The organism is Streptomyces sp. NPDC015242 (genome assembly GCF_043079125.1).
Classification (GTDB): Bacteria; Actinomycetota; Actinomycetes; order Streptomycetales; family Streptomycetaceae; genus Streptomyces.
In genome coordinates this window covers 56,717-170,683 of record NZ_JBIBUF010000009.1, presented here as the reverse complement: position 1 = coordinate 170,683, position 113,967 = coordinate 56,717, and the positions used below count along the sequence as shown (strand labels likewise).

Annotated in this window: 99 protein-coding genes and 1 tRNA gene (2 of these 100 only partly in view); 39 read left to right on the top strand and 61 right to left on the bottom strand. The window is 72.3% G+C overall.

The genetic code is table 11. The features are described 5' to 3' along the window. Positions 1-1,289, bottom strand: partial view of an FUSC family protein gene (locus ACF07N_RS28810; protein WP_383331688.1) — the 5' portion only. The gene continues 604 nt to the left of window position 1, outside the view; only the first 1,289 of its 1,893 coding nucleotides appear in the window; it begins with the start codon at positions 1,287-1,289; the stop codon falls past the left edge of the window. A 294-nt stretch (positions 1,290-1,583) separates the two neighbouring features. Here ACF07N_RS28810 and ACF07N_RS28805 point away from each other — a divergent pair, with 294 nt between their 5' ends. The 3 genes from ACF07N_RS28805 to ACF07N_RS28795 all read left to right on the top strand — a co-directional run bounded on the left by ACF07N_RS28805 (position 1,584) and on the right by ACF07N_RS28795 (position 3,710). Continuing rightward, the gene (locus tag ACF07N_RS28805) at positions 1,584-2,507 is read left to right on the top strand and encodes an expansin EXLX1 family cellulose-binding protein (protein WP_392118341.1); all 924 of its coding nucleotides are present in this window, start codon (positions 1,584-1,586) and stop codon (positions 2,505-2,507) included. Between the two features lie 130 nt (positions 2,508-2,637). Next, positions 2,638-3,039: a RidA family protein gene (locus ACF07N_RS28800; protein ID WP_392118338.1), complete on the top strand. Its 402-nt coding sequence runs from the start codon at positions 2,638-2,640 to the stop codon at positions 3,037-3,039. Between the two features lie 65 nt (positions 3,040-3,104). After that, entirely contained in the window at positions 3,105-3,710 is a 606-nt protein-coding gene (locus ACF07N_RS28795; protein ID WP_392118335.1) for a gamma carbonic anhydrase family protein, read from the top strand. Here the strand turns inward: ACF07N_RS28795 and ACF07N_RS28790 are convergent. Together ACF07N_RS28790 and ACF07N_RS28785 are read right to left on the bottom strand one after the other, a co-directional pair. Beyond that, positions 3,705-4,433, bottom strand: a complete 729-nt coding sequence (locus ACF07N_RS28790) for an aspartate/glutamate racemase family protein (protein ID WP_383584495.1) — start codon at positions 4,431-4,433, stop codon at positions 3,705-3,707. The two genes, ACF07N_RS28795 and ACF07N_RS28790, sit on opposite strands and share 6 nt — an antisense overlap. Positions 4,434-4,438: 5 nt before the next feature. Next, positions 4,439-5,890, bottom strand: coding sequence for an NCS1 family nucleobase:cation symporter-1 (locus tag ACF07N_RS28785; protein ID WP_392118332.1), 1,452 nt, complete (start codon positions 5,888-5,890; stop codon positions 4,439-4,441). A 219-nt stretch (positions 5,891-6,109) separates the two neighbouring features. Here ACF07N_RS28785 and ACF07N_RS28780 point away from each other — a divergent pair, with 219 nt between their 5' ends. Continuing rightward, positions 6,110-6,763, top strand: coding sequence for a GntR family transcriptional regulator (locus ACF07N_RS28780; protein WP_383331670.1), 654 nt, complete (start codon positions 6,110-6,112; stop codon positions 6,761-6,763). Here ACF07N_RS28780 and ACF07N_RS28775 read toward each other — a convergent pair. Continuing rightward, the gene (locus ACF07N_RS28775; RefSeq protein WP_392118329.1) at positions 6,760-7,473 is read right to left on the bottom strand and encodes a uracil-DNA glycosylase; all 714 of its coding nucleotides are present in this window, start codon (positions 7,471-7,473) and stop codon (positions 6,760-6,762) included. The two genes, ACF07N_RS28780 and ACF07N_RS28775, sit on opposite strands and share 4 nt — an antisense overlap. Further along, the gene (locus ACF07N_RS28770; RefSeq protein WP_383331664.1) at positions 7,473-7,754 is read right to left on the bottom strand and encodes a hypothetical protein; all 282 of its coding nucleotides are present in this window, start codon (positions 7,752-7,754) and stop codon (positions 7,473-7,475) included. The genes ACF07N_RS28775 and ACF07N_RS28770 overlap by 1 nt, the downstream gene beginning before the upstream one ends. 137 nt (positions 7,755-7,891) lie before the next feature. On the opposite strand from ACF07N_RS28770, the gene ACF07N_RS28765 reads away from it, so the two are divergent. Beyond that, entirely contained in the window at positions 7,892-8,593 is a 702-nt protein-coding gene (locus tag ACF07N_RS28765; RefSeq protein WP_392118326.1) for an RNA-binding S4 domain-containing protein, read from the top strand. Positions 8,594-8,659: 66 nt separating this feature from the next. On the opposite strand, the gene ACF07N_RS28760 is transcribed toward ACF07N_RS28765, so the two are convergent. Together ACF07N_RS28760 and ACF07N_RS28755 are read right to left on the bottom strand one after the other, a co-directional pair. Next, complete coding sequence (locus tag ACF07N_RS28760; protein WP_392118323.1) at positions 8,660-9,157, bottom strand: DoxX family protein; 498 nt, start codon at positions 9,155-9,157, stop codon at positions 8,660-8,662. Positions 9,158-9,222: 65 nt separating this feature from the next. Further along, complete coding sequence (locus tag ACF07N_RS28755; protein WP_392118320.1) at positions 9,223-9,942, bottom strand: class I SAM-dependent methyltransferase; 720 nt, start codon at positions 9,940-9,942, stop codon at positions 9,223-9,225. 217 nt (positions 9,943-10,159) lie between these two features. Here ACF07N_RS28755 and ACF07N_RS28750 point away from each other — a divergent pair, with 217 nt between their 5' ends. Further along, positions 10,160-10,483 (top strand): DUF6343 family protein, encoded by a 324-nt coding sequence (locus ACF07N_RS28750; RefSeq protein ID WP_392118317.1) that lies wholly within the window; start codon positions 10,160-10,162, stop codon positions 10,481-10,483. Between the two features lie 60 nt (positions 10,484-10,543). Here the strand turns inward: ACF07N_RS28750 and ACF07N_RS28745 are convergent, their stop codons facing one another. The 4 genes from ACF07N_RS28745 to rpsA all read right to left on the bottom strand — a co-directional run bounded on the left by ACF07N_RS28745 (position 10,544) and on the right by rpsA (position 14,400). Then, the gene (locus ACF07N_RS28745) at positions 10,544-10,924 is read right to left on the bottom strand and encodes a tetratricopeptide repeat protein (protein ID WP_383331649.1); all 381 of its coding nucleotides are present in this window, start codon (positions 10,922-10,924) and stop codon (positions 10,544-10,546) included. 50 nt (positions 10,925-10,974) lie between these two features. Further along, positions 10,975-11,595 (bottom strand): dephospho-CoA kinase, encoded by a 621-nt coding sequence (gene coaE / locus ACF07N_RS28740; protein ID WP_383331646.1) that lies wholly within the window; start codon positions 11,593-11,595, stop codon positions 10,975-10,977. 203 nt (positions 11,596-11,798) lie between these two features. Beyond that, a complete protein-coding gene (locus tag ACF07N_RS28735; RefSeq protein ID WP_383331643.1) occupies positions 11,799-12,737 on the bottom strand; it encodes a PAC2 family protein in 939 nt (312 codons plus the stop codon). Between the two features lie 169 nt (positions 12,738-12,906). After that, entirely contained in the window at positions 12,907-14,400 is a 1,494-nt protein-coding gene (gene rpsA, locus ACF07N_RS28730; protein ID WP_114251453.1) for a 30S ribosomal protein S1, read from the bottom strand. Positions 14,401-14,763: 363 nt separating this feature from the next. Between rpsA and ACF07N_RS28725 the strand changes: the two genes are divergently transcribed. Beyond that, positions 14,764-15,573, top strand: a complete 810-nt coding sequence (locus ACF07N_RS28725; protein WP_383586687.1) for a class I SAM-dependent methyltransferase — start codon at positions 14,764-14,766, stop codon at positions 15,571-15,573. A 49-nt stretch (positions 15,574-15,622) separates the two neighbouring features. Then, the gene (hrpB, locus tag ACF07N_RS28720) at positions 15,623-18,157 is read left to right on the top strand and encodes an ATP-dependent helicase HrpB (RefSeq protein WP_392118312.1); all 2,535 of its coding nucleotides are present in this window, start codon (positions 15,623-15,625) and stop codon (positions 18,155-18,157) included. Between the two features lie 225 nt (positions 18,158-18,382). On the opposite strand, the gene ACF07N_RS28715 is transcribed toward hrpB, so the two are convergent. Next, a complete protein-coding gene (locus ACF07N_RS28715) occupies positions 18,383-20,128 on the bottom strand; it encodes a lytic transglycosylase domain-containing protein (RefSeq protein ID WP_392118309.1) in 1,746 nt (581 codons plus the stop codon). 331 nt (positions 20,129-20,459) lie between these two features. Here ACF07N_RS28715 and ACF07N_RS28710 point away from each other — a divergent pair, with 331 nt between their 5' ends. Beyond that, positions 20,460-21,314: a DUF4184 family protein gene (locus ACF07N_RS28710; protein ID WP_392118306.1), complete on the top strand. Its 855-nt coding sequence runs from the start codon at positions 20,460-20,462 to the stop codon at positions 21,312-21,314. Positions 21,315-22,139: 825 nt separating this feature from the next. On the opposite strand, the gene polA is transcribed toward ACF07N_RS28710, so the two are convergent. After that, the gene (gene polA, locus ACF07N_RS28705; protein WP_392118303.1) at positions 22,140-24,866 is read right to left on the bottom strand and encodes a DNA polymerase I; all 2,727 of its coding nucleotides are present in this window, start codon (positions 24,864-24,866) and stop codon (positions 22,140-22,142) included. 411 nt (positions 24,867-25,277) lie between these two features. On the opposite strand from polA, the gene ACF07N_RS28700 reads away from it, so the two are divergent. From ACF07N_RS28700 to ACF07N_RS28665, 8 genes are all read left to right on the top strand, one after another. Beyond that, a complete protein-coding gene (locus tag ACF07N_RS28700) occupies positions 25,278-27,557 on the top strand; it encodes an FdhF/YdeP family oxidoreductase (protein ID WP_392118300.1) in 2,280 nt (759 codons plus the stop codon). A gap of 57 nt (positions 27,558-27,614) precedes the next feature. Continuing rightward, positions 27,615-28,103: a PaaI family thioesterase gene (locus tag ACF07N_RS28695; RefSeq protein ID WP_392118297.1), complete on the top strand. Its 489-nt coding sequence runs from the start codon at positions 27,615-27,617 to the stop codon at positions 28,101-28,103. Between the two features lie 143 nt (positions 28,104-28,246). Next, positions 28,247-29,119: a trypsin-like serine protease gene (locus ACF07N_RS28690; RefSeq protein WP_392118294.1), complete on the top strand. Its 873-nt coding sequence runs from the start codon at positions 28,247-28,249 to the stop codon at positions 29,117-29,119. A gap of 812 nt (positions 29,120-29,931) precedes the next feature. Continuing rightward, a complete protein-coding gene (locus ACF07N_RS28685; protein WP_383333321.1) occupies positions 29,932-31,161 on the top strand; it encodes a branched-chain amino acid ABC transporter substrate-binding protein in 1,230 nt (409 codons plus the stop codon). A 137-nt stretch (positions 31,162-31,298) separates the two neighbouring features. Beyond that, positions 31,299-32,228: a branched-chain amino acid ABC transporter permease gene (locus tag ACF07N_RS28680; RefSeq protein WP_383346576.1), complete on the top strand. Its 930-nt coding sequence runs from the start codon at positions 31,299-31,301 to the stop codon at positions 32,226-32,228. Between the two features lie 4 nt (positions 32,229-32,232). Then, complete coding sequence (locus ACF07N_RS28675; protein ID WP_392118290.1) at positions 32,233-34,041, top strand: branched-chain amino acid ABC transporter permease; 1,809 nt, start codon at positions 32,233-32,235, stop codon at positions 34,039-34,041. A 5-nt stretch (positions 34,042-34,046) separates the two neighbouring features. Then, complete coding sequence (locus ACF07N_RS28670; protein WP_392118287.1) at positions 34,047-34,928, top strand: ABC transporter ATP-binding protein; 882 nt, start codon at positions 34,047-34,049, stop codon at positions 34,926-34,928. Then, positions 34,925-35,641, top strand: a complete 717-nt coding sequence (locus tag ACF07N_RS28665) for an ABC transporter ATP-binding protein (protein WP_383333313.1) — start codon at positions 34,925-34,927, stop codon at positions 35,639-35,641. Before ACF07N_RS28670 ends, ACF07N_RS28665 begins: the two co-directional genes overlap by 4 nt. Before the next feature lie 85 nt (positions 35,642-35,726). On the opposite strand, the gene ACF07N_RS28660 is transcribed toward ACF07N_RS28665, so the two are convergent. Then, positions 35,727-36,383 carry an ANTAR domain-containing response regulator gene (locus ACF07N_RS28660; protein ID WP_383333311.1) on the bottom strand — a complete coding sequence of 219 codons (657 nt, stop codon included), beginning with the start codon at positions 36,381-36,383 and terminating at the stop codon, positions 35,727-35,729. A gap of 103 nt (positions 36,384-36,486) precedes the next feature. Here ACF07N_RS28660 and ACF07N_RS28655 point away from each other — a divergent pair. Next, positions 36,487-36,561, top strand: a tRNA-Leu gene (locus ACF07N_RS28655). A 106-nt stretch (positions 36,562-36,667) separates the two neighbouring features. Beyond that, positions 36,668-37,414 carry a transcriptional regulator gene (locus ACF07N_RS28650; RefSeq protein ID WP_392118283.1) on the top strand — a complete coding sequence of 249 codons (747 nt, stop codon included), beginning with the start codon at positions 36,668-36,670 and terminating at the stop codon, positions 37,412-37,414. Between the two features lie 10 nt (positions 37,415-37,424). Here ACF07N_RS28650 and pyk read toward each other — a convergent pair whose 3' ends face one another. Together pyk and ACF07N_RS28640 are read right to left on the bottom strand one after the other, a co-directional pair. Further along, entirely contained in the window at positions 37,425-38,861 is a 1,437-nt protein-coding gene (gene pyk / locus ACF07N_RS28645; RefSeq protein WP_392118280.1) for a pyruvate kinase, read from the bottom strand. A 169-nt stretch (positions 38,862-39,030) separates the two neighbouring features. Continuing rightward, positions 39,031-39,750, bottom strand: a complete 720-nt coding sequence (locus ACF07N_RS28640; RefSeq protein ID WP_392118277.1) for an SIMPL domain-containing protein — start codon at positions 39,748-39,750, stop codon at positions 39,031-39,033. 164 nt (positions 39,751-39,914) lie between these two features. On the opposite strand from ACF07N_RS28640, the gene ACF07N_RS28635 reads away from it, so the two are divergent. Further along, a complete protein-coding gene (locus tag ACF07N_RS28635) occupies positions 39,915-41,723 on the top strand; it encodes a bifunctional metallophosphatase/5'-nucleotidase (RefSeq protein WP_392118274.1) in 1,809 nt (602 codons plus the stop codon). A gap of 13 nt (positions 41,724-41,736) precedes the next feature. Here ACF07N_RS28635 and ACF07N_RS28630 read toward each other — a convergent pair whose 3' ends face one another. The 7 genes from ACF07N_RS28630 to ACF07N_RS28600 all read right to left on the bottom strand — a co-directional run bounded on the left by ACF07N_RS28630 (position 41,737) and on the right by ACF07N_RS28600 (position 49,966). Next, positions 41,737-43,155 (bottom strand): lysine N(6)-hydroxylase/L-ornithine N(5)-oxygenase family protein, encoded by a 1,419-nt coding sequence (locus tag ACF07N_RS28630; protein WP_392118271.1) that lies wholly within the window; start codon positions 43,153-43,155, stop codon positions 41,737-41,739. Next, entirely contained in the window at positions 43,155-44,552 is a 1,398-nt protein-coding gene (locus tag ACF07N_RS28625; protein ID WP_392118269.1) for a pyridoxal phosphate-dependent decarboxylase family protein, read from the bottom strand. The genes ACF07N_RS28630 and ACF07N_RS28625 overlap by 1 nt, the downstream gene beginning before the upstream one ends. A gap of 271 nt (positions 44,553-44,823) precedes the next feature. After that, positions 44,824-45,666 carry an NAD(P)H-binding protein gene (locus ACF07N_RS28620; protein ID WP_392118266.1) on the bottom strand — a complete coding sequence of 281 codons (843 nt, stop codon included), beginning with the start codon at positions 45,664-45,666 and terminating at the stop codon, positions 44,824-44,826. Positions 45,667-45,823: 157 nt separating this feature from the next. Then, entirely contained in the window at positions 45,824-48,322 is a 2,499-nt protein-coding gene (gene pepN / locus ACF07N_RS28615) for an aminopeptidase N (protein WP_392118263.1), read from the bottom strand. Positions 48,323-48,389: 67 nt separating this feature from the next. After that, positions 48,390-48,935, bottom strand: coding sequence for a two-component system response regulator (locus tag ACF07N_RS28610; protein WP_383333293.1), 546 nt, complete (start codon positions 48,933-48,935; stop codon positions 48,390-48,392). Positions 48,936-49,121: 186 nt separating this feature from the next. Beyond that, entirely contained in the window at positions 49,122-49,472 is a 351-nt protein-coding gene (locus tag ACF07N_RS28605) for a chorismate mutase (protein WP_392118260.1), read from the bottom strand. 44 nt (positions 49,473-49,516) lie between these two features. Then, the gene (locus ACF07N_RS28600; RefSeq protein ID WP_392118257.1) at positions 49,517-49,966 is read right to left on the bottom strand and encodes a GNAT family N-acetyltransferase; all 450 of its coding nucleotides are present in this window, start codon (positions 49,964-49,966) and stop codon (positions 49,517-49,519) included. Between the two features lie 122 nt (positions 49,967-50,088). Between ACF07N_RS28600 and ACF07N_RS28595 the strand changes: the two genes are divergently transcribed. Further along, on the top strand, positions 50,089-50,973 hold the full coding sequence (locus ACF07N_RS28595; protein ID WP_383333287.1) for a hypothetical protein: 885 nt from the start codon (positions 50,089-50,091) through the stop codon (positions 50,971-50,973). Between the two features lie 83 nt (positions 50,974-51,056). On the opposite strand, the gene ACF07N_RS28590 is transcribed toward ACF07N_RS28595, so the two are convergent. The 5 genes from ACF07N_RS28590 to ACF07N_RS28570 all read right to left on the bottom strand — a co-directional run bounded on the left by ACF07N_RS28590 (position 51,057) and on the right by ACF07N_RS28570 (position 60,953). Beyond that, positions 51,057-52,712: a cytochrome bc complex cytochrome b subunit gene (locus ACF07N_RS28590; protein ID WP_392118254.1), complete on the bottom strand. Its 1,656-nt coding sequence runs from the start codon at positions 52,710-52,712 to the stop codon at positions 51,057-51,059. Between the two features lie 101 nt (positions 52,713-52,813). Further along, a complete protein-coding gene (locus ACF07N_RS28585) occupies positions 52,814-53,548 on the bottom strand; it encodes a vWA domain-containing protein (protein WP_392118251.1) in 735 nt (244 codons plus the stop codon). A gap of 234 nt (positions 53,549-53,782) precedes the next feature. Then, the gene (locus ACF07N_RS28580; protein WP_392118248.1) at positions 53,783-55,246 is read right to left on the bottom strand and encodes a glutamate synthase subunit beta; all 1,464 of its coding nucleotides are present in this window, start codon (positions 55,244-55,246) and stop codon (positions 53,783-53,785) included. Beyond that, positions 55,239-59,837: a glutamate synthase large subunit gene (gene gltB, locus ACF07N_RS28575; RefSeq protein WP_392118785.1), complete on the bottom strand. Its 4,599-nt coding sequence runs from the start codon at positions 59,835-59,837 to the stop codon at positions 55,239-55,241. The genes ACF07N_RS28580 and gltB overlap by 8 nt, the downstream gene beginning before the upstream one ends. A gap of 384 nt (positions 59,838-60,221) precedes the next feature. After that, the gene (locus ACF07N_RS28570) at positions 60,222-60,953 is read right to left on the bottom strand and encodes a VIT1/CCC1 transporter family protein (RefSeq protein ID WP_383585361.1); all 732 of its coding nucleotides are present in this window, start codon (positions 60,951-60,953) and stop codon (positions 60,222-60,224) included. A 215-nt stretch (positions 60,954-61,168) separates the two neighbouring features. Between ACF07N_RS28570 and ACF07N_RS28565 the strand changes: the two genes are divergently transcribed. The 6 genes from ACF07N_RS28565 to ACF07N_RS28540 are packed head-to-tail and all read left to right on the top strand — an operon-like array spanning position 61,169 to position 68,029. Further along, positions 61,169-62,233 (top strand): ADP-ribosylglycohydrolase family protein, encoded by a 1,065-nt coding sequence (locus tag ACF07N_RS28565; protein WP_392118245.1) that lies wholly within the window; start codon positions 61,169-61,171, stop codon positions 62,231-62,233. Then, positions 62,230-63,495, top strand: a complete 1,266-nt coding sequence (locus ACF07N_RS28560) for an ADP-ribosylglycohydrolase family protein (RefSeq protein WP_392118242.1) — start codon at positions 62,230-62,232, stop codon at positions 63,493-63,495. The genes ACF07N_RS28565 and ACF07N_RS28560 overlap by 4 nt, the downstream gene beginning before the upstream one ends. Before the next feature lie 7 nt (positions 63,496-63,502). Beyond that, entirely contained in the window at positions 63,503-64,672 is a 1,170-nt protein-coding gene (locus ACF07N_RS28555) for an ADP-ribosylglycohydrolase family protein (RefSeq protein WP_392118239.1), read from the top strand. Continuing rightward, entirely contained in the window at positions 64,660-66,021 is a 1,362-nt protein-coding gene (locus ACF07N_RS28550; RefSeq protein WP_392118236.1) for an ADP-ribosylglycohydrolase family protein, read from the top strand. Before ACF07N_RS28555 ends, ACF07N_RS28550 begins: the two co-directional genes overlap by 13 nt. Continuing rightward, positions 66,018-67,217 carry a CaiB/BaiF CoA transferase family protein gene (locus tag ACF07N_RS28545; protein WP_392118233.1) on the top strand — a complete coding sequence of 400 codons (1,200 nt, stop codon included), beginning with the start codon at positions 66,018-66,020 and terminating at the stop codon, positions 67,215-67,217. Before ACF07N_RS28550 ends, ACF07N_RS28545 begins: the two co-directional genes overlap by 4 nt. Next, a complete protein-coding gene (locus ACF07N_RS28540) occupies positions 67,214-68,029 on the top strand; it encodes an HpcH/HpaI aldolase/citrate lyase family protein (RefSeq protein ID WP_392118231.1) in 816 nt (271 codons plus the stop codon). Before ACF07N_RS28545 ends, ACF07N_RS28540 begins: the two co-directional genes overlap by 4 nt. A gap of 60 nt (positions 68,030-68,089) precedes the next feature. On the opposite strand, the gene lgt is transcribed toward ACF07N_RS28540, so the two are convergent. The 11 genes from lgt to hisI all read right to left on the bottom strand — a co-directional run bounded on the left by lgt (position 68,090) and on the right by hisI (position 76,871). Next, positions 68,090-69,112, bottom strand: coding sequence for a prolipoprotein diacylglyceryl transferase (gene lgt / locus ACF07N_RS28535; RefSeq protein ID WP_392118228.1), 1,023 nt, complete (start codon positions 69,110-69,112; stop codon positions 68,090-68,092). Between the two features lie 85 nt (positions 69,113-69,197). Further along, complete coding sequence (locus tag ACF07N_RS28530; RefSeq protein WP_383333263.1) at positions 69,198-69,974, bottom strand: DsbA family protein; 777 nt, start codon at positions 69,972-69,974, stop codon at positions 69,198-69,200. 86 nt (positions 69,975-70,060) lie between these two features. Next, positions 70,061-70,879: a tryptophan synthase subunit alpha gene (trpA, locus tag ACF07N_RS28525; RefSeq protein ID WP_392118225.1), complete on the bottom strand. Its 819-nt coding sequence runs from the start codon at positions 70,877-70,879 to the stop codon at positions 70,061-70,063. Further along, entirely contained in the window at positions 70,876-72,159 is a 1,284-nt protein-coding gene (trpB, locus tag ACF07N_RS28520) for a tryptophan synthase subunit beta (protein WP_383333259.1), read from the bottom strand. Before trpB ends, trpA begins: the two co-directional genes overlap by 4 nt. 134 nt (positions 72,160-72,293) lie before the next feature. Continuing rightward, complete coding sequence (trpM, locus tag ACF07N_RS28515; protein WP_190200386.1) at positions 72,294-72,461, bottom strand: tryptophan biosynthesis modulator TrpM; 168 nt, start codon at positions 72,459-72,461, stop codon at positions 72,294-72,296. A gap of 20 nt (positions 72,462-72,481) precedes the next feature. Next, the gene (gene trpC, locus ACF07N_RS28510; RefSeq protein WP_383346513.1) at positions 72,482-73,291 is read right to left on the bottom strand and encodes an indole-3-glycerol phosphate synthase TrpC; all 810 of its coding nucleotides are present in this window, start codon (positions 73,289-73,291) and stop codon (positions 72,482-72,484) included. A 138-nt stretch (positions 73,292-73,429) separates the two neighbouring features. Further along, entirely contained in the window at positions 73,430-73,864 is a 435-nt protein-coding gene (locus ACF07N_RS28505; protein WP_392118221.1) for a DUF2752 domain-containing protein, read from the bottom strand. Positions 73,865-73,947: 83 nt separating this feature from the next. Then, complete coding sequence (locus ACF07N_RS28500; RefSeq protein ID WP_094052543.1) at positions 73,948-74,199, bottom strand: HGxxPAAW family protein; 252 nt, start codon at positions 74,197-74,199, stop codon at positions 73,948-73,950. Between the two features lie 110 nt (positions 74,200-74,309). Then, positions 74,310-74,942 carry a TIGR02234 family membrane protein gene (locus tag ACF07N_RS28495; protein ID WP_383333252.1) on the bottom strand — a complete coding sequence of 211 codons (633 nt, stop codon included), beginning with the start codon at positions 74,940-74,942 and terminating at the stop codon, positions 74,310-74,312. 49 nt (positions 74,943-74,991) lie between these two features. Then, on the bottom strand, positions 74,992-76,473 hold the full coding sequence (locus ACF07N_RS28490; protein ID WP_383333250.1) for an anthranilate synthase component I: 1,482 nt from the start codon (positions 76,471-76,473) through the stop codon (positions 74,992-74,994). Between the two features lie 11 nt (positions 76,474-76,484). Next, positions 76,485-76,871: a phosphoribosyl-AMP cyclohydrolase gene (gene hisI, locus ACF07N_RS28485; RefSeq protein WP_094052721.1), complete on the bottom strand. Its 387-nt coding sequence runs from the start codon at positions 76,869-76,871 to the stop codon at positions 76,485-76,487. A gap of 83 nt (positions 76,872-76,954) precedes the next feature. Between hisI and ACF07N_RS28480 the strand changes: the two genes are divergently transcribed. Beyond that, positions 76,955-77,590 (top strand): TIGR03085 family metal-binding protein, encoded by a 636-nt coding sequence (locus tag ACF07N_RS28480; protein WP_392118217.1) that lies wholly within the window; start codon positions 76,955-76,957, stop codon positions 77,588-77,590. Positions 77,591-77,646: 56 nt separating this feature from the next. On the opposite strand, the gene hisF is transcribed toward ACF07N_RS28480, so the two are convergent. The 8 genes from hisF to hisD are packed head-to-tail and all read right to left on the bottom strand — an operon-like array spanning position 77,647 to position 83,403. Then, complete coding sequence (hisF, locus tag ACF07N_RS28475) at positions 77,647-78,402, bottom strand: imidazole glycerol phosphate synthase subunit HisF (RefSeq protein ID WP_392118214.1); 756 nt, start codon at positions 78,400-78,402, stop codon at positions 77,647-77,649. A gap of 45 nt (positions 78,403-78,447) precedes the next feature. Further along, a complete protein-coding gene (locus ACF07N_RS28470) occupies positions 78,448-78,846 on the bottom strand; it encodes a RidA family protein (RefSeq protein WP_392118211.1) in 399 nt (132 codons plus the stop codon). Further along, positions 78,843-79,568: a bifunctional 1-(5-phosphoribosyl)-5-((5-phosphoribosylamino)methylideneamino)imidazole-4-carboxamide isomerase/phosphoribosylanthranilate isomerase PriA gene (priA, locus tag ACF07N_RS28465; protein WP_383333240.1), complete on the bottom strand. Its 726-nt coding sequence runs from the start codon at positions 79,566-79,568 to the stop codon at positions 78,843-78,845. Before priA ends, ACF07N_RS28470 begins: the two co-directional genes overlap by 4 nt. Further along, a complete protein-coding gene (hisH, locus tag ACF07N_RS28460; protein ID WP_392118208.1) occupies positions 79,565-80,218 on the bottom strand; it encodes an imidazole glycerol phosphate synthase subunit HisH in 654 nt (217 codons plus the stop codon). Before hisH ends, priA begins: the two co-directional genes overlap by 4 nt. Continuing rightward, positions 80,209-80,373 carry a hypothetical protein gene (locus ACF07N_RS28455; protein WP_383333236.1) on the bottom strand — a complete coding sequence of 55 codons (165 nt, stop codon included), beginning with the start codon at positions 80,371-80,373 and terminating at the stop codon, positions 80,209-80,211. The genes hisH and ACF07N_RS28455 overlap by 10 nt, the downstream gene beginning before the upstream one ends. After that, the gene (gene hisB, locus ACF07N_RS28450; RefSeq protein WP_030932889.1) at positions 80,370-80,963 is read right to left on the bottom strand and encodes an imidazoleglycerol-phosphate dehydratase HisB; all 594 of its coding nucleotides are present in this window, start codon (positions 80,961-80,963) and stop codon (positions 80,370-80,372) included. The genes ACF07N_RS28455 and hisB overlap by 4 nt, the downstream gene beginning before the upstream one ends. Then, positions 80,960-82,081, bottom strand: a complete 1,122-nt coding sequence (locus ACF07N_RS28445) for a histidinol-phosphate transaminase (protein WP_383346501.1) — start codon at positions 82,079-82,081, stop codon at positions 80,960-80,962. Before ACF07N_RS28445 ends, hisB begins: the two co-directional genes overlap by 4 nt. Further along, on the bottom strand, positions 82,078-83,403 hold the full coding sequence (gene hisD, locus ACF07N_RS28440; RefSeq protein WP_392118204.1) for a histidinol dehydrogenase: 1,326 nt from the start codon (positions 83,401-83,403) through the stop codon (positions 82,078-82,080). The genes ACF07N_RS28445 and hisD overlap by 4 nt, the downstream gene beginning before the upstream one ends. A gap of 179 nt (positions 83,404-83,582) precedes the next feature. Between hisD and ACF07N_RS28435 the strand changes: the two genes are divergently transcribed. From ACF07N_RS28435 to ybaK, 4 genes are all read left to right on the top strand, one after another. Further along, the gene (locus tag ACF07N_RS28435; protein WP_392118201.1) at positions 83,583-85,160 is read left to right on the top strand and encodes an oxidoreductase; all 1,578 of its coding nucleotides are present in this window, start codon (positions 83,583-83,585) and stop codon (positions 85,158-85,160) included. Positions 85,161-85,281: 121 nt separating this feature from the next. Next, a complete protein-coding gene (locus ACF07N_RS28430) occupies positions 85,282-86,328 on the top strand; it encodes a hypothetical protein (protein WP_392118782.1) in 1,047 nt (348 codons plus the stop codon). A gap of 11 nt (positions 86,329-86,339) precedes the next feature. Beyond that, a complete protein-coding gene (locus ACF07N_RS28425) occupies positions 86,340-87,080 on the top strand; it encodes an LON peptidase substrate-binding domain-containing protein (RefSeq protein ID WP_383333227.1) in 741 nt (246 codons plus the stop codon). A 23-nt stretch (positions 87,081-87,103) separates the two neighbouring features. Next, complete coding sequence (ybaK, locus tag ACF07N_RS28420; protein ID WP_383333225.1) at positions 87,104-87,604, top strand: Cys-tRNA(Pro) deacylase; 501 nt, start codon at positions 87,104-87,106, stop codon at positions 87,602-87,604. A 42-nt stretch (positions 87,605-87,646) separates the two neighbouring features. On the opposite strand, the gene ACF07N_RS28415 is transcribed toward ybaK, so the two are convergent. From ACF07N_RS28415 to ACF07N_RS28400, 4 genes are all read right to left on the bottom strand, one after another. After that, a complete protein-coding gene (locus ACF07N_RS28415) occupies positions 87,647-88,351 on the bottom strand; it encodes an AAA family ATPase (protein ID WP_392118196.1) in 705 nt (234 codons plus the stop codon). Positions 88,352-88,407: 56 nt separating this feature from the next. Beyond that, the gene (locus ACF07N_RS28410; protein WP_383333221.1) at positions 88,408-89,229 is read right to left on the bottom strand and encodes an ABC transporter permease; all 822 of its coding nucleotides are present in this window, start codon (positions 89,227-89,229) and stop codon (positions 88,408-88,410) included. A gap of 100 nt (positions 89,230-89,329) precedes the next feature. Next, the gene (locus tag ACF07N_RS28405) at positions 89,330-90,304 is read right to left on the bottom strand and encodes an ABC transporter ATP-binding protein (protein WP_383333219.1); all 975 of its coding nucleotides are present in this window, start codon (positions 90,302-90,304) and stop codon (positions 89,330-89,332) included. Positions 90,305-90,426: 122 nt separating this feature from the next. Continuing rightward, positions 90,427-91,638, bottom strand: coding sequence for an NYN domain-containing protein (locus ACF07N_RS28400; protein ID WP_383333217.1), 1,212 nt, complete (start codon positions 91,636-91,638; stop codon positions 90,427-90,429). 223 nt (positions 91,639-91,861) lie between these two features. Between ACF07N_RS28400 and ACF07N_RS28395 the strand changes: the two genes are divergently transcribed. Next, positions 91,862-92,026, top strand: coding sequence for a hypothetical protein (locus ACF07N_RS28395; protein WP_383333215.1), 165 nt, complete (start codon positions 91,862-91,864; stop codon positions 92,024-92,026). A gap of 104 nt (positions 92,027-92,130) precedes the next feature. Here ACF07N_RS28395 and dnaE read toward each other — a convergent pair whose 3' ends face one another. Continuing rightward, the gene (gene dnaE, locus ACF07N_RS28390) at positions 92,131-95,670 is read right to left on the bottom strand and encodes a DNA polymerase III subunit alpha (protein ID WP_383333213.1); all 3,540 of its coding nucleotides are present in this window, start codon (positions 95,668-95,670) and stop codon (positions 92,131-92,133) included. A gap of 216 nt (positions 95,671-95,886) precedes the next feature. On the opposite strand from dnaE, the gene ACF07N_RS28385 reads away from it, so the two are divergent. The 4 genes from ACF07N_RS28385 to ACF07N_RS28370 all read left to right on the top strand — a co-directional run bounded on the left by ACF07N_RS28385 (position 95,887) and on the right by ACF07N_RS28370 (position 100,658). Then, positions 95,887-97,215, top strand: coding sequence for a DUF2252 domain-containing protein (locus ACF07N_RS28385; protein ID WP_383333211.1), 1,329 nt, complete (start codon positions 95,887-95,889; stop codon positions 97,213-97,215). Between the two features lie 69 nt (positions 97,216-97,284). Next, positions 97,285-97,980 (top strand): hypothetical protein, encoded by a 696-nt coding sequence (locus ACF07N_RS28380; protein ID WP_392118191.1) that lies wholly within the window; start codon positions 97,285-97,287, stop codon positions 97,978-97,980. Between the two features lie 96 nt (positions 97,981-98,076). After that, positions 98,077-98,895, top strand: coding sequence for a thioredoxin domain-containing protein (locus ACF07N_RS28375; RefSeq protein WP_392118188.1), 819 nt, complete (start codon positions 98,077-98,079; stop codon positions 98,893-98,895). 92 nt (positions 98,896-98,987) lie between these two features. Then, positions 98,988-100,658 (top strand): alkaline phosphatase D family protein, encoded by a 1,671-nt coding sequence (locus ACF07N_RS28370; protein ID WP_392118185.1) that lies wholly within the window; start codon positions 98,988-98,990, stop codon positions 100,656-100,658. Positions 100,659-100,666: 8 nt separating this feature from the next. On the opposite strand, the gene ACF07N_RS28365 is transcribed toward ACF07N_RS28370, so the two are convergent. Beyond that, complete coding sequence (locus ACF07N_RS28365) at positions 100,667-101,236, bottom strand: dienelactone hydrolase family protein (RefSeq protein ID WP_392118182.1); 570 nt, start codon at positions 101,234-101,236, stop codon at positions 100,667-100,669. Between the two features lie 107 nt (positions 101,237-101,343). Here ACF07N_RS28365 and ACF07N_RS28360 point away from each other — a divergent pair, with 107 nt between their 5' ends. Next, positions 101,344-102,486, top strand: coding sequence for a mechanosensitive ion channel family protein (locus tag ACF07N_RS28360; RefSeq protein ID WP_392118179.1), 1,143 nt, complete (start codon positions 101,344-101,346; stop codon positions 102,484-102,486). Between the two features lie 186 nt (positions 102,487-102,672). Here the strand turns inward: ACF07N_RS28360 and ACF07N_RS28355 are convergent, their stop codons facing one another. The 5 genes from ACF07N_RS28355 to ACF07N_RS28335 form a co-directional block, all read right to left on the bottom strand. Next, the gene (locus tag ACF07N_RS28355) at positions 102,673-104,259 is read right to left on the bottom strand and encodes a Na+/H+ antiporter (protein ID WP_383333199.1); all 1,587 of its coding nucleotides are present in this window, start codon (positions 104,257-104,259) and stop codon (positions 102,673-102,675) included. A 119-nt stretch (positions 104,260-104,378) separates the two neighbouring features. Beyond that, positions 104,379-104,849 carry a GNAT family N-acetyltransferase gene (locus ACF07N_RS28350; RefSeq protein WP_383333197.1) on the bottom strand — a complete coding sequence of 157 codons (471 nt, stop codon included), beginning with the start codon at positions 104,847-104,849 and terminating at the stop codon, positions 104,379-104,381. Next, positions 104,846-105,790 carry an RluA family pseudouridine synthase gene (locus ACF07N_RS28345; protein WP_094052517.1) on the bottom strand — a complete coding sequence of 315 codons (945 nt, stop codon included), beginning with the start codon at positions 105,788-105,790 and terminating at the stop codon, positions 104,846-104,848. The genes ACF07N_RS28350 and ACF07N_RS28345 overlap by 4 nt, the downstream gene beginning before the upstream one ends. Before the next feature lie 61 nt (positions 105,791-105,851). Continuing rightward, positions 105,852-106,526 (bottom strand): signal peptidase II, encoded by a 675-nt coding sequence (gene lspA / locus ACF07N_RS28340; protein ID WP_392118174.1) that lies wholly within the window; start codon positions 106,524-106,526, stop codon positions 105,852-105,854. Positions 106,527-106,614: 88 nt separating this feature from the next. Next, positions 106,615-107,481, bottom strand: a complete 867-nt coding sequence (locus ACF07N_RS28335; RefSeq protein WP_392118779.1) for a TraR/DksA family transcriptional regulator — start codon at positions 107,479-107,481, stop codon at positions 106,615-106,617. A gap of 1,158 nt (positions 107,482-108,639) precedes the next feature. On the opposite strand from ACF07N_RS28335, the gene ileS reads away from it, so the two are divergent. Then, positions 108,640-111,783: an isoleucine--tRNA ligase gene (gene ileS, locus ACF07N_RS28330; protein WP_392118171.1), complete on the top strand. Its 3,144-nt coding sequence runs from the start codon at positions 108,640-108,642 to the stop codon at positions 111,781-111,783. A 165-nt stretch (positions 111,784-111,948) separates the two neighbouring features. Here the strand turns inward: ileS and ACF07N_RS28325 are convergent, their stop codons facing one another. The 3 genes from ACF07N_RS28325 to ACF07N_RS28315 all read right to left on the bottom strand — a co-directional run. Beyond that, complete coding sequence (locus ACF07N_RS28325) at positions 111,949-113,067, bottom strand: DivIVA domain-containing protein (RefSeq protein ID WP_362280483.1); 1,119 nt, start codon at positions 113,065-113,067, stop codon at positions 111,949-111,951. 53 nt (positions 113,068-113,120) lie between these two features. Beyond that, the gene (locus ACF07N_RS28320) at positions 113,121-113,405 is read right to left on the bottom strand and encodes a YggT family protein (RefSeq protein ID WP_007448661.1); all 285 of its coding nucleotides are present in this window, start codon (positions 113,403-113,405) and stop codon (positions 113,121-113,123) included. 70 nt (positions 113,406-113,475) lie between these two features. After that, positions 113,476-113,967 carry the 3' portion of a cell division protein SepF gene (locus ACF07N_RS28315; protein WP_392118167.1) on the bottom strand. 150 nt of this gene lie beyond the right edge of the window, so 492 of the gene's 642 nt are visible here — the last part of the coding sequence; its start codon lies beyond the right edge, outside the window — the gene reads right to left on this strand; it ends in the stop codon at positions 113,476-113,478.

Sequence of the window (113,967 nt, the reverse complement as noted above, 5' to 3'; positions counted from 1 at the left end):
CTGAGGGCCACGAGCGCGATCAGCCCCTCGGGCCGGGGCAAAACCGCGGCGAACCCGGCGAACAGGAGCGCGCCGAGCACCGTCCCGGCGGCCCGGTTCAGCACGCGGGAGGCCAGCGGTCCCAGGTCGGGCTTGACGAGGAACACGGCGGTGGCGGGCAGCCAGTACCAGTGCTCGTGCTGCCCGTACCACCGGCTCTGGTGCAGGGCCTGGGCGACCGCCGCGCCGGCCCCGAAGCAGAGGGCGACGCGCAGCCCGTACTCACGCCCGGCGCCGCCGAGGGCGGCGCGCAGCCGGTCCCCGGTGGAGCGGGGCCGGGTGTGCAGGTCTCCGCCCCTGTCCTGGTCGAAGACCTCGGCGGCGTGCAGCAGGGCGTCGTCGAGGGCGCGCAGGGCGGGCGCGGAGCGGGAGGGGGCGGGCAGGGGCCCGGTGTGGGTGTTGCCCCGCACGGCGGCGGCGAGTCGCCTGGGGCCTTCGGAAGCCCGCCCGGACACGCCCTCCCCGGCCCAGGCCAGGGCGGTGGCGGCCTCGGCGAGGGGCAGGGCGGCGGCGTACTGGGCGTGCAGCCGCCGCTCGGCGGACGAGGAGGCGTACCGCCGCAACCGGGGCCCGGCCAGGGCGTCCTGGGCCTGGTCGAGGGCGGCGGTGAGCGCGGCCCGGCGGCGGAGGGCGTCGGGCCCGCCGGCGGCGTCGAGGAGGTCGGCGACGGCGTCGTACACCCCGGCGACCGCTTGCCGCTCCCCGTCGAACCGGAAGTCCCCGGCGAGCGATCCGGGTGTGGGCAGTGCCAGCCGGAGCACGAGCAGCCACCCGGCGCCCGCGAGGAAGGCGAGCGCGCGTTCCCAGCCCGGCTCGGGCAGGGGCATCCCGGCCCCGACCGCGGTACCGACGAGGACCTGCGTGCCGGTGGCGGACGCGACCGGACCCACCGCGCTCATGCCCCCGGCGACCAGTCCGACGACCGTGAACACCGCGGTGAGCGCGACCGGGCCCGTCCCCTGCCCGGCGTACGTGCCGGCGGCCAGCCCCAGGGCGCCGCCGAGCGCGGGCACCCCGAGCCGCTTGACCGAGGCCCGCCTGCTCCCGGGCCGGTCGTTGATCCCGGCGAGCATGGCGGCGATGGCGGCGACGACACCGAGGGTGGTGTGGCCGGTCGCGACGGCGGCGAGCAGCAGCGGCCCGGCCGACAGGGCCCCCCGCGTGACCGCGCTCCAGGGCACCGGGCCCCGCTGTGCGCGCAGGGCGTGCGCGAGCCAGGGCGGAAGGTGCGGGGCGGGGCGGCGGGACACGGGGCTCCTGTCGTCCGGTCGGAGGCGGGGGTGTGCCTTCGGGCGACGGTGGCCGGGGCGTGGTGTGGTCTCCACGGTAGGCCGGGTTCCTGGAGGAAAGGTTTCCGGAACGTGACGGCCGGCGTCCGGACCCGCGTTCTTTATGTACGCAACCGGTGAGCCGGTCACGGCAACCTTTCCGAGCCCGGCGGCCACTGACGAGTCGGAAGCGCGCGTTCTCCCGAACCACGCAAGGACTCGAAGGACTCATCCGTGGCATCCGCATCCCACCGCCGCCCCCGTTCCCGTGCCCGCATGGCTCTGATGTGCGCCGTCGTCGTGACGGCCGTGGGCCTGCTCGTCTCCCTGGTGGTGGCGCTCCGGCCCGGGGGCGGCCCGGACGGCGTGCGCACGGCGGCCGGGCCCGACGCCGGTGGCCGCCCGGGCACCACGGCCACCAGCGCGAGTCCGGCACCGGCCTCCGGTGCCGGCGCGAGATCCAGCCCCTCGGCGACGACGTCCCCCTCGAACCGGCCCACGCCGACGGCCACCCCGACCCGCCCCGCGCCCGCCCCGCGGACCTCGGCGCGGCGGACGTCCGGTACGGCGCCGTCGGCGGGGCGCATCAAGCCCGGCGTCACGTACCAGGGGATCGCCACGCACTACGACGCCGCCGACGGCGACGGTGCCTGCTCGTACGGCCCGAGCCCCGACCTGATGGTCGCGGCGATGAACCACACCGACTACGAGACGTCCGCTGCCTGCGGGGCGTACCTCCTGGTGCGGGCGGCGAACGGCGCCTCCGTGACCGTCCGGGTCACCAACGAGTGCCCGCTGCCCTGCGCCCCGGGGCAGCTGGATCTGAGCAAGCAGGCCTTCGCGAAGCTCGCCGGCCTGTCCGCCGGCCGGATACCGGTCAGCTGGCGGCTGCTGAGCCCCGCCACGTCCGGCACGGTCTCGATCCGTTACAAGACCGGCTCCAGCCGCCACTGGTGCGGCGTCCAGGCCCTCGGGCACCGCAACCCCCTGGCCCGTCTGGAGGTCGCCACGGGCAGCGGCTGGCGGCGGCTGGCCCGCACGGAGTACAACTACTTCCTCTCCCCCGACGGCACCGGCTGCGGTGGTCCCCTCAGGCTCACCGACATCCACGGCGAACAGCTCACCGTCGACGGCGTGCCGGTACGCCCGGACGCGGTGCAGCCGACGGGCGTCCAGTTCGCGCGGCACCCGTCGCCCTGAACGCGTGGGTGAGCGGTGCGCGCGGGGTGAGGCGAAATATGGGGTGCGCCCGTCCCGTCGGGCCTCGCATGATCGTCAGGTTGCCCGGTTGCCGTCCGCAGCGCCGTCGTGCGCAGATCGGAGCCCTCAGATGATCCGCCGAGTCACCGTCCCGAGTCTCTTCCCGCCGCCCGCCTACTCCCACGTCTCCGTCGTCGAGGCGGGCGCGCGGCTGGCCTTCCTGGCCGGGTCCGTGCCCCTGGACGCCGGCGGTGAGCTGGTCGGTCCGGGGGATCCCGTGCGGCAGGCCGAGCAGGTGATCGCCAATCTGCGCGAGCAGCTGCGGGCCGTCGGCAGCGACCTGGAGCACGTGGTGGCGACCGACGTGTACGTGGTGAGCGGGGAGCCGTCCGTGCTCTCCGCCGTCTGGGCCGTCGTGGAGGCGTCGGGGCTCAGCGCGGGGCCGCACTCCTCGACGCTGATCGGCGTGGCGTGCCTGGGGTACTCGGGACAGCTGGTGGAGATCACCGCGACAGCCGTCGTTCCCGAGTAGGCGGGGGCCCCCGGGCCCGGAACCCGGCGCCCGCGGCGGGTTCCCGGTGAGGGTGGAGGACCGCCATGTTGATCGAGCATCGCGGGCAGCGTCCCGTCGTCCCCGGGTCCGCGTACGTCGCCCCGACGGCCGTGCTGTGCGGGGCCGTCGTCCTCGGTGAGCGCAGCCGGGTGCTGCACGGGGCCGTGCTCACCGCCGAGGACGGGCAGGTGCGGGTGGGCTCGGACTCCGTCGTCATGGAGAACGCGCTGGTGAGGGGGCGGGCCCGGCACCCCGCCGTGGTCGGCGACGCGGTGCTCGTCGGGCCGCACGCGCACGTCAACGGCGGGACGCTGGAGGACGAGGTCTTCGTCGCCACCGGCGCCTGCGTCTTTCCCGGGGCCGTCGCGGGCGCCGGCTGCGAACTGCGCATCCACAGCGTGCTGCATGTCAACTCCGTGCTGCCGCCCGGCACGGTCCTGCCCATCGGCTGGATCGCGGCGGGAGCGCCCCGGGCGCGGCTGTTCGCGCCCGGCGAGCACGACGAGCTGTGGCAGATCCAGGAGGCGCTGGACTTCCCCGGCACGGTGTACGGCCTTCCACGCGGCACCCCGATGCGCACGCTCATGGCCCGGCAGGCGGCGTTCTACGCGGCCCATCGCGACGACGTCACACTCGACGGCCCGTCATGAGCCGCCGCCGTCCGGCCGGCCCCACACCCTGCGTTTGGGCAGCGGCCCGGCGTAGCCGCCCACCCGGCTGGTCGTCAGCCCCAGCGCCACCAGCGACTCCGCCAGTTTGACCGCGGCACCGACCCCGTCGACGACCGGCAGGCCGAGCTTCTCGCCGACCGCGCGCCGCAGCCCGGTCATGCCGGCGCAGCCCAGCACCAGCACCTCCGCCCCGGCCGCGCGGGCCCGCTCGGCCGCGGCGAGGAACGCCGTCTCGGTACGCTCGTCGTCGCCGAGGTCGAGCACCTTCAGGCCCGTGCCGACGACCGCGGCGCAGTTGCGTGCGACGCCCGCCGTCTCCAGGCTGTCCTCGATCTGGCCGCGGGAGCGCTCCAGTGTGGTGACGACCCCGTAGCGGCGGCCCAGCAGGCAGGCCAGATGGGCCGCCGCCTCGGTGATGTCGACGACGGGGACGTCCACCAGTTCCCGTACGCCCTCGCGCCCGTGCTCCCCGAACCCGGCCATCACCACGGCGTCGTACGGCGGCCCGGCATAGGTCCGCAGCGTGTCGAGGACGGCGGCAGCGGACAGGTAGCTGTCGAGCCAGCCCTCCGCCGAGGCCGGCCCCCAGGCGGGGGTCAGTCCGGTCACGGTGGTGCCCGGGCCTGCGGCGGCCCGGGCACCTCGCACGATCTCCTCGGTCATCTCCTGCGTGGTGTTGCAGTTGGTGACGACGATCCGCACGTCTCTCAGACCTCCGCGGTGACGCGCTCGGGCCGGCACAGCACCGCGTACAGTCCGGCCGCGATCGCCGTGCCGATGAACCAGGAGTACGGCGCCACGTCGCTGAACGTCGTCACCAGGGCGAGCACCGCCGCGACCCCGGCCGCCGGCAGGAACGCCCACAGCGCCTTCGGGTTGAAGCCCTTGCGGTAGTGGTAGCGGGAGCCGGGGGTGGCGTCGAACAGCTCGTCGACGTTCACACGGCCGCGCTTGACCCAGTAGTAGTCGACCATGATCACCCCGAACAGCGGCCCGAGGAAGGCGCCGAGGCCGCCGAGGAAGTAGTTGACGACCGTCGGGTTGGAGAACAGGTTCCAGGGAGTGACCAGCAGGGCCGCGACCGTGCTGATCATGCCGCCGACCTTGAAGGTGATCTTCTGCGGCCAGACGTTGGCCAGGTCGTACGCCGGCGAGACGAAGTTGGCGACGATGTTGACGCCCATGGTCGCGATGGCGAAGGTCAGGGCGCCCACCACCAGCACCCAGGTGGTGCCGATCTCGGCGACCAGGTGGGCCGGGTCGGTGATCTCCTTGCCGAAGACCTCGAAGGCGCCCGCGGTGACGATGACCGAGACGATCACGAAGGCCGTCGAGTTGACGGGCAGGCCCCAGAAGTTGCCGCGTTTGACGGACCTGTAGTCGGGCGCGAAGCGGGAGAAGTCGCAGAAGTTGAGCATGAGCGTGCCGTAGGTGGCGAGGACCAGGCCGATCGCGCCGAACCACTGGCGCCACTGCTCGCCGGCCGACACCGGGTGCGGGGTGGAGGTGAGGGAGATCGTCCAGTCGGCCTTGGCCAGGATCCACACGGCCAGCGCGATCATCACGAGCCAGATCGCCGGACCGCAGAAGTCCTGGAACCTGCGCACCGACTCCATGCCGCGGCTGATGATCGCGGCTTGGACGAGCCACAGGGCGATGAAGGAGACCCAGCCGAGCGCGTCGAGCCCGAGGAAGGAGTTGTGCGTCCAGGACTCCAGACCCGGCCAGGCCGCCAGCAGCATCACGTTGACGGCGACGGAGGCGAGGTAGGTCTGGATGCCGTACCACATGATGGCGATCACGGCCCTGATCAGCGCCGGGATGTTGGCGCCCCAGACACCGAAGGCGATCCGGCTGACCACCGGGAAGGGCACGCCGTGGCGCTGGCCGATCTTCCCCATCCAGTTCATGCCGATGTAGATGATCACGAACCCGGCGAGCAGGGACGTGAAGATCTGCCAGACGTTCATGCCGAGGAAGAGCAGCCCGGCGGCGAACGTGTAGTTGCCGAGGTTGTGGACGTCGGACATCCACATGGCGAACAGGTCGAAGACCTTCCAGTTGCGCTTCTTCGCGGGCGCGAGGTCTTCGTTCGTGAGCCGCGGATCGGGGACGAACGCGGGGGTGCCGGTGGCGGCGGCACGGTCGGCGAGGGACACGGGGCCTCCCTGAGCAAGGGGACGGAGGACAGCTCGGCGGGGACTGCTCGACAGGGACTGCTCGACAGGGACTGGCATCGGGCACCGGCTCGGCGCAACCGCTCAGCGGGGGTTTGGTATACCAAACTGCGCTCATGGTCTCCCCGTCAACCGTTCCGACCGATGTCGCTCCCGTTAACGCTCCGTAAAACACGCCCCGCGTCGACGAAGATGGGCCGCATGACGAAGATCGAACCCCTCGGAGCGGTACGCGCACGCGTCACGGCCGCGCTGCGCCAGGAGATCATCGCGGGCAGCCTCCGCCCCGGTGACCGCCTGGTCGAACGCGAGCTGGCGGAGCGTTTCGGCGTCTCGCGCGTGCCGGTCCGGGAGGCGATCCGGTCCCTCGTCGCCGAGGGCTTCGTCCACTTCGAGACACCGCGCCGCACGGTCGTGCGCCGCCTCACCCCGACCGACGTCAAGGAACTCTTCGAACTGCGCGAGGCCCTGGAGGTCTACGCCGCCGGACTCGCGGCCTCCCGCGCGACCCCCGAGGATCTGGCCGAGGTACGGGAACTCCTCGACCGCGCGGCCGCCGCCACCGAGGCGGAGGACGCCGAGGCGATCACGGACGTCAACAGCCGGCTGCACGACCGCATCGTCGCGATGGCGGGCAACAGCCTGCTGACCGAGGCCCTGGAACCGGTCGCCGGCCGGCTGCGCTGGATGACCCGCCGGAACGAGGAGTGGCCCCAGCTCCTCGTGGAACACCGCGAGCTGTACGAGGCGATCGCCTCCGGCGACCCGGACCGGGCCCGCGCCCACGCGCTGACGCACGTACGGACCAACTACCGCTCCACCGTGCGGCACCTGTTCGGGGAGGACGCTCCCTAGGGCTCGTCACCGACAGGGCTGAGCCCCGCCGCCCGCGCCGCTGTCCGCAGCACGTCACGCAGCATCGCGGGGGTGAGCCGGCCCGTGAAGGTGTTGCGCTGACTGACGTGGAAGCAGCCGAAGAGTTCCAGGTCGCCGTCGAGGACGTACCGGGCCCCGTGCGCGAAGGCGGGGCGGGGCCGGGGCACGGCCCAGCCCGCCTCCGCGAACGCGGGCAGCGCGGCCTGCCAGCCGAAGCCGCCCAGCACGACGGCCGCCCGCAGCGTCGGCCGCAGCAGCCGCAGTTCCTGCACGAGCCAGGGGCGGCAGGTGTCCCGCTCCCCGGGCGTCGGCTTGTTCTCGGGTGGGGCGCAGTGCACGGGCGAGGTGACGCGCACGCCGTACAGCTCCAGCCCGTCGTCCGCGTGCACGGCAGTGGGCTGCGAGGCGAGCCCGACGTCGTGCAGCGCCTCGTAGAGGACGTCACCGGAGCGGTCGCCGGTGAACATCCGGCCGGTGCGGTTGCCGCCGTGGGCGGCGGGGGCCAGCCCCACGATCAGCAGCCGCGCGTCCGCCGGCCCGAACCCGGGCACCGGCCGGCCCCAGTACGTCCAGTCCGCGAAGGCGGCGCGCTTGGTACGGGCCACCTCCTCACGCCAGGAGACCAGCCGCGGGCAGGCCCGGCAGTCGGCGATGCGCCGGTCGAGGAGGTCGAGGCCGCTGGCGTCCATCACTCCACGGTAGGCGCGGGCGCAGGACGTGACGCGCACGGGGTGCGGGACGGCCGCGCTCCCCCCAGCCACAGCAGGGCTCCGCACAGCAGGAGGGCACCGCTCAGCAGCCACGGCAGCGGCCCCGGCCGGAGGGCTCCGACGGCCAGGCCGGTGAGCGCGCCCACGAGCTGCTGGGCCAGGGACTGCACGGACAGGGCGGTGGCGCGGCGGGCGCTGGAGACGCGCCGGTGCAGCAGGTCGTTCTCGTTCGGCGACGCCGCGCCGAGGCCGAGATACACCAGGCCGAAGCCCGTGACCGCCAGCGCCGTGGCGAACGGATGGGCGCTGGACGCGGTGAGACCGAGCAGCAGCCCGGCCGCTCCGGCCCCGGAAATGCCCTCCCGGACGGCCGGACCATGGGGCTAAGGTCGGAGACATGGCTTCACGCGGTGCGGAGTACGACAGGACGAACGGAACCGGAGACACGGACAGGGCGTCCGGGGACACGGCGTCCGGGGCCGCGTCGTCCGCCGCTGCCGCCGACGGCGGCGCCGGGGCCGGCGAGGCGAAGACCCCGGACCCGAAGGTCGCCGCCGCCGTCGCCGCCGCCGAGGCCGCCGGACCGCAGGGCGGGCAGACCGTCCGCGTCGACAGCTGGATCTGGTCCGTCCGCCTGGTGAAGACCCGCTCCCTGGGCGCCAGCGCCTGCCGCGGCGGCCACGTGCGGGTCAACGGTGAGCGCGTGAAGCCGGCCCACGCCGTACGCGTCGGCGACGAGGTACGTCTGCGGCACGAAGGCCGGGAGCGGGTCGTCGTCGTGACCCGGCTGATCCGCAAGCGGGTCGGCGCCCCGGTGGCGGCGCAGTGCTACATCGACAACTCCCCTCCGCCGCCTCCCCGCGAGGCCGTCGCCCCGGCCGGCATCCGCGACCGCGGCGCGGGCCGCCCGACGAAGCGGGACCGCCGCGAGATCGAGCGTCTGCGCGGTCTGCACGGGCAAGGGCCCGGGAGCGGCTTCGGCCCGGGTCCGGGCCCGGGCGCCGGGTTCGGCCGTGGCTCCGGCGCCGGGTTCGGCCGTGACTCCGGCAGCGGGTCCGGCGCCGCTCACGGCAGCGGGTTCGGCAAGCCGAGGCCTTGACCTGGGGCCGTTTCCCGCGCGGACGGCGCACGCGTGGTGTGCCCCGAGCAGCCCGTCGGATCGGCCTCACGCCCCGCGCCGGAGCGACCGCCCCAACCGCAGCAGATCCGCGTTGTGCCCCCGCCGAGCCCAGGCTATGAGGGCCAGCGGCACGATCAGGATGAGCGGCGTCGCCGCGTACTCCCCGTCGAAGACCGCTGTCTGCACGACGAACGCGCCCACCATCAACGCGCTGAGCGCCATCGCCGCCACCGATTGCAGCACCGGGATCAGCAGGGCCACCGCTCCGGCCAGTTCGAGCACGCCGATGGTGTACATCCCCGCACTGCCCCAGCCGAGCTCGTCGAAGGACCTGGCCGCCGATTCGTGTCCGATCAGCTTGGGCAGGGCGCTGGCGACGGCGTAGAAGAGGGCGAGCAGGATCTGCAGGCCCCGCAGGGCGATCCGGGCACGCCGCCCGCGCGGGGTCGCGGACTCGCCGATGACGACACCGGCCGGGGCGGAAGGGGGGACGGACACGGTGGGATCGGAAGCGCTGGGGGCGGAAGCGGTGGCCTCGGACATGGAGATCTCCCCGGGGAACGATCGGTACTGGTGTCGCAGGGATGGACCGCCATTCGCCGTGGAACTCATCGCGGTCCGGCGATGGATCCGCCACCCGTCCCCGGCACCGGCACCGGCACCGCCCTCACCCACGTCCGGTCGTCCGTGAGATACCGGTCCACTGCGAGTCCCGCCTCGCCCAGGGCCTCCTCGAACTGCTCTCCGCTGAGCGGCCGGGCCCGGAAGGTCTGGGTCCAGACGGCGTCGGGGAACTCGTACTCCGCGCGCACCGAGTGGACGCCGTCACCGACCGGCTCGGAGGACACGACACGTACGGTGAAGCCGGCGGGGTCCACGCGCTCGCGCGGCACATTCGCGTGGTAGTCCTCGCCCTCCCGCTGGATCAGCACGCAGCCGCCCTCCGCGACATGGCGCGCGCACGTCCGCAGCAGGCCCCGCCGCACCTCGGCGTCTCCCGCGTGCACCAGGAACGACGCGAGCAGCACCGCGTCGAACGTCTCCCCCAGGTCCAGTTCCTCGATGGGGCTGCGTATCGTCCGGGCGCCGCGTACCCGCTCCAGCATCTCGGCTGACTCGTCCACCGCCGTGACCGTGAAACCGCGCTCCAGCAGCGCGTGCGTGATCCGTCCGACCCCGCTGCCGAGCTCCAGGACGCGCGCGCCCTCCGGCACCGCGGAGGCGATGATCTCCGGCTCGTCCCCGACGGGCAGCCGCGCGTACAGCTCCACCGCACAGCCGTCCGGGGTGATGGCCCCGGGTCCCGTCCCCTCGTACCCCTCACGCATTTTCTGCTCCATGCCTGTCCGACGGGCCTTCACCGCACGCCCGTTCCCCTCTCCGCCTCCTTCACCCGACCGAGTGAACCGAGCGACGACCGGGGACCCCGCGGCGGGGACAACAGGGGGCAGTGCGAGCAACGAACCCGGCCGTCCCCAGCCGCCGGCGGCCATGGTGAACCCTCGCCACGAGGGGTACGTTGCCTTCAGGAGTGGTGATCTGACGATGCGCACGGGCAGTGAACCGAGGACGGCGCGCAGCGCGCTGCGGGCCCGCTTCTGGCTGGCCGTGTGGGGGCTGGTCTGGGCGATCATCGGGACGGTCGCGTTCACGCTCGCCGGGCGGCCCGGGTGGGCCGTCGCCTGCGGGGTACTGCTGCTGATCGTCGCGGTCGACATCGCCGTCGTGCTGCGCCACATCCGCCAGGGCCCGCATTACCAGCCGGGGCCCGGCATCCCGCCCTACCGGCCGCTGGACGATCCCCCGCCGGGCCCGCGGCCGACGGGCGACCGGCCGGAGCGGCACCCGCCACCGGACGCCAGGCCCTAGCCGTACCGCCGGGCCGCCGGGCCGCCGGGCCGTGTCCGGCGGCCCGGCGGCGGTACCGCCTCACGAGTCGAAGCGCGCCGCCTTCAAGAACTCCGGGTTCGGATCGAGGGCGGCCGCCAGGCGGAAATGGCGCTTGGCCTGGTCGGCACGTCCCTGTCGCTCGAACGTGCGGGCGAGCGCGAAGTGCGCGAAGGCGTTGTCCGGTTCGCGCTCCAGAACGATCGAGAACTCGAGTTCCGCCGGCCGCAGCTGCGCCGCCGCGAAGAAGGCACGCGCGCGCAGCAGGCGCGCGGCGGTGTTCTCGGGGTGCGCGGCGATGACCTCGTCGAGCAGTTTCACCGCGCCCCGCGGATCGCGCGCCGCGAGCAGCTGCTCGGCGGCACGGAAGTCGATGACGTGCGTCTCCGGGGTACGTCCGGTCGAACCGCTGGTCTCGGGCACGGCAGAGTCCTTCCCTCACTCCCCCGGTTCAACGCCCCCTCGGGGTGCCGCTATTCCTGGGGGGACGGCTGGGACGCCTGGGATCTGCGCACGAGCTCGGCCCACACGTCCTGCACGCGGCGCCGCAGTTCCTCCAGCGGGACGTCGTTGTCGATCACGATGTCCGCGATCGCGCGGCGCTGCTCACGGGACGCCTGGGCGGCCATCCGCGCGCGGGCGTCCTCCTCGGTCATGCCCCGGTGCCGTACGAGCCGGTCGAGCTGGGTCTCGGGAGCGGCGTCGACGACGATCACCAGGTCGTAGAGGGGTGCCAGGCCGTTCTCCGTGAGCAGTGGGACGTCGTGGACGACGACCGCGTCCTCGGCCGCGGCCTCCTCCAGCTCACGGGAGCGGGCCCCCACCAGCGGGTGCACGATCGAGTTGAGGGTGGCGAGCTTCGCCGGGTCGGCGAAGACGATGGAGCCCAGCCTGGGCCGGTCCAGGCCGCCGTCGTCGGCGAGGATCTCCTCGCCGAAGGCCTCCACGACCGCGGCGAGCCCCGGTGTCCCCGGCGCGACGACCTCCCGGGCGATGCGGTCCGCGTCGATCAGCACGGCTCCGCACTCGACGAGCAGCCGTGACACCTCGCTCTTGCCGGCGCCGATGCCACCGGTCAGGCCCACCTTCAGCATGGCCGCAGCCTAGACGCTCCGCTGGGGCCGCCGGGCAGAGGGTGCCGGTCCGATGCCGGCGGTGCGGCAGTACGGAATCGCGGGCGCGCGGGTGGCAAGGGTGCTGGCGCGTGACCGGGGGGGCGGTGCGGGTACCCCGTGCCGGGCCGTGGGGGCCGGTCGCGCGGTGCCCCGCGCCCCCGGCCGGGAGCACCGCCCCCGGGTCAGCCGTCGCCCTCCCGTTCCGCCAGGAACTTCTCGAACTCACGGCCGATCTCGTCGGCCGACGGGATGTCCACCGGCTCGGCGAGCATGTTGCCGCGGGTCTCGGCGCCCGCCACGGCGTCGTACTGGTGCTCCAGGCCTTCGACGAGGGCGGTGAGGTCCTCGTCGCCCTCACGGATCTGCCGGTCGATCTCCGTCTGGGTGCGGTGGGCGTCCGAGCGCAGGGCGTGCGCGATGCCGGGCAGGACCAGTCCGGTCGCCGCCGTGATGGCCTCCAGAACCGTCAGGGCCGCGTCCGGGTAGGGCGAGCGGGCGATGTAGTGCGGGACGTGCGCGGCGACGCCCAGGACGTCGTGGCCGGCCTGGAGCAGCCGGTACTCGACGAGGGACTCGGCGCTGCCGGGCACCTGCGCCTCCTCGAACGGGCTGCGGTGGCCCGGGACGAGGTCGGTGCGGTTGCCGTGCGGGGTGAGGCCGACGGGCCGGGTGTGCGGTACGCCCATGGGGATGCCGTGGAAGTTCACGGAGAGGCGGACGCCGAGCCGTTCCACGATCTGCTGCACGGCTGCCGCGAACCGCTCCCACTCCACGTCCGGCTCGGGACCGGAGAGCAGCAGGAACGGGGCGCCCGTGGCGTCCTGGACGAGCCGCACCTCGATGGCGGGGTCCTCGTAGTCGCTCCAGCGGTCCCGCTTGAACGTGAGCAGCGGACGGCGGGCGCGGTAGTCGACGAGCCGGTCGTGGTCGAAGCGGGCGACGACCTGGTGGGGCAGCGAGTCGAGCAGCCGGTCGACGATCTGGTCGCCGGTCTCGCCCGCGTCGATGTATCCGTCGAAGTGGTAGAGCATGACAAGTCCGGCCGATTCCTGGGCGAGCGCCATGTCGACGACGGCCAGCCCCTTCGGCTCCCATGCGTACAAACCCTGCGGATCAAGCACAGTGACCGCTCCTCCTCGTGTCCGTACGTGACAACGCCACTGCGGGCAGCGGCATTCCCGGAGGAGGAAATTTCGATCTTGAAGGCCGGCACGGCGGCCCGGGCAGCACCGAGGGGCCGCACCTCGGAAGGTACGGCCCCTCGGTCAGGAGCTACTGCTCAGTGAGCGTTCAGCTCTGGCCGCCGGCGAGCTTCTCGCGGAGCGCGGCGAGCGCCTCGTCCGAGGCCAGCGCGCCGGAGTTGTCCGGGCCCTCGGAGGAGTACGAACCGCCACCGGACGCGGCCGGAGCGGCGGCCTCGCCACCCTCGGCAGCGGCCTTCTCGTCCGCCTCGCGGGACTTGATGACCTGCGCCTGGTGCTGCTCGAAGCGCTGCTGCGCCTCGGCGTACTGGCGCTCCCACTCCTCGCGCTGCTTCTCGTAGCCCTCGAGCCAGTCGTTGGTCTCGGGGTCGAAGCCCTCGGGGTAGATGTAGTTGCCCTGGTCGTCGTAGGACGCGGCCATGCCGTACAGGGTCGGGTCGAACTCGACCGCCGACGGGTCGGCACCGAAGGACTCGTTGGCCTGCTTCAGCGAGAGGCTGATGCGGCGGCGCTCGAGGTCGATGTCGATGACCTTGACGAAGATCTCGTCGTTGACCTGGACGACCTGCTCCGGGATCTCCACGTGGCGCTCGGCCAGCTCGGAGATGTGGACCAGACCCTCGATGCCCTCGTCCACGCGGACGAACGCACCGAACGGAACCAGCTTCGTGACCTTGCCGGGCACGACCTGGCCGATCTGGTGGGTGCGGGCGAACTGCTGCCACGGGTCTTCCTGGGTCGCCTTCAGCGACAGGGAGACGCGCTCGCGGTCCATGTCCACGTCGAGGACCTCGACGGTGACTTCCTGACCGACCTCGACGACCTCGGACGGGTGGTCGATGTGCTTCCAGGACAGCTCGGAGACGTGGACCAGGCCGTCGACGCCACCCAGGTCCACGAAGGCACCGAAGTTGACGATCGAGGAGACGACGCCGGAACGGACCTGACCCTTCTGGAGGGTCGTGAGGAACGTCTGGCGGACCTCGGACTGGGTCTGCTCCAGCCAGGCACGGCGGGACAGGACCACGTTGTTGCGGTTCTTGTCCAGCTCGATGATCTTCGCCTCGAGCTCCTTGCCCACGTAGGGCTGGAGGTCGCGGACGCGGCGCATCTCGACCAGGGAGGCCGGGAGGAAGCCACGGAGGCCGATGTCGAGGATGAGACCACCCTTGACGACCTCGATGACGGTACCGGTGACGATCCCGTCCTCTTCCTTGATCTTCTCGATGGTGCCCCAGGCACGCTCGTACTGGGCGCGCTTCTTCGAGAGGATCAGGCGGCCTTCCTTGTCCTCCTTCTGGAGGACGAGGGCCTCGATCTCGTCACCGACGGCGACGACCTCGTTCGGGTCGACGTCGTGCTTGATCGAGAGCTCGCGGCTCGGGATCACACCTTCGGTCTTGTAACCGATGTCGAGCAGGACCTCGTCCCGGTCGACCTTCACGATGACGCCGTCGACGATGTCGCCGTCGTTGAAGTACTTGATCGTCTCGTCGATCGCGGCGAGGAAGGCTTCCTCGTTACCGATGTCGTTGACCGCTACCTGCGGGGTGGTGGCGGTGGTCTCGGTGCTGCTCGTCATGTGGGAAAGGGCTCCGGTACGGACATTGAAGTCGTAGGTACTGCTACGCCGGGAGCCCGTTTCGCTCTGCAGAAGCCGGACAGCCAAGGAAGCGCCACACCAGATCGGTGGCGCCTCGACAACCGAGGGGACATACATACAGATGCGAGCGCAGCCTGCTACGTCTGAGGTGCGCAGGCCCGCAGCGCAACTTGTAGCATACGGGGGCAGCCGGGCAGGGTCAATGCGCGAAGCCGCCCACGCGGGGCGGAACACCGCATACCCGGCACAAGTCGTGTCGTCCGAGGCCACGCGGGGCCTTCGGCGACCCCTTCGTGACCTCCGGGACCGGCTGGACGGAAGAGTACGACGAGGGAGCCGATCATCCAAGAGCCCGAAGCGTCCGAACCCGAGGCCACGCGGCGTACCGCCGGGGTCGCGGAGAGCTCCCGCGCCAACCGTGGCTGGTGGGACCGCAACGCGGACGAGTACCAGACCGAGCACGGCACGTTCCTCGGCGACGACCGCTTCGTGTGGGGCCCCGAGGGCCTGGACGAGGTGGAGGCGGAGCTGCTCGGCCCGCCGGAGGAGCTGAAGGGCCGGGACGTGCTGGAGATCGGCGCCGGCGCCGCCCAGTGCTCGCGCTGGCTGGCCGCGCAGGGGGCACGTCCGGTGGCCCTGGACATCTCGCACCGGCAGTTGCAGCACGCCCTGCGGATCGGCGGATCGTTCCCGCTGGTGTGCGCCGACGCCGGTGCGCTGCCCTTCGCTGACGGCTCGTTCGACCTGGCCTGCTCCGCGTACGGGGCGCTGCCCTTCGTGGCCGATCCGCGGCTGGTGCTGCGCGAGGTGCGGCGGGTGCTGCGGCCGGGGGGCCGTCTCGTCTTCTCGGTGACGCACCCGATCCGCTGGGCCTTCCCGGACGAGCCGGGCCCCGAAGGGCTGTCGGTGTCGGGCTCGTACTTCGACCGCACCCCCTATGTCGAGGAGGACGAGGAGGGCCGCGCGGTCTACGTGGAGCACCACCGCACCCTCGGCGACCGCGTCCGGGACGTCGTCGCATCGGGCTTCCGGCTGGTCGACCTGGTGGAGCCGGAGTGGCCGGCCTGGAACACGTCCGAGTGGGGCGGCTGGTCGCCGCTGCGCGGGAACCTGATCCCGGGCACGGCCGTCTTCGTGTGCGAGCGAAGCTGAGGCACACGCGCGTGCGGGGCCGCCCCGCCGCCGTACGACACTGAGAACCGTGATCCGTTACGACGCCCTGGACGCCCTGCCCGTACGCGGTGCGCTGCCCGCCCTGGACGACGCCCTGGAGGGGCATGGCACCGCCGTGCTCGTGGCGCCGCCCGGCACCGGCAAGACGACCCTGGTGCCGCTGGCGCTGGCGGGCCTGCTCGGGGAGGGGCCCGGGCGGCGGGTGGTCGTGGCCGAGCCGCGGCGGATCGCGGCCCGGGCGGCGGCGCGGCGGATGGCCTGGCTGCTGGGTGAGCAGGTCGGCGAGAGCGTCGGCTACACCGTGCGGGGGGAGCGGGTCGTCGGGCGGCACGCGCGCGTGGAGGTCGTGACGACCGGTGTGCTGCTCCAGCGGCTGCAGCGCGACCAGGAGCTGGCGGGCGTGGACGTGGTGGTGCTCGACGAGTGTCATGAGCGGCATCTGGACGCGGACACCGCGGCCGCCTTCCTGTGGGACGTGCGCGAGACGCTGCGGCCGGAACTGCGGCTGGTGGCCGCGTCGGCGACGACCGACGCCCAGGGGTGGGCGGAGCTGCTGGGCGGCGCCCCGGTGGTCGAGGCGCGCGGGGCGGCCCACCCGGTCGACGTGGTGTGGGCGCCGCCGGCGCGCCCTGTGCGGCCGCCGCACGGGATGCGGGTCGATCCGGCGCTGCTGACGCACGTGGCGTCGGTGGTGCGGCGGGCGCTGGCCGAGCGCGAGGGGGACGTGCTGTGCTTCCTGCCGGGCGTCGGGGAGATCGCCCGGGTCGCCGGGCAGCTCGGGGAGCCGGCCGGGGTGGACGTGCTGCAGGTGCACGGGCGGGCGCCGGCGGCCGTGCAGGACGCCGTGCTGACCGCCGGGGAGCGGCGGCGGGTGGTGCTGTCGACGTCCGTCGCGGAGTCGTCGCTGACGGTGCCGGGGGTGCGGGTCGTCGTGGACTCGGGGTTGGCGCGTGAGCCGCGGGTGGACCACGCGCGCGGGCTGAGCGCGCTGACGACCGTGCGGGCGTCGCGTGCGGCCGGGCGGCAGCGGGCGGGCCGGGCCGGGCGTGAGGCGCCGGGGGTGGTGTACCGGTGCTGGACGGAGGGCGAGGACGCGCGTCTGCCGCGGTACCCGTCGCCGGAGATCAAGGTGGCCGATCTGACGGCGTTCGCGCTGCAGGTGGCGTGCTGGGGTGATCCGGACGCGTCCGGGCTCGCGCTGCTGGACGCGCCGCCCTCCGGGGCCATGGCGGCGGCCCGGGAGGTGCTGCGGGCCGTGGGGGCGGTCGATGCCGGTGGGCGGGCCACCGAGCGGGGTGCCGCGCTGGCCCGGCTGGGGCTGCATCCGCGGCTGGGGCGGGCCCTGGTCGATTCGGTGCCGCTGGTGGGGGCCGAGCGGGCCGCCGAGGTCGTCGCGCTGTTGAGCGAGGAGGCCCCCCGGGAGTACGGGGACGATCTCGCGGGTGCGTTGCGCCGGGCCCGGCGCGGGGGTGACGCCTACGCCTCGCGGTGGCGCAGTGAGGTCCGGCGGCTGCGGGCGGTCGTCTCCGGGGCTTCCCGTTCTCCCGGCGGTGACACGCCCCGCGATGCCGGGGTCGGGGCGCAGGCTCCGGAGGAGCGGCAGGTCGGGGTCGTCGCCGCCCTCGCCTTCCCCGAGCGCGTCGCCAGGAGCGACGGCGGGTCGTACCTCATGGTCTCCGGGACCCGTGCCGAGGTCGGTGACGCGAGTGCGCTGCGGGACGTCCCCTGGATGGCCGTCGCCGTCGCGGACCGGCCCCTCGGGAAGGGGCACGCGCGCGTGCGGCTCGGGGCGGCGGTCGACGAGGACGTGGCGCGGCTCGCGGCCGGGGCGCTGCTGGACGAGCGGGACGAGGTCGGATGGGACGGCGGGGACGTCGTGGCGCGGCGGGTGGAGCGGCTGGGGGCCGTGGAGCTGACCGTGCGGGCGCTGCGGGAGACCGATCCGGGGCTCGTGCGCGGCGCGCTGCTGGAGGGGCTGCGGCGGGAGGGGTTCGGGCTGCTGCGGTGGTCGCCGGACGCCCTGGTGCTGCGGCAGCGGCTGGCGTTTCTGCGGCTGCACCTCGGTGAGCCCTGGCCGGACGTCGGGGACGACGCCCTCCACGCGCGCGTGGACGAGTGGCTGGAGCCCGAGCTGAGCCGGGCCCGGCGGCGGGCCGATCTGGCGCGGATCGACGCCGGGCAGGCGCTGACCCGGCTGTTGCCGTGGGCGTCCGGGGCAGCGGGGCGGCTGGACGAACTGGCGCCGGAGCGGATGACCGTGCCGAGCGGATCGCGGATCCGGATCGACTACGCGCGGCCGGAGCAGCCGGTGCTCGCGGTGAAGCTGCAGGAGATGTTCGGCCTGCAGGAGTCGCCGCGGGTCGCCGGGGTGCCGCTGCTCGTGCATCTGCTCTCCCCGGCGGGGCGGCCGGCGGCCGTCACCGCCGACCTCGCCTCGTTCTGGCGGGACGGCTACAAGGGGGTACGGGCGGAGCTGCGCGGGCGGTATCCGAAACATCCGTGGCCGGAGGACCCGGCCGGGGCCGAGCCGACGCGGCACACCAACGCGCGGCTCAGGCGGTGACGGGCGACGGGTCCTCCGTCCGTGTGGCGGCGGGGCCCGACCGGCGGCGGCACGTCCCCGGGGGCTTCCCCACGGACGGAGCTGATGCACCGTCAGATGTCTCGGTGCCGCCGCAACGACGCGCGGCGGGGACGAGAACACGCGCACGCACCACGACATGCCGCCCGGACGGCGGACGCGCCCCTCCGTCAACTGAAGAGGGACGCCGTCCGTCGTACCTGAGAGCTACGCGCTCGGACTGGCCGAAGGGCTCGGCGAGGACGTCTGAGCGGCCGCCACGGTCAGTTCGACGGTGAGGGTCGCACCGCCCGCGGTGGTGATGCGCAGCAGGAACGTGCCGGCCGTGTCGTCCGCGTACAGCTTCGGCAGCGTCAGCAGGCCCTTCGCATCGGTCTTCAGGCCCGCCAGGGTGCGCACGGGCTTGCCCGCGGCGTCCTTGAAGTAGGGGCCCTTGTCGTTGGCGGCGGTGTCGGCGGCCGACTTGACCAGGGTGGCGGTGGCCGCGACCCCGTCGGCGACGGCACCCTGGTACGTCGCCTTCACCTGGACCGGGGTGGCGAACTCGCCGCCCGCGACGCAGGTCAGCGCCGCGTCACCGGTGCGGGCGAGCTTGTCGGCGGCGCGTTCGGTGACGGTGGCCGTGTAGTCGAGGCCCGCGACCGTGCGGCCCACGACGGTGGCGCGGATGGTGACGGCGCCGGTCTTCTCCCCCGCCTGCAGGGCGGGCGCGACGGCCACGCCGGAGCTGTTGGTGGCGACCGTGGCCACGCTCTCGCCGCCCGTGAAGGTGGTGTCCGTGTCGCCGAGGATCGTGAAGCGGATACGGACCTTCGCCACGGCCTTGCCGGCCTTCGTCTCGGCGCGGGTGCTGATGCGCTGGGTGAAGGTGTCGCCCGCCATGGCGGTGAGCTTGGCGGCCCCGGCGTTCTCCAGGTGGTCCACCGTGTCGGTGGGCGTGGGGGACGTGGAGGGCGGCGGGGTCGGCGAGCTCGGCGGGGTGGTGGGCGGCTTGGGGGTCGCGGTGCCGCCGCCGGGCTTCTCCGGCTTGGGGCTGGGCTTCGGCTTGCCGGCGCCCTGGCCGGACGCGCCCGGCGCGGAGGGAGTGGCCGGCGTGGACGGGTCGGAGCTCGCGCCGGAACCGCCGTCGCTGCGGTTGCCGGGCAGCGTGCCCGTGCCGTCGGGAACCTCGTGCGTGCCCTTGCGGTAGTACTCCAGCCACCTCATGACGAGGTTCAGGTACTCGCGCGAGTTGTTGTAGCTGAGGATCGCCTTGTCGAGGTCGTCCTGGTCGGACAGGTCCCAGTTGTTGCGGCAGAGGTAGTGACCGGCGGCGAGGGCGGCGTCGTAGATGTTGTTGGGGTCCTTCTTGCCGTCGGCGTTGCCGTCGCGGCCGGCCCAGGCCCAGGTCGACGGGATGAACTGCATGGGGCCGACGGCCTGGTCGTACGCGCTGTTGCCGTCGTACGCGCCGTTGTCGGTGTCCTTGATGAGGGCGAAGCCGTTGCCGTCGAGCTGCGGGCCGAGGATCTTCCCGATCGTGGTGCCCTCGGCGTCGACCCGGCCACCGCGGGCCTGGCCCGACTCCACCCGGCCGATGGCCGCCAGCAGTTGCCAGGGCAGGTTGCAGCCGGGCTTGGACTCGCGCAGCGAGGCCTCGGCCTTCTTGTAGGCGTCGAGGACGGTCGCGGGAATGCCGGCCTCGGTCTCGCCCTGGCCGCTCGGCGAGGGGCCGGTGGACGGGGACGGGTTGGGGCTCTTCAACGGCGGCAGGTCCGTGTAGTACGGCGAGTTGCCGGTGGCGCTGCCGTCGGAGGCACTCACGTCGGGCGAAGGGGTGGCGTCGGCGGCGGTCTGTCTGCCGTGGTCGTTCACGCCCGGGGCCTGGGAGGCGGACAAGGCCGCGACCGCCACCGCGGCCACGGCGGTCGTCGCCGCCCCCTTGCGCAGCCTCCTGCCGAATTGCGCCGCCATAGAGTGAACCCCTCCCGTGGACGCCCGAGCGCCCGTCTCTGTCTGTTGCGCTCTGTGTGGTGCGTTCGCGTACTGCTGTTGCGTTCGCTCTGTTGTGACGATCGACCGGCCCGGGTGGTTGCCCTCCGGAAGACCTCTTTCCGCTCCCGGGACGGTGACCCTGGCGACCCTACGACAACTTCCTTTGCTCAGACACCCGTTCGTGCCCGTTTTTCACCGGTTGGTCATGCGCGGGGCACCGACGGGGGCCGTGTGCGCCCCTGCCGCATACTGGGGCCCTGCCGAGGCCCGCTGCGACCACCTGCGTCAACGACCTGCACGAGGAGCCGAGTTGCCCTTCACCCTGAGCCATGCGGCGGCCGTCCTGCCCGCCGTGCGTACCGACGGGAGCGGCCGGGGCCGGCTGGTCCCCGCGGTGCTCGTGGCGGGATCCTTCGCGCCCGACATGACCTATTACGCGGCGAGTGTGCTGCCCGAGGCGATGACGTTCGGGGACGTCACGCACTCGTTCCCCGGCGTGTTCACGGTCGATGTGCTGGTCGCCTGGGCGCTGGTGGGGCTGTGGCTGGTGGTGCGCGAGCCGCTGGTGGCGCTGCTGCCGCGGGCCCGGCAGGGGCGGGTGGCCGCACTGGTGCGCTGTGGGGCGCCCCGTGCGCGGGTGCGGCCTTCGCTGGTGGCGTGGTGGTACGGGTCCGCGGTGCTCGGGGCGCTGACGCATGTCGTGTGGGACGCGTTCACGCATCTCGACCGGTGGGGCATGCGGCTGTTCCCGGTGCTGGGACGGGAGGTGGCGGGCTCGCCGCTGTACTGGTACCTGCAGTACGGCGGTTCCGCGGTGGCCGCGGTCCTGATCGCCGTGTTCGTGGCGCGGGCGGTGCGGCGGATGCCGGGGGGTGAGCCGGTGGGGGTCCCGGTGCTGTCGGTGCGGGACCGGTGGGTGGCCGCCGCGGTGATCGGCGGTCTCGCGCTGGTGGCGGCGGTGCAGCGGACCGTGCGGTGGTGGGCCTACTGGGGATCGGTGGCGAAACCGTGGGAGATCATTCCGACGGTGTGCTTCGGCGCGGGTGCGGGGCTCGTGCCCGCGCTGCTGGTGTACGCGGCCGGAGTCAGGGCGTGGCGTCCGGTTCCGGACCGCGGGCGTCCCGGACGTGTCGATGGGGAGCCGAGCCGGTCGGCGGTTCGCTGAGGCCGCCGGGGCAGCGCCCGGCTTCCGTGGGGGCGGCCCCTGGGGGGTATGCCCGGGGGGGTGCCTGGGAGTGTGCCCGGAGGTGTCCTCTCCCCAGGGGTCAGTGGCTCCCGGGTGGTGTCTGCGTCCGTACGGGGGCCGGTGCCGCCCGAAGGGTCGCCGTCGGCCGAAGGGCCGGGCGTCGGCCGAAGGGTCGCCGTCGACCGAGGGCTCGGTGCAGAGGGAGACGGCCGTCGGTGCCGGCCGGGTCCGCCGGGTCACGCCGGACGTCGGTCAGGCGCCGCCGGACGTTCGCGTCGCGTGGCGCTGAGCCATGCGCTCGCGGCCGTGCACCAGACGCCGCCGGACCTCCGCCGCCGCTCGGTTCAGGACGAGAGGCGTCCGGCCGTGGGACAGGTGCCGCCGGAGGCGCGGCGCGCCGCGGCCCGGGGCCGCCGAGGCACCGGCCGGGAGACGCACGACGCTGACGTCCACCGCGACGACCGGGACCGGCGGGGGTGTCGCGCCCGGGATCCGCGGGAGCGCGGCGCGGAGGACAGGGGAAACCGCCCCTCGAAGGCCCGGCCGGCCCTTCGCGCGAAGGGCCGGCGGGAGAGTCCCGCGGAGAGTCACGCCTGAGGCCGCGCGGCTGATGAGTGTGCGTATACCCATGCCCGCATCCTTGCCAGGGCGGGAAGGCGGGGCGCCTTCTCGGCGGCCACGCGGGTGACGGCCGGGGAACGGGCCGGGTGCCGGGCTGGAGGCGGGCCTCCCCCGCGAGATGCCGGGGCACCGAGGGCCCGCCCGCCCCGCGCGAGGCCGGCCCTCGGTGCCACGGCACCGTCGCTAGTGCGCCGCCGACTCCCAGTCCGGGCCCGCGCCCACCGAGACTCCGAGCGGGACGCGCAGCTGAACGGCGTTCGCCATCTCGCGGCGGACCAGTTCCTCCGCGGCCGGACGCTCGCCGGGGGCGATCTCCAGGACGACTTCGTCGTGGACCTGCAGGAGCATGCGGGACGACAGGCCCGCCTCCTTCAGCGCGCTGTCCACCTTGAGCATGGCGATCTTGACGATGTCGGCCGCCGTGCCCTGGATGGGCGCGTTGAGGGCCATCCGCTCGGCGGCCTCGCGGCGCTGGCGGTTGTCGCTGTTGAGGTCGGGCAGGTAGCGGCGGCGTCCGAAGAGCGTCGCCGTGTAGCCCGTCGCCCGGGCCTCGTCGACCGCCCGGCGCAGATAGTCCCGCACGCCGCCGAACCGCTCGAAGTAGGCGTCCATCAGGGCGCGGGCCTCCGCCGCCTCGATGTTCAGCTGCTGGGAGAGGCCGAAGGCGGACAGTCCGTAGGCCAGGCCGTAGGACATGGCCTTGATCTTGCGGCGCATCTCGGCGTCCACCGCGGTCGGCTCGACCCCGAAGACCTGGGAGGCGGCCGTGGTGTGCAGGTCCTCGCCGGAGGTGAACGCCTCGATCAGGCCCTCGTCCTCGGACAGGTGGGCCATCACGCGCAGTTCGATCTGGCTGTAGTCGGCCGTCATGAGGGACTCGAAGCCCTCGCCCACGACGAAGCCGCGGCGGATCGCCCGGCCCTCGTCCGTACGGACCGGGATGTTCTGCAGGTTCGGGTCCGTCGAGGAGAGACGGCCGGTGGCGGCGACGGTCTGGTTGAACGTGGTGTGGATGCGGCCGTCGGCGGCGATCGTCTTGATCAGGCCCTCGACGGTGACGCGGAGCTTGGCCTGCTCACGGTGGCGGAGCATGATCACGGGCAGCTCGTTGTCCGTCTGGCCGGCCAGCCAGGCCAGCGCGTCGGCGTCCGTGGTGTAGCCGGTCTTGGTGCGCTTGGTCTTGGGCAGGGCCAGCTCGCCGAAGAGCACCTCCTGGAGCTGCTTGGGCGAGCCCAGGTTGAACTCGTGCCCGGCCGCCGCGTGGGCCTCCTTCACCGCCTGCTGGACGGCGCCGGCGAACATCTGCTCCATGGCCTCCAGGTGGGACCGGTCGGCCGCGATGCCGTGCCGCTCCATGCGGGCGAGCAGCGCGGACGTCGGCAGCTCCATGTCCCGCAGCAGATCGGCGGCGCCGACCTCCTCCAGGCGGCTCTCGAAGGCCTGGCCCAGATCGAGGACCGTGCGCGCCTGGATCATCAGGGCCTCGGCCTCGGCGGCGTCGTCCGCGCCGAAGGCGAGCTGGCCGTCGGCCGCAGCCGCGGGGGCGAGCTCGCGGTGCAGGTACTCCAGGGACAGCGCGTCCAGGTCGAAGGACCGGCGGCCCGGCTTGACCAGGTACGCGGCCAGGGCCGTGTCCATGGTGACGCCCTCGACGCTCCAGCCGTGCTCGGCGAAGACGCGCATGGCGCCCTTGGCGTTGTGGAAGACCTTGGGCCGGGCGCCGTCGGCGAGCCAGGCGGCGAAGGCGGTCTCGTCGGCCTCGTCGAGCTGCGCGGGGTCGAACCAGGCGGCTGCTCCGCCGGGCGCGGCCAGGGCGACCTCGGCGACCGAGCCGGTGCCGAGCGCCCAGGTGTCGACCGTGGCCACGGCCAGGGGGCCGGTGCCGTGCTCGGTGAGCCAGGCGGTCAGCTCGCCGGTGGAGAGCACCGTGCCGTCGAGCTGCACGCCCTCCGTGCTGATCGGGGTGGTCTCCGCCTCCTCGGCGCCCGGGTCGACGGCGAAGAGCCGCTCGCGCAGGGAGGGGTTGCGGATCTCCAGGGTGTCCAGGACCATCGCGACGGCCTTGCGGTCGTACGGGGAACGCTCCAGGTCCGTGACGCCCTTGGGGAGCTCGACCTGACGCTCCAGCTCGGTGAGGCGGCGGTTGAGCTTGACCGCCTCCAGGTGGTCGCGGAGATTCTGCCCGGCCTTGCCCTTGACCTCGTCGACGCGCTCGACCAGCTCGGCGAAGGAGCCGAACTGGTTGATCCACTTCGCGGCCGTCTTCTCGCCGACGCCCGGGATGCCGGGGAGGTTGTCGGAGGGGTCGCCGCGCAGGGCCGCGAAGTCGGGGTACTGCGCGGGCGTCAACCCGTACTTCTCGAACACCTTCTCCGGGGTGAAGCGGGTCAGCTCGGAGACGCCCTTGGTCGGGTACAGCACCGTGGTGTGTTCGCTGACCAGCTGGAACGAGTCCCGGTCGCCGGTGACGATCAGCACCTCGAAGCCCTCGGCCTCGGCCTGGGTGGCGAGCGTGGCGATGACGTCGTCCGCCTCGAAGCCGTCCACCGCGAAGCGGGCGGCGCCCATCGCGTCGAGCAGCTCGCAGATCAGCTCGACCTGCCCCTTGAACTCGTCGGGGGTCTTGGAGCGGTTCGCCTTGTACTCCGTGAACTCCTGGGAGCGCCAGGTCTTGCGGGAGACGTCGAAGGCGACCGCGAAATGCGTGGGCGCCTCGTCGCGCAGCGTGTTCGCGAGCATCGACGCGAAGCCGTAGATCGCGTTCGTCGGCTGGCCCGTGGCCGTCGTGAAGTTCTCCGCGGGCAGCGCGAAGAACGCGCGGTAGGCCAGCGAGTGCCCGTCCATGAGCATCAGTCGCGGACGGCTGCCGCCGGAGGTCTTGTCGGTCGTCTTCGATGCTGTCTCTGCCACGCCCCCGATCCTGCCACGCCCCACTGACACTCGGCTCCGCCCCGGTGCGCGCCGCCCCGCGCCGAGCGACGTGGAGGCCTCGCCGAGCGGCGTGGCGGCCTCGCCGGGCAGCGTGGAGGCCTCGCCGGGCAGCGTGGAGGCCTCGCCGAGCGGGGGCAGCGGGCGGGGTGGCGGCGGGCCAGGGGCAGCGGGCCGGGGGGGTGCGCGAACCGGGGCTCCGGGCCGGCCCGCGGCGAGCGGCGGCGGAGCTGCGCGGGACGGCACAGGACGGCGCGCGGCGGCGGGCAACAGCAACCACCGCCAAGCCACGATCGCGGTCCGGGCCGTCGCCCGGGCCGTCCTCACCCGTTGTCACCGTCGCGTGCGAGGATCGGAGACGTACCTCACAGCGCAGTCGAAGGGGAGCGTGCGATGGCGTCGAAGCCGCCCAAGAGTGATCCGGTCCAGGACGCGCCGCAGGTCGCCGGGCCGCAGCACGCGGCAGCGGGGCTCCCCGCGATCGGGCACACCCTGCGTGCCGCCCAGCGGCAGATGGGGGTCAGGCGCACCGCGCTGACGCTGCTGAACGTGAACCAGAAGGACGGCTTCGACTGCCCCGGCTGCGCCTGGCCGGAACCGGAGCACCGGCACAAGGCCGAGTTCTGTGAGAACGGCGCCAAGGCGGTGGCGGAGGAGGCGACGCTGCGCCGGGTCACGCCGGAGTTCTTCGCCGCCCACCCGGTCGCCGACCTGGCCGGCCGCAGCGGCTACTGGCTCGGCCAGCAGGGCCGCCTCACCCACCCCGTGTACCTCCCGGAGGGCGGCACGCACTACGAGCCGGTCACCTGGGAGCGCGCCTTCGACATCATCGCGGAGGAGATCGCCGCGCTCGGCTCGCCGGACGAGGCGGTCTTCTACACGTCGGGCCGCACCAGCAACGAGGCCGCGTTCCTCTACCAGCTCTTCGCCCGCGAGCTCGGCACGAACAACCTGCCCGACTGTTCGAACATGTGCCACGAGTCGTCCGGCTCGGCCCTGTCGGAAACGATCGGCATCGGCAAGGGCAGCGTCCTGCTGGAGGACCTGTACCAGGCGGATCTGATCGTCGTCGCCGGCCAGAACCCCGGGACGAACCACCCGCGCATGCTGTCCGCCCTGGAGAAGGCCAAGGCGAACGGCGCGCGGATCATCAGCGTCAACCCGCTGCCCGAGGCGGGTCTGGAGCGTTTCAAGAACCCGCAGACCCCGCGGGGCATGCTCCGGGGCGCCGCGCTCACGGACCTGTTCCTGCAGATCCGGATCGGCGGCGACCAGGCGCTGTTCCGCCTCCTCAACAAGCTGATCCTGGAGCGCGAGGGCGCGGTCGACGAGGCGTTCGTGCGGGAGCACACGCACGGCTTCGAGGAGTTCGCCGAGGCCGCCCGCGCCGCCGACTGGGACGAGACGCTCACGGCGACGGGGCTGACCCGGGAGGACATCGAGAAGGCCCTGTCCATGGTCCTCGCCTCCGAGCGGACCATCGTGTGCTGGGCGATGGGCCTCACCCAGCACAAGCACTCGGTGCCCACGATCCGCGAGATCGTGAACTTCCTCCTGCTGCGCGGCAACATCGGCCGCCCGGGCGCCGGGGTGTGCCCGGTGCGCGGGCACTCGAACGTGCAGGGCGACCGCACGATGGGCATCTTCGAGCGTCCGGCCCCCGCATTCCTGGACGCGCTGGAGCGGGAGTTCGGCTTCGCCCCGCCCCGGGAGCACGGCTACGACGTGGTGCGGGCGATCCGCGCGCTGCGCGACGGCGAGGCGAAGGTCTTCTTCGCGATGGGCGGCAACTTCGTCTCGGCGTCGCCCGACACGGAGGTCACGGAGGCGGCGGTGCGGCGGGCCCGGCTGACCGTGCACGTGTCCACGAAGCTGAACCGCTCGCACGCGGTCACCGGCGCGCGCGCCCTGATCCTGCCGACGCTCGGCCGCACCGAGCGCGATCTCCAGGGCGGCGGCGAGCAGTTCGTGACCGTGGAGGACTCGATGGGCATGGTGCACGCCTCCCGGGGCCGGCTGGAGCCCGCGAGCCCGCACCTGCTGTCGGAGCCGGCCATCGTGTGCCGGCTGGCCCGCCGCGTGCTGGGCGAGGACAGCCGCACACCGTGGGAGGAGTTCGAGAAGGACTACGCGACGATCCGCGACCGCATCGCGCGCGTGATCCCCGGCTTCGAGGACTTCAACGCGCGCGTGGAGCACCCCGGCGGTTTCGCGCTCCCCCACACCCCGCGCGACGAGCGCCGCTTCCCGACGGCCACCGGCAAGGCCAACTTCACGGCCGCGCCCGTGGAGTACCCGAAGCTGCCCGAGGGACGCCTGCTGCTGCAGACGCTGCGCTCGCACGACCAGTACAACACCACGATCTACGGCCTGGACGACCGTTACCGGGGCATCCGGGGCGGCCGCCGGGTGGTGCTGGTCAACCCGGAGGACGCCCGGGCCCTGGAGCTGGCGGACGGATCGTACGTGGACCTGGTGAGCGAGTGGCGGGACGGTGTGGAGCGCAGGGCGCCGGGATTCCGGGTCGTGCACTATCCGACCGCCCGGGGCTGTGCCGCCGCCTACTACCCGGAGACCAACGTGCTCGTGCCGCTGGACGCGACGGCGGACACCAGTAACACCCCGGCCAGCAAGTCGGTCGTGGTGCGTCTGGAACAATCGGCGACCGACTGAGCGTTCGCTCAGGCACAGAGGAAGCCGCAGCGATCAGCACGAACGGAGCCGGGCCCCATGGGTGAGCAGCAGCACGTGAAGTTCCCGCAAGAGGTCATCGACGAGTACGCCGCGCTCGGCGTGGACCTCCCGGCCCTGTTCTCCGCGGGCCACCTCGGCACGCGCATGGGCGTCCAGATCGTCGAGGCCTCGGCGGAGCGGGTCGTCGGGACGATGCCGGTGGAGGGCAACACCCAGCCCTACGGACTGCTGCACGGCGGGGCCTCGGCGGTGCTGGCCGAGACGCTCGGCTCGGTCGGCTCGATGCTGCACGGCGGCAGCTCCAAGATCGCCGTGGGCGTCGACCTGAACTGCACGCACCACCGCGGGGCCCGCTCCGGCCTGGTCACCGGCGTGGCCACGCCCGTGCACCGGGGCCGCACGACCGCCACCTACGAGATCGTGATCACGGACGAGGACGACAAGCGGGTGTGCACGGCCCGGCTGACCTGCCTGCTGCGCGACGTGCGGCCGGGCGACGAGGAACCCGTCCGCTCCACGAGCTGACCGGCGCGGGGAGAACGCGCGCCTGCCGACGTAGGGAAAACCCTGGAGGGGCGGCCGGGCTCTTGCCCCGGCCGCCGCCGGGCGCTTCACTGACGCTCCACCCCCACAGGAGAAGGCCCGCCCCACCCCCAGAAGGGTTTCTCTTGACCTCCGTACGTGCCATCGCCGTCATCGCCGCGGCCAGTGCCGCCGTGCTCGCCACCGCGCTGCCGTCCTCCGCCATCAACTCCTACAACGCCACGCCCGCCCCCGAACGCACCGAGGTGGGCGCGCTCGTGGCCACGTGGGACGACGACGGCGACCCGGCGACCCCCGACCGGGTCGACTGGGTGTGCTCCGGCACCATGATCGACCGGGACACCTTCCTGACCGCCGCGCACTGCACCACCGACTGGCCCGACAACGTGCGCTTCTACGTGTCCCTCGACCAGGACGTGCAGGCCGGGCTGGACGCGGCGGCGAAGAAGTACCCCGGTGACTCCGCCGCGCAGGCCGCCTCCGTCGCCGTCCCGGGCACCGCCCACTCGCACCCGGACTACCCGGGCCCGGCCTCCGACACCCACGACATCTCGGTGGTCGAGCTGTCCGCCGCCGCGGTCGGGGCCCGCTGGAGCTTCACCCCGGCCACCCTGCCCACCGCGAACCAGCTCGGCAAGCTGGGCCCGCAGGGCCTGGAGGCGGCCGACTGGGTCGTCGCCGGGTACGGCACCCAGGAGGCCCTCAACGCTCCCGGCGGCCAGACCCACCCCGGCGGCGGCGTCCGCATGAAGGCGCCCGTCACCTTCAACGCCCTCAACGACTCCTGGGCCCGCCTCGGGATGACCGCGCCGCAGGGCAACGGCGGTGCCTGCTACGGCGATTCGGGCGGCCCCAACTTCGCGACCATCGCGGGCAAGCGCATCCTCGCCGCCACCACCATCACCGGCGACAGCCCCTGCTACGCCACCAATGTGACGTACCGCCTGGACACGCCCGGCGCCCGCGCGTTCCTGGCGCCCTTCACGCGGCTGCCGTAGCCCCGCACCGGCGGCCGCCCGGCCCGGCACGGGCGGCCGCCGGACCAGCCGGCACGGACGGCCGGTCCGGACCCACCCGGCCGGCGAGACAGGCCGGTCCGCACCCACCGCACGTCCGTCCCCCACAGACCGCCCCGCCGCCTCCGGTCCCGACCCGGAGGCGGCGGGGCGTCCCCGTCCCCGGCGCTTCCGTCCGCGCCCCTGCCGCAACTCGACCGCCTGGCAGGGACGTTGCGGGCACGGCCCTCCGGCCCCCTCCTCAACATCCCTGCGCACACCGCCCCTCGGCGCGCCGCACGGGACGAGCCCACCCCGCCGCGGCACCCCGGCGATCAGCGGCAGCCCCACGGCCACGGGTACAAAAAGGCGTATTCGACGCTCCGGAATGAGCCCCTTGACTCGGGCCCTCCATTCCTCTACGTAACGCTCCGTAACGCGCGCGCAATACAACACCACAGTTTCGCTCCCGGCCGCGCCGAGCCCCGGAACGATTCCGATCTTGTGTGAGCCGCTCGCCGGCAGGGCGGCACATGATCTCAGCCGCGGCCAACCGGAAGTGCGCGTTCTCAGAATGCGGACTTCGGAGGAAATCCACCAAACCCGCCGAGAGGGTCCGTCGCCGAGACCAGGCATCCACCCCGTCATAACAAGAAAGTCACAAGCGAGCCCGCACCACTGACCCTGCCCTTACCCCGGGCTTAGAGTCACGGCCAGTCACCGCTCCACATCGGGAGTTCGGTACCAGCGCGGCACTCACCCCCCGACCAGGGCGGGGCCTGCCTGTGAAAGGACTGATTGTGCGACAGCGTTCCTTGGTGATTCTTACCTCCGTTCTCACGACCGGAGCTCTGACTCTCACCGCCTGCGGTTCCCGAGACGACAGCGGTGACAAGGGCGGAGACAGCGGGAGCAGCACGACGCTGACGATCGGCGTCGACGCCCCCCTCTCCGGTGAGAACTCCACCACCGGCCTCGGCATCCAGTACGGCGCCCAGATAGCCGTCGACGACGCCAACAAGAACAACTGGGTCCCGGGCGTGAAGTTCAAGCTCAAGGCCCTGGACGACAAGGCGCAGCCCGCGACCGGCCAGTCCAACGCGACCAACCTGGTCGGCGACAAGACCGTCGTCGGCGCCGTCGGCCCGCTGAACTCCGGCGTCGCCCAGACGATGCAGCAGGTCTTCGCCTCGGCCAACATGGTCCAGATCTCCCCGGCGAACACCGCCCCCGAGCTGACCCAGGGCAAGAACTGGCAGTCGGACAAGAAGCGCCCGTTCAAGACCTACTTCCGCACCGCCACCACCGACGAACTGCAGGGCAGCTTCGCCGCCGGCTACGCGTACAACGGCCTCAAGAAGAAGAAGGCCTTCGTCGTCGACGACAAGCAGACCTACGGCGCCGGTCTGGCCAAGATCTTCAACGAGCAGTTCAAGAAGCTCGGCGGCAAGGTCGTCGCGACCGACCACGTCAACACCGGCGACAAGGACTTCGGCTCCCTCGTCACCAAGATCAAGAACTCCGGCGCCGACCTGCTCTACTACGGCGGCCAGTACGACGAGTCCGCGCTGATCACCAAGCAGCTCAAGGACGCCGGCGTCAAGATCCCGCTGTTCGGCGGCGACGGCATGTTCGCCTCCACCTACATCGAGGCGGCCGGCAAGTCCTCCGAGGGCGACCTCGTCACCGCCATCGGTGTCCCCGCCGACACCCTGCCCGCGGCCAAGCAGTTCATCCAGACGTACAAGGACAAGGGGTACAAGGGCGACTACGGCGCCTACGGTGCCTACGCCTACGACGCCGCCACCGCCATCATCAAGGCCGTCAAGGCCGCCGCCGACGCCAACGGCGGCAAGGTGCCCAGCGACATCAACGACCTGCGCTCCAAGGTCGTCGACGGTGTCCAGAAGTCCGACTTCGAAGGCCTCACCGGCAAGGTCTCCTTCGACGAGTACGGCGACACCACCAACAAGCAGCTGACGGTCTACCAGGTCGAGAAGGGTGCCTGGAAGGCTGTGGAGACCGGCACCGCCGACCTCCAGTAGTCCGGCCCCCCAGTAGCCACACCACGGGCCGCGCGGAGGACGACCCCGACCGCGCGGCCCGTTCTCACACCCCCACACAGCACGCGACCACGCACGCATCCAGTGCACACGACCACCAGCGACATGGAGGCCATGCGGTGAACACCCTGCCGCAGCAGCTGGCCAACGGGCTGCTTCTCGGCTCGATGTACGGGCTGATCGCCATCGGCTACACGATGGTGTACGGCATCGTCCAGCTCATCAACTTCGCGCACGGCGAGATCTTCATGACCGGGGCCTTCGGCGCCCTCACGGTCTACTTCTACATCCTTCCCGACGGCACCTCGATGGCTCTCGCCGTACCGCTCATGCTCCTCGGCGGCGCCCTCGTGGCCATCCTCATCGCCGTCGGGGCGGAACGGTTCGCCTACCGGCCCCTGCGCGGAGCACCACGCCTGGCACCGCTCATCACGGCCATCGGCCTCTCCCTGGCCCTCCAGGAAGTCGTGCGCAACTTCTACCCCGGCGCCGACCGCGCCCGCGCCTTCCCCGGCCTCGACGCCACCCACGAGATCGGCTCCGTCACCATCAAGGACGCCGACATCTTCCTCATCCTCGCCGCCGTGATCTGCATGGCCGCCCTCGCCTACTTCGTGCGCCGCAGCCGCACCGGCCGCGCCATGCAGGCCACCGCGCAGGACCCCGACACCGCGCAGCTCATGGGCATCGACACCAACCGCATCATCGTCATCGCCTTCGCCATCGGCGGCTTCTTCGCCGCTGTCGCCGCCGTCGCCTACGGACTCAAGTACGGCAACGTCGACTACCGCATGGGCTTCCTGATGGGCCTCAAGGCCTTCACCGCGGCCGTCCTCGGCGGCATCGGCAACATCTACGGCGCCATGCTCGGCGGCATCGTCCTGGGCATCGCCGAGACCCTCGCCTCCGCCTACATCGACGAGATCCCCGGCATGCAGCAGCTCGGCGGCCAGAGCTGGGCCAACGTGTGGGCCTTCTGCCTCCTCATCCTCGTGCTCCTCTTCAGGCCACAGGGCCTGCTCGGCGAGCGCGTCGCGGACAGGGCGTGATCACATGACCGAGACGACCAAGACCCCCGCCCCGGACGCCACCCCCGCGCCGCCCGCACCCACCGGCCTCATACCGCTGCCCCTCCCGGCCGCCCGCGCGCTGCTGCTCGGCGGCGGCATCGCCACCGCGGCCTCCGCCTTCCTCGCCTGGACCTGGACCTCCGAGTTCCCCGGCGACCTCACCATCACCGGCTACCCCGGCGGCCTGCAGTGGCTCACCTTCACCGCCGGCCTCCTCACCGCGCTGTACGCGCTCGCCGCCTACGGCATCCGCGGCCTCGGCTGGCTCCTGCCCGCCCGCAACAACGCCCCGCTCGTGCTCAACGCGGTCGGCGGCTTCGCCGTCACCTGGTTCACCGTCATCGCCATCAGCACCGAACTCGGCGGCGTCGTCAACCTCGAACCCGGCGGCTGGATCGCGGCCGTCGCCTCCCTCCTGCCGGTCATCGGCGCCTTCGCCCTCCCGCAGGAGCGCACCGGCGACGGCACCAAGGCAGCCCTCAAGGCCTACGTCGCCAAATCCGAGCGCATCCCCGCCCCCGCGGCCACCGCGCCCTGGGTCCAGCGGGCCGTCATCACCGTAGTGACGATCATCGGCCTCGGCGTCTTCACCTACGGCATCGACACCGAGTACGGCGAACTCTTCGTCGGCTACCTCTTCGTCGTCACCTTCGCCCTCTGGGCCCTGCACACCGCCGGCCTCCTCGACCGCTTCTCCGCGCTCGTCGCCGCCAACCGCAGCTTCACCCTCGCCATGGGCTTCGCCGCGGCCATCGCCTTCCCCTTCACCCAGACCGACGACCACTACGCCAACATCGGCGTCAACATCCTGATCTTCGGGACCGTGGCCCTCGGCCTGAACATCGTCGTCGGCCTCGCCGGACTCCTCGACCTCGGATACGTCGCCTTCCTCGGCGTAGGCGCCTACACCGCCGCCCTCGTCTCCGGCTCCGAGTTCTCCACCATCTCCGGCGTCCACCTGCCGTTCTGGGCCTCCGCCCTGGCCGGCGCCGCCGCCTCCCTCGTCTTCGGCGTCCTCATCGGCGCCCCGACCCTGCGGCTGCGCGGCGACTACCTCGCCATCGTCACCCTCGGCTTCGGTGAGATCTTCCGCATCGCCGTCAACAACATGGACGGCCAGTCCGGACCCGACGTCACCAACGGCCCCAACGGCATCCCCTCCATCCCCGACCTGAACCTCTTCGGCTTCAACTTCGGGGAGGCCCACGACATCGGCGGGTTCACCCTCGGCCGGTTCGCCAACTACTACCTGCTGATGGTCCTGATCATGGCCATCGTGGTCCTCGTCTACACCCGCGCCGCCGACTCCCGCATCGGCCGCTCCTGGATCGCCATCCGCGAGGACGAGACCGCCGCCACCGCCATGGGCATCAACGGCTTCCGCGTCAAGCTGATCGCCTTCGCCCTCGGCGCCGCCCTCGCCGGCCTCGCCGGCACCGTCAGCGCCCACGTCACCTACAGCGTGGTCCCCACGCCGTACCAGTTCGCCGGCTCCACCCCGCCCAACTCCGCGTTCCTCCTGGCCGCGGTCGTCCTCGGCGGCATGGGCACCGTCGCCGGACCGCTCCTCGGCGCGGCCCTGCTCTACCTGCTCCCCGAGAAGCTCGTCTTCCTCCAGGAGAAGTCGCTCCTCGCCTTCGGCATCGCGCTCATCCTCCTGATGCGCTTCCGCCCCGAAGGCATCATCGCCAACCGCCGGCGCCAGCTCGAATTCCACGAGACCGGCCAACTCGACGTACCGAAACAGACCACGCTGACCGACGAACCGGCCGTCACCAAGGCGGGGGCGTAACCATCATGACGACACCTGTACTCGAAGCCCGCGACGTCACGATGCGCTTCGGCGGCCTCACCGCCGTCCGCTCCGTCGACTTCACGGTCAACGCCGGCGAGATCGTCGGCCTCATCGGCCCCAACGGCGCCGGCAAGACCACCTTCTTCAACTGCCTCACCGGCCTGTACGTCCCCACCGAGGGCACCGTCTCCTACAAGGGCACCGTGCTCCCGCCCAAGCCCCACCTGGTCACCCAGGCCGGCATCGCCCGCACCTTCCAGAACATCCGCCTGTTCGCCAACATGACGGTCCTCGAGAACGTCCTCGTCGGCCGCCACACGCGGACCAAGGAAGGCCTCTGGTCGGCCCTCCTGCGCGGCCCCGGCTTCAAGAAGGCCGAACGCGCCAGCGAGGAACGCGCCATGGAACTCCTGGAGTTCATCGGCCTCGCCCACAAGCGCGACCACCTCGCCCGCAACCTCCCCTACGGCGAGCAGCGCAAGCTGGAGATCGCCCGCGCCATGGCCTCCGAGCCCGGCCTGCTCCTCCTCGACGAGCCCACCGCCGGCATGAACCCGCAGGAGACCCGGGCCACCGAGGAACTCGTCTTCGCCATCCGCGACAAGGGCATCGCCGTCCTGCTCATCGAGCACGACATGCGCTTCGTCTTCAACCTCTCCGACCGCGTCGCCGTCCTCGTCCAGGGCGAGAAGCTCGTCGAGGGAACCGCCGAGGTCGTCCAGGCCGACGAGCGCGTCGTCGCCGCCTACCTCGGAGAACCCTTCGAAGGCGACCCCGGGCAGGCCGAAGCCGCCGAGGTCGAGGCCGCCGAAGCCGCAGCGGACGCGCCCAGCACCACCAGCAGCACCAGCAGCACCAGCACCACCAAGGGAGAAGCCAAGTGACCGCACTCCTCGAGGTCGAGGACCTCCGGGTCGCCTACGGCAAGATCGAAGCCGTCAAGGGCATCTCCTTCAGCGTCGACGCCGGCCAGGTCGTCACCCTCATCGGCACCAACGGCGCCGGCAAGACGACCACACTGCGCACCCTGTCCGGCCTGCTCAAGCCGGTCTCCGGGAAGATCCTCTTCGACGGCAAGCCCCTCAACGGGGTCCCCGCCCACAAGATCGTCTCCCTCGGCCTGGCCCACTCCCCCGAGGGCCGGCACATCTTCCCGCGCCTGACGATCTTCGAGAACCTCCAGCTCGGCGCCTTCCTCCGCAAGGACAAGGAAGGCATCGAGAAGGACATCCAGAAGGCGTACGACCTCTTCCCCATCCTCGGCGAACGCCGCAACCAGGCCGCCGGAACCCTCTCCGGCGGCGAGCAGCAGATGCTCGCCATGGGCCGCGCCCTGATGTCCCAGCCCAAACTGCTCATGCTCGACGAGCCCTCCATGGGCCTCTCCCCGATCATGATGCAGAAGATCATGGCGACCATCTCGGAGCTGAAGTCCCAGGGCACGACCATCCTCCTGGTCGAGCAGAACGCCCAGGCCGCGCTGTCCCTGGCCGACCAGGGGCACGTCATGGAGGTCGGCAACATCGTCCTGTCCGGCACGGGGCAGGACCTGCTGCACGACGAGTCGGTGCGCAAGGCGTACCTGGGCGAGGACTGACCGTCCCGCCGTATACGCCCGCCGTATACGAAAGAGGCTTGCTTCCCTCCGGCCGGAGGGAAGCAAGCCTCTTTCACACGGGGTATCAGCCCTTGGCGGCCTTCTTCTCCTCGGCGTCCTGGATGACCGCCTCCGCGACCTGCTGCATCGACATACGGCGGTCCATCGACGTCTTCTGGATCCACCGGAACGCGGCCGGCTCGGTCAGCCCGTACTCCGTCTGCAGAATCGACTTCGCCCGGTCCACCAGCTTGCGCGTCTCCAGCCGGAGCGTGAGGTCCGCGACCTCCTTCTCCAGCTCCTTCAGCTCCGTGAACCGCGAGACGGCCATCTCGATGGCCGGAACGACATCGGTCTTGCTGAACGGCTTCACCAGGTACGCCATGGCGCCGGCGTCCCGGGCCCGCTCCACCAGGTCGCGCTGCGAGAACGCGGTCAGCATCAGCACCGGCGCGATGCTCTCCTCGGCGATCTTCTCGGCCGCGGAGATGCCGTCGAGCTTCGGCATCTTCACGTCCAGGATCACCAGGTCGGGGCGGTGCTCACGGGCCAGCTCCACGGCCTGCTCACCGTCACCGGCCTCACCGACGACGGTGTACCCCTCCTCCTCCAGCATCTCTTTGAGGTCGAGCCGGATCAGGGCCTCGTCCTCGGCGATGACGACCCTGGTCGTCATCGGAGGCACGTGCGACTTGTCCTCATCAGGCACGTCAACAGGCTGGGGCGACTCGGGGGCGCTCACGTGGGCTCCTTGGTACGGGGCAGGCCGGTACTGCTCCCAAGAGCGTACCTAGCTGCGGTATGGTGGTCGGGCACTGGGTCCAGGTCAACCTTGGATTCACGGGGCCCCGGTAGCCCAATTGGCAGCAGGCAATGGATTCAAAACCCATACAGTGTCGGTTCGAGTCCGACCCGGGGCACTTTTCCTTGGTTTCCAAGGTCACCCCTTCGAAGCGGATGTCCACGTTCTCGTGAACATCCGCTTTTCGCTGCGTGTCGCCAGGAGAGCACTTCCACAGTGGCCTCATGTACGACGTCAGCACACGCAAGCGAGCACTCGCGCTGGTGGCACAGGGCCGCAGCCTGAACTCGGTGAGCCGTGAGACGGGCATCTCGCGGGCCGCGATCCGCTCCTGGCAGGACCGCCTGGAGCCGCTGCCCCGGACTCCCCCGCCTGGCGCCGGACTCCCTGCCGACGAGCGCGCGTACGCCTACCTGCTGGGCCTGTATCTCGGTGACGGCTGCATCAGCGGCCACCCTCGCGGCACCGGCTACTACCTGAGGATCGCGTGCGCCGATGCGTGGCCGGGTCTGATCGACGCCTGCGAGACCGCCATGCGCGCCATCAGCCCGACCGGGCGGGCCTACCGCGTTCAGGCACGGGGATACGTCTCAGTGGTCGGCTACAGCAGACACTGGCCGCACTTCTTCCCCCAGCACGGGCCGGGCAAGAAGCACGACCGCCCCATCGTCCTCGAACCCTGGCAGCAGGCCATCGTCGGCGCCCACCCCTGGGAGTTCATCCGGGGACTCGTCCACTCCGACGGCTGCCGGATCACCAACTGGACGACCCGGACGGTCGCCGGCGAGCCCAAGCGCTACGAATATCCCCGGTACTTCTTCACCAACCTGTCGCCCGACATCATCAGCCTCTTCACCACAGCGCTCGATCAGGTGGGCGTCGCGTGGAAGAGGGCGAACACACGCAACATCTCCATCGCCCGCAAAGCCTCCGTAGCCCTCATGGACGCCCACGTCGGGCCCAAGTACTGAAGGCGGTGTCCTAGCGCGGGGTGTCGGTCTCGGCGATGTGGTGGACGCGGACCATGTTCGTGGAGCCCGAGACGCCGGGCGGGGAGCCGGCCGTGATGACGACCATGTCGCCCGGGCGGCAGCGGCCGTGGCGCAGGAGCAGTTCGTCGACCTGGTCGACCATCGCGTCCGTGGAGCCGACCTGCGGGCCGAGGAAGGTCTCGGCGCCCCAGGTGAGGCTGAGCTGGGAGCGGGTCGCCTGGTCGGGGGTGAAGGCGAGCAGGGGGATCGGGGAGCGGTAGCGGGACAGGCGGCGGGCGGTGTCGCCCGACTGGGTGAAGGCGACCAGGAACTTGGCGCCGAGGAAGTCGCCCATCTCGGCGGCCGCCCGGGCGACCGCGCCGCCCTGGGTGCGGGGCTTGTCGTGTTCGGTCAGCGGCGGCAGGCCCTTGGCCAGGAGGTCCTCCTCCGCGGCTTCGACGATGCGTGCCATGGTGCGGACCGTTTCGACGGGGTGCTTGCCGACGCTGGTCTCGCCGGAGAGCATCACGGCGTCCGTGCCGTCGATGACGGCGTTGGCGACGTCGGAGGCCTCGGCGCGGGTCGGGCGGGCGTTGTCGATCATGGAGTCGAGCATCTGGGTGGCGACGATGACCGGCTTGGCGTTGCGCCGGGCCAGCTTGATCGCGCGCTTCTGGACGATCGGGACCTGCTCCAGGGGCATTTCGACGCCGAGGTCGCCGCGGGCGACCATGATGCCGTCGAAGGCGGCGACGATGTCGTCGATGTTCTCGACGGCCTGGGGCTTTTCGACCTTGGCGATGACGGGGAGGCGGCGGCCCTCCTCGTCCATGATGCGGTGGACGTCCTGGATGTCGCGGCCGCTGCGGACGAAGGAGAGGGCGATGACGTCGAAGCCGGTGCGCAGGGCCCAGCGCAGGTCGTCCTCGTCCTTCTTGGACAGGGCGGGGACGGAGACGGCCACGCCGGGCAGGTTCAGGCCTTTGTGGTCGGAGATGACGCCGCCCTCGACGACGGTGGTGTGGACGCGGGGGCCGTCGACCCCGGTGACTTCGAGGCAGACCTTGCCGTCGTCGACGAGGATGCGTTCGCCGGGGGTGACGTCGGCGGCGAGGCCGGCGTAGGTGGTGCCGCAGCCGTGGGCGTCGCCTTCGGCGCCGTCTTCGACGGTGATGGTGAAGGTGTCGCCGCGTTCGAGGAGTACGGGGCCTTCGGTGAAGCGGCCGAGCCGGATCTTCGGGCCTTGAAGGTCGGCGAGGAGGCCGACGCTGCGGCCGGTCTCGTCGGCGGCCTTGCGCACGCGGTGGTAGCGCTCCTCGTGTTCGGCGTGTCCGCCGTGGCTGAGGTTGAATCGGGCCACGTCCATTCCGGCGTCGACCAGGCTTTTGATCTGGTCGTACGAATCGGTGGCGGGCCCAAGGGTACAGACGATCTTCGCTCGGCGCATGGGTCCGAGCCTATGAGTTACCCACCGGTAGAGAATTGGCCGGGCGTGACCACTCAACAGACTTCACGTGAAGCGTTATTGACAAGTGTTGAATTGTGCGGCGGTGTGCTCCGATGAGCACTCCCCCAGAAATTCGCTCGCGTATTCGGAATTCGTTTCTCCGCAGGATTCACAGCCGCGGCGGCACCATCGTGAAGCGGGCGTTGATCTGCGCGTGGACGTGCTGGCGCTGGGGTTCGAGGTCAAGGGGGGCCGCGGAGGCGTCCTCGGCGGCCCCGGCGAAGGCGGCGGAGCGCATGCGGCCGGGGGCCTGGGGATAGGCGGGCGGGCTGTTCTCGGCGCCGATGTCGGCGAGTTCGACCAGGGCGGCGAGGGTGGTGCCGAGGGCCTCGGCGTATTCGCGGGCGCGCTGGACGGCTTCGGTGACGGCCTTCCTGCGGGCCTCGCGGTGGGCGGGCGAGTCGGGGCGCAGGGCCCACCAGGGGCCGTCGACGCGGGTGAGGTCGAGGTCGGCGAGGCGGGTGGTGAGTTCGCCGAGGGCGGTGAAGTCGGTGAGTTCGGCGGTGACGTGGACGCTGCCGTGGTAGGTGCGCACGCGTTCGCCGCGGCCGTGCTTGGTGAGTTCGGGGGTGATGGAGAAGGCGCCGGTCTCCAGGCGTTCGACGGCGTCGCCGTAGGACTTGACCAGGTCGAGGACGGTGGCGTTGCGGCGGGTGAGGTCGTCGAGGGCGGAGCGGCGGTCGCGGCCGCGGGCGGCGACGGTGATGCCGATGCGGGCGATCTCGGGGTCGACTTCGAGGCGAGCCTCGCCGCGCACGGCGATGCGCGGGGCGTCGGGCGTGCCGTAGGGGACGGCGGGCTGGGGGGTGTCTGCCGCGGGCGAAGTCATACGCCCCACTCTGTCACGGTGTGGTGGGCGGGCGTCGTGGAGTGGGCGGTTCCGAGTCATCAGATCGCAACCTGGTGGGACTGTTGCGGCCGGTCATGGCCGGGTCAGAATCTACGCGCGTTATCTACGCGCGTCGTTCACAGATTCCGCGAGGAGAGCCCGACATGCCGTTGAACCGCCGGAAGTTCCTGGAGAAGTCCGCCGTGACCGGGGCGGGGGTGGCGCTGGCCGGTGCGGTCGCGGCGCCGGGCGCCGAGGCGGCCGAGGCCGGGGAGGGCGCGCGGGGGCGCGTGAAGCGGTACGCGTTCACCGTGATGGGGACGACGGACCTGCACGGCAACGTCTTCAACTGGGACTACTTCACGGACGCCGAGTTCGACGACAAGGCCCACAACGACATCGGCCTGGCGAAGGTCTCCACCCTGGTGAACCAGGTCCGCGCGGAGAAGGGCCGCCGCAACACGCTGCTCATCGACGCGGGCGACACCATCCAGGGCACGCAGCTGTCGTACTACTACGCCAAGGTGGACCCGATCACCGCCGAGGGCGGGCCGGTGCACCCGATGGCGCAGGCGATGAACGCGATGGACTACGACGCGGCGGCGCTCGGCAACCACGAGTTCAACTACGGCATCCCGGTGCTGCGCAAGTTCGAGGAGCAGTGCCGCTTTCCGCTGCTGGGCGCCAACGCGCTGGACGCGAAGACGCTGCGCCCGGCGTTCGCGCCGTACAGCATGCACCGGCTGCGCACGCCGTTCGGGCGGGACGTGAAGGTGGCGGTGCTGGGGCTGACCAACCCGGGCATCGCGATCTGGGACAAGGCGAACGTGCAGGGGAAGATGACGTTCCCGGGGCTGGAGGAGCAGGCGGCGAAGTGGGTGCCGAAGCTGCGCTCGATGGGCGCGGACGTCGTCATCGTCTCGGCGCACAGCGGCTCGTCGGGGACATCGTCCTACGGTGACCAGCTGCCGTACGTCGAGAACGCGGCCGGTCTGGTGGCCGAGCAGGTGCCGGGCATCGACGCGATCCTGGTCGGGCACGCGCACACGGAGATCCCCGAGTACTTCGTGACGAACAAGAAGACCGGCAAGCAGGTCGTGCTGTCCGAGCCGCTGAAGTGGGGGCAGCGGCTGACGCTGTTCGACTTCGAGCTGGTGTGGGAGAAGGGCTGCTGGAAGGTCGAGAAGGTGGGCGCGCAGGTCCTGAACTCCAACACCGTGGAGGAGGACCCGAAGATCGTGCGGCTGCTGTCCGACGAGCACGAGAAGGTCGTGGCGTACGTCAACCAGGTCATCGGCACGAACGCGGCGGAGATGACGTCGGCCGAGGCGCCGTACAAGGACGTGCCGATCATCGACCTGATCAACCACATCCAGGCGGACACGGTGAAGCAGGCACTGGCGGGCACGGAGTACGCGGCGCTGCCGGTGCTGTCGCAGGCGGCGTGCTTCTCGCGCAGTGCCCGGATCCCGGCGGGCGAGGTGACGATCCGGGACGTGGCGGGTCTGTACGTCTTCGAGAACACGCTGGAGGCGCGGCTGATGACGGGCGCGCAGATGAAGGCGTACCTGGAGTTCTCGGCGAACTACTTCACGCAGACCGCGCCGGGCGATCCGGTGGACCCGGCGAAGCTGACCAACGCGGGCGGCACGCCGGACTACAACTACGACGTGGTGAGCGGTCTGTCGTACGAGATCGACATCGCCGAGCCGGCCGGGTCGCGGGTGACGAACGTGCGGTTCGGGGGGCAGCCGCTCGCGGACGACGCGCGGTTCGTGTTCGCGGTGAACAACTACCGGGCCAACGGCGGCGGGAACTTCCCGCACGTGGCCGCCGCCCCGCTGCTGTGGTCGAACTCGGACGAGATCCGCAACACCATGATCGCCTGGGTGAAGGCGAAGGGATCGATCGACCCGGCCGGGTTCGCCGCGGTGGACTGGAGGCTCACCCGGAACGGCACGCCCGTCTTCTGAGCCGCGTGGCCGGTCACCTCCGGTCGTCGGCCAGCGGGATCAGGGTCGGTGCCTCGCGGGGCGCCGGGACCTGCTGCCGCCGGGTGAGGCCGAAGGTGGTGAAGGCGGTGCGGCGCGGGAGTCCGTAGGTCTCCCTGCCGGTCAGGGAGTTGAGGATGACCGCGCCACGCCAGGCGAACAGGCCGAGGTCGGGGGCGCCGACGCCGTGGGTGTGGGTCTCGGCGTTCTGGACGTAGACCGAGCCGGAGACGGACGGGTCGAGGACGAGCCGGTGCTCCTCGTCGACGCGTGGCCGTTCCCGGCTGTCGCGGCGCAGGTAGGGGTCGAGGCCGGCGAGGACGCGGTCGATGGGGCGTTCGCGGTAGCCGGTGGCGAGGACGACGGCGTCGGTGGTGAGGCGGGAGCGGCTGTCCTGCCGGCCGTGCTCCAGGTGCAGTTCCACCTTGGTGGTGGCGACGCGGCCGGCGGTGCGCAGGCGGACGCCGGGGGTGAGGACGGCGTCGGGCCAGCCGCCGTGGAGGGTGCGGCGGTAGAGCTCGTCGTGGATGGCGGCGATGGTTCCGGCGTCGATGCCCTGGTGGAGCTGCCACTGCCCGGCGACGAGCCGGTCGCGGGCCGGCTCGGGCAGGGCGTGGAAGTAGCGGGTGTGGTCGGGGGTGAAGTGTTCCAGGCCGAGCTTGGAGTACTCCATGGGCGCGAAGGCCTCGGTACGGCCGAGCCAGTGCAGCTTCTCGCGCCCGGCGGGCCGGTTGCGGAGCAGGTCGAGGAAGATCTCGGCGCCGGACTGGCCGATGCCGACGACGGTGACGTGCTCGGCGGCGAGCAGGGCGGCGCGGTGGTCGAGGTAGTCGGCGGCGTGCACGACGGGTACGCCGGGTGCTTCGACGAGGGGTTTGAGCGGGTCGGGAACGTGGGGTTCGGTGCCGACGCCGAGGACGACGTTGCGGGTGTACGTCCGGCCGAGGGCCTCGGCCTCGCCGTCGCTGTCGAGCTGGGTGTAGTCGACCTCGAACAGGTCGCGTTCGGGATTCCAGCGGACGGCGTCGACCTGGTGGGAGAAGTGCAGGCCCGGGAGGCTGTCGCAGACCCAGCGGCAGTAGGCGTCGTACTCGGCGCGCTGGATGTGGAAGCGCTCGGAGAAGTAGAAGGGGAAGAGCCGCTCGCGGGACCTGAGGTGGTTGAGGAAGGACCAGGGGCTGGTGGGGTCGACGAGGGTGACCAGGTCGGCGAGGAACGGGACCTGGAGGGTGGCGCCTTCGATGAGCAGGCCGGGGTGCCAGGCGAAGGCGGGGCGCTGCTCGTAGAAGACGGTGTCGAGGTCGCCGAGCGGCTGGGCGAGCGCGGCGAGGGAGAGGTTGGCGGGGCCGATGCCGATGCCGACCAGGTCGCGGGGGGCGTCGGGCTCCTGCCGGGGAGGGTGCGCGGGGTTCATCAGGGGGTGTGTCCTTCCACGAGTGTCGCTCGGCTCGCTGCCACGAGGTGCAGCAGGGTGGCGAGGTCGTCGGGCCCGGTGGCGGGGTTGAGGAGGGTGGCCTTGAGCCACAGCCGGCCGTCGAGGCGGGCCCGGCCGAGGACGGCGCGGCCCTCGGTGAGCAGCGCGCGGCGTACGGCGGCGACGGTGGTGTCGGGGGCGCCCGCGGGCCGGAACAGGACGGTGCTGATGACGGGCGGGGCGTGCAGTTCGAGGCCGGGGTGCTCGTGGACCAGCGCGGCGAGTTCGTGGGCGCGGGCGCAGACCTGGTCGACGAGTGCGCCGAGGCCGGTTCGGCCGAGGGTCTTGAGGGTGACGGCGAGTTTGAGGACGTCGGGGCGGCGGGTGGTGCGCAGGGAGCGGCCGAGCAGGTCCGGCAGGCCGGCCTCGGTGTCGTCGGGGGCGTTGAGGTAGTCGGCGCGGTGCCGCAGGGCGGTGAGGTCGTGGGCGTCGCGGACGGTGAGGAGCCCGGCGGCGGCCGGTTGCCAGCCGAGTTTGTGCAGGTCGAGGGTGACGGTGTCGGCGGCGTCGAGTCCGGTCAGCCGGCTGCGGTGCCGGCCGCTGAAGAGGAGGCCTCCGCCGTAGGCGGCGTCGATGTGCAGCCGGGCGCCGTGGGCCGCGCAGTGGGCGGCGATGTCGGGCAGCGGGTCGATGAGTCCGGCGTCCGTGGTGCCGGCGGTGGCGGCGACGAGCACGGGCCCGGTCAGGCGGGTGAGGGTGCCGGCGAGCGCGTCGGGGTCGAGCGTGCCGGACGGGGCGGGGACCACGACGGGCTCGGGCAGTCCGAGCAGCCACGCGGCGCGGGGCAGCGAGTGGTGGGCGTTGGCGCCGGTGACCAGCCGGACGGTGGGGCCGAGTGCCTCGCGGGCGAGCAGGAGGGCGAGCTGGTTGGACTCGGTTCCGCCGGTGGTGACGAGGGCGTCGGGGTCCGCGGCCGGGCCGCTGCCGTGGACCTCGCGGGCCGCCAGGCGCGTCACGATGGTCTCCAGTGCGGAGGCGGCCGGGGCCTGGTCCCAGGAGTCGAGGGAGGGGTTGAGGGCGGAGGCGGCCAGGTCGGCGGCCGCCGCGACGGCCAGGGGCGGGCAGTGCAGGTGGGCCGCGCACAGGGGGTGGGCGGGGTCGGCGGCGCCTTCGGCGAGGGCCCGGACCAGGGTGTGGACGGCGTGCGGGTCGCCGTGCTCGGGGAGGATCTCCCCCACGGCCAGCCGGAGCCGCGCGGCGACGGCGTCCGGCCCGCCGGCCGGCAGCGGCCCGCCGCGGGCCCGGGCACCGGCGGCCAGGGCGTCGAGCACGGTGCCGAGCAACGGCCTGAGGGCTTGCGGGCCTTCGGGGCCCGAGGCGAGGGGCGGGGTGCTCATGGGCTGACCTCCGGGGCGCGGGGCGGCACTGCCCGAAAGGACCAACGACCGGAGGGGGGCGGGGGGTACGTCCGAGGGGAAATCCTTGGTGGGGGTGAGGGGTTCGGGGCCGGGAATCCCTGGCGGGGCCCCGCCCGCCGCGGGGCGGGTGGGGCCCGCGTGCAGGCCGTGCCGTGATCCGCCCGCAGCGGCACCTGCCGCGTGGCCCGGCACCCGCCCGGGACCGTGCGGCCCCGCCCGTTGCGGGGCGCCGGGGATCCCGGCCGTGGGGTCAGGCGGGTGAGCGTGTGAAGTCGGCCTTGTGTTCCTCGGCCCAGGTCGTGAACGGGCGGGCCGGGGTGCCCGTGACGGCGTGGACGGTGTCGGTGACCTCCGGGGGCGTGCCGACCGTCGCGGCGAGGGAGTCCAGCAGGGCCGGCAGCATGCCGGGCGGGACGTGCGGGAACAGGTCGGGGCTCGCGTCGCCGGGGGGCACCTCCAGGAAGCGCAGGTCACGGCCGAGGGCGCGGCCTATCGCGGTGACCTGCTCGGCGTTGCTGAGGGCCGCGGGCCCGGTGAGGCGGTGGGCTGCGCCCTCGTGGCCGTCGTCGAGGAGGGCGCGTTCGGCGACGGCGGCGATGTCGTCCTCGTGGACGGGCGCGGTCCGCCCCTCGGCGTAGACGCCGCGGACGGTGTCGCCGGACCGGATCTGCGGGGCCCACTGGAAGGCGTTGGTGGCGAAGGCGCCGGGCCGCAGGAACGTCCACGTCAGCCCGCTGTCGCGGACGTGCCGCTCGGCGGTGGCGTGCATGACGTGGATCGGGTGGGCCGGGTCGGCGCCCGAGTCGATGATCGACGAGGACAGCAGGACCACGTGGCGCACTCCCGCCGCACGGGCCGCCGCGAGCAGGGCGGGGGTGCGGTCGCCGCCCGCCTGGACGTACAGGAACAGCCGGGTGACGCCCCGGAACAGGGCGGCGGGGTCGTCGAGCCGGAGTCGTACCGCCTCGGCGCCGGCGGGCAGCCGGGCCCGCTGCGGGTCGCGGGTCAGCGCCCGCACGGGCCGCCCGGCGGCGACGAGGCGTTCGACCAGGGCGCGGCCGACGTTACCGGTGGGACCGGTCACTGCGATCACAAGGGCTCCTCGGGCTTGATCGGCTGTCTCGCCCGAGGCTAGGAACGACGCCCCTCCGTCCGCATCGGCGAAAGGGACCAGCCGTCTCCGCCCGCGCCCTACGCCACCGGTCCTAGGCCCCGCTCACCTGGAACGGGCGTGGCGCCGCTCCTCGCGCTCAGGCGGGCTGCCCGCTCTCGCGGACCCGCAACGCGCGCTTGAGGTCGTCCAGTTGGTCCACCAGCCTGCGGCGCAGTGCCGGGATGGGGGCGGCGTCGCGCAGGCATTCCTCGCCGAGGCGGAGGCTGTCGGCGTCGACGGCGTGGGCGGGGAAGGCGTCACTGCCGACGGCCGTGGCGATGGCGGGGCCGCGGCGCTCGGCGACGGCGACCGCGTCGGCGTAGTAGCGCGGCACATACTCCCGTACCAGGTCGGCCTGTTCCGGCTGCCAGAAGCCGCGGGCGGTGGCGGCGAAAAGGTAGTTGGACAGGTCGTCGGAGCCGAACATCGCCGCCCAGGCGCGGGCCTTGGCGTCCGGGTCGGGCAGCGCGGCCCGGCAGCGGGCGGCGCCCTCCTGGCCGGTGGCGCTCGGGTCGCGCTGCAGCTCGGCGGCGATGGCGGCCTCGTCCGTCGCGCCGAGCACCGCGAGCCGGGCCAGGACGCGCCAGCGCAGCTCCGGGTCGAGTTCGGGGCCGCCGGGGACGGTGCCGTCGGCGAGCCAGGCGGCGATGGTGTCGGGGTGGGCGGCCACGTGGATGCGGTGGCGTACGGCGATCAGGCGCAGGCCGGGGTTGTCGCCGTCCTCGGTGCGGCGGATGAGGTCGCGGCACAGCTCGGACAGGGTGGCGAGGGCGGCAGGCCGCTCCCCGGGTGTGAGGTAGCGGTCGGTGATCTGCGTGGCGGCGAAGGCCAGCACGCCCTGGACGATGGCGAGGTCCGTCTCCAGGGGCAGGTGGGTGCGGGCGGTCTCCAGGTAGGCGCCGGGCGCGAGTTCGCCGTCGCGGACGGCGTCGCGCAGGGCGTTCCAAACGACCGCGCGGGTGAGCGGGGAGGGCAGGCCGGACAGGTCCTTGCGGACGGTCTCGAAGGACTCCGGGTCGAAGCGGACCTTGGCGTAGGAGAGGTCGCCGTCGTTGAGGAGCAGGAGGGCGGGGCGCTTGCCGATGGGGTGGGCGCCGTCCTGCGGCAGGTCCAGGTGCAGGCGTTCGCGCAGCACGAGCTGGCCGCCGTCGTCGCCGAGGTCCCGGTCGTACAGGCCGACGGCGATGTGGTGCGGGCGGCTGCCGGCGCGGTCGACGGTGAGGGCGCAGGTGCCGTGCTCGCCGGGGGCGATGTGCGGGGTGAGGGTGTCGACGCCGGTGGTGCGCAACCAGGCGTCGGCCCAGGCGTGGACGTCGCGCTCGGTGGCGGCGGCGAGGGAGTCGATGAAGTCGGCGAGGGTGGCGTTGGCGAACCTGTGCCGGGCGAAGTGGGTGTTGATGCCGGCGAGGAAGTCCTTCTCGCCGAGCCAGGCGACGAGCTGGCGCAGGGCGCTGGCGCCCTTGGCGTAGGAGATGCCGTCGAAGTTGAGCAGCGCGGAGGCGGTGTCGTCGACGGCTTCGGGGGCGACGGGGTGGGTGGAGGGACGCTGGTCGGCGTCGTAGCCCCAGGATTTGCGAGTGACGCCGAAGTCGGTCCAGGTGTCCGTGAAGCGGGTGGCCTCGGTGAGGGTCTGGTAGCCCATGTACTCGGCGAACGACTCGTTCAGCCAGATGTCGTCCCACCACTTGAGGGTGACGAGGTCGCCGAACCACATGTGGGCCATCTCGTGGGCGACGACCATCGCGCGGGTCTGGCGCTCGGTGTCGGTGACGGCGGAGCGGTAGACGAACTCGTCGCGGAAGGTGACCAGTCCGGGGTTCTCCATGGCGCCCGCGTTGAACTCGGGCACGAAGGCCTGGTCGTAGGAGTCGAAGGGGTAGGGCTCGTCGAACTTCTCGTGGTAGCGGTCGTAGCACGCGCGCGTGACGTCGAGGAGTTCGTCGGCGTCGGCGTCCAGGTAGGGGGCGAGGGAGCGGCGGCAGTGCAGGCCGAAGGGCAGGCCGCGGTGCTCGGTGCGCACCGAGTGCCAGGGGCCGGCGGCGACGGCGACGAGGTAGGTGGAGATCAGCGGGGTGGGGGCGGCTCGCCAGTGGCCGTCGCCGGTGTGCTCGGTGATGCCGTTGGCGAGGACGGTCCAGCCCTGCGGGGCGCGCACCGACAGCTCGAACACGGCCTTGAGGTCGGGCTGGTCGAACGCGGCGAAGACGCGCTGGACGTCGTCGAGGAACAGCTGCGTGTAGACGTAGGTCTCGCCGTCGGTGGGGTCGGTGAAGCGGTGCATGCCCTCGCCGGTGCGGGAGTAGCGCATGGCCGCGTGCACGCGCAGCTCGTGCTCTCCGGCGGTGAGGTTCCTCAGGGGCAGCCGGTTGCCGTCCAGGGCCTCCGGGTCCAGGGGGTGTCCGTCGAGGGTGACGGAGCGCAGCTCGGCGGGCCTGACCTCGACGAAGGTGTCACCGTCCGTGCGGGCGCTGAACGCGATCAGGGTGTGCGAGTCGAAGGTCTCGTCCCCGCCGGTCAGGTCCAGGTCGATGGTGTAGCGGTGGACGTCGAGGAGGTCTGCTCGGGTCTGCGCTTCGTCGCGCGTCAGTACGGACATGCGTGACATGCTGCCTGATGGCACCGGCAAGGCACAGAGGCGGATCGGTACGTGAGCAATGTCCGGTCTAGGTGCGGTCTCTTTCGAGCTCCCCGGCGTGCGCCCCCATGGGCCGCTGGGACGGCACGCGCGCGTCGGGGTGGGTCAGGCGCGGCGGGCGGGGCGCGGCGTCGGTGTGGTCCCGCACGAGGGTGCGCAGCCGGCGTACCTCGCGTTGCAGGGCGAGGTGGCGCTGGTGGCTGTCGTAGAGGTAGCGGACCTTGGTGCGCAGGGCCCAGGGGTCCACGGGTTTGAGGACGAGGTCGGCGACGCCGAGGCCGTAGGCGGCGGTGGTCAGTTCCTGGTCGGTGCCGAAGCCGGTGAGCAGGATGACCGGGATGTGCTGGGTCTGTTCGACGCGCCGCATGTAGCGCACGACCTCAAGACCGCTGACGCCGGGCATGCGCACGTCGAGCAGCAGCAGGCCGACCTGGCCGCGCAGCACTTCCTTGAGCGCCTCGTCGCCGCTGGTGGCGCGGCTGAGCCGGTAGCCCAGCGGGGCCAGGGCGCTCTCCAGCGCGTACAGCGTGTCCTCGTGGTCGTCGACGATGAGGATCCTGGTATCCGACGGCATGGCCCGACGCCCCTCCCTCGTGGAGGACCAGAGTAGTGCGGAACACTGACGGGCAGTGCTCGCCGGCTGACGTGCTGTGCACAGCGCAGCATGCCCCGTGCGGGCCGCCCTGTCACTCCCCCTGGCCGGTTACCGACGGCCGCGGCCCCGTGGTGCGGGGGCCGGTGCGCCGGGGCCGTTGCCCGGTCAGGTCCCGGCGGGCGCCGAGCCGTTGACTGTCTCGTCCGCGATCCGCTCGTGGTGGCGGATGACCTCGGCCACGATGAAGTTCAGGAACTTCTCCGCGAAGGCCGGGTCCAGTTTGGCGTTCTCGGCGAGGGCGCGCAGCCGGGCGATCTGGCGGGCCTCGCGCGCCGGGTCGGCGGGCGGCAGCTGGTGTTCGGCCTTGAGGTGGCCGACCTGCTGGGTGCACTTGAAGCGCTCGGCGAGCATGTGGACGACGGCCGCGTCGATGTTGTCGATGCTGTCGCGCAGCCGGGCGAGCTCCTCGCGGACGGCCGGGTCGACGTCGCCGGTGCGGGTGTTGCTGGTGGTCATGGGGCGTCAGCCTACGGAATCGCGTCCGGTGGCAGCGGGCCGTCTCACACCTCGGCCGTGGGGAGCCGTTTGTGGAAGTAGACGTCCTCGTGGCCGCCGGGCACGCCCTCGATGCGGCCTCGTTCCCGGTAGCCGAGGCGCGGGTAGAAGCCGGGGGCCTGGAAGCTGTAGGTGGAGACGATCATGTCGGTGCAGCCGCGCCGGGCCGCCTCGGTCTCCGCCGCGCGCATCAGCCGGCTGCCCCAGCCGGCGTGCCGGTGGCCGTCGCGCACCCAGAGCATGTCGACGGAGCACAGGCTGCCCCAGGTCCAGGCGGTGAGCCCGCCGACCAGTTCGCCGGTGGCGTCGGTGACGCGGACGGAGAGGGGCTCGGTGGTGGCTCCGCCGGAGGCGGCGGTGTTGTAGGCGGTCAGCTCCTCGTCGAGCCGCTGTTCGAGGTCGTCGTCCCGGCCGCCGACCGTGAGTGCGGCGGTGGTGCGCTGTTCGCTGGTCACGTCCGGATTCTGGCAGCGGGGCCGGGCCGGGACGACCGGTTTTCGCCGCGGCCGGACCCCTCCGCGGCGCGTCCGGCGCTCGTACAGTGGACATCGGGTGCCGGGCGTCCTGGGGGTGAGGCGTGGCGAACGACGGGCCGGTCGAGCACGGCTACCCGCATCTGGAGACGGTGCGGGCCGCCATCACGGCGCTGTACCGGCGCCTTTCGTACGACACGATCCGGACGTTCGCGACGAGTGTGCTCCCGGCCGACGTGGCGTTCTGCGACACCGACGACCTGTACCTGGGGGCGCAGCGGGTGGCGCACGAACTGGTGCGGCACTACCGGCTGCCGGACGCGCGGCTGATCGTGAGCTTCCGGGAGATGCGGCACGCGGCTCATGTGGAGCTGGCGGCGGGGCCGGAGTACTTCGTGGAGCTGAACGACCGGTTCCGTACGCATCGGCGGGACATCGGCGCGGCCCTGGCGCACGAGGTGACGCACGTGTACCTGCACCGGCTGGACCTGTCCTTCCCGGGCGTGCGGGACAACGAGATCCTCACGGACACGGCGACGACGTACCTGGGCGCGGGGTGGCTGCTGCTGGACGCCTACCGGGAGGACGGGGCGTCGTCGCAGAAGCTGGGGTACCTCACGCCGGAGGAGTTCGGGTACGTGCTGGCGAAGCGGGCGCTGGTCTTCGGCGAGGACCCGTCGGTGTGGTTCACCAGCGCGCAGGCGTACCGGGCGTACGAGCGGGGCAGGGAGCTGGCCCGGCAGGACGGGCAGCAGCCCCCGCTGACCGCCGCGGGGTGGGCGGGGCGGCGCCGGTACGCCCGCGACCGGCGGCACGCGCCGCAGGGTCCGCAGCCGGGGGTGCGGTACGCGTTCGTGTCCGACGTGGGCGGACAGCTGCGGGTGTCGTTCCCCTGCCCCACGTGCCACCAGCGGATCAGGGTGCCGGTGCGGGGCCGGGTCCGGGCCCGGTGCGCGTTGTGCCGGAGCGTGCTGGAGTGCGACACGTAGGCGGCGTTGTGCCGGAGCGTGCTGGAGTGCGACACGTAGGCGGCCGCCCGGAACGCGCCGCCCGGCCGGCCGGGCGGCGCCGGTCAGTGGGGCCGGTCGCCGCCGGTGAGTTCCCGGTACTCCTCCGCCGTCGGCTTCTCGATGCGGGCGTCCGGCCCGAACATGGCGTGCGCGAGCCGGGCCCGCAGCCGGTCGGTCCGCCTGACCCTGCGCCGTACACCCCCGGCGTCGACCTCGGGACCGACCGTGTAGGGCGGGTTCTGCTCGTGCTGGGTGAGGGTGAACAGGTCCGCCTGCGTGAGGGGCTCGTGCACCTCGATGTACTCGCCGGTCGGCAGCCGTTTGACGGTGCCGGTCTCCCTGCCGTGCAGGACCTTGGCGCGGTCGCGGCGCTGCAGGCCCATGCAGATCTTCTTCGTGACGAGGAACGCGACGACCGGCAGCACGAAGACACCGATCCGCACGAACCAGGTGATGGCGTTGATGGACAGGTGCAGATGGGTGGCGACGATGTCGTTGCCGCCGCCGATCAGCAGCACCGCGTACAGGGTCAGCCAGGCCACGCCCAGGCCGGTGCGCACGGGCACGTTGCGCGGCCGGTCCAGGATGTGGTGCTCGCGCTTGTCGCCGGTGACCCACGCCTCGACGAAGGGGTAGACGCCGAGGGCGAGCAGGATCAGCGGGAACAGCGTGAAGGGGATGAACACGCCGAGGACGAGCGTGTGGCCCCACAGGTCGATCTCCCATCCCGGCATCACCCGGATCAGGCCCTCGGAGAAGCCGAGGTACCAGTCGGGCTGGGCGCCGGTGGTGACGAGGTCGGGCCGGTACGGGCCGAAGGCCCACACGGGGTTGATCTGGGCGATGGCACCCATCACCGTCAGCACGCCGAAGACGAGGAAGAAGAAGCCGCCGGCCTTGGCCATGTAGACGGGCAGGAACGGCATGCCGACGACCGACCGCTCCTGGCGTCCGGGCCCGGGGAACTGGGTGTGCTTGTGGTAGAAGACCAGGATCAGGTGGGCGGCCACCAGGCCCAGCATGATGCCGGGCAGCAGCAGCACATGGACCGGGAAGAGGCGCGAGATGATGTCGTCGCCCGGGAACTCCCCGCCGAACAGGAAGAACGCCACGTACGTCCCGACGATCGGGATCGACAGGATCGCCCCGTGCGCGAAGCGCAGGCCGGTGCCGGACAGCAGGTCGTCGGGGAGGGAGTAGCCGGTCAGGCCGGTGATGATGCCGAGCATCAGCAGGGTCCAGCCGAAGACCCAGTTGAGTTCGCGCGGCTTGCGGAAGGCGCCCGTGAAGAACACCCGCATCATGTGCACCAGCATGCCGGTGATGAAGACCAGTGCCGCCCAGTGGTGGATCTGCCGGATCAGCAGGCCGCCGCGCACGTCGAAGCTGATGTCCAGGGTGGATTCGAACGCCCGGCTCATCAGGACGCCGTTGAGTTCCGTGTAGGAGCCCTGGTACACGACCTCCTGCATGCTGGGCTCGAAGAACAGGGTCAGGTAGACACCGGTGAGGATCAGCACGACGAAGCTGTAGAGGGTGACCTCGCCGAGCATGAAGGACCAGTGGTCCGGGAAGACCTTGCGCATGTTGGCCTTGGCCAGGGCGTACAGCCCCAGCCGGCCGTCCGCCCAGTCGGCGAGCTTCTCGCCCCGGCCCGCGGGGGGTTCCCTGCGGGCGGAGGCCGTCCCGTGTACCCGTCGTGCGCCGTCGTCGCCCATGCGTCGTCGCCTCCCCGTCGGATCCTTCCCAGCGTGGCACGGCCGCCCGGCCACGCCAACGGGGCGAGGGGGCGGCTAGGCCAGAGGGGCGAGCGCGGCGCTCAGCACGTGCCGGTGTCCCGCACGACGCCCTGGGCCCGGGCGGCCGCCAGCCACGTCGGGAACTCCCCCACCAGCCGGTCGTACAGCTCGGCGTCCGGCACCCGGCGGGGGTCCTCCCCCGCGTGGAAGAAGCCGGCGTTGTCCACGACGCGCTTGCCGGGCACGGCCAGCTCGTCGAGCTTGCGCAGGAAGTCGAACTGCTTGCTGCGCGGGTCGCCGAAGCCGATGAACTGCCAGAACAGCGGGAGCCTCGCCGCCTTGCACAGATACCGTTCCGCGGCGAGCTTGTTGATCGGCCCGCCGTCGGTCTGGAAGACGACCAGGGCGGGGGCGGCCGTCCCGCTGTCGAGGTAGTGGTCGATCACGGCGTCCATGGCCAGGTGGTAGCTGGTCTTTCCCATGTGCCCGAGCCCGGCCACGATCCGCTCGATCCGCCCCTGGTGGCCCGCCAGGGCGATCTCCGTCTCGGCGTCGACGTCGGTGGAGAAGAACACCACGGGCACGGTGCCGTCGTCGTCGAGGTGCGCGGACAGGCCGAGCACCCGGTCGGCCAGCGCCTGCACGCTGCCGTCCTTGTAGTAGGGCTTCATCGAGCCGGAGTAGTCGATCACGAGGTAGACCGCGGCGCGCAGCCCGCCCAGCCCGTGCTTCGTGAGGGACACCCCGGCGCTGTTGTACAGGTCCACCAGCGCGGGAGCGGTCTCCTGCACCTTGCTCAGACTGATCGCGGCCATGGGCTCACTCTCTCACTCCGCGACGACCGCTCCGCCGCTCGGTTCCGGCACCCGGCCGGCGGGCCCGGAGGAGTCGGGGGTCGTGGGCGGGCAGCGGGGCCGGGCGGCCGGCAGGGGGGCGGCACCGGCCGAGGACGTGCGACGGCGCCTGCCCGGTCGTCCGGTCGGGGACAGTGGGGCAGGCGCCGTCGGTGTTCCGCACGCCTTTGTGCGGGACGTTCTGGTGGGGTGCGCTCAGACCGTCAGCGCGCGGTCCGTCGGGCGGATCGGGGCGGGCAGGTCGCTGGCACCGGTCAGGAAGCGGTCGACGCCCTTGGCGGCCGAGCGGCCCTCCGCGATCGCCCACACGATGAGCGACTGGCCGCGGCCGGCGTCACCGGCGACGAACACGCCCGGCACGTTGGTCTGCCAGTCGGCGTCCCGGGCGATGTTGCCGCGCTCGTCCAGCTCCAGGCCGAACTGCTCGACCAGGCCGTTCTCGCGGTCGGTGCCCGTGAAGCCCATCGCCAGCGTCACCAGCTGGGCGGGGATCTTGCGCTCCGTGCCCGGCTTCGGCGTCAGCTTGCCGTCGACGAACTCCACCTCGGTGAGGTGCAGCCACTGCACGTTGCCGTCCTCGTCGCCCTCGAAGTGGGTCGTCGAGACGGAGTACACGCGCTCACCGCCCTCCTCGTGGGCCGAGGTGACCTTGTACAGCATGGGGAAGGTCGGCCAGGGCTGGCCGATCGGGTGCCGCTCGTCGTTCGGGCGGGGCATGATCTCCAGCTGCGTGACGGAGGCCGCGCCCTGGCGGTGGGCGGTGCCGACGCAGTCCGCGCCGGTGTCGCCGCCGCCGATGACCACGACGTGCTTGCCCTCGGCCGAGATGGGGGGCGCCACGAAGTCGCCCTCCTGCACCTTGTTGGCCAGGGGCAGGTACTCCATGGCCTGGTGGATGCCCTTGAGTTCCCGGCCGGGCACCGGCAGGTCGCGGGGCGTGGTCGCGCCGACGGCCAGGACGACCGCGTCGTAGCGCTTCTTCAGGTCCGTGGCCTTCAGGTCGCGGCCGATCTCGACGCCCGTGCGGAAGCGGGTGCCCTCCGCGCGCATCTGCTCTATGCGCCGGTTGATGTGCCGCTTCTCCATCTTGAACTCGGGGATGCCGTACCGCAGGAGGCCGCCGATGCGGTCCGCGCGCTCGTAGACGGCGACGGTGTGACCGGCGCGGGTCAGCTGCTGGGCGGCGGCGAGGCCGGCCGGGCCGGAGCCGACGACCGCGACGGTCTTGCCGGACAGGCGCTCCGGGATCTGCGGGGCGACGTCCCCGGTCTCCCACGCCTTGTCGATGATCGAGACCTCGACGTTCTTGATGGTGACCGGCGGCTGGTTGATGCCCAGCACGCACGCCGACTCGCACGGAGCGGGGCACAGGCGGCCGGTGAACTCCGGGAAGTTGTTCGTCGCGTGCAGGCGCTCCTGCGCGGCCGACCAGTCCTCGCGGTAGGCGTAGTCGTTCCACTCGGGGATGAGGTTCCCGAGGGGACAGCCGTTGTGGCAGAACGGGATGCCGCAGTCCATGCAGCGGCTGGCCTGCTTGCTGATGATCGGCAGCAGGGAGCCGGGGACGTAGACCTCGTTCCAGTCGCGGACGCGCTCCTCGACGGGGCGGGACTTGGCGACCTCGCGCCCGTGGTTCAGGAAGCCCTTCGGGTCAGCCATTGATCGCCGCCTCCATCATCTTCTCGTGGGTCTCGGTCTCGGAGAGACCGGCTCGCTCGGCGGCGTCCTTGGCGGCGAGCACTGCCTTGTACGTGCTGGGGATGATCTTGCTGAAGCGCTCGACGGCGGTGTCCCACTCGGCCAGGAGCTTCTCGGCGACGGTGGAGCCCGTCTCCTCCCGGTGGCGGCGGACCACGTCGTGCAGCCACTGCTTGTCGGTGTCGTCCAGCGCCTCGACCGCGTCCAGGTTGCCGGCGTTGACGTTGTCCCGGTCCAGGTCGATCACATAGGCGATGCCGCCGGACATGCCCGCCGCGAAGTTGCGGCCGGTCTCGCCGAGCACCACGGCGTGACCACCGGTCATGTACTCGCAGCCGTGGTCGCCCACGCCCTCGGAGACGACCGTCGCACCGGAGTTGCGCACGCAGAACCGCTCACCGGTCTTGCCGCGCAGGAACATCTCGCCGCCGGTGGCGCCGTAGCCGATGGTGTTGCCGGCGATGACGCTGTACTCGGCGAGGTGGTCGGCCGCGCGGTCCGGGCGGACGATGATCCGGCCGCCGGAGAGGCCCTTGCCGACGTAGTCGTTGGCGTCGCCCTCCAGGCGCAGCGTCACGCCGCGCGGCACGAACGCGCCGAAGGACTGGCCCGCGGAGCCGGTGAAGGTGATGTCGATGGTGTCGTCGGGCAGGCCCGCGCCGCCGAACTTCTTCGTCACCTCGTGGCCGAGCATGGTGCCGACCGTGCGGTTGATGTTGCGGATCTGCACCTGGGCGCGGACCGGCTGGGCCTCGGTGGCGTCCGAGGCGGCCAGGGCGTCGGCGGCCAGCTTGATCAGCTGGTTGTCGAGCGCCTTCTCCAGGCCGTGGTCCTGCGCGATCAGCTGGTGGCGCACCGCGCCCTCGGGCAGCTGGGGCACGTGGAACAGCGGCTCCAGGTTCAGGCCCTGCGCCTTCCAGTGGTCGACCGCGCGGGAGACGTCGAGCGCCTCGGCGTGGCCGACGGCCTCCTCGATGGAGCGGAAGCCCAGCTCGGCCAGGAGCTCGCGGACCTCCTGGGCGATGTACTGGAAGAAGTTCACGACGTACTCGGCCTTGCCGTTGTACCGCTCGCGCAGCACCGGGTTCTGCGTGGCGATGCCGACCGGGCAGGTGTCCAGGTGGCAGACGCGCATCATGACGCAGCCGGACACGACGAGCGGCGCGGTCGCGAAGCCGAACTCCTCGGCGCCGAGCAGCGCGGCGATGACCACGTCGCGGCCGGTCTTCAGCTGGCCGTCGGTCTGCACGACGATGCGGTCGCGCAGGCCGTTGAGCAGCAGCGTCTGCTGGGTCTCGGCGAGGCCCAGCTCCCAGGGACCGCCCGCGTGCTTCAGCGAGGTGAGCGGGGAGGCGCCGGTGCCGCCGTCGTGGCCGGAGATGAGCACGACGTCCGCGTGCGCCTTGGAGACACCCGCGGCGACCGTGCCGACGCCGACCTCGGAGACCAGCTTGACGTGAATGCGCGCCTGGGGGTTGGCGTTCTTCAGGTCGTGGATCAGCTGGGCCAGGTCCTCGATGGAGTAGATGTCGTGGTGCGGCGGCGGCGAGATGAGGCCGACGCCCGGCGTGGAGTGCCGCGTCTTGGCGACCCACGGGTAGACCTTGTGGCCGGGCAGCTGGCCGCCCTCGCCGGGCTTGGCGCCCTGGGCCATCTTGATCTGGATGTCGTCGGAGTTGACCAGGTACTCGGAGGTCACGCCGAAGCGGCCGGAGGCGACCTGCTTGATGGACGACCGGCGGGCCGGGTCGTACAGGCGCTCCGGGTCCTCGCCGCCCTCACCGGTGTTGGACTTGCCGCCCAGCTGGTTCATGGCGATGGCGAGGGTCTCGTGCGCCTCCTGCGAGATGGAGCCGTACGACATGGCGCCGGTGGAGAACCGCTTGACGATCTCGGAGACCGGCTCGACCTCGTCGATCGGGATGGGCTTCCGGTCGGACTTGAAGCCGAACAGGCCGCGCAGCGTCATCAGGCGCTCGGACTGCTCGTTCACGCGCTCGGTGTACTTCTTGAAGATGTCGTACCGGCCGGCGCGCGTGGAGTGCTGGAGGCGGAAGACGGTCTCCGGGTCGAACAGGTGCGGCTCGCCCTCGCGGCGCCACTGGTACTCGCCGCCTATCTCCAGCGCGCGGTGCGCCGGGGCGATGCCGGAGGCCGGGTAGGCCTTGGCGTGCCGGGCGGCGACCTCCTTGGCGATGACGTCGATGCCGACGCCGCCGATCTTGGTGGCCGTGCCGTTGAAGTACTTCTGGACGAAGCCCTCGTCGAGACCGACGGCCTCGAAGACCTGGGCGCCGCGGTAGGAGGCGACGGTCGAGATGCCCATCTTGGACATGACCTTCAGCACGCCCTTGCCGAGGGCGTAGATGAGGTTGCGGATGGCCTTCTCGGGCTCGATGCCGGGCAGGAAGGTGCCGGCGCGGACCAGGTCCTCGACGGACTCCATCGCCAGGTAGGGGTTGACCGCGGCGGCGCCGTAGCCGATGAGCAGGGCGACGTGGTGGACCTCGCGGACGTCGCCGGCCTCGACCAGCAGGCCCACCTGGGTGCGCTGCTTGGTGCGGATGAGGTGGTGGTGGACGGCCGCGGTGAGCAGCAGCGACGGGATCGGCGCGTGCTCGGCGTCGGAGTGCCGGTCGGACAGGACGATCAGGCGGGCGCCGTTGTCGATGGCGGCGTCGGCCTCGGCGCAGATCTCCTCGATCCGCGCGGCGAGCGCGTCGCCGCCACCGTGCACCCGGTACAGGCCGGACAGGGTCGCGGCCTTGAAGCCCGGCATGTCGCCGTCGGCGTTGATGTGGATGAGCTTGGCCAGCTCGTCGTTGTCGATGACCGGGAAGGGCAGCAGGACGCTGCGGCAGGAGGCCGCGTTCGGGTCGAGCAGGTTGCCCTGCGGGCCCAGCGACGAGCGCAGGGAGGTGACCAGCTCCTCGCGGATGGCGTCCAGCGGCGGGTTGGTGACCTGCGCGAACAGCTGCGTGAAGTAGTCGAACAGCAGACGCGGGCGGTCCGACAGCGCGGCGATCGGCGAGTCGGTGCCCATCGAGCCGATCGGCTCGGCACCGGCCTTGGCCATCGGCGCGAGGATGACGCGCAGCTCCTCCTCGGTGTAGCCGAAGGTCTGCTGGCGGCGGGTGACCGAGGCGTGGGTGTGGACGATGTGCTCGCGCTCGGGCAGGTCGGACAGCTCGATCTCGCCGGCCTCCACCCACTCCTGGTAGGGGTGCTCGGCGGCGAGGCCGGCCTTGATCTCGTCGTCCTCGATGATGCGGTGCTCGGCGGTGTCGACGAGGAACATGCGGCCGGGCTGCAGGCGGCCCTTGCGGACGACCTTGGCCGGGTCGATGTCCAGGACGCCGACCTCGGAGCCGAGGACGACGAGGCCGTCGTCGGTGACCCAGTAGCGGCCGGGGCGCAGGCCGTTGCGGTCGAGGACCGCGCCGACCTGGGTGCCGTCGGTGAAGGTGACACAGGCGGGGCCGTCCCAGGGCTCCATCATCGTGGAGTGGAACTGGTAGAAGGCACGCCGGGCCGGGTCCATGGAGTCGTGGTTCTCCCACGCCTCCGGGATCATCATCAGCACCGAGTGCGGCAGGGAGCGGCCGCCCAGGTGCAGCAGCTCCAGGACCTCGTCGAAGGAGGCGGAGTCGGAGGCGTCCGGCGTGCAGATCGGGAAGATCCGGTCGATCGCCTTGTCGTCGGAGCCGAACAGGTCGGAGACGAGCTGCGACTCGCGGGCCACCATCCAGTTGCGGTTGCCCTTGACCGTGTTGATCTCGCCGTTGTGCGCGACGAAGCGGTACGGGTGTGCCAGCGGCCAGGAGGGGAACGTGTTGGTCGAGAACCGGGAGTGCACGAGCGCGATCGCGGAGGCGAAGCGGCGGTCGGACAGGTCCGGGAAGAAGGGCTCCAGCTGGCCGGTGGTCAGCATGCCCTTGTAGACGATCGTGCGGGCCGACAGCGAGGGGAAGTACACGCCGGCCTCGCGCTCGGCGCGCTTGCGCAGCACGAAGGCCTTGCGGTCGAGGGCGATGCCCTCGGAGGTGCCGTCGGCGACGAAGATCTGCCGGAAGGCCGGCATGGTCGACCGGGCGGTGGCACCCAGCAGCTGGGGCGCGACCGGGACCTCGCGCCAGCCGAGGACGGTCAGGCCCTCGTCGGCGGCGATGGTCTCGATGCGTGAGACGGCCTCGGCGGTGGAGTCCTCCGGCAGGAAGGCGATGCCGACGGCGTAGGCACCGGCCGCGGGCAGTTCGAATCCGGCCACATCACGGAAGAAGGCGTCCGGGACCTGCGACAGGATGCCGGCGCCGTCGCCCGAGTCGGGCTCGGAGCCGGTGGCACCGCGGTGCTCCAGGTTGCGCAGGACGGTGAGAGCCTGCTCGACCAGGGTGTGGGACGCCTCGCCGGTGAGGGTGGCGACGAAGCCGACGCCGCAGGCGTCGTGCTCGTTGCGGGGGTCGTACATACCCTGCGCAGCAGGGCGAGCATCCATGAAGGACCAGTTCTGGCCATTCGCGGAGTGCTGGGACGGCTGGCGCGGCGTACGCATCGGCTCTCCCGTCGTCGTCATGTGGCATGTGCAAGTGCCGAGGGACGACGTTGGCCCTCTGCGTGATCGCAAAATTTCGTGCAGGTTACATGATGGAGCGGTTCTCGGGAACCGGGATAACCCGTTCCAGCATGCGGACACCGTGGGTGCGCGGCGGGGGTACCGCGCCGACGGCGGAAGCTATGGGGGGCCAGTACGGAACGACCGGGTGAGGTCGGTTCCCGTCGGGCCCTGGGGCGGGGGCAGGCGTCTTCGCCCGCCCCGCTGGGGGCACGCCGCGGGCCTCATTGCCCGCAGCGCTTACGGCTCATGCCCGATGGTTGCGCGTTCGAAACCAGCGAGTAACGGTTACTTATGCGGCCCCACGCATAAGTCCGAGCCGCGCTATCCTACGGCCGTTCCGAACAAGGTGCCCAGGGCGTACGTCACACCGGCCGCCGCGCCTCCCAGGAGCAGCTGCCGCAGACCGCTGTACCACCAGCTGCGCGCCGTCACCTTGGCCACCACCGCGCCGCACAGGAAGAGCCCCAGCAGCGCCAGCAGCACCGCCGGCCACATGCTGCTCGCGCCCAGCAGGTACGGCAGCACCGGGACGAGCGCGCCGAGCGCGAAGGAGCCGAAGCTGGACACCGCGGCGACGGTGGGCGAGGGCAGGTCGCCGGGGTCGATGCCCAGTTCCTCCCGGGCGTGGATCTCCAGCGCCTGCTCGGGGTCCTTCGACAGCTGCCGGGCCACCTCGCGGGCCAGCCGCGGCTCGACCCCTCGCGCCTCGTAGAGGGCGGCCAGCTCGGCCTCCTCGTCCTTGGGGTGCTTGCGCAGTTCGCGCCGCTCCACGTCCAGCTCGGCCTCGACGAGCTCGCGCTGCGAGGCCACGGAGGTGTACTCACCGGCGGCCATCGAGAAGGCGCCGGCGGCCAGGCCCGCAAGGCCGCTGAGGACGACGGTCTGCTGGCTGACCGCCCCGCCCGCGACACCCGTCATCAGGGCCAGGTTGGAGACGAGGCCGTCCATCGCACCGAACACCGCGGGACGCAGCCAGCCGCCGTTCACGTCCCGGTGGGTGTGGTTGTCCCGGTGCGCCTCGTGCAGCGCCGCCTCGGTCTCGATGATGGCCATGGAAGAAACCCCGCTCCCCTACTTTGGACACGTTCCAGAGTTGTACAACACCGAAACTACCCCTCGAATTCCACCCCTGCCAGCAAGGAAAGGCTGGGCTAACCTGCGGTTTTACCGTTTTCCGCTCACTTGATCATCACCTCTCACAGATGTCGACCGGGTGATGCTGAGGCTCAGGAGGCTCGCCGCGGTCCCCGCGGTGGGACACATGCCCCATGGCATCGATCGCCTGCATCCCCTCCGTTCCGGCGCCCGGGGACGCCATCGGACTCCGCGCGCGGGCCCGGGGCGCACTGCTGGGCCTGGCCGTCGGTGACGCCCTCGGGGCGCCCGCCGAGAACATGAAGCCGTCCGAGATCCGCGCGAAGTGGGGCCGCATCACGGGCTACGTGGCCGACAAGCCGGCCGGCACGGACGACACCGAGTACGCGCTCTTCTCGGCCCTGCTGCTGGCCCGGCACGGCTCCGCGCTCACCCCGGCCCACGTCGAGGCGGCCTGGCACGAGCTGATCGCCGACCGCGACGAGGGCCCCTTCCGGGGCGCCGGCTTCAGCGAGCGCGGCACGCTGGAGAACCTGCGCCGGGGCCTGGCCGCGCCCATCTCCGCCCAGCACCGGCACGCCTGGAGCGACGGCCTGGCCATGCGCGCGGCCCCCTTCGGGGTGTTCGCGGCGGGCCGCCCTGCGGAGGCGGCCCGGCTGGTCGCCATCGACGGCTCGGTCAGCCACGACGGCGAGGGCATCCACGGCGGCCAGGCGGTGGCGGCGGGCGTCGCGGCGGCGATGGCCGGTGCCCCGCCGACGGCGGTGGTGGCCGCGGCCCTCGCGGTCGTGCCCGACGACTCGTGGACCGCCCGCAGCCTGCGCCGCGCGGTGGCGGTCGCCCACCGCGGCGAACGCGCGGTCCGCTCCGCCGTCGTCATCGGCGGCTACCCGTGGACCGACCTGGCCCCCGAGGCGGTCGCTCTCGCGTTCGGCGCCTACGCGGCGGCCGACGGCGACTTCGAGCAGTCCGTGCTGACCGCGGTGAACATGGGCCGCGACGCGGACACGACGGCGGCGGTGGCGGGCGCGCTGGCGGGCGCGACCCGGGGCGTGGCGGCGATCCCGGCGGCCTGGGCGGCGGCCATCACCCCGGCGCGGGGCTCCTGCCTCCCGGCGATGGCGGGCCACCACGTGCTGGAGGCGGCGGATCTGCTGACCCCGGCGGTGCCCGGCACTCCCCCGGAGCCGGCGGACTTCGTCCTGGCGGCGGACGACGCGACGGAGGCCCCCGCATGACGGCACCCGACCCGGCACCCCCCGGACCACCGGCAGCTCACGGCACCGCCCCGCCCACGCACGCAACCCCCGCGGCCGCCGACGGCGAGGTCGCCCCCCGGGAGACCAAAACCCCTCGGGCGACCGTCACGGGCGGTGTGCGGCTGGGAGAACAGAGGACCGAAGGCCTCCTGCTGGGCCTCGCCGCCGGCGACGCGGCCGGCTGGCCCGCCGCCCGGCACCGGGCCGCCCGCATGCCCGACTGGACCCGCCGCCTCACCCGCGAACTCGACACGTTCGCCGAACACAACGCGACGACCACCCTCCCCGTCCCCATCGCCCTCAACCAGCCCCCCGAGCCCCTCCGCCTCGGCCCCTCCGACGACGCGGAATGGGCGGCCTTCGCCGCCGAGGCCCTGCTGCGCGCGGGCGACGACACCGTCCTGAACGACCTGAGCCGGGACCGCCGCACCCGCGCCGCCATCGACCTCACCTGGAACGCCGTGGCCGGCGAGGTCGCCGCCGCGGCGGACCGCGCCCCCGAGATCGAGTCCGCGGTCATCCCGCTGCGCGCCCGCATCTCCGTCCGCGCCGGCCTCGGCAACCTCGCCGCCGGCCTGCGCCCGCCCGCCACCGGCCACGACAACCCGCACTACTTCGACGACGCCGCCTGTGTGCGCGCCTGCGTCCTGGCCGTGGCCCACCCCGGCGATCCCCGGAGCGCCGCGGATCTCGCCGAGTTCGACGCCCGCTACACCCAGGACGGCGACGGAGTCCACGGCGCCCGCGCGATGGCGGCGGCCCTCGCCCTCGCCCTGGCCGGCGCGCACGTCGACGCCTGCGTCACCGCCGCCCTCGCCGAACTGCCCGCCGGGACGGAGATCGGCCGCAACGCCCGGCACGCCCTGGAACTCGCGGCCGTGGCGGACAGCGCCTTCGCCCTGGTCCCGCCCCTGGAGCACCAGATCGTCGACCACGTCTACAGCTACGGCATCGCCGCGGCCGAGACCGTCCCGGTCGCCCTCGCCCTGGCCACCGCCGCCCGCGGCCGCATCGCCGAGGCGGTCCCGGCCGCGGCCTGCCTGTCCCGCGTCGCGGACTCCGCCCCGGCGCTGGTGGGCGCCCTCACCGGGGCCCTCGGCGGCGGCGCCTCGATCCCGGCCTCCTGGCGGGACGCCTGCCGCACCCTCTCGGGCTGCGTCCTGCCCCGCCTCACCGGCACCGACCTCGTGGAACTCGCCGGACTCCTGGAAGCCGTCCAACCAGCCCGCCCCGGTGGATGATGCGGCCATGAAGCCCAAAACCCACCAAAACGCCACGCTGGACGAACGAATCACCTCAGCCCTGGTCGGCGCGGCCGTCGGCGACGCCCTCGGCGGCCCCGTCGAGGGCTACTCACCCGACCAGATCCTGGAACGTCACGGCGGCCGCGTCCACGGCGTCGTCGGCCCCTGGCACGGCGACGCCTGGCGCACGGCCCGGCCGCTCGCCCCGTACCACAAGGGTGACGGCCACGTCACCGACGACACCCTGATGACGCACGCCCTCATCCGCGTCTACGCCCGGGTCCGCGACCACCTCGACGCCTACGCGATCGCCGACCACCTGGTCCCCGACCTGATGACCGAGCCCCGCTGGATCCCGGAGCTGGAGACCGAGGCGCTCCCCCTCCAGCGGATCTTCCTCGCGGAGAAATGGCTGGTCACGAGGATCCACTACGGCCATGCCGACCCACGCGAGGCCGGCACCGGCAACATCGTCAACTGCGGGGCGGCGATGTACACGGCCCCGGTCGGCCTGGTCAACGCGGCCGACCCGCGGGCGGCGTACGCAGAGGCCCTGGACATCGCCGGCGCCCACCAGTCCTCGTACGGCCGCGAGGCGGCGGGCGTCCTGGCCGCGGCGGTGGCCGCCGCGTGCACCCCCGGGGCGACTCCGGACTCGGTCGTCTCGGCGTGCCTGTCGCTGGCGAAGGACGGCACCCGGACGGCGATCGAGCGGGTCTGCGAAGAGGCGTCCCGCCACACGGACTTCGAATCGGCCCTGAGCCCGCTGCGCGAGGCGGTCGCCCCCTACGACACGGTGGGCCCCGACTACCGTGCCCCCTCCCTGGGCGCCCGGCGCCCGTCCCGCCTCCACGCGATCGAGGAACTGCCCGTCGCCCTGGGCATGCTGCTCGTCGCGGGGGGCGACTACCGCCACGCGGTCCTCGGCGCCGTGAACTACGGCCGGGACTGCGACTCCATCGCCACGATGGCCGGCGCCCTGGCCGGGGCCCTGGGCGCACGGGTTCCGGAGGACTGGGCGAAGACCGTGGCGGAGGCCAGCCGCCTGGACCTGTGGGAACCGGCCGCCACGCTCGCGGAGGTGACCCGGGAGGTCTTCGCCCGGGACGTGACCCGCCGCCGCGCCCACGAGCGGGCCTTCGCCGTTCTCGGAGGCCGGGAATGCTCCGACTGACCTGGGTCCAGCCGGAGGACCTGCTCGGCCACGAACTGCGCCAGGCGAGCCAGGACGGCCGCGAGCCGAAGGCGATCGCGGCCCGCTGGCGAGCCGCGGGCGGCCCACCGGCCCCGGCCACCGCCGGCGCCTCCCCCACCCCCACGACCCGCTACCTGCGGCAACTGGCCGAGGACCTGCTGGACGAACTGGCGGACCTGCCCAGCACCCTGGCGGACGACGAACCGACGGACCTGGAGCAGATCAGGGCCGTCTGCGCCGACTGGCCGGAGCCCACTCCCGGCCCGGCCGCACCCCACCCGCGCCTCGAAGCCGCCTGGCTGGGCCGGGCCGTCGGCTGCCTGCTCGGCAAACCCGTCGAGAAACTGCCCCTGGACGCCATCCGCCGACTGGCCCGAGCGGCCGGCAACTGGCCCCTCACCACCTACTTCACCGCCAGGGGCGTCCCGCGGGACCTCCTCGCCGCACACCCCTGGAACCGCCGCTCGGCGGCCACCTCCCTCGCCGAGAACATCGACGGCATGCCCGAGGACGACGACCTCAACTACCCCCTGCTCAACCTGCTCCTCCTGAAGCGCCACGGCACGTCCTTCACCACCGCGGACGTGGCCCGCACCTGGCTCGACGAACTCCCCGCCGGACGCACCTTCACCGCGGAACGCGTCGCCTACCGCAATCTCCTCAGCGGCCTGGAACCCCCGCACACCGCCCGTCACCGCAACCCGTTCCGGGAATGGATCGGCGCCCTGATCCGCGCCGACGTCCACGGCTGGACCAACCCGGGCGACCCGGGCGCCGCGGCCGCGCAGGCCCACCGGGACGCCACCCTCACCCACACCGCCAACGGCGTCTACGCGGCGATGTTCGCGGCGGCCGCCATCGCGACGGCCGCGACCGGCACCGCCGACGTCCACACCTGCCTGCGCACCGGCCTCAGGGTCGTCCCCCCGCGTTCCCGCCTCGCCCGGGCCGTCCGCCAGGCCGTCGAACTGGCCCACCGGCACGCCGACTTCGACACGGTCGTCGACGCGCTCCACACCACCCACGCCGCCACCCACCACTGGGTGCACGCCGTCCCCAACACGGCGCTGATCGCCGCCGCCCTCACCCACGCGAACGGCGACTTCACCGGCTCCGTCTGCCGGGCGGTGAGCGGCGGCTGGGACACCGACTCCAACGGCGCCACCGCGGGCTGCGTCGCCGGCCTGCTGGCCGGCCACCCGGCGGCACTCCCCGGCCGCTGGACGGCACCGCTGAAGAACCGCCTGTCCACTTCCGTCGGCGACTTCCACGGCGTCGGCTTCGACACCCTCGCCCACCTCACCCACCGGGAGACCCACCGCTCATGACCGCTCCCCAGCCCGCGCCCCTCTCCGGCCTGCGCGTCCTCGACCTCGCCACCCTCTTCGCCGGGCCGATGGCCGCCACCCTGCTCGGCGACTTCGGCGCGGAGGTCGTCAAGGTCGAGCACCCGCGGAAGCCGGACCCCTCCCGCGGCCACGGCCCGTCCAAGGACGGCATCGGGCTGTGGTGGAAGATGCTCGGCCGCAACAAGCGGACCATCACCCTCGACCTGTCCCGGCCCGGCGGCCGCACCACCCTGCTGCGCCTCGCCGCGACCGCCGACGTGATCGTCGAGAACTTCCGCCCCGGCACCCTGGAGAAGTGGGACCTGGGCTGGCCGGAGCTGTCGGCCGTCAACCCCCGCCTGGTCCTGGCCCGCGTCACCGGCTTCGGCCAGTTCGGCCCCTACGCGCACCGCCCCGGGTTCGGCACCCTCGCCGAGGCGATGAGCGGCTTCGCCGCGATCACCGGCGAGCCCGACGCGCCCCCGACCCTCCCGCCGTTCGGCCTGGCCGACGCGATCGCGGGCCTGACGACGGCGTACGCGGTGATGACGGCGCTCGCCGCCCGGGACCGCACCGGTGAGGGACAGGTCGTCGACATGGCCCTGATCGAGCCGATCCTGGCCGCCCTGGGACCCCAGCCGCTCTGGTACGACCAGCTCGGCCACGTCCAGCCCCGCACCGGCAACCGCTCCCCCAACAACGCCCCGCGCGGCGTCTACCGCACCGCGGACGGCACCTGGGTCGCCGTGTCCACCTCGGCGCAGTCGGTCGCCGAGCGCGTGATGCGCCTGGTGGGACGCCCCGACCTGATCGACGAGCCGTGGTTCGCCACCGGCGCCGACCGCGCCGCCCACGCCGACGTCCTGGACGAGGCGGTCGGCTCCTGGATCGCCGCCCGCCCCCGCGCCGACGTCCTGGCCGCCTTCGAGAAGGCCGAGGCGGCGGCCGCCCCGATCTACGACGTCCGGGACGTGCTGGCCGACCCGCAGTACCAGGCCCTGGACACCGTCACCACCGTCGACGACCCGGAACTGGGCCCGCTGCGCATGCAGAACGTCCTCTTCCGCCTGTCCGCCACGCCCGGCTCGATCCGCTGGGCCGGCCGCCCGCACGGCGCCGACACCGACGAGGTCCTGACCGGACTCGGCCTCACCGAGACCGACCTGAAGGAGCTGCGCGCCGAGGGCGTCGTATGACGACGGCGCCACCGCTCACCTGGCTCTACGCCCCGGGGGACCGCCCCCACGTGGTGGCCAGGGCCCTCACCTGCGGCGCCGACGTGGTGATCGTCGACCTGGAGGACGCGGTCGACCCCGACCGCAAGACCTACGCCCGCGACGCCACCGCCGACCTGCTCGCGGACCCGCCTCCGGTCCCCGTCCACGTCCGCGTCAACGCCCTGGACAGCCCGTGGGCCGAACAGGACATCGGCGCCCTCGCCCAAGCCCCGGGCCTGTCCGGTCTGCGCCTGCCCAAGGTGACCTCGGCGGCCGGGATCACCCACATCGCCCACCGCACGACGGCCGCGCTGTACGCCCTGCTGGAGTCGGCCCTCGCGGTGGAACAGGCCTACGCCGTCGCCACGGCCCATCCGAACCTGCGGGGCATCGCGCTCGGGGAGGCGGATTTGAGGGCCGACCTGGGGGTCCGGGACGACACCGGCCTCGACTGGTCGCGCGCCCGGGTGGTCGTGGCCGCCCGGGCGGCGGGCCTGCCCCCGCCGGCGCAGTCGGTCCATCCCGACATCCGCGACCTGGAGGGCCTGGCCGCCTCCTGCGCCCACGGCCGCGCCCTGGGCTTCCTGGGCCGCGCCGCGATCCACCCCCGCCAGCTGCCGGTCATCGCACGCGCCTACCTGCCCACCGGCGAGGAGATCGAACAGGCGGAGACGATCCTGAAGGCGACGACGGCCGAACGGGGCGCCCAGGCCCTGCCCGACGGCCGCTTCGTGGACGCGGCGGTGGTGGCGGCGGCCCGCCGCACCCTGGCCCTCGCGGGCCGCCGCTGACATGCCGAGGGCGCCCGGTCACCCGGGCGCCCTCGGACAGGTCGCTGCGAAAGGGAGCCGTCAGGCCTTCTTCCCCGACCCGGCCTGGTTCCTGGCCCCGCCGGCTTCGGTCTCACCCGCGGCCTCGTCCCCCGCGGCGGCCTCGCCGCCCGCGGAGCCCTTGTCCTTCTCGACGCCCTCGGAACTTTCGGCGCCCTTGCCGTCCGCGTCGCCCTTGCCCAGGTCGACGGCCTTCTCGTCGCCGTCGGCGGCACCGCCGGAAGCCACCGCGCCCGGCTCCACGACCTCTTCCCGCCCGGGCCGCTTCCTCGCCGACAGCACGAAGTACGTCACCGCGAGCAGGAACACCAGGATCGCGGTCCAGACGTTCAGCCGCAGGCCCAGGATGTGGTGGGCGTCGTCGACCCGCATGTACTCGATCCACGCCCGGCCCGCGCAGTACGCGGCGACGTACAGCGCGAAGGCCCGGCCGTGTCCGAGGCGGAAGCGGCGGTCGGCCCAGATGACGAGGACCGCGACGCCGACGCACCACAGCGACTCGTAGAGGAACGTCGGGTGGTACGTGCCCGGGACCCGACCGTCCGCCGACGACGTGATCTCCAGGGCCCACGGCAGATCGGTGGGCTTGCCGTACAGCTCCTGGTTGAACCAGTTGCCCCAGCGGCCGATCGCCTGCGCCAGGGCGATGCCCGGGGCGACGGCGTCGGCGTAGGCCGGCATCGGGATGCCCCGGCGGCGGCAGCCGATCCACGCGCCCAGCGCGCCGAGCGCGATCGCGCCCCAGATGCCGAGGCCGCCTTCCCAGATCTTGAAGGCGTCCACCCAGTCACGGCCCTCGCTGAAGTACAGCTCGTAGTCCGTGATCACGTGGTAGAGGCGGCCGCCGATCAGGCCGAAGGGCACGGCCCAGACAGCGATGTCGGCCACCGTGCCGGCCCGCCCGCCCCGGGCGATCCAGCGCTTGTTGCCGAGCCAGACCGCGACGAAGACGCCGATGATGATGCAGAACGCGTAGCCGCGCAGCGGAATGGGTCCGAGGTACAGCACCCCGCGCGACGGGCTGGGAATGAAGGCAAGTTCCATGGCAAGGTCGACGCTACCGTGCCGGACCGGGCCCGGGGCAGGCGGCCCGGCTACGGGTCCATAACAGGGGACGGGCGACGGTCCCTCAGGTCCGGTTCGCCTCCTGCACCATCTGCTTCAGCTTCGCCGGGGTCATCGTCCGGTCCTGGTAGATGTTCTTGCCGTCGAACAGCACCGTCGGCGTGCCGGAGAAGTCGCCCTCGTCGAAGGCCTGGTGGGACTTGGCGACCCAGGCGTTGTGGGTGCCGTCCTCGACGCACGAGCGGAAGGCCGGCGTGTCCAGACCGTCGACCTTGCCGGCGAGCTCGATCAGCTTGTCGTTGTCCGCGTAGGCGTCGTCGACCTCCGCGGGCTGGTTGTCGAAGAGCACGTCGTGGTACGCGGGGAACTTCCCGGCGTCCTGGGCGCAGGCGGCGGCGTTGGCCGCGTTGCGCGAGCCCGTGCCGCCCATGTTGCCGTCGATGAGCGTGACCAGGTGGTACTCGGCCTTCAGCTGACCGGCCTCGGTCAGCTCGTGGATCACCGGCCGGTACGCCGTCTCGAAGGACTTGCAGGCCGGGCAGCGGAAGTCCTCCCACACCGTGAGCGTGGACTTGGCGCTGTCCTTGCCGACGGGGATCGCCAGGCCGTCCTTGCCCTGCGCTCCCGAGGGGGCCACCACCGGGCCCGAGGCCTCGCCGCCGTCGTCCTTGCCGGCGTTGGCCGCGACGACGCCGATCACCGCCGCGAGTCCCAGGACGGCCACCACGGCCCCGCCCACGACCAGCGCGCGCCGGCGCTTCTCGGCGGACTTGTGCTTCTCACGCTCGACCGCCAGCTTCTCCCGGGCGGTGCGCTTTCCCTCACGGTTCTTCTCGCTCACACCCCGGAAACGAACCGGGGAGGCGCACCGCGCCTCCCCGGCCTCAGGTCCACCCGTACGAGGGACCCGTATGACTTGCGGCTTTTCTACGCCTGCCGGCGCACGCCCCTGGCCAGGTCACCGGCGAGCGCGCGCACGGCCTCGATGCCGGCCGCGTCGTCCGGGGCGTCGAGCATCGCCTTGACGAACGCCGAGCCGACGATCACGCCGTCGGCGAAGCCCGCGACCTCGGCGGCCTGGGCGGGGTTCGAGACACCGAGCCCGACGCAGACCGGCAGGTCCGTTCCCGTGGCCCGGGTGCGTTCCACCAGGTCCTTCGCCTGTGAGCTGACACTGGCGCGGGTGCCGGTGACGCCCATGAGGGAGGCGGCGTAGACGAAGCCGCTGCCCGCCGCGGTGATCTGCGCGAGCCGCTCGTCCCTGCTGCTGGGCGCGACGACGAAGACGGTGGCCAGACCGTGCTTCTCCGCGTGCTCCCGCCACAGCGCCGACTCCTGCACGGGCAGGTCGGGCAGGATGCAGCCCGCTCCGCCCGCCTCGGCCAGCTCCGCCGTGAACCGTTCGACGCCGTAGCGGTCGATGGGGTTCCAGTACGTCATGACGAGGATGGGCTTGCCGGTGGCGGCGTGGGCCTCGCGGACCGTGCGCATCACGTCGGCGATCCGCACGCCGCCGCGCAGGGCGATGTCGTCGGCGGTCTGGATGACCGGGCCGTCGAGGACGGGGTCGCTGTGCGGCAGGCCCACCTCGACGACGTCGGCGCCGCCGTCGACGACCGCCTTGACCGCCTCGATGCCGCCGTCCACGGTCGGGAACCCGGCCGGCAGGTAGGCGATGAGGGCGGAGCGCCCTTCGGACCTGGCGGCGGCGAGGGTGTCGCTCAACAGCCGGATGTTCCCGCTCACTTGGCGTCCCCCTCGATCTCGGCGGTGCCGGAGGCGTCCTCGGCGACCTCGGCGTCGGTGTCGTACAGGCCGAAGTAACGGGCGGCGGTGTCCATGTCCTTGTCGCCGCGGCCGGAGAGGTTGACCACGATCAGCCCGTCCCCGCCCAGCTCCTTGCCGACCTCCAGGGCGCCGGCCAGGGCGTGGGCGCTCTCGATGGCCGGGATGATGCCCTCGGTGCGCGACAGCAGGCGCAGGGCCTGCATCGCCGCGTCGTCGGTGACCGCGCGGTACTCGCCGCGGCCGATGTCCTTCAGGTAGGAGTGCTCCGGGCCGATGCCCGGGTAGTCCAGACCGGCCGAGATGGAGTACGGCTCGGTGATCTGGCCCTCGTCGTCCTGCAGGACGTAGGAGCGGGAGCCGTGCAGGATGCCGGGCTCGCCGGCGGTCAGGGTCGCGGCGTGCTCGCCGGTGTCGACGCCGTGGCCGGCCGGCTCGCAGCCGATGAGCCGGACGCCCTCGTCGGGGATGAAGGCGTGGAAGAGGCCGATGGCGTTGGAGCCGCCGCCGACGCAGGCGATCGCGGCGTCGGGGAGGCGGCCGGCCCGCTCCAGGAGCTGGCGGCGGGCCTCGACGCCGATGACGCGGTGGAAGTCGCGGACCATGGCCGGGAAGGGGTGCGGTCCGGCGACGGTGCCGAAGAGGTAGTGCGTGTGGTCGACGTTGGCGACCCAGTCGCGGAAGGCCTCGTTGATGGCGTCCTTGAGCGTGCGGCTGCCGGACTTCACGGCGATGACCTCGGCGCCGAGCATGCGCATGCGGGCCACGTTGAGCGCCTGGCGCTGCGTGTCGATCTCGCCCATGTAGATGGTGCATTCGAGACCGAAGAGGGCGCAGGCGGTGGCGGTGGCGACGCCGTGCTGGCCGGCGCCGGTCTCGGCGATGACGCGGGTCTTGCCCATGCGCTTGGTGAGCAGGGCCTGGCCGAGGACGTTGTTGATCTTGTGGGAGCCGGTGTGGTTGAGGTCCTCGCGCTTGAGGAAGACCCGGGCGCCGCCGGCGTGCTCGGCGAACCGGGGCACCTCGGTGAGCGCGGAGGGGCGGCCGGTGTAGTTGACCAGGAGGTCGTCGAGCTCCTTCGCGAACTCCGGGTCGTGCTTGGCCTTGTCGTACTCGACGGCGACCTCGTCGACCGCCGCGACGAGGGCCTCGGGGATGAACTTGCCGCCGAAGGCCCCGAAGTAGCCCTCGGGGCTGGGCGTCTGCCCCTCGGGGTCGGGAATGAAGAACTGACTGGGCATGCGAATACCTCACGGTGAGTGTGTGTGGAATGCACTGATCGCCGTGGGAGCAGGGCTTTGCCGCTGACCGCGGGCCGTACGTGACGCGTCGCGCCCGCGCGGCGGCAGCCGCACATCGGATGGTGCCCCGCGCCCTAACGGGCGCGCTGCCATCGCATGCCGTTCACCTGGCCCGGCTCGTCACCGATGACGTACCGGACGCGGCGGCCGTGGACCCGGCGGGCGGGCGCACGGCAGCCGCGGGGGCGGCAGCCGCGCGCGAGGCGGGCGTACCGGTCCACGGTCGTCATGGTGAGAGTCATCGGGACAAGCCTAGCGAAGATCAGCTCCGGCCGTGGCGGAGTGCGGGATGTTCGCCCGCCGCCACGAGGTCGGAGACCGCCGTCCTCGGGTCCTTGCCGGTGACGAGGGACTCGCCGACCAGGACCGCGTCCGCGCCGGCGTTGGCGTAGGCGATCAGGTCGTGCGGGCCGCGGACGCCGGACTCGGCGACCTTGATGATGTGGTCGGGGATCTCCGGCGCCACCCGCTCGAAGGTGTTGCGGTCGACCTCGAGGGTCTTGAGGTTGCGGGCGTTGACGCCGATCACGCGGGCGCCGGCGTCGACCGCGCGCTCGACCTCGTCCTCGTCGTGCACCTCGACGAGCGGGGTGAGGCCGATGGACTCGGCGCGCTCGATGAGGGACTCCAGGGCGGGCTGGTCCAGGGCGGCGACGATCAGCAGGGCGACGTCGGCACCGTAGGCGCGGGCCTCCCACAGCTGGTAGGAGGTGACGATGAAGTCCTTGCGCAGGACCGGGATGTCCACGCGGGCGCGGACCGCCTCCAGGTCGGCGAGCGAGCCGCCGAAGCGCCGCTGCTCGGTGAGGACGGAGATGATGGCCGCACCGCCGGCCTCGTAGTCGGCGGCGAGCCCGGCCGGGTCGGCGATGGCGGCCAGCGCGCCCTTGGAGGGGCTGGACCGCTTGACCTCGCAGATGACCTTGACGCCGTCACCGCGCAGGGCTGCCGCGCCGTCCTTGGCCGCGGGAGCCTTCGCCGCGCGCTCCTTGAGCTCGTCGAGGCTGACGCGCGCCTGCCGCTCAGCGAGGTCGGCACGGACTCCGTCGATGATCTCGTCGAGCACACTCACGCGAGCGGCCCCCTTCCAGACTGTTGACAGTTCCAGCGACCAGCCGGAAACGATGGTCCCTGCGATGGTATCCGCAGCAGGGCGAAGGCTTCGCATCCGGTTGACGCCGGTCCCAGTACCTGGACATCCGCCGGATGATCAAGGATGCAGCCAGCCACCGAAGGGCAGGTTCCGGACAACCGTGAAGACCAGCAGCAACGCACCCAGGCCCCAGACCAGCCCGGGTCGCGGGTCGATCCGCAGGGGGCGTCCGCGGACCGCGTGGACCACCCAGACGGTCCACAGCACGGCGCAGGCCAGATAGCCGAGGACGGCGAGCGCGTTGGCGTGCAGGGCGGCCGCGAGGTCGCCGTGCACGAACGCGTGGGCGCTGCGCAGGCCGCCGCAGCCGGGGCAGTACAGGCCCGTGTAGCGCAGCAGCGGGCAGACGGGGTAGTGGCCGGGTTCGTTGGGGTCCACCGCGCCCACGTAGGCGAAGGCGGCGGCAGCGCCCGCCAGGAGGCCGGCGGGGACGGCCAGGCGTCCCGCCGGACCGTGCGTCACCTGTCGGCTGTCGGCGTTCACGGTAGGCATTGTGCCCCGGGCACGCGTGAGGGGCGGTCCCGGCACCACCCGTGCCGGCCGCCCCTCACCCGGGAACGCGTCGTCCGCCGGGGTCAGCCCTCGGCGCGCGCCGGCTCGCGGTCGCCCGTCATCTGGTGCGGGGCGTGCAGGTCCTTCGGCTGGCCGAGGCCCATCATCCGCATGACGCCGCCGACGACACCGCCGAGCAGCACGACCACCATGCCGGCCCAGAAGCCCGCCGGCTGGTCCATCACCATGAAGGCGCCCGCGACGCAGAAACCGATGAAGGCGATGATGACACCGGTCCAGGCGGCCGGGGTGTGACCGTGGCTGCTGCCCGCCATTGCTTGCTCCTCGTTGCTGTGTGCGTGTCTGAGCAGGACGCTCGGGGCCATTGTCCCGCACGCGCGCGGGGACGGTGACCGGGGGTGCGCCCCGGAGTCACTCGTGCGGCTCAGGCGCCGGTCGGGTCCTCGCCCCGGTCGAGCGCCTTCCACAGGTCCTCGGGGCGGTCCGGGTCGACGGCGGGGGCCTTGCGGCGCGGCTGCGGGGTGCCGCCGCGCTCGTAGCGGCCGGACATCGCGGGCCACAGCCGGCCGTAGCGCAGGGCGAGCAGGCCGGCCAGCAGGAGCAGGACGCCGCCGACGGCGGCGACGTACGGCCAGGCCGTGTGGGTGAGGGCGGCCACGGAGGCGGAGCTGTCGCCGGACGCCCGGGCGGCCTTCTCGTCCAGCGCGGAACTGTCGGAGGCGCCGAGGAGGGCGGCGGCGACGGTGCCCGCGCCGGACAGCGCCAGCAGCGCGGCCACGACGAGGCGGCCGGCACGGCGGACGGCGAAAACGGCGACGAGCGCGGCGAGGCCCACTATGGCGAGCGCCGCGGGCACGCCCGTGACGTCGCTGCCGCTGGCGGTGAGCGGGAAGGCGCCGCCGGCCACCCGCGCGGTGCCCTCCGCCCACTGCTGCCGGGTGGCCAGGAGCGCCACGGCCGCGCCGAGGGCGCCGCACAGCAGCGCGGCGGCGAGGCTCAGGCGGCCGGCCCGGGCGGATCCGGCGGCTTCGGAACGGGGGTGCGGTACAGCAGTCACCACCCCACTATCGCCCGAAGCCCGGGCGAACCGTCACCCGGGGGTCGTCTCAGGCCTTGCCCAGCCGGTTCGCCGAGTGCACGGCCCGCAGCACGGCGGCCGCCTTGTTGCGGCACTCGGTGTCCTCGGCGACCGGGTCGGAGTCGGCGACGATCCCCGCCCCGGCCTGCACGTACGCGGTGCCGTCGCGCAGCAGGGCGGTGCGGATGGCGATGGCCGTGTCGGAGTCGCCGGCGAAGTCGAGGTAGCCGACGCAGCCGCCGTACAGGCCGCGCCGGGACGGTTCGAGTTCGTCGATGATCTGCATGGCGCGGGGCTTGGGGGCGCCGGAGAGGGTGCCGGCCGGGAAGCAGGCGGTGAGGACGTCGAAGGCGGTGCGCCCGGCGGCCACGCGGCCGGTCACCGTCGAGACGATGTGCATCACGTGCGAGTACCGCTCGATGGACATGAAGTCGACGACCTCGACCGAGCCGGGTTCGCAGACCCGCCCCAGGTCGTTGCGGCCGAGGTCGACGAGCATGAGGTGCTCGGCGCGTTCCTTGGGGTCGGCGAGGAGTTCGTCGGCGAGGGCCTGGTCCTCCTGCGGGGTGGCGCCGCGCCAGCGGGTGCCGGCGATGGGATGCACCATGGCCCGGCCGTCCTCGACCTTGACCAGGGCCTCCGGGGAGGAGCCGACGACGTCGAAGCCGTCGAAGCGGAACAGGTACATGTACGGCGACGGGTTGGTCGTGCGCAGGACCCGGTAGACGTCCAGCGCGCTCGCCGTGCAGGGCGTCTCGAAGCGCTGGGAGGGGACGACCTGGAAGGCCTCGCCGGCCCGGATGCGCTCCTTGATGTCCTCCACGGCCTCCTGGAACTGGGGGCCGCCCCACAGCGCGGTGTACTCGGGCAGTTCGGAGGGCGGCAGCACGGCCGGGGGCTGGGCGACCGGGCGGGCGAGGTCGGCCTGCATGGCGTCGAGGCGGGCCACCGCGTCGGCGTAGGCCTCGTCGACGCCGGTGTCGAGGTCGTTGTGGTTGATCGCATTGGCGATCAGCAGGACCGAGCCCTCCCAGTGGTCCATGACGGCCAGGTCGCTGGTGAGAAGCATGGTCAGCTCGGGCAGTCGCAGGTCGTCGCGCTCGCCGGGGCCGATCTTCTCCAGGCGGCGGACGATGTCGTAGCCGAGGTAGCCGACCATGCCGCCGGTGAAGGGCGGCATGCCCTCCTGGTGGGGGGTGTGCAGGGCCTCGATGGTGGCGCGCAGCGCGGCGAGCGGGTCGCCGTCCGTGGGGACGCCGACGGGCGGGGCACCGAGCCAGTGGGCCTGCCCGTCGCGCTCGGTCAGGGTGGCCGCCGACCGGACACCCACGAAGGAGTACCGGGACCAGGAGCGGCCGTTCTCGGCGGACTCCAGCAGGAAGGTGCCGGTGCGCTCGGCGGCGAGCTTGCGGTACAGCGCGACCGGCGTGTCGCCGTCGGCGAGGAGCTTGCGGGTGACCGGGATGACCCGCCGGTCGGTGGCGAGCTTGCGGAACGTCTCGAGGTCCATGGCGGCCGACCTTACTGATCCGCCGCGGGGGCGGCCGAACCGCCGTCCTTGAGGAGCACGTCCTCGTCGAAGCACGTGCGGGCACCGGTGTGGCAGGCGGCGCCGACCTGGTCGACCTTGACGAGCACGGTGTCGGCGTCGCAGTCCAGCGCCACGGACTTCACCCACTGGACGTGACCGGAGGTGTCGCCCTTGACCCAGTACTCGCGGCGGCTGCGCGACCAGTACGTGCACCGGCCGGTGGTGAGGGTGCGATGCAGCGCCTCGTCGTCCATCCAGCCGAGCATGAGCACCTCACCGGTGTCGTACTGCTGGGCGATGGCGGGCAGGAGGCCGTCGGCGCTGCGCTTGAGGCGGGCGGCGATCTCCGGGTCGAGGCGGCTGGGCTCGCTGGTCATGCGGACCATTGTGCCGCGCGCCGGCGGCGGCGCAGGTGGGGTGTCCACTGGGCGGACCCGGCGGGCGGCCGTAGGCTGGCCGCATGTCGACCCATGCCAAGCGTGAACGACTTCTCCTCGCCGACCTGTTGGAGACCGCGGGCCCGGACGCGCCCACTCTGTGCGAGGGCTGGACCGCCCGGGACCTCGCCGCGCACGTGGTGGTCCGCGAGCGCCGCCCGGACGCGGCCGGCGGCATACTGATCAAGCAGCTCGCGCCGCGCCTGGACCGGGTGATGGCGGAGTACGCGGACAAGCCGTACGAGGAGCTGATCCAGCTGATCCGTACGGGCCCGCCGCGCTTCTCGCCCTTCTCGCTCAAGCCGGTCGACGAGGCGTCGAACATCGTCGAGTTCTACGTCCACACCGAGGACGTCCGGCGCGCCCAGCCCGACTGGTCCCCGCGCGAGCTCGACCCGGTCTTCCAGGACGCCCTGTGGTCCCGTCTGGAGCGCACGGCCCGCCTGATCGGCCGAGGCCTGCCGACCGGCCTGGTCCTGCGCCGCCCCGACGGCCGGACGGCGGTCGCCCACCGCGGCACCCCGGTCGTCACGGTGACCGGCGAGCCGTCCGAACTGGTCCTGTTCTCCTACGGCCGCCAGAACGCGGCCAAGGTCGACGTCCAGGGCGACGAGAACGCGATCGCGACACTGCGGGAGTCGAAGCAGCTCGGGATCTGAGCCGGGCGTGCGGAAGCCCCGGCCGCGCGCGGCCGGGGCCTCTCGGCGGTGAGGCGTCAGCGCACCGGGTGGCCCGCCTCCCGCAAGGTCTGCTTGACCTCGCCGATGCGCAGGTCGCCGAAGTGGAAGACGGACGCGGCCAGGACCGCGTCCGCGCCCGCCTCGACGGCCGGCGGGAAGTCCGCCAGACGGCCCGCGCCGCCCGAGGCGATGACCGGGACCGTGACGTGCTTGCGCACGGACCGGATCATCTCCAGGTCGTAGCCGTCCTTGGTGCCGTCGGCGTCCATGGAGTTGAGCAGGATCTCGCCGGCGCCCAGCTCCGCGGCCCGGTGGGCCCACTCGACGGCGTCGATGCCGGTGCCCTTGCGGCCGCCGTGGGTGGTCACCTCGAAGGAGCCCGACCCGGTGCGCCGGGCGTCCACCGACAGGACCAGGACCTGGCGGCCGAAGCGCTCGGCGATCTCGCGGATCAGGTCGGGGCGGGCGATGGCCGCGGTGTTCACGCCGACCTTGTCCGCGCCCGCCCGCAGCAGCTTGTCGACGTCCTCGGCGGTGCGCACGCCGCCGCCGACGGTGAGCGGGATGAACACCTGCTCGGCCGTGCGGCGCACCACGTCGTACGTCGTCTCGCGGTTGCCCGACGAGGCGGTGATGTCCAGGAACGTCAGCTCGTCGGCGCCCTCGGCGTCGTACACCTTGGCCATCTCGACGGGGTCGCCCGCGTCGCGCAGGTTCTGGAAGTTGACGCCCTTGACGACCCGGCCGTTGTCCACGTCCAGGCAGGGGATGACTCGGACCGCCAGGGTCATGAATCGTGCCTCTCTAGTGTTCCCGCGAGGGGTCCCCCGGAATGCTCAGGGTGTCCCTCGGAATGCTTCCACTTCCACCGACACCAGGACCCGGGAGTCGATGAAGCCCTGCACGACCAGCAGGGTCGTGACCGGGCGTACGGCGTCGAACATCTCCTTGTGGGCCCGTCCCACCGCGTCGACGTCCCGCGCGTGGGCCAGGTACACCCGGGTGCGGATCACGGACTCGACGCCGAGCCCGTACTCGCCGATCGCCTCCAGGGCGGTGGTGAAGGCCACTTTGGCCTGCTCGTACGGGTCGCCCTCGCCGTAGAGCACGTCGCCCTTGAAGGCGGTCGTGCCCGCGACGAGCACGCGGTCGCCCGCCGCCACGGCGCGTGCAAAACCGAAGGACTCTTCCCAGGGACTTCCGCTCTGCACTCGCCGTACGGCTTCGGACGTCATGACGACACAGCCTCCAAGGCTTCTTCCAGGGTGAACGCCTTCGCGTACAGCGCCTTCCCTACGATCGCGCCCTCGACACCGAGCGGGACCAGCTCCGCGATCGCGCGCAGGTCGTCGAGCGAGGAGACGCCGCCGGAGGCCACGACCGGGCGGTCGGTGGCCGCGCAGACGTTCTTCAGCAGCTCCAGGTTGGGGCCCTGGAGCGTGCCGTCCTTGGCGATGTCGGTGACGACGTAGCGGGCGCAGCCCTCCTGGTTGAGGCGCTCCAGCGTCTCGTAGAGGTCACCGCCGTCGCGGGTCCAGCCGCGGCCGCGCAGGGTGGTGCCCCGGACGTCCAGGCCGACGGCGATCCTGTCGCCGTGCTCGGCGATGACCTTGGCGACCCACTCGGGGGTCTCCAGGGCGGCCGTGCCCAGGTTCACGCGGGTGCAGCCGGTGGCGAGCGCGGCGGCGAGGGTGTCGTCGTCCCGGATGCCGCCGGACAGCTCGACCTTGATGTCCATCGCCTTGGCGACCTCGGCGATCAGCTCGCGGTTGTCGCCGGTGCCGAACGCGGCGTCCAGGTCGACCAGGTGCAGCCACTCGGCGCCGGAGCGCTGCCAGGCCAGGGCGGCCTCCAGCGGGGAGCCGTAGGAGGTCTCGGTGCCGGACTCGCCGTGCACCAGACGGACGGCCTGGCCGTCGCGGACGTCGACGGCGGGGAGGAGTTCGAGCGTGCTCACAGGGTTCCGATCCAGTTGGTGAGGAGCTGGGCTCCGGCGTCGCCGGACTTCTCGGGGTGGAACTGGGTGGCCCACAGGGCGCCGTTCTCGACGGCCGCGACGAACGGCTTGCCGTGCGTGGACCAGGTCACCTTGGGGGCCTCGATGGCCGGGTTGTGCGTCTCCAGCGACCAGTCGTGGACGGCGTAGGAGTGCACGAAGTAGAAGCGGGCGTCGGCGTCCAGGCCGGCGAAGAGCCGCGAGCCGGGCGCCGCCTCGACCGTGTTCCAGCCCATGTGGGGCACGATCTCGGCCTGCAGCGGCTCGACCGAGCCGGGCCATTCGTCCAGGCCCTCGCTCTCCACGCTGTGCTCGATGCCGCGCGCGAAGAGGATCTGCATGCCGACGCAGATGCCCATGACCGGACGGCCGCCGGAGAGCCTGCGGTCGACGATCCAGTCGCCGCGCGCCTCGCGCAGGCCCGTCATGCAGGACGCGAAGGCACCGACGCCCGGCACCAGCAGGCCGTCGGCGTTCAGGGCCTTGTCGTAGTCACGCGTGATCTCGACGTCGGCTCCCGCGCGGGCGAGGGCGCGCTCGGCGGAACGGACGTTGCCGAAGCCGTAGTCGAAGACGACGACCTTCTTCCGGGACGCGGTGCTCAATTCCACACCTCCAGCCTCAGGACACCGGCCGCCAGGCACATCGCGGCGCCGATGGACAGCAGGACGATCAGGCCCTTGGGCATCTGCTGCTTGACGAAGGAGTAGATCCCGCCGGCCAGGAACAGGCCGACGACGATCAGCAGGGTCGAGATGCCGTTCACAGGGCGCCCTTCGTGGAGGGGAGGATGCCGGCCGCGCGCGGGTCCCGCTCGGAGGCGTAGCGCAGGGCCCGGGCGAGCGCCTTGAACTGGCACTCCACGATGTGGTGCGCGTTGCGCCCGTAGGGCACGTGCACGTGCAGCGCGATCTGGGCCTGGGCGACGAAGGACTCCAGGATGTGCCGGGTCATGGTGGTGTCGTACTCGCCGATCATCGGCGCCATGTTCTCCGGCTCGGTGTGCACCAGGTAGGGGCGGCCCGACAGGTCGACGGTGACCTGGGCGAGGGACTCGTCCAGGGGGACCGTGCAGTTGCCGAAGCGGTAGATGCCGACCTTGTCGCCGAGGGCCTGCTTGAAGGCGGCGCCGAGGGCGAGGGCGGTGTCCTCGATGGTGTGGTGCGAGTCGATGTGCAGGTCGCCCTCGGTCTTCACCGTGAGGTCGAACAGGCCGTGGCGGCCGAGCTGGTCGAGCATGTGGTCGTAGAAGCCGACGCCTGTCGACACGTCGACCTTGCCGGACCCGTCGAGGTCTATCTCGACGAGCACCGACGTCTCCTTGGTGACTCGCTCCACGCGTCCCACGCGGCTCATGTGCTCTGCTCCTTCTTCAGTTCACGGACCGCGTCGAGGAACGCGTCGTTCTCTTCGGGGGTTCCGGCGGACACCCGCAGCCAGCCCGGAATGCCGTTGTCCCGGACCAGGACGCCCCGGTCGAGGATCTTCTGCCAGGCCGCGTGCGCGCCGCCCTCGCCGTCGAACCGCCCGAACTGCACGAAGTTGGCGTCGGAGTCGACGACCTCGTAGCCGGTCGCGCGCAGTTCGGCGACCAGGCGGTCGCGCTCGGCCTTCAGCTGCTCGACGTAACCGAGCAGCGTGCCGGTGTGTTCCAGGGCGGCCAGGGCGGTCGCCTGGGTGACGGCCGACAGGTGGTACGGCAGCCGTACGAGCTGCACGGCGTCCACCACGGCCGGGTGCGCGGCGAGGTAGCCCAGGCGCAGTCCCGCCGCGCCGAACGCCTTCGACATCGTGCGGGAGACGACCAGGTGCGGGCGGCCGTCGAGCAGTGGCAGCAGCGAGTCGCCGTGGCTGAACTCGACGTACGCCTCGTCCACGATCACGATCGACGGCTTCGCCGCCTGCGCGGCCTCGTAGAGCGCCAGGACCGTCTCGCGCGGCACCGCGTTGCCGGTGGGGTTGTTGGGGGTGGTGAGGAAGACCACGTCCGGCCGGTGCTCGGCGATCGCCTGCTCGGCGGCGGCGAGGTCGATCCCGAAGTCGTCGCGCCGGGGTCCGGAGATCCAGCCCGTGCCCGTGCCGCGCGCGATGAGCGCGTGCATCGAGTACGAGGGCTCGAACCCGATCGCCGTGCGGCCCGGCCCGCCGAAGGTCTGCAGCAGCTGCTGGATGACCTCGTTGGAGCCGTTGGCGGCCCAGACGTTGGCCACGCCGACCTCGTGGCCGGAGGTCTCGGTCAGGTACTCGGCCAGCCGCGTGCGCAGCTCGACCGCGTCCCGGTCCGGGTAGCGGTTGAGGTCGCGGGCCACGTCACGGACCCGCTCGGCGATCCGTTCGACCAGCGGCTCGGGCAGCGGGTAGGGGTTCTCGTTGGTGTTCAGCCGTACCGGGACGTCCAGCTGGGGCGCGCCGTAGGGGGACTTGCCGCGCAGCTCGTCGCGTACGGGGAGGTCGTCGATGCGTACGTCGCTCACTTGCCCTGCGGAACCTTCCAGTCGAACCTCGCCTTGATCGCCGCGCCGTGGGCCGGCAGGTCCTCCGCCTCGGCCAGCGTGACCACGTGGTGCGCGACGTCGGCCAGGGCCTCGCGCGTGTAGTCGACGATGTGGATGCCGCGCAGGAAGGACTGCACGGACAGGCCGGAGGAGTGGCACGCGCAGCCGCCGGTGGGCAGGACGTGGTTGGACCCGGCGGCGTAGTCGCCCAGCGACACCGGCGCCCAGGGGCCGATGAAGATCGCGCCCGCGTTCCTCACCCGGTCGGCCACCGCGGCGGCGTCGGCCGTCTGGATCTCCAGGTGCTCGGCGCCGTACGCGTCGACCACCCTCAGGCCCTCGTCGATGCCGTCGACCAGGACGATCGCGGACTGCCTGCCCTTCAGGGCGGGCACGATCCGGTCGTCGACGTGCCGGGTCGCCGCGATCTGCGGCTCCAGCTCCTTCTCCACCGCGTCCGCGAGGGCGACGGAGTCGGTGACCAGGACCGCGGCGGCCAGCGGGTCGTGCTCCGCCTGGCTGATCAGGTCCGAGGCGACGTGCACCGGGTCGGCCGTGTCGTCGGCGAGGACCGCGATCTCGGTCGGGCCGGCCTCGGCGTCGATGCCGATCTTCCCGGTGAAGTAGCGCTTGGCCGCGGCGACCCAGATGTTGCCGGGGCCGGTGACCATGTTCGCGGGCGCGCAGGACTCGGTGCCGTAGGCGAACATCGCGACGGCCGTGGCGCCGCCGGCCGCGTACACCTCGTCGACGCCGAGCAGGGCGCAGGCGGCGAGGATGGTCGGGTGCGGCAGGCCGCCGAAGTCGGCCTGGGCCGGCGAGGCGAGCGCGACGGACTCGACGCCGGCCTCCTGCGCGGGCACCACGTTCATGATCACGGAGGACGGGTACACCGACCGGCCGCCGGGCGCGTACAGCCCGACGCGCTCGACCGGAACCCACTTCTCGGTCACGGTGCCGCCGGGGACGACCTGGGTGGTGTGCGAGGAGCGGCGCTGCGCGCGGTGGACCGTCCGGGCGCGGCGGATGGACTCCTCCAGGGCCGCGCGCACGGCCGGGTCGAGCTCCTCCAGGGCGCGCGTGAGCGCGGCGGCCGGGACCCGCACCTGGTCGAGCCGGACCCCGTCGAACCGCTCGGCGGCGTCGATCAGCGCCGCGTCGCCCCGATGATGCACGTCCTCGCAGATCGGACGCACCTTCTCCAGGGCGGCCTGTACGTCGAAGTCGGCTCGGGGCAGCAGGTCACGCAGGGCGGGGCCCTCGACGAGGGCGTCGCCGCGCAGATCGATTCGGGAGATCACGTGCTCAATTCTCTCAGACCCGGGTGAGGCGCCGTCCGCGCGTATCAATGGCTGATACAGAACGCCGCAGGACGGCGCCAGATCCTGGTCACTCCCTGCTTTCGGCGTGTCACGCAGCGGGCATGAACGGTTGTACGAAGAACCCAACCGGCGAGTATCCGGGGAGGAAGGGAAGCACTGTGACCGAGGGGGCCGGCCTGCGTACCGGAGAGCTGCCCGACGACCTGACCGCGGCCGAGGCCGGGATGTGGCAGGCCTTCCGCAACGGCAGCGTGTACGACCTGAGCAGCGGCGACACCGTGGCCGACGACCCGCACGGCGGCCACCCGTGGGGCGAGGAGCGGACCGTGCGGGCCCGGATCGTGTGCTGGCTGCTGCTGGACGGCCCGCCCGCCCTGGCCGGCCGCGTGGCGTCGCTGAAGCTCGCCGGTGTGCACATCAGGGGTCCCCTGGACCTCGCGGGCGGCACGGTGACGCCGTACGTGGAGATGCACCGGTGCCGGTTCGAGCAGGACGTGCTGCTGCCCGAGGCCCGCTTCACGACCCTGCGGATGGTCGACTGCTCGGTGCCGAGGCTGGAGGCGGCCCGGGTGCAGACCGAGGGCGACCTGCACCTGCCGCGCTGCCGCTTCCACCGCGGCATCCGGCTGACCGACGCGCAGATCGGCACGGACCTCATGCTCAACCAGGCGGTCGTGCACCGGGACCGCAGCGGCCGGTCGGTCGCCGCGGACGGCCTGACCGTGGGCCAGGACTTACAGGCCGAGCTGCTGGAGTCGCACGGCGAGCTGAGTCTGCGCGCGGCCACGATCGGCGTGTCACTGAGCCTGCGCGGCGCGCGGCTGGTCAACCCCTGGGCGCGGCTCGCGCTGAACGCCCCGCAGCTGACCGTCGAGCGCAGCCTGTACCTGACCCCGGCCGGGATCGGCGCCCAGGCGATGAGCGGGATGACCCCGGCCCAGGGCACGCGGATCCAGCGCTTCTCCTGCGAGGGCGGGATCCGGCTGGACGACGGGCGGTTCGGTGACGCGGTCGACTTCGAGCAGGCCCGCTTCACCCTCGCCGACGACCAGGAGCTGTCGCTGCGCCGGGTGCAGACGCCGGAACTACGGTTCCTCGGGGAGCAGCCGGCGCGCGGCCGGGTGGTGCTGTCCGGGGCGAAGGTCGTCAACCTGATGGACCGGGCGGACGCCTGGCCCGGCCCGGGGCGGCTGCACATGGGCGGCTTCGCCTACGACAACCTCGTGCCGCGCGGTCCGTTCCCGCTCGCCGAGCGGCTGGCCTGGGTGGGGGCGGCGACCGCCGAGTACAACCCGGAGCCGTACGAGCGGCTCGCGGCCGTGCTGCGGTCCGGCGGGGAGGACGAGGACGCCCGCGAGGTGCTGCTCGCCAAGCAGCGCCGGCACCGTGAGAGCCTGCCGCTCGCCGCCAAGGTGTGGGGGTACGCGCAGGACTGGACGGTCGCCTACGGGTACCGGCCGGGCCGGGCCGCGGTGTGGATGGCGGTGCTGTGGGCGGCGGGCTCGCTGGCCTTCGCCCGGTCCGGCCATCCGCCGATGAAGCGCGGCGAGCATCCCGAGTGGGATCCCGCCCTGTTCACCCTCGATCTGCTGCTGCCGGTCATCGACCTGGGTCAGGTGGGTTTCTGGCAGTTGCGCGGGGGCTGGCAGTGGCTGGCGACGGTGATGATCCTGCTGGGCTGGATCCTGGCGACGACGGTGGCGGCGGGGGCGACCCGGCTGTTGCGGCGCAACTGATGGTGCGGATGTGACCCTCGTGACTGAACGGTCACGCCTTTACCTTCTCTTGACCGACCGGCGTACAACTTTCCGCGACTTCCCGGAACGATCTGGCGCCGTCATGACCAGCCGACTTTCAATGGTCGGCACCATGGCCATGCAGCTGCCGTTCATCCGCCCGGGCCGGATGACAAGGACCGCCTCCCACCCCGTCAGCGGGCCACGCGCCGACGACGAGGTGCTGCTCGACGCGCCCGACGCGCGGCTGAGCCCGGCGCTGGTCGCCGCCGCCCGCGGCGATCACGGGCCGGCCGCCGGCCTCCTCCTGGCCACGCGCGCGGCCGCCGAGTGGGAGCGGCGCGACCGGTACGTGACCCGGCTGGCCGCCTTCGCGCGCTCGCGCCCCGAGTGGCTGGACGCCTGGCTCGCCACCGCACCGCAGGACCCCGACGCCCTGCTGGTCGGGGCCCAGCTGGCGGTGGACCGGGCCTGGCAGTCGCCGGCCCGGACCGAGCTGCTGCGCGAGGTGAGCCCGCTCATCACGGCGGCGGCCCGGGGCGACCAGCGGGACCCGGTGCCGTGGCGCCTCGCGCTCGACCACGCGCGGGGCGCCCAGGCCGGGCACAAGTACTTCGAGGAGCTGTGGGCGGCGGCCGTCCGCCGCTCCCCGCACCACTACGGCTGCCATGTGGCGGCCCTGCGCTACCTGGCCGCCTCCTGGCACGGTTCCCACCGCGAGTGCTTCGACTTCGCCGACCGGGCCGCGCAGGACGCGCCCGCCGGCGCGCTGGTCCAGGCGCTCCCGCTGCGGGCGGCCTTCGGCTACCTCACCGACGACTGCGGACCCGCCGACTGCGGACCGGAGGTGCCGCGCGAGCGCCTGGACGCGGCCGCCGACCGGGCGATCGCGCTGTCCCCGCTGCTGCCGGCGGCCGACCCCTGGCCGGCCCGGATGCGAAACCTGCTCCTCTTCGTGCTGGTGTGCCTGGAGCGCTGGCCGGACGCCGCCGAGCAGCTGCGCCTGAACGGCCCGTACGCCACCTCGTTCCCGTGGGACCGGGTGTCGGACGACCCGCTCGGGCACTTCCTGCGCGTCAGGGACGACATCCGCTCCGCGGCGGCCGGGGAACCCTCCCGGCATCCACGGAGTGAACGCGGCGGACGAGACCGCGCCGGCGACCATTAGGCTTTTGCGTCGTGACCACCGTCCGGCTTCCCCTCTTCCCCCTGAACTCGGTGCTGTTCCCGGGGCTCGTGCTGCCGCTCAGCGTCTTCGAGGAGCGGTACCGCGCCATGATGCGCGAGTTGCTGAAGACGCCGGAGGACGAACCGCGCCGGTTCGCCGTCGTGGCGATCCGCGACGGCCACGAGGTGGCCCCGAGCGCGCCCGGCATGCCCGACCCGACGGCCCTGCCCGAGCGGGGGCCGGCGGCCGGCTTCGGCACCGACCCGGTCAAGGCCTTCCACAAGGTGGGCTGCATCGCGGACGCGGCGACGATCCGGGAGCGCACGGACGGTTCCTTCGAGGTGCTGGCGACGGGCACGACCCGGGTGCGGCTGCTGTCGGTCGAGGCGTCCGGGCCGTTCCTGACGGCCGAGCTGGAGACGCTGACGGAGGAGCCGGGCGACGAGGCGGCCCCGCTGGCGGAGGGCGTGCTGCGGTCCTTCCGGCAGTACCAGAAACGGCTGGCCGGAGCGCGCGAACGTTCCCTGGCGACCGGCGCGGAGCTGCCCGACGAGCCGGGCGTGGTGTCGTACCTGGTGGCCGCGGCGATGATGCTGGACACTCCCACCAAGCAGCGCCTGCTGCAGGCTCCCGACACGGCCTCCCGGCTGCGCGACGAGCTGAAACTCCTTCGCTCCGAGACGGCGATCATCCGTAGTCTGCCGTCGTTGCCCGCGACGGACCTGACGCGCGGCACGACCAGTCTCAACTGAACAGTCCGGAGCGAGCGGATCGCATGGCGAAGAAGTCGAAGAAGCAGCAGTCCGGCGGCACCCCGGCGACGGTGGCGCTCACCGCGGCGGGAGCCCGGTACACGGTCCACGCCTACGACCACGACCCGGCGCACCCGTCCTACGGCGAGGAGGCGGCCGAGGCGATGGGCGTCTCCCCCGACCGGGTCTTCAAGACCCTGGTCGCGGACGTGGACGGCGCGCTGACGGTCGCGGTGGTGCCGGTGGCGGGCCAGCTGGACCTCAAGGCCCTGGCGGCGGCGGTCGGCGGCAAACGCGCGACCATGGCCGACCCGGCCCTGGCGGAACGCACGACGGGCTACGTCCGGGGCGGCATCTCCCCGCTGGGCCAGCGCAAGAAACTGCCGACGGTCCTCGACGCGTCGGCGTCGGCGCACGCGACGATCTGCGTGTCGGCGGGCCGGCGGGGCCTGGAGGTGGAACTGGCGCCGGAGACCCTGGCCGAACTGACGCAAGCGGTGCTCGCGCCGATCGGCCGCGGCTAGGGTTCGCCACGGCCGGGCCGCGCGACGCCCCGGCGCCGGGTGCTAGGCGGCCGTCTTCGGCGGATACGCCCCGGGCCCGAACTCCGGCTCGGGGTCCCGGGGCCCGAAGAGCGCCGTGAGCCCCAGGTGGACGACCAGCGCGGCCAGCGGCCACGCCAGCAACGCCCCCTTCGCCCCCAGCTTCAGCGGCGCGGAGAACGTGACCCCGCGCCCCACCTCACGCGCGTGCGCGACGACGTCCTCGGCGGGTCCGAGCCACACCCCGACCCGCCAGGCCAGCAGCGCGCCGAGCAGTCCGCCGACGGCGAGCCCCGCCACCAGCGGCACGCCCCCGTGCCGCCGCAGCAGGAACACCACCAGCGCGCTCACGGCCCCGAAGCCCAGCGCGAGCAGGGTGAACGTGCCGTCCACCCCGACGGCCTGCTCCCCTTCGGTGTCCTTGAGGTAGACGACCCAGTTCCCGTCCGTCACGTCCCCGACCAGCGGCACGTGCGGCGCGAACCACCACCACAGCACGCCCAGCAGCACCCCGCCGAGCGCCACGGCGACGGCGACCAGCCCGGCCTCCCGCAGCTCGGTCCTCATCCCCGGGCCGTCCTGCCAGTACCAGCCGTGTCCGGTGTACTCGGCGTGCTCGGCGTGCCGAGAGCCGGGAGCCGGAGCCCCGGACGCCCCGGCCGGCGGCTGCCACGCGCCCTGTGCGGAATCGTCGTGCGGTGGCGGTGGCGGAGTCAGTGGTGCGGTCACCCTGCCATCGTGCCAGGCCCGCCTGTGCGCCGCGTCACCGGACGACCCCTCCCCGCTCACCGGACGGCCGCCCGGCGGTACGCCCAGGTGGCCACGGCCAGCGAGACGACGCCCACCAGCCCGCACACGGCGAGGTCGCCGAGGACGAACGCCCAGTCGGGATCCGTCCCGAACGTGCGCGCGAACGCCTCGACGCCGTACGTCGACGGCAGCAGGTCCCGCGCGAAGCGCACGGCCTCCGGCATCCGGTCCGCGGGCAGCACGCCCAGCAGCAGCGCCGCCGACATGCCCAGCTGCCCCAGCAGCGTGGCCAGCTCCGGCCGCGGCGCGAGCAGCCCCAGCGCGGCGCCGAGCCCGGCGAGCGCGGCGCCCGCCAGCGGGATGACGGCCACGAGGATCCACAGATGGGCGAGCGGCAGCCCGAACAGCACACACCCGAACACGGCCGTCACGACCGTCCCGGGCACGGTGAACGAGGCGTACGCGCCCGCCGCCCCCAGCACCACGGCCGCGGGCGGCACCGGCAGGGTCGCGTAGTGGTCGAGCCCGCCGCTGGCGCGCAGCTGCCCGAAGTACTGCGCCAGCAGGTTCAGCGCCACGAAGGCGACGACCAGGACCGAGGAACCGGCGACGACCGCCTGCGCCTCCGCCCCGTCGTCCACGACCCCGCGCATCAGGATCATGATCCCGACGGACTGGAAGGTCGCCACGAACAGCAGCGGGATCCGCGCGACCCGCGCCCGGGACAGCTGCGCCCGGTACACGGCGGCCAGGGACGGCCACAGCCGCGCCCGGGGCGCGAGCTCGGCCGCGCCCGCGGCGGGCTCCTCCACGGCCAGGGCACCGCCCGGCAGGACATCGGCGGGTACGACACTCACGTCGCGCTGCTCCCCTTCGTCGGGTCCACTGCGGCAGTCGCCCTGTTCGGTACGTACGCGGCGGCCCACGCACTCAAGGTCTCGGTGTTCCTCACGTTCCTCATGCCTTCACCAGCCCCTGCCGCGCGGCACCGCCCAGCGCCAGGTAGACGTCCTCCAGGCTCGGCGTGGCCAGCGTGAAGTCGTCCAGGGCGGCGAAGGCGGCCCCTCCGGTGACGGTCGCGACGACCGCACGGGCCTCCTCGGGCCCGAGCCGGAGCGTCCAGCGGCGGCCGGACTCCGCGGCCCGGTCGCGCAGCGCGGCCACCTCGGGCACGTGCAGCGGGGCCGTGTCCCGCCACACCAGGTCGACCCGCACCTCGCCGGCCACCTGCTCCTTGAGCCCGGCGGGCGTGTCGCAGGCGATCACCCGCCCCCGGTCCAGGACGGCCACCCGGTCCAGCACGGTCTCGGCCTCGATGACGTTGTGGGTGACGAGCAGCACGGTCGTCCCGCGCTCGGCGCGCCGCCGGTCCACGGCGGACCACACGGCCCGCCGCGCCACCGGGTCCATGCCGGTGGTCGGCTCGTCGAGCACCAGCAGCGGCCGCTCCCCCACCAGCGCCGCGGCGAAGCACGCCAGCCGCCGCTGGCCCCCGGAGAGCTTCTTCAGGGGCCGCCCGGCGAGGGGGGTCAGACCGAGTTCGTCGAGGACGGCGTCCCGCTCGGCCCGCGCCCGCCGGACGTCCAGGCCGCGCAGCCGCCCGGTGGTCTCGGCGGCGAGCGAGACGGTCAGTTCGTCGAGGGCGGTCGACTCCTGGCCGAGATAGGCGAGGATCCGCGCGGCCCGCTCCGGGTGGCGCACGATGTCGTGCCCGAGGATCTCGACGCTGCCGCCGTCGGGCCGCATCAGACCGGTCAGCTGGCGCACCAGGGTGGACTTGCCCGCGCCGTTCGGGCCGAGCAGACCGAAGATCTCGCCGCGGCGGATCTCCAGCCGCACGTCGTCCGTGGCCCGGACCTCGGGTGTGGCGGGCGTGCCGCGCCGGCCCCGCACCGCGGGATAGGTCTTGGTCAGCCCGCGCACCGCGCACACGATGTCGCCATCGTGCCGAAATGCCTGTGCCGCGCGCGTACTCACAAGGGACGAGACTACGGGGTCGGCGGCCCCGGTCCGCCCCCGGGTCGGCCGACAGCGGCACATCGGCCGGTGCGGCCTCAGTCGCCGACGGGGGCGTGTTCCACGCCCGTGCGCACGCCGATCTCCTTCCAGAAACCGGCCCGGATGGCGTAGCGGTCGCGTTCGTCGATCTGGTCGTCCTTGTGGGCGAGCAGGCCGAACCGGGCGGCGTAGCGCAGCAGCTCGCCGTCGACGCGGTGCGGGATGCGCGGGTACATGCCGGACAGTTTCTGCAGGTGGCTCTGGTCGCCGAGGCGTTCCACCCAGCGCCGGGCGAAGACCTGGCCCACCTCGAAGGGGTCGCCGCCGACCGTGGTGATGTCCTCCTCGCGGTCGGCCCAGCGCTGCTCGGCGGTGGTCAGCTGGGCGAGCGTCGGCATCGAGGCGGCCTCGGGGGGCTCGGCCGCGGGCCGGTCGACCCAGCCTTTGTCGGAGGACCAGCGGAGGGTGGCGGAGGCGGGGGGCTGGGCGGGCGGGGGGCCGGGGGCGCGCAGGGCGGCGAGGTCTTTGGGCGTGGGGACTCCTTTGGCGGCGGGCACCCGTTCCTCGCTGCCGTTCTGCCCGGGGCCGGGCACCGGGTGCGGGGGCTGCGGGGCGGGCCGCTCGGGCGGGGCGGCGAGGGCGGAGTCGGGCAGCGGCGCGGAGAGAATCGCGGCGATCTCGGGCCGGGGCGCGGGCTGCGGGGCGCACACCCCGGTGTGCTCCTTGGCGCGGACGGCCTTGGTGATCCAGGCGCGGTCCAGCACGCGCCGTTCGTCGGCCTCGGCGACCAGGTCCTCGGACTGGTTGTAGTCGCCGTCGGCGGCCTGCACGGCCCACAGGTGGACGGCGACGCCGTGCTCCTTGGCGGCCATCATGCCGGGCAGCAGGTCGCCGTCGCCGGTCACCAGGACCACGTCGGAGCAGGCGCGGTTGCGGGCCAGTTCGGTCAGTTCGGCGTGCATGGCGGCGTCCACGCCCTTCTGCGCCCAGCGGCCGTCGCTGCGGGTCAGGGCGCCGAGCCGGACGGTGACCCGGGGCATCACGCGCAGCCTGCGGTGTTCGGGTTGCGGGACGCGGTCGGGGGCGCCGTCGAACCAGTAGATGCGCAGCAGGGGCTGCTGTGTGTCGGATTCGGCACGCTCGCGCAGCCCCTGGATGAGGGCTGTGTGGTCGACCGTGATGCGGGACCGCGAGGGCTCCCCGGCGAGAAGGCTCGCCGCGGCTCCCAGCAGATACCCGGCGTCCACCAGGACGATGCAGCGGTCCACGCGACTCACCCTCTTCCCAGGAGGTTTGCTTCGGGGCTTGCTTCGAGTCTGCCCGACGGCGCGGAGGTTAACGGCCGGAACTCGATCTTCGGCGTGGCGTTTCGCCCCGCCCTCCTCCGACTACCCCTGTCACGCAGGGTAATTGTCCGACATGCGATCGTTGTCGGCCTGTGTGAATCTGGTCGCGGCCCTGGCCCCTAGATCCCCCACAGGAGGCATCACCATGGCCAAGAACAAGAACCGTGACCGTAAGCAGCAGCGTCCGACCGAGCGCGGGCAGCGGGCGGACCGCAGCCCCGCGATGGAGGCGGAGCCGCAGACCGACGTCGAGCTGACCCCCGGCGACGTGGCCTCCCGCAAGCGGAAGCGCAGCTTCGGCCACAACTGACGTCCGTGTGACGGGTGATGAGACCCACGCACATACGTGAGGGGCGTACCAGGTACCGGGTACGCCCCTCACGTGCGTCGGAAGCCGCCTTCCGCGGCCGCGCCTCAGCCCGCCAGGCAGGACGGGCCGAGCAGCACCTTCAGGTCACCGAAGAGCGCCGGGTCCGGCTTGACCCGGTGCCGGTCCAGGCGCAGCACGGTCGTCTTGGTCGGTCCCTGGAGCTTGATCCGGACCTCGCTGTCGCCCTTGTGGTGGCTGAGCACCTCGCCGAGGCGGCTGACCAGCGGCGGGGTGACCCGGGTGGCCGGGATGGTGAGGACGACGGGCGCGTTGGTGCCCGCGTTGGACAGGTCCGGGACCATGAGCTCCATCGCGACCAGCCGCGGCACGTCCTCGCGCTTGTCGAGGCGGCCCTTGACGAACACCACCGCGTCCTCGACGAGTTGGGTCGACACGAGCTGGTAGGTCGCGGGGAAGAACATGCACTCGATGGAGCCGGCGAGGTCCTCGACGGTGGCGATGGCCCAGGCGTTGCCCTGCTTGGTCATCTTGCGCTGCAGGCCCGAGATGATGCCGCCGATGGTGACGACCGCGCCGTCCGCGTGCTCGCCTCCGGTCAGCTGGGAGATGCCCGCGTCCGCCTTGTCGGACAGGATGTGCTCCAGTCCGAACAGCGGGTGGTCCGAGACGTACAGACCGAGCATCTCGCGCTCCTGGGCGAGCAGATAGGTCTTGTCCCACTCGTCGGTGGAGAACTCCACGTCGAGCCCGAAGCCCGGCTCGCTGCTCTCGTCCTCGCCCATGCCGCCGAAGAGGTCGAACTGTCCCTCGGCCTCCTTGCGCTTGACCGCGACCACGTTGTCGATCATCGGCTCGTACTGGGCGGTGAGGCCCTTGCGGGTGTGGCCGAGGGAGTCGAAGGCGCCGGCCTTGATCAGCGACTCGGTGGTGCGCTTGTTGCAGACCACCGCCTCGACCTTGTCGAGGTAGTCCGGGAAGGAGGTGTACTTCCCCTTGGCCTTGCGGCACCGGATGATCGACTCGACCACGTTGGTGCCGACGTTGCGGACGGCGGAGAGGCCGAAGAGGATCACGTCGTCGCCCTGGGCCGCGAAGTTGGACATCGACTCGTTGACGTTCGGCGGGAGCACCCGGATGCCCATGCGGCGGCACTCGTTGAGGTAGACGGCCGACTTGTCCTTGTCGTCCTTCACGGACGTCAGGAGCGCGGCCATGTACTCGGCCGGGTGGTTCGCCTTGAGGTACGCCGTCCAGTACGAGACGAGCCCGTACGCGGCGGAGTGCGCCTTGTTGAACGCGTAGCCGGCGAAGGGGACCAGCACGTCCCAGAGCGCCTGGATGGCCTCGTCGCTGTAGCCCTTCTTGCGGGCGCCCTCCTGGAACAGGACGAAGTTCTTCGCCAGTTCCTCGGGCTTCTTCTTGCCCATCACGCGGCGGAGGATGTCGGCCTCGCCGAGCGAGTAGCCGGCGATGATCTGGGCGGCCTTCTGCACCTGCTCCTGATAGACGATCAGGCCGTAGGTGACGTCCAGGACCTCCTTGAGCGGCTCCTCCAGCTCGGGGTGGATGGGCGTGATCTCCTGCTGCCCGTTCTTGCGCAGCGCGTAGTTCGTGTGGGAGTTCATGCCCATCGGGCCCGGGCGGTACAGGGCCGACACGGCGGAGATGTCTTCGAAGTTGTCCGGCTTCATCAGCCGGAGCAGGGAGCGCATGGGGCCGCCGTCGAACTGGAAGACGCCGAGGGTGTCGCCGCGCTGGAGCAGTTCGAAGGTCGTGGGGTCGTCGAGCGGGAGGCTCAGGAGATCGATGTCGATCCCCTTGTTGGACTTCACCATCTTCACGGCGTCGTCCATGATCGTCAGGTTGCGCAGGCCGAGGAAGTCCATCTTCAGCAGGCCGAGCGACTCGCAGCTCGGGTAGTCCCACTGCGTGATGGTCACGCCGTCGGTGTGCCGGACCCAGACGGGGACGTGGTCGGTGATGGTCTCGCTGGACATGATCACGCCGGCGGCGTGCACGCCCATCTGCCGCACCAGGCCCTCGACGCCCTTGGCGGTGTCGATGACCTTCTTCACGTCCGGCTCGTTCTCGTACATCGCCCGGATCTCGCCCGCCTCCGAGTAGCGGGGGTGCTCGGGGTTGGTGATGCCGTCGAGGTTGATGCCCTTGCCGAGGACGTCGGCGGGCATGGCCTTGGTGAGGCGGTCGCCCATCGCGTACGGGTAGCCCAGCACGCGCGCGGAGTCCTTGATCGCGTTCTTGGCCTTGATGGTGCCGTACGTGCCGATCATGGCGACCTTGTCGGCGCCGTACTTCTCCGTCACGTACCGGATCACCTCGACGCGCCGGCGCTCGTCGAAGTCGATGTCGACGTCGGGCATGGAGATGCGCTCGGGGTTGAGGAACCGCTCGAAGATCAGGCCGTGCGGGATGGGGTCGAGGTCGGTGATGCCGAGGGCGTAGGCGACGATCGAGCCGGCCGCGGAACCACGGCCGGGGCCGACCGCGATGCCCTGCTTCTTGGCCCACATGATGAAGTCGGCGACCACGAGGAAGTAGCCCGGGAAGCCCATCGAGATGATGGTGTCCATCTCGTACTCGACCTGCTTCATGCGGTCGTCCGGGATGCCGTCCGGGAAGCGGCGGTGCATGCCGCGCATGGTCTCCTCGCGGAACCAGCTGACCTCCGTGTACCCCTCCGGGATGTCGAACTTGGGCATGAGGTCGCGCTTCTGGAACATGCCCGTGGTGTCGACCATCTCGGCGATCAGCCGGGTGTTGGCGCAGCCCTCCTGCCAGGCGTCCGAGGAGTCGATGGCGTACATCTCGTCGGTGGACTTCAGGTAGTAGCCCGTGCCGTCGAACTTGAAGCGGTCCGGGTCGGAGAGGTTCTTGCCGGTCTGGATGCACAGCAGCGCGTCGTGGGCGCCCGCCTCGTGCGCGTAGGTGTAGTGCGAGTCGTTGGTGACCAGCGGGGGGATGCCGAGCTTCCTGCCGATCTCCAGCAGGCCGTCGCGGACCCGGTGCTCGATCTCGATGCCGTGGTCCATCAGCTCCAGGAAGTACTTGTCCTTGCCGAAGATGTCCTGGTACTCGGCGGCGGCCTTGAGGGCCTCGTCGAAGTGGCCGAGGCGCAGCCGGGTCTGCACCTCGCCGGAGGGGCAGCCGGTGGAGGCGACGATCCCCTCGGACCACTTGGCGATGGTCTCCTTGTCCATCCGGGGCCACTTCTGCAGCCAGCCCTCGGCGTAGGCGTCGGAGGAGAGCCGGAAGAGGTTGTGCAGGCCGGTCTTGTTCACGGCCCACATCGTCTTGTGGGTGTAGCCACCGGAACCGGAGACGTCGTCCCGCTTCTGGTGCGGCTGGCCCCACTGGATCTTGCGCTTGTTGCGGCGCGACTCGGGCGCGACATACGCCTCGATCCCGATGATCGGGGTGATCCCGGCCTTCTGCGCGGAGTGGTAGAAGTCGTACGCCCCGTGGAGGTTGCCGTGGTCGGACATGGCGATGTGGGTCATGCCCATCTCGTTGCACGCGTTGAACATGTCCTTCAGCCGCGCGGCACCGTCCAGCAGCGAGTACTGGGTGTGGACGTGCAGGTGCGTGAACGGCGGCTTTGACACGGCTGCGGCCTCCAGGAAGAACACGGGTCGAATGGCGTCCGACAGGCTGCGGGCAGTCTGGGGGACAGCGTCGAAGTCTATGCCTCGGCACTGACACGCGGGGGCCTGACCCGCGTACCTTCGTGCGGGGGCCGCGGGCACTCGCGCGGGCCCCCGCACGTTAGGCAGAGGGCGGACCTGCCGCCCTGTGACGCACGCACCAGGAGGCACCCAGCGATGTCGTTCCCGCAGCTCGACGACGAGCACCGCGGTGAGGAGATCCTCGCCGTCTTCGACACCGCCTTCGGCGAGCTGCTGGCCGCCGACCCGGCCGCGTTCCGTGTGAAGTTCCGCAAGATGGCGGCCTCGGCCTTCGCCTTCTACCGGGGCACGGCGTGCCTCTTCTACCACGACCTCGACCGCCAGGGGCTCCTGGACGGCCCCTACCTGGACGAGCGCACCTCGCGCGTGTGGATCCACGGCGACCTGCACGCGGAGAACTTCGGCACGTACATGGACGCCAACGGCCGCCTGATCTTCAACGTCAACGACTTCGACGAGGCCTACGTCGGCCCCTTCACCTGGGACCTGGCGCGGTTCGCCGCCTCCATCGCGCTGATCGGCTACGCCAAGGCGCTCGGCGACGAGCAGATCACCGAACTGGTGCGGGTGTACGCGGGCGCGTACCGGGAGCGGATCCACGCCCTGGCCACGGGCGCGAAGAGCGACGAGGTGCCGCCGTTCACGCTGGACACCGCGCAGGGCCCGCTGCTGGACGCGCTGCGTGACGCCCGTTCGCTGACCCGCTTCGGGCTGCTGGAGTCGATGACGGAGATCCGCGACTTCGAGCGCCGCTTCGCGCCCGGCGGCGGCTCGGTCGAGCTGGACGCGGCCACGCGCTACAAGGTCCTCGCGGCCTTCGACGGCTATCTGGAGACGCTTCCGGACAGCTCCCTGGCCCGCCCGGACTCCTACCGTGTGAAGGACGTCGTCGGCCGCCGCGGCATCGGCATCGGCTCGGCGGGGCTGCCGTCGTACAACATCCTCCTGGAGGGGCACAGCGACGCCCTGGAGAACGATGTCGTGATCTACATCAAGCAGGCCCAGACCCCGGCCGTCTCCCGGCACGTCACGGACCGGGCGATCCGCGACTACTTCCAGCACGAGGGGCACCGCACGGTCATCTCCCAGCGGGCCCTCCAGGCGCACGCGGACCCGTGGCTGGGCTGGACCGAGCTGGACGGCGCGGGCCAGCTGGTCGCCGAGGTCTCGCCGTACGCGGTGGACCTCGACTGGGGCGACATCGACGACCCGGAGGAGATCGCCCAGGTGGTGGCCGACCTCGGCCGGGCGACGGCCGCGATGCACGCTGCGGCCGACGACCAGTCCGGCGAGTCCCTGGTGCCGTTCTCCACCGAGCGGGCCATCGACGCGGCGATCGCGGCCGACGAGGAGGGCTTCGCTCCCCTGCTGGTCGACTTCGCGCACGGCTACGGCGCACGCGCGCGTGCCGACCACCAGGCCTTCGTGGACCTCTTCCGCAACGGCCGGATCCCGGGTCTGTGACGGACCGGACTCGCACAGGATGCCTTTAGGGGTCCCTTACGGGCCCCCGTGACAGACTCTTCTCTCGCTATGGACATATCCGGGATCCCGCTCAGAGCCGTGCGCGCGGCGCTGTTCACGGCCGTGGTCGTGACGCTCAGCACCGCGTCGCACGTGCTGCTGTCCCGGGCCCCGCTGCCGCTGGGCACGGTGGCGGCGGTCGCCGCCGCCGTGTTCGTCCTCGCCTACGCCCTGGCGGGCCGCGAGCGCTCCTTCGGGCGGATCGCCGGCCTGCTGATCCCGCTGGAGCTGGCCGCCGACACGGTGTTCACCACGGGCCAGCACGCCTGCTACGGCCGGGCGGGCGGCCCGGTCGCGGGCCCGCTGCGCTCGGTCGGTCTGGACGTGCTGTGCGGCGGCGGCGAGGTCGGCACCCCGCTGGCCCGGATGGCCGGGGCGACGGGCACGGAGCGGCTCGCGGCGGCGGTCGCCCACGCCGATCCGGCCACGGCCTGGCTGCTGCTCGGGGCGCACCTCGGCGTCGGTCTCACGGCCGCCGTCTGGCTGCGCCGCGGCGAGCGGGCCCTGGCCCAGCTGCTGGGCGCGGTGACGGCGACGACGTTCCGGCCGCTGCTGCTGGCGGTCGCCGCGGTGACGGTGCGGCGGCGTCCGGCCGGCCGCCGGCTGTCACCGCGCGCCGCCGACCGCACGCGCACCGCCCGCGACCTGGTTCTCGCGTACTCCCTGGGACGGCGCGGACCGCCCTGCTCGCCCGCCCGCGTCTGAGGCGTCCGCCCTCACGCACCGCGGCTGTGAGCACGAGCAGTCCCCCTTACGCATCCCGCACACGACGTGTGCGCGTCCCCCACGGAGAACACCACCATGAGCAAGCGCAACAGCCAGTCGGCGAAGACGGCGGCCCGCGAGCGGCTGCGCGTCGAGCGCGAGCGCGAGGCGAAGCGGGCCAAGACCAAGCGGCAGATCGTCGTCGCCTGTTCCGTCGTCGGCGTGCTGGCGATAGCCGGCGGCATCGGCTACGCGGTCGTCCAGGGCAACGAGCCGGGCTACTGGGAGGCCAAGAAGGACGCCGAGGTCGTCGCCCCCGCCAACACCACGGGCACCGACGGCACCACGGTCGTCATCGGCAAGGACTCGGCGAAGAAGACCCTGAAGATCTACGAGGACCCGCGCTGCCCGGTGTGCGCCCAGTTCGAGCAGGTCGTCGGCCCGACCGTGAAGAAGGACATCGACGACGGCAAGTACAAGATGCAGTTCATCGGGGCCACCTTCATCGACGACAAGGACAACGGCGAGGGCTCCAAGAACGCGCTGAGCGCCCTGGGCGCCGCCCTGAACGTCAGCGACGAGGCGTTCCTCGACTACAAGGCCGCGCTGTACTCGGCGAAGTTCCACCCGGAGGAGACCTCCGACGAGTTCAAGAAGGACAGCTACCTCATCAAGGTGGCGGACAGCGTCCCGGAGCTGAAGGGCAACAAGAAGTTCCAGAACGCGGTCGAGAAGGGCACCTTCGACGCCTGGGCGATGGCCATGTCGAAGACGTTCGACGACAACAAGGACGGCGTCACGGGCACCCCGGGCTTCGTCATGGACGGCAAGCAGCTCACGGCCGACGGCCAGGGCACGCCGCTGATGACGGTGGAGGACTTCAACCGGGTCGTGGGCGAGGCCCTGAAGAAGTGACGGCGGGCCGGGGACCGGCCGGCATGTGAAGAGCGGGCGAACTTCCGGAGTTCGCCCGCTCCGGTGCATACCGACCAGTAACCTGATCGCTCGTGACCAGTCGATACAGATCATCGAACACGTCCGAGGGCCCCAACTCCCTCACCCCGCGCCGCCGTACGGTCGTCAAGGCCGCGGCGGCGACCGCCGTCCTGGCCGGACCGCTGGCGGCCACCCTGCCCGCGCGCGCCGTCGACCAGGCCCCCGCCTTCCTGCACGGCGTCGCCTCCGGTGACCCCCTGCCGGACGGCGTCCTGCTGTGGACCCGCGTGACGCCCGTCCCCGAGGCGATACCCGGCTCCGGGCTCGGTCCGGACACCGAGGTGAGCTGGACCGTCGCCCTGGACAAGGCGTTCACGCAGGTCGTCGCCAAGGGCTCCACCCTCGCGACCGCCGCGTCGGACCACACCGTGAAGGCCGACATCCGCGGTCTGCGGCCGGGCACGGACTACTGGTTCCGCTTCTCCGCCGGCGGCACCGACTCCCCCGCCGCCCGCACCCGCACCGCCCCCGCCCCCGACGCGGCCGTCCCGGGCCTGCGTTTCGGCGTGGTCTCCTGCGCCAACTGGGAGGCCGGGTACTTCGCCCCGTACCGGCACCTCGCGGCCCGCGGCGACCTGGACGCCTGGCTGCACCTCGGCGACTACATCTACGAGTACGGCACCGGCGAGTACGGCACCCGCGGCACGGTCGTCCGCCCGCACGCCCCGGCGCACGAGATCGTCACACTGGCCGACTACCGCGTCCGGCACGCCCGTTACAAGACCGACCCGGACCTCCAGGCCCTGCACGCGGCGGCCCCGGTCGTGGCCATCTGGGACGACCACGAGATCGCCAACGACGCCTGGTCGGGCGGCGCCGAGAACCACACGGAGGGCGCCGAGGGCACCTGGGCCGCCCGTCAGGCCGCCGCCAAGCAGGCCTACTTCGAGTGGATGCCGGTGCGTCCCGCGGTCGCCGGCACCACCTACCGCCGGCTGCGCTTCGGCAAGCTGGTGGACCTGTCGCTGCTGGACCTGCGCTCCTTCCGCTCCCAGCAGGTGAAGGTCGGCAACGGCGAGGTCGACGACCCGGACCGCACCCTCACCGGCCGCGCCCAGCTCGACTGGCTCAAGGCGGGCCTGACGGCGTCCGACACCACCTGGCGGCTGGTCGGCAACTCGGTGATGATCTCGCCGTTCGCCATCGGCTCGCTCTCCGCCGACCTGCTCAAGCCGCTGGCCAAGCTGCTGGGCCTGCCGCAGGAGGGCCTCGCCCTCAACACCGACCAGTGGGACGGCTACACCGACGACCGCCGCGAGATCCTGACGCACCTGCGCGCCAACGCCATCCGCAACACGGTCTTCCTCACCGGCGACATCCACATGGCGTGGGCCAACGACGTGCCGGTGGACGCGGGCACGTACCCGCTCTCCCCGTCGGCGGCCACGGAGTTCGTGGTCACCTCGGTCACCTCGGACAACCTCGACGACATCGTCAAGGTTCCCGAGGGCACGGTCTCCGCGGTCGCCTCACCGGTCATCCGCGCGGCCAACCGGCACGTCCACTGGGTCGACACCGACCGCCACGGCTACGGCGTCCTGGACATCACGGCCGAGCGCGCGCAGATGGACTACTACGTCGTCTCCGACCGGGCCAGGCGCGACGCCACGGCCAAGTGGTCGCGCTCGTACCGCACGCGCAGCGGCACCCAGAAGCTCGAACGCGTCTACGACCCGGTCTGAGCCGTCCCTCACAGGCTGTCGAGGAAGCCGAGCGCCACCCGCCAGGTGGCCTCGGCGGCCTCCGCGTCGTGGTCGGGCAGCTCGGGGTCGGTGTAGAGGTGACCGGCCCCGGCGTACCGGTACACCTCGACGTCGGCGCCGGTGCGGCCCATCTGCAGGTACCAGGCGCTGAGCCAGTCGTCCGTCTCGAAGGGGTCCGGCTCCGCCACGTGCAGCTGGACCGGCAGCCCGTCCACGGTGACGCCCGGCGCGATGTCCGAGGTGCCGTGCAGGAGCAGCAGGCCGCGTGCCTTGTCGTCGCCGAGAGCCAGGGTCTGGGCGATGGAGGCGCCGAGCGAGAACCCGGCGTAGACGAGCCCGCGCTCCGAGTAGGGCGCGGCGGCCAGTACGGCCCGCTTCAGCAGCTCCTCCTTGCCGATCCGCTCCTTGTGCTCCATGCCCTCCTCGACCGTCTCGAACGTGCGCCCCTCGAAGAGGTCGGGCGTCCACACCTCGTGACCGGCCGAACGCAGCCGGTCAGCGGCCTGGTGCACTGCGGGCCGCAGCCCGAAGGTCGAGTGAAAGAGCATGATGTTCATGAGGCCATGGTGCCAGCCGGGTGTGACGGACCCGGATTCCGGCACTACCCAGGACGCCGCCGAAGTCACATGTTCATGACCCCGGGGAGCCGGTTAGGTTCGGGGGCATGGAGAACCTGCTACGACCGCTGATCGTGGTCGGTGGCTCGGTCGTGCTCACGCTGGTGATCGGCTGGGCCACCGACTTCCTGCTGCGCAAGGCCGACGACCGGCACCACGACACCCCGCTGTGGGGGCTGCTGCGCCGTGCCCGCATCCCGTACCAGCTCGTGCTGTGCGCCGCCCTGCTGAGAGGGTCCTACGACGAGGCGGACCTGCTGCGGAGCAACGAGGAGGCCGTCGGCCGGGCCCTGACCCTGGTGCTGATCGGGTCCACCGCGTGGCTGATCATCCGGATCGCGGCGGCGATAGTCGAGACGTCCTACAGCCGGTACGCCCACGGCCGGGCGCACCGTGATCCGGCCCGGGTCCGCCGGGTGCGCACCCAGGTGACGCTGATCATGCGGGTGGTGTCCGCGATCGTCGGGGTGGTGGCCGCGGCGAGCATGCTGCTGACCTTCCCGGCGTTCAAGGCGGCCGGTGCCTCGCTGCTGGCCTCGGCCGGCATCCTCGGCATCGTCGCCGGTGTCGCCGCCCAGTCCACCCTGAGCAACATGTTCGCCGGGTTCCAGATCGCCTTCGGCGACATGGTGCGCATCGGGGACACCGTGGTGGTGGACGGCGAGTGGGGCACGGTCGAGGAGATCACGCTGACGTTCCTGGCCGTGCGCACCTGGGACGAGCGCCGGATCACCATGCCGGTGTCGTACTTCACGTCCAAGCCGTTCGAGAACTGGTCGCGCGGGACGCCGCAGATGACCGGCATCGTCTACTGGCACCTCGACCACACGGCGCCCGTGGACGCGATGCGCGACAAGCTCCGCGACATCCTGCGCGAGTGCCCGGCCTGGGACGGCCGCGCCTACGACCTGTCCGTGACGGACACCACGCCGAACACCATGCAGGTGCGCGCCCTGGTGACCGCCAAGGACGCCGACGACATCTGGACGGTCCGGGTCGCGGTCCGCGAGCGGATGATCCGCTGGCTGGCCGACGAACACCCGTACGCCCTCCCCCGGGTCAACACGGCGGACGCGGTACTGCCACCGGCCCTGAACGGCACCCATCCCTCGCACGACGGCGCCCGCCGGTCCCCGGACGGGGTGCCGCACCAGCGCCGGTATCACGGCTCGCCCCGCTCGGAGCGCTGACGGACCCGCGGCGCACGCCCCGGTGCGCACACCCAGGACGGCTGCCCGTGCCGCGGACAGCCGTCCTGGTGTGTGGGGGCTCGGTGACCGCGCTCGGCGCCGCCGTCGGCCCTGCCGCGCCGTTCCGGCGACCCCGCGCCGCCCCGGCCGCCCACCGTCAACGACGGCGGTGGGTGCGGGGGCGGCTCACCTCAGGCTCCGCACGTCGAGATGGCGCAGCACCCGGTCCACCACCTCGGGATCCGCCCCGGGCTCACTGCGCGCCGCCAGCACCTCGTGCCGCGCGGCGCTCAGCATCTCCTGCTGGATCCGCCGCATCCGCTTCAGCTGCCTGGCCCGCTCCCGGTGCGCCTCACGCCGCTCGTCCTCCGCCACGTCCGGGCTGATCCGCACGCCGATGTCGAACGCGCGCCGCAGCATCTGCTCGGTCAGCTCCTCCGGCAGCTCCTCGCTCTCCTCGATCTCCCGCAGCCGCCGCTTGGCCGCCCGCGACGCCCGGATCGCCAGGGTCTTGGCGAACTCCTTCTCCGCGTCGGTGTCGGCCTTCACCCCGAGCCACCGCACCAGCCACGGCAGCGTCAGCCCCTGCACCACCAGCGTGACCATGATCACCCCGAACGCGATGAAGATGATCTCGTCCCGGTTGGGGAACGGCGCCCCGGAGTCGGTCTCCAGCGGGATGGCCAGCACCAGCGCGACCGAGGCCACTCCCCGCATGCCGGACCACCACATCACCACGGTCTCGCGCCAGCTGACGGGGATGTCCTCGTCGTAGTCCCGCCGGGCGTGCAGCCGTTTGGTCAGCCAGGTCGCCGGCAGCAGCCACAGCAGCCGGACGAACACCACCACGCACACCACCAGCGCCGCCCACCCGAGCAACTGGCCCCACCGGCCGGCCGCGGTGTTGATCGCGTTGTGCAGCTCCAGCCCGACCAGGCCGAACGCGACCCCGGTGACGAGCGTGTCGACGATGTTCCAGAACGTGTGCCCGGCCAGCCGCGTCATGACGTCGTCGGCGTCGGAGCCGTACTCCGCGAGGAACAGCGCGGTGGTGAGCACGGCGAGCACCCCCGAGCCGTGCAGTTCCTCGGCCATCACGTAGGAGGCGTACGGCACCAGCAGGGTCAGCCCGATCTGCAGGGTCGCGTCGTCCAGTCGCTCCATCAGCTTGTTCGCGCCCCAGCCGAGGGCGAGCCCCACCGCGATCGCCACGACGGCCGACAGCACCAGGTCGAGCCCGGCCTTCCAGGGCGAGAACGTCCCGCTCACGGCGGCGGCGATCGCCACGTGGTACAGGACGATGGCCGTCACGTCGTTGAACAGCCCCTCGCCCTCCAGGATCGACACCAGGCGGCGCGGCAGCCCCAGCTGCCCGGCCACGGCGGTCGCCGCGACCGGGTCCGGCGGCGCCACCAGCGCACCGAGCGCGAACGCCGCGGCGAGCGGCAGACCCGGCACGATCGCGTTCGCCGCCGCGGCCACGCAGGCCATGGTGACGAAGACCAGCGCCACGGCCAGCAGGAAGATGGGTCTCTTGTTCGCCGCGAACTGCCGCCACGAGGTGCGCCGCACGGCGGCGTACAGCAGGGGCGGCAGCAGCAGCGGCAGGATCAGGTCCGGCGGGATGTCGACGTTCGGGACGAAGTCGAGCAGCGCGAGGACTATGCCGAGCAGGGTCATCAGCACCGGCGCGGGCATCCCGAGCCGATCCCCGACCGGGACGCTGATCACGGCCCCGAGCAGCAGCACGAACAACAGGGCCAACTGATCCACGGTCAGCGCTCCGGGAGGTCAGACGGTCACACGACTGATCTCAAGACTGCCACGCAACACCTGTGACAAACCGTTTCGGCACCCGCACCACGGGCTGGGGCGAACGCCGCACCGCGGGGCTAGAGCGAACGCCGCATCGCCTGGTGCGGGAGGCCGGCCTCCAGGTACTCCGATCCATAGGCCGCGTAGCCGAGCCGCTGGTAGAAGCCGAGCGCGTGCGTCTGGGCGTGCAGGTCCACGGCCGCGAGCCCCCGCGCACGCGCCTCCTCCTCGAGGGCACGCACCAGGGCGGCCCCGACCCCGAGCCCACGCGCGTGAGCGGTCACGGCGAGCCGGCCGAGGGAGCCCACCGACGCGTCGGCCCCGGTCTGCGCCACTGCCGCCTCCCCGACCAGCAGCCGCCCGGTCCCGAGCGGCACCCCGTCCTCCCGGACGGCCAGGACGTGGACGGCACCGGCGTCGTACGCGTCGTACTCCAGGTCCTCCGGCACGCCCTGCTCGCGGACGAAGACCTCCTTGCGCACCGCGAAGCACGCCGCGCGGTCGGCCGGGTCCTCGGCGGCGCGCACCGCGTAACCGGGCTCACTCACGCGTACGTCTCCTCCCGCACCTGCTCCAGCGCGTTGCGCAGGTCCTCCGGGTAGTCGCAGGAGAACTCCACCCACTGCCCGTCGCCGGGGTGCTCGAAGCCGAGCCGCACCGCGTGCAGCCACTGGCGGGTCAGGCGCAGCCGCTTGGCGAGGGTCGGGTCGGCGCCGTACGTCAGGTCGCCGACGCAGGGGTGCCGGTGGGCGGCCATGTGGACACGGATCTGGTGGGTGCGGCCGGTCTCCAGCTTCACGTCGAGCAGCGACGCGGCGCGGAACGCCTCGATGAGGTCGTAGTGCGTGACCGACGGCTTGCCCTCGGCGGTGACGGCCCACTTGTAGTCGTGCTGCGGGTGCCGTCCGATGGGCGCGTCGATGGTGCCGCTGGTCGGGTCCGGGTGGCCCTGGACGAGCGTGTGGTACCGCTTGTCGACCGTGCGCTCCTTGAACTGGCGCTTCAGCGACGTGTACGCGTACTCCGACTTGGCCACGACCATCAGCCCCGACGTGCCGACGTCGAGCCGGTGCACGATGCCCTGGCGCTCGGCGGCGCCGGAGGTGGAGATCCGGTACCCGGCGGCGGCGAGGCCGCCGATGACGGTCGGCCCGGTCCAGCCCGGCGACGGGTGCGCGGCCACGCCGACCGGCTTGACGATGACGACCACGTCATCGTCGTCGTGCACGATCTCCATGCCCTCGACCGGCTCGGCCACCACCTGCACCGGCGCCGGGGCCTGCGGCATCTCGACCTCCAGCCAGGCCCCGCCGTGCACCCGCTCCGACTTGCCGACCACCGACCCGTCGACCGTGACCTTCCCCGCGGCGGCGAGCTCGGCCGCCTTGGTACGGGAGAAGCCGAACATGCGGGAGATGGCGGCGTCGACGCGCTCGCCCTCCAGGCCGTCGGGCACGGGCAGGGTACGGATCTCGGGAAGCGTGCTCACCCGTCGAGTATGCCGGACGGGCCCGGCACCCCCGTACGCGCCTGTGGACAACCCCGCGCGCTCAGTCCTTGTGGACGGTGCCGTCCGGGTCGAGCCCCTTGAAGGACAGCAGCACGATCAGGATGCCGCCGCACACGATCGCCGAGTCGGCCAGGTTGAACACGGCGAAGTGCTTGGGCGCGATGAAGTCCACCACCGCGCCCTCGAAGACGCCCGGCGCCCGGAAGATCCGGTCGGTGAGGTTGCCCAGCGCACCGCCGAGCAGCAGGCCCAGCGCGATCGCCCAGGGCAGGCTGTACAGCTTGCGGGCCAGACGGGCGATCACCACGATCACCGCCGCCGCGATCATGGTGAAGATGACGGTGAAGGCCTCGCCGAAGCCGAAGGCCGCACCCGCGTTGCGGATCGCCTCGAACTTCAGCCAGTCCCCGATGATCTCGATCGGCGGGTGGTGCTCCAGCTTGGCCACCACGATCAGCTTGCTGATCAGGTCGAGGGCGTAGGCGAACAGCGCCACCGCGAAGAGCACCGCGATCCGGCGCCTGCCCCGGGGGGCGGGCCCGGCCGCGGTCTCCGGCTCGTCGGTGCCGGGCGCCCCGGCGGCCGCCGGACCCGTCGGTTCGGCACCGGACTCGCCGGTCCGCGCGCCGGTGTCCTCGGAACCGGGCCGCTCCCGTCCGTCCCCGGCCGCGTCCGGTGTGTCCGGCGTACCGATGATGCGCTCCGCCTCTGCCACGTGAGTCCCTCAACCTAGGTGCCTGACTGAGCACGAGGGTACGTCACGCCCCACGCGGCGGACGTGCTCAGGAGGCATTCGGCGGAGGTCAGTACCGGCGCTCCTGCTTCTGCTTGCACTCCACGCACAGCGTCGCCCGCGGGAAGGCCTGCATCCGGGCCTTGCCGATGGGGTTGCCGCAGTTCTCGCACAGGCCGTAGGTGCCCGAGTCGAGGCGGTCCAGGGCCCGCTCGGTCTGGTCGAGCATCTCGCGCGCGTTGGCGGCCAGGGCCAGCTCGTGCTCGCGTGTGATGTTCTTGCTGCCGGTGTCCGCCTCGTCGTGGCCCGCGCCGTCCCCGGAGTCCCGCATCAGGCCGGCGAGCGACCGCTCCGACGAGCTGATCTCCTCGCGCAGCCGCGCCTCCTCGGACATCAGCTCCGACCGGGCCTCCTCGACCTCCTCCGCCGTCCAGGGGTCCTCGCCCGGGCGTACCGCGAGCTCACCGGGCTCCACCACGCCCGCCCGGGCCTTCGGAACGGCGGTCTTCGCCGCCGTGGCCGTGCCAGGAGTCTTCTTCGCACCCACCGTGGTCGCTCCCGTCTGCGGCGCGGCCTCGGCCGCGCCCGCCTTCTTGGCCGTGCTGCTTCCGGCCGTGTCCTGTGTGACCGCGCCGGTCCGGGCGGCGCCCGGTCCGGCGGCACTCTTGCTGGTGGTGCTCGTGCCTCCGGCGCCCTGCCCGGCGACGCCTTCGGCACCCTTCTTCACGGCCCCGGCCCTCTCGGCCTTCCGCTTGCCGCCGACGGCCTCCCCCTCCACCACCGCCGCCTCGGCGGGATCCTTCCCCGCCGCGGCCTTCTTGGCGCCTGCTTTCTTCCCAGCCGCCCCGGCGGCCTGCGCGTCGCCCCCGTCCGCCGCGGCCTGTCCGGCCGCCTGCCCGGTCACCGCCTTCTTCGACGCCGCCTTCTTGGCCGGCACCTTCTTCACCGACGGCTTCTTGACCGACGCCTTCCCGGCCGTCCCGGCCCCGGCCTCCCCGCCCGCCGCCTTCCCGGCAGGAGCCTCCTTCACGGGAGCCTTCTTCGCAGGAGTCTGATCCGCAGGAGACTCCGCCGCAGGAGTCTGCTCCGCAGAAGACTCCGCCGCAGGTGCCTTCTTCGCAGGAGGCTTCCTGCCAGCGGCCTTCTTCGCCGCGGCCTGCCCGGCCGGCGCCTGCCTGGCCGGCGCCTTCCGCGCGGCGGCCTTCCCGCCCGCCGCCCGTTGCTCTCCGGCCTCCTCGTCACCCGCCACCCCCGGCGCCGTCACCTTCCGCACGGCCGCCTTGGTCTTCTCGACCGCGGCCCGCGTCCCCCCGGCCGCCTTCTCCACCGCCCCCTTCACCGCCCGCCCCGCCGAGCCCCCCTGTGCGGACTTCTTGCCGCTCAGGTTCTTGGCCGCGCCGCCGGAGGCCTCCGCTGGCCTGCCGGACGCCGGCTGCTGTACGGCGGTCTTCTTCGCCACCATGGCCGCGGCCCCTTCACATATTGTGATCTTGCTCGCGCATCGTGCTGGGACGATAAATCGACTCGAGTCCCGCGGCAACGGGGCACACCGCCCGATTCGCCCGCCTCGCGCACGCCGCGCGGCGAACCTGCATCCGTTGTGCCCAGCAACCCGTTCGGTAATCCGCCGCGCGGGACGTCCCAGGATCCGAACTCCCATACCACCCCATCAGGGTCATCAAACCCATAAGCGGCCCCCACGAGGGTCCTCCCGGTGCTCCTTCCGGCACCCGCCCCGACGGCCCCGAAATCCGGTCCGCCGCTGTCCGTCCGGCGCCGTACACTGGGCGGAGCGAAAAGCGTGGATGGGGACGAGTAGCGGCGTACGCAGCCCAGAGCGACCCGGGGACGGTGGAAGCCCGGGGGCGAGCGCGACGTGAAGATCACCCCGGAGCCGCCGGAAGAACGCCGCAGCGCAGGCAGCGGTCAGTAGACCCGGCATCGCGACCCCAATGAGGGGGCTCGCCGGCGCACACCCCGTGCCGGAGGGCCAAGGAGGGTGGTACCGCGGGAGCGCGCCGAAGGCGGCGCAGGCAGACGTAGCTCTCGTCCCTCCGGACGGAAGGCAGCAAGTCCGCCCGGAGGAAGCCCGCTGATGACATCGCCGACGTATCGCCAGGTCCCCGCCCAGGTCGACCTGCCCGCTCTCGAGCACGCGGTGCTCGACTTCTGGCGCGAGCAGAAGATCTTCGCCAAGAGCCTGGAGCAGTCCGAGGGCCGCCCCGAGTGGGTGTTCTACGAGGGCCCGCCCACCGCCAACGGCATGCCCGGCGCCCACCACATCGAGGCCCGCGTCTTCAAGGACGTCTTCCCCCGCTTCCGCACCATGCGCGGCTACCACGTGGCCCGCAAGGCCGGCTGGGACTGCCACGGCCTGCCCGTGGAGCTCGCCGTCGAGAAGGAGCTCGGCTTCTCCGGCAAGCAGGACATCGAGGCGTACGGCATCGCGGAGTTCAACGCGAAGTGCCGCGAGTCGGTGACCCGGCACACGGACGCCTTCGAAGAGCTCACGACCCGCATGGGCTACTGGACCGACCTGAACGACCCGTACCGCACGATGGACCCCGAGTACATCGAGTCGGTCTGGTGGTCGCTGAAGGAGATCTTCAACAAGGGCCTGCTGGTCCAGGACCACCGCGTGGCCCCCTGGTGCCCCCGCTGCGGCACCGGCCTGTCCGACCACGAGCTGGCACAGGGCTACGAGACGGTCGTCGACCCGTCCGTCTACGTCCGCTTCCCGCTCACCTCCGGCCCGCTCGCCGGCGAGGCCGCGCTGCTGGTCTGGACGACCACGCCCTGGACGCTGGTGTCCAACACGGCGGTCGCGGCCCACCCCGAGGTCACCTACGTCGTCGCCACGAACGGCGAGGAGAAGCTCGTCGTCGCCGAGCCGCTGCTCGCCAAGGCCCTCGGCGAGGGCTGGGAGAGCACGGGGCAGACCTTCACGGGCGCCGAGATGGAGCGCTGGACCTACCGGCGCCCCTTCGAGCTGGTGGAGTTCCCGGAGCCGGCGCACTTCGTCGTCAACGCCGAGTACGTCACCACCGAGGACGGCACGGGTCTGGTCCACCAGTCCCCCGCCTTCGGTGAGGACGACCTCAAGGTCTGCCGCTCCTACGGCCTGCCGGTCGTGAACCCGGTCCGCCCGGACGGCACCTTCGAGGAGGACGTCCCGCTGGTCGGCGGCGTCTTCTTCAAGAAGGCCGACGAGAAGCTCACCGCCGACCTCGACGAACGCGGCCTGCTCTTCAAGCACATCCCGTACGAGCACAGCTACCCGCACTGCTGGCGCTGCCACACCGCGCTGCTCTACTACGCCCAGCCGTCCTGGTACATCCGCACCACGGCCATCAAGGACCGCCTCCTCGCGGAGAACGAGAACACCAACTGGTTCCCGGACACGGTCAAGAACGGCCGCTACGGCGACTGGCTGAACAACAACATCGACTGGGCGCTGTCCCGCAACCGCTACTGGGGCACCCCGCTGCCCATCTGGCGCTGCGAGGACGACCACCTCACCTGCGTCGGCTCCCTCACCGAGCTGACCGAGCTGACCGGCACGGACCAGTCGAGCCTGGACCCGCACCGCCCGTTCATCGACGAGGTCACCTTCGCCTGCCCGCAGGGCGGTTGCGGGAAGACGGCCACGCGCGTGCCCGAGGTGATCGACGCCTGGTACGACTCGGGCTCGATGCCGTTCGCGCAGTGGGGCTACCCGTACAAGAACAAGGAACTGTTCGAGACCCGCTACCCGGCGCAGTTCATCTGCGAGGCCATCGACCAGACCCGCGGCTGGTTCTACACGCTGATGGCGGTCGGCACGCTCGTCTTCGACAAGTCGTCGTACGAGAACGTGGTCTGCCTCGGTCACATCCTCGCCGAGGACGGCCGCAAGATGTCCAAGCACCTGGGCAACATCCTGCAGCCGATCCCGCTCATGGACCAGCACGGCGCCGACGCGGTCCGCTGGTTCATGGCGGCCGGCGGCTCCCCGTGGGCGGCCCGCCGGGTGGGCCACAACACGATCCAGGAAGTCGTCCGCAAGACGCTCCTGACGTACTGGAACACGGTCGCCTTCCAGGCCCTGTACGCCCGTACGGCCGGCTGGGCCCCGTCCGAGGCCGACCCGGCCCCGGCCGACCGCCCGGTCCTGGACCGCTGGCTGCTGTCCGAACTGCACGCGCTGACCGACCAGGTCACCCAGGCCCTCGACGCCTACGACACCCAGCGCGCCGGCAAGCTGCTGTCCGCGTTCGTCGACGACCTGTCCAACTGGTACGTGCGCCGCTCCCGCCGCCGCTTCTGGCAGGGCGACAAGGCGGCCCTGCGCACGCTGCACGAGGTGGTGCGGACCGTGACGCAGCTCATGGCCCCGCTGACCCCGTTCATCACCGAGCGGGTCTGGCAGGACCTGATCGTGCCGGTCACCCCGGGCGCCCCGGAGTCGGTGCACCTGTCGTCCTGGCCGGAGGCGGACCTCACCGCCATCGACCCGGAGCTGTCGAAGCAGATGGTGCTGGTGCGCCGGCTGGTGGAGCTCGGCCGGGCCACGCGCGCGGAGTCGGGCGTCAAGACCCGTCAGCCGCTCTCCCGCGCCCTGATCGCTGCCACCGGCTTCGACGCGCTGGACTCTGAACTGCGCGCGCAGATCACGGAGGAGCTGAACGTCGAGTCCCTGGCCACGCTGAGCGAGGTCGGCGGCTCCCTGGTCGACACCACCGCGAAGGCCAACTTCCGCGCGCTGGGCAAGCGGTTCGGCAAGCGCGTCCAGGACGTGGCGAAGGCCATCGCGAACGCGGACGCGGCCGCCCTGTCCCTGGCCCTGCGCGAGGGCACAGCGTCCGTGGAGGTCGACGGCGAGACCGTCACGCTCGCTCCCGACGAGGTCATCATCACGGAGACCCCGCGCGAGGGCTGGTCGGTGGCGTCCGACGCGGGCGCGACGGTCGCCCTGGACCTGGAGATCACGGAGGAGCTGCGCCGTGCGGGCCTCGCCCGTGACGCGATCCGCCTGATCCAGGAGGCCCGCAAGAACAGCGGCCTCGACGTGGCCGACCGCATCGCACTGCGCTGGACGGCGACGGACGCGGCCACGGTCGCGGCCCTCACCGACCACGCCGGCCTGATCGCCGACGAGGTCCTCGCCACGGACTTCGCCCAGGGCGAGGCGGACGGCGGCTACGGTGAGCCGTTCACCGACGAGAGCCTGACCCTGACGTTCCGCCTGCGCAAGGCGTAACGCACCGGCCGAAGGCCCGGTCTTGCCAGGATTCCTGGCGGGACCGGGCCTTCGGCGTTGTGTACGCACGAACGCACGTGGCAAAGGGCGAGGCCCCGGGGGTGAACCCGGGGCCTCGCCCTGAACGCTGCCGACGCCTACGCCGTACTCCTGGCCATCAGGCCGTCAGTTGTCGTCCTCGTCGATCAGGAAGCCCCGCATGGGCGAGGGCGCCTGACCCATCGGCGACGGGCCCTGCGGACGCACCGGCGCCATCGGCTGGGTCATCGCCGGGGACATCTGCTGCTGGCCACCGTAGGACGGAGCGGACGGCGAGGGGGGGCCGCCCATCGTCTGGTTGCCGCCGTAGGACGGGGCGCTCGCGCCGGCCGGTGCCATGGAAGGCGCCGGGGACGGCGGGAGGGACGCGGTCGCGGGAGTACGCGGCGGCGCCAGCGAGTCGTCGGCCTGGGTCTCCAGCTGACGCAGCTGCGACTCCAGGTACGACTTCAGGCGCGTGCGGTACTCGCGCTCGAAGCCGCGCAGGTCCTCGACCTTGCGCTCCAGCGTGGCGCGGGCGGACTCCAGGGAGCCCATCGCGACGCGGTGCTTCTCCTGCGCGTCCCGCTCCAGGGCGTCGGCCTTGGCACGGGCGTCACGCTCGAGACCCTCGGCACGCGAACGCGCCTCGCCGACGATCTTGTTGGCTTCGGAACGGGCCTCGGCGATCGCCTGGTCGGCGGTCTGCTGGGCCAGCGAGAGGACACGGGCGGCGCTGTCGCCGCCGGGGCCCTGACCGGGGCCGCCCATCGGACCGCCCATGGGGCCGCCCATCGGACCACCCATCTGCTGCTGCATCGGGGGCTGACCCATCGGACCCGGACCCTGGCCCATCGGACCGGGACCACCAGGACCCTGGGGACCACCCTGACCGCCGGGACCGGCGGGCAGCTGCGGGGCACCGCTCGGCAGCTGGGGCGGACCACCCATGGGGCCACCCATCTGCTGCTGCGGCGGGCCCGATATGCCGGCGGGCACGGGACCACCCGGACCTCGCATGCCCTGCTGCTGCTGTTGCTGCTGCTGGTCCTGCTCCGGCGGCTTGCGCATGTTCTGCTGGTTCTGGGCAGCAGCGCGCGTGGCCGCGGCCAGTTTGGCGCGCAGGTCCTCGTTCTCGCGGAGCAGGCGGGTCAGTTCGGCTTCGACCTCGTCGAGGAAGGCATCGACCTCGTCCTCGTCATAGCCTTCTCGGAGGCGGACGGTCGTGAACTGCTTGTTCCGCACGTCCTCGGGGGTCAACGGCATCTCTTCACCTCAACGTAGTCGTCGGCATTCGGCAAGACCATGGTTCACATCGCTCACAGCCGGCTCACGATCGAGATCAGGATGTAGACGATGATCATCAGTACGAAGAAGGACAGGTCGAGCGCCACGCCCCCGAGACGCAGCGGCGGAATGAACCGCCGCAGAAGCTTGAGCGGTGGATCAGTGACAGTGTAGGTGGCCTCCAGAACGACCACCATCGCCTTGCCGGGTTGCCATGAGCGGGCGAACTGGAAGACGTAGTCCATGACCAACCGGAAGATGAGCACGATGAGGAAGCACATCAGCGCGATGTAGACGACATCCAGAACCACGCTCATGACCTCTTGCTTCCCTCTCCCCTGTGCCCTGCTGTGTAGTGCTGTGTACTGATGTTTCCGGTGGTGCGTCTCAGCTCTGGTTGAAGAACCCGCCCTCTGCGATGCGGGCCTTGTCCTCCGCCGTGACATCGACGTTAGCAGGCGACAACAGGAACACCTTCTGCGTCACCCGCTCGATGCTGCCGTGAAGACCAAACACCAAACCGGCCGCAAAGTCGACAAGTCGCTTCGCGTCTGTGTCATCCATCTCAGTCAGATTCATGATCACCGGGGTGCCCTCACGGAAGTGTTCCCCGATGGTACGGGCCTCGTTGTAGGTCCGCGGGTGGAGCGTGGTGATCCGGTAAGGCTCTCGTTCCGACACGACCTTGGGCATGATCACCGGTGCGTTCTTCTCCAGGCTTGCGCGTTCTTGTGTGATGGATGCCACGGGCGCGATGCGCGCCGGGCGGCTGGATTCCGCGGGGAGCGAAGCGGGACGGGGGGCCGGCTCGCGAGGTGCGGGCGCTTGTGCGACTCGTACCTCTTCGTCCCTTTGGGGCTGATGTGAGACATGCGGCTG

Excerpts from the sequence above, each read along its gene's own strand:
- ACF07N_RS28805 (WP_392118341.1), top strand. The coding sequence starts at position 1,584 with ATGGCTCTGATGTGCGCCGTCGTCGTGACGGCCGTGGGCCTGCTCGTC.
- ACF07N_RS28800 (WP_392118338.1), top strand. The coding sequence starts at position 2,638 with ATGATCCGCCGAGTCACCGTCCCGAGTCTCTTCCCGCCGCCCGCCTAC.
- ACF07N_RS28795 (WP_392118335.1), top strand. The coding sequence starts at position 3,105 with ATGTTGATCGAGCATCGCGGGCAGCGTCCCGTCGTCCCCGGGTCCGCG.
- ACF07N_RS28780 (WP_383331670.1), top strand. The coding sequence starts at position 6,110 with ATGACGAAGATCGAACCCCTCGGAGCGGTACGCGCACGCGTCACGGCC.
- ACF07N_RS28775 (WP_392118329.1), bottom strand. The coding sequence starts at position 7,473 with ATGGACGCCAGCGGCCTCGACCTCCTCGACCGGCGCATCGCCGACTGC.
- ACF07N_RS28765 (WP_392118326.1), top strand. The coding sequence starts at position 7,892 with ATGGCTTCACGCGGTGCGGAGTACGACAGGACGAACGGAACCGGAGAC.
- ACF07N_RS28760 (WP_392118323.1), bottom strand. The coding sequence starts at position 9,157 with ATGTCCGAGGCCACCGCTTCCGCCCCCAGCGCTTCCGATCCCACCGTG.
- ACF07N_RS28755 (WP_392118320.1), bottom strand. The coding sequence starts at position 9,942 with ATGCGTGAGGGGTACGAGGGGACGGGACCCGGGGCCATCACCCCGGAC.
- ACF07N_RS28750 (WP_392118317.1), top strand. The coding sequence starts at position 10,160 with ATGCGCACGGGCAGTGAACCGAGGACGGCGCGCAGCGCGCTGCGGGCC.
- coaE (WP_383331646.1), bottom strand. The coding sequence starts at position 11,595 with ATGCTGAAGGTGGGCCTGACCGGTGGCATCGGCGCCGGCAAGAGCGAG.
- rpsA (WP_114251453.1), bottom strand. The coding sequence starts at position 14,400 with ATGACGAGCAGCACCGAGACCACCGCCACCACCCCGCAGGTAGCGGTC.
- ACF07N_RS28715 (WP_392118309.1), bottom strand. The coding sequence starts at position 20,128 with ATGGCGGCGCAATTCGGCAGGAGGCTGCGCAAGGGGGCGGCGACGACC.
- ACF07N_RS28700 (WP_392118300.1), top strand. The coding sequence starts at position 25,278 with ATGGCGTCGAAGCCGCCCAAGAGTGATCCGGTCCAGGACGCGCCGCAG.
- ACF07N_RS28695 (WP_392118297.1), top strand. The coding sequence starts at position 27,615 with ATGGGTGAGCAGCAGCACGTGAAGTTCCCGCAAGAGGTCATCGACGAG.
- ACF07N_RS28675 (WP_392118290.1), top strand. The coding sequence starts at position 32,233 with ATGACCGAGACGACCAAGACCCCCGCCCCGGACGCCACCCCCGCGCCG.
- ACF07N_RS28670 (WP_392118287.1), top strand. The coding sequence starts at position 34,047 with ATGACGACACCTGTACTCGAAGCCCGCGACGTCACGATGCGCTTCGGC.
- ACF07N_RS28650 (WP_392118283.1), top strand. The coding sequence starts at position 36,668 with ATGTACGACGTCAGCACACGCAAGCGAGCACTCGCGCTGGTGGCACAG.
- pyk (WP_392118280.1), bottom strand. The coding sequence starts at position 38,861 with ATGCGCCGAGCGAAGATCGTCTGTACCCTTGGGCCCGCCACCGATTCG.
- ACF07N_RS28640 (WP_392118277.1), bottom strand. The coding sequence starts at position 39,750 with ATGACTTCGCCCGCGGCAGACACCCCCCAGCCCGCCGTCCCCTACGGC.
- ACF07N_RS28635 (WP_392118274.1), top strand. The coding sequence starts at position 39,915 with ATGCCGTTGAACCGCCGGAAGTTCCTGGAGAAGTCCGCCGTGACCGGG.
- ACF07N_RS28630 (WP_392118271.1), bottom strand. The coding sequence starts at position 43,155 with ATGAACCCCGCGCACCCTCCCCGGCAGGAGCCCGACGCCCCCCGCGAC.
- ACF07N_RS28625 (WP_392118269.1), bottom strand. The coding sequence starts at position 44,552 with ATGAGCACCCCGCCCCTCGCCTCGGGCCCCGAAGGCCCGCAAGCCCTC.
- pepN (WP_392118263.1), bottom strand. The coding sequence starts at position 48,322 with ATGTCCGTACTGACGCGCGACGAAGCGCAGACCCGAGCAGACCTCCTC.
- ACF07N_RS28610 (WP_383333293.1), bottom strand. The coding sequence starts at position 48,935 with ATGCCGTCGGATACCAGGATCCTCATCGTCGACGACCACGAGGACACG.
- ACF07N_RS28605 (WP_392118260.1), bottom strand. The coding sequence starts at position 49,472 with ATGACCACCAGCAACACCCGCACCGGCGACGTCGACCCGGCCGTCCGC.
- ACF07N_RS28590 (WP_392118254.1), bottom strand. The coding sequence starts at position 52,712 with ATGGGCGACGACGGCGCACGACGGGTACACGGGACGGCCTCCGCCCGC.
- ACF07N_RS28585 (WP_392118251.1), bottom strand. The coding sequence starts at position 53,548 with ATGGCCGCGATCAGTCTGAGCAAGGTGCAGGAGACCGCTCCCGCGCTG.
- ACF07N_RS28580 (WP_392118248.1), bottom strand. The coding sequence starts at position 55,246 with ATGGCTGACCCGAAGGGCTTCCTGAACCACGGGCGCGAGGTCGCCAAG.
- gltB (WP_392118785.1), bottom strand. The coding sequence starts at position 59,837 with ATGCGTACGCCGCGCCAGCCGTCCCAGCACTCCGCGAATGGCCAGAAC.
- ACF07N_RS28570 (WP_383585361.1), bottom strand. The coding sequence starts at position 60,953 with ATGGCCATCATCGAGACCGAGGCGGCGCTGCACGAGGCGCACCGGGAC.
- ACF07N_RS28565 (WP_392118245.1), top strand. The coding sequence starts at position 61,169 with ATGGCATCGATCGCCTGCATCCCCTCCGTTCCGGCGCCCGGGGACGCC.
- ACF07N_RS28560 (WP_392118242.1), top strand. The coding sequence starts at position 62,230 with ATGACGGCACCCGACCCGGCACCCCCCGGACCACCGGCAGCTCACGGC.
- ACF07N_RS28555 (WP_392118239.1), top strand. The coding sequence starts at position 63,503 with ATGAAGCCCAAAACCCACCAAAACGCCACGCTGGACGAACGAATCACC.
- ACF07N_RS28550 (WP_392118236.1), top strand. The coding sequence starts at position 64,660 with ATGCTCCGACTGACCTGGGTCCAGCCGGAGGACCTGCTCGGCCACGAA.
- ACF07N_RS28545 (WP_392118233.1), top strand. The coding sequence starts at position 66,018 with ATGACCGCTCCCCAGCCCGCGCCCCTCTCCGGCCTGCGCGTCCTCGAC.
- ACF07N_RS28540 (WP_392118231.1), top strand. The coding sequence starts at position 67,214 with ATGACGACGGCGCCACCGCTCACCTGGCTCTACGCCCCGGGGGACCGC.
- lgt (WP_392118228.1), bottom strand. The coding sequence starts at position 69,112 with ATGGAACTTGCCTTCATTCCCAGCCCGTCGCGCGGGGTGCTGTACCTC.
- trpB (WP_383333259.1), bottom strand. The coding sequence starts at position 72,159 with ATGCCCAGTCAGTTCTTCATTCCCGACCCCGAGGGGCAGACGCCCAGC.
- trpM (WP_190200386.1), bottom strand. The coding sequence starts at position 72,461 with ATGACTCTCACCATGACGACCGTGGACCGGTACGCCCGCCTCGCGCGC.
- ACF07N_RS28505 (WP_392118221.1), bottom strand. The coding sequence starts at position 73,864 with ATGCCTACCGTGAACGCCGACAGCCGACAGGTGACGCACGGTCCGGCG.
- ACF07N_RS28500 (WP_094052543.1), bottom strand. The coding sequence starts at position 74,199 with ATGGCGGGCAGCAGCCACGGTCACACCCCGGCCGCCTGGACCGGTGTC.
- ACF07N_RS28490 (WP_383333250.1), bottom strand. The coding sequence starts at position 76,473 with ATGGACCTCGAGACGTTCCGCAAGCTCGCCACCGACCGGCGGGTCATC.
- hisI (WP_094052721.1), bottom strand. The coding sequence starts at position 76,871 with ATGACCAGCGAGCCCAGCCGCCTCGACCCGGAGATCGCCGCCCGCCTC.
- ACF07N_RS28480 (WP_392118217.1), top strand. The coding sequence starts at position 76,955 with ATGTCGACCCATGCCAAGCGTGAACGACTTCTCCTCGCCGACCTGTTG.
- hisF (WP_392118214.1), bottom strand. The coding sequence starts at position 78,402 with ATGACCCTGGCGGTCCGAGTCATCCCCTGCCTGGACGTGGACAACGGC.
- ACF07N_RS28470 (WP_392118211.1), bottom strand. The coding sequence starts at position 78,846 with ATGACGTCCGAAGCCGTACGGCGAGTGCAGAGCGGAAGTCCCTGGGAA.
- hisB (WP_030932889.1), bottom strand. The coding sequence starts at position 80,963 with ATGAGCCGCGTGGGACGCGTGGAGCGAGTCACCAAGGAGACGTCGGTG.
- ACF07N_RS28430 (WP_392118782.1), top strand. The coding sequence starts at position 85,282 with ATGGTCGGCACCATGGCCATGCAGCTGCCGTTCATCCGCCCGGGCCGG.
- ybaK (WP_383333225.1), top strand. The coding sequence starts at position 87,104 with ATGGCGAAGAAGTCGAAGAAGCAGCAGTCCGGCGGCACCCCGGCGACG.
- ACF07N_RS28395 (WP_383333215.1), top strand. The coding sequence starts at position 91,862 with ATGGCCAAGAACAAGAACCGTGACCGTAAGCAGCAGCGTCCGACCGAG.
- ACF07N_RS28385 (WP_383333211.1), top strand. The coding sequence starts at position 95,887 with ATGTCGTTCCCGCAGCTCGACGACGAGCACCGCGGTGAGGAGATCCTC.
- ACF07N_RS28380 (WP_392118191.1), top strand. The coding sequence starts at position 97,285 with ATGGACATATCCGGGATCCCGCTCAGAGCCGTGCGCGCGGCGCTGTTC.
- ACF07N_RS28375 (WP_392118188.1), top strand. The coding sequence starts at position 98,077 with ATGAGCAAGCGCAACAGCCAGTCGGCGAAGACGGCGGCCCGCGAGCGG.
- ACF07N_RS28365 (WP_392118182.1), bottom strand. The coding sequence starts at position 101,236 with ATGAACATCATGCTCTTTCACTCGACCTTCGGGCTGCGGCCCGCAGTG.
- ACF07N_RS28360 (WP_392118179.1), top strand. The coding sequence starts at position 101,344 with ATGGAGAACCTGCTACGACCGCTGATCGTGGTCGGTGGCTCGGTCGTG.
- ileS (WP_392118171.1), top strand. The coding sequence starts at position 108,640 with ATGACATCGCCGACGTATCGCCAGGTCCCCGCCCAGGTCGACCTGCCC.
- ACF07N_RS28325 (WP_362280483.1), bottom strand. The coding sequence starts at position 113,067 with ATGCCGTTGACCCCCGAGGACGTGCGGAACAAGCAGTTCACGACCGTC.
- ACF07N_RS28320 (WP_007448661.1), bottom strand. The coding sequence starts at position 113,405 with ATGAGCGTGGTTCTGGATGTCGTCTACATCGCGCTGATGTGCTTCCTC.